Source organism: Bradyrhizobium rifense (assembly GCF_008123425.1).
Taxonomy (GTDB): domain Bacteria; phylum Pseudomonadota; class Alphaproteobacteria; order Rhizobiales; family Xanthobacteraceae; genus Bradyrhizobium; species Bradyrhizobium rifense.
Map to the genome: position 1 here is coordinate 1 of NZ_VSSS01000061.1, position 107,654 is coordinate 107,654.

Below are 107,654 nucleotides of genomic sequence, written 5' to 3' on the forward strand. Positions count from 1 at the left end.
TAGCTCTTAATGGTTGCTACGCGCCTACGTTGTGGTTGCCTACCAGCCCTCCAGCACGATCTTGCCGCGCGATTTGCCGCTCTCGAGCAGCGCGTGCGCGCGCTTGAGGTTGGCTGCGTTGATCGTGCCAAGGGTCTGGTCGAGCGTGGTGCGCAGCACGCCCTTGTCGATGAGGTCGGCGACGTCGTTGAGCAGATGATGCTGCGCGATCATGTCGGGCGTCTGGAACGAGGAGCGCGTGAACATCGACTCCCAATGCACCGAGATCGCCTTGCCCTTGAATGCGCTCACGTTGAATTCCGGGGGATCGTCGATCAGGCCGAACCGGCCCTGCGGCGCCATGAATTCGGCAATGCTCTTGTAGTGCTGGTCGGTGAAGGTGAGGCTCGCCACCAGCGCGACCGGCGGCAGCTTCAGCTTCTCGATCTGCTCCTTCATCGGCTTGCCGTGATCGATCACCGCATGCGCGCCGAGATCGAGGCACCATTTCTGCGACTCCGGCCGCGTCGCGGTCGCAACCACGGTGAGGCCGGTGAGGCGGCGCGCGAGCTGGATCAGGATCGAGCCGACACCGCCGGCGCCGCCGGTGATGAGCAGCGTGCGCGGATCGACGCTCTTGCCGGGGACTGCGCCGAGGCGATCGAACAGTAATTCCCAGGCGGTGATCGAGGTGAGGGGGAGGGCGGCGGCCTGCGCGAACGACAGCGACTTCGGCTTGTTGCCGGCGATGCGTTCGTCGACCAGGTGGAATTCGGAGTTGGTGCCCGGGCGCTGGATCGAGCCCGCGTAAAACACCTCGTCGCCCGGCTTGAACAGCGTGACATCGGGGCCGACGGCGTCGACCACGCCGGCTGCGTCATAGCCCAAAATCTTGGTCTCGCCTTCGGGCGGGGCGGCGCGCTTGCGCACCTTGTAATCGACCGGGTTGGCCGAGATCGCCTTCACGGCGACGCGGATGTCGCGTCCCTTGGGCTCGGGTTTGGTGGTCTCGAAATCGATCAGCGCGTCCTGATCTTCGATCGGAAGCGATTTTTTGTAGCCGACGGCCTTCATGGCTTGTCTCCATCAGATGGCGTATTCGCCTGCCGCTCTAACTGTCGCCATGGCTCCCATTTGGCAAGTACTGCAAATTCGGGGACATAGTACCCGTTTGGATACCATTGCGCCGGGAGCGGCCCATGCCGCTCCCGGCGCTTTTTGTCAGAACGCGACGTCAGGTCAGAATGCGAACTGCGTGCGCATCGCCACGGCGTCGAAGCTCGCGCCTGTATTCGCGAACGCCGCAGGCGGGAGCGGCTGCTTCGATACCGTGCCATGCAGGTAGTCGAGCATGAAGCGGACGTTGCCGTTGACGTACCAGTTGAGCGCCAGCGTATAGACGGTCTGGCGTCCGCCGGCGATGCCGGCGGCAGACGCGATCTTATCGTTGAGATCCATCTGGCTCACGCGTCCCGCGACTTCCCAGGCGCCCCAGCCACCGCCGGCCAGCGAGAACGGATTCGTCGGCTTGACGCCGCCATAGGCCGCATTGCCCGGATTGTACTTGCGGCTTTCACCCGTCAGGACATAGGCTGCTTCCGCGTAATAGCCTTGGAAATTCAGGCTCGAAGTGCTGATCGGCGCCACGGCGGTATTCGCGTTGCGATCGATGTTGAACCAGTAGTATTCACCCTGGACGAAGAGCGGCCCATAGGTGCCCGCGGCTTCCACACCGTAGACCTGCGCGCCCGAAACATTGGGGATCGCGCCGGTCGAGATCAGCGTCGTGGGGTCGATGCGGAGCTCGGGGCGATCGCTCAGCGTGAGTGTTTGCGTGTTTGCGATCAGATTGCGTGGCGGCTGGATCAGCCACTGTGCATCGGCGCCGAGATGCATGGAATAATCGTTGCCGCTGACGACCTGACCTGCAACGCGGGCGGTCGCGCCGTATTGCTCGCTCGTGCCGGGAGGTGAAGCGGTTGAGGCCGAGTGAATGGCACCCGTGGTCGGGCCGGTCGCGTAAGCGCCGGCCCAGAACACGTCGTTGTACCAGCGGGTGCCAACGGCAGAACGGAAATCGCCGGCGGCGATATTTTGCGCGATCACGCCGACAGAGGCGCGCTCCATGAAGGGAATATCGTTGGAGCTCATGGATTCATCCATGGTCCAGGCAAGGTCCATGACGCCGGCTTCGATCGCCATCTTGCCGCCGAACGGCTTCAGTCCGGTGTAGCTTATAAACGCGTTCTCGATGCCGGATGTGCCGCCGCCGGGCAGGAAGCCGACAGGAACCGCGCCGGCAGCGCCGGTGCCGCCAAATCCGTCAGCCGTGCCGCCAAAATCGTAGATCAGCGCGAAATTCCAGTCTTCGAGGAGTTTTCCGACCACACCGATACGGGCGCGGCGGACGTTTTCGCCGCTGTCGAGCTTCTGCGGCACTGTACCGGCCGAATTGGGACGATAGTCGTAGCCGCCGACGTCCCAGTGCACGCGGCTCGTGATCGCGACGCAGTTCGCTCCGTCCGCGGTGCAGATGGTCGGCCGGTTGTTCGGCATCGTCACCACGACGCCGGATGGCGCGACCGGCCCCTTGACCGGAATGGCGGCGTTGGCGTTGGCGACCACGGCCTTCGCCTCCGAGCGCGCCTCGGCTTTCGCTTCTGCCTTCGTCTTTGCCGCGGCCGCCGTGTTCGCGGCAGTCTGGTTCTGAAGCTTGTCGAGCTTCTGCTCGAGCATCTTCAACTGCTGTTTCAGCAGTGCAATCTCCTGATCGCTGCTTGCTGATTGTGCCTGGGCCTGCGAGGCCACCAGCACGCCGGCGAGACCAATCGCCGTGGCTGTAATTCTTGTCCTGCTCACGTCACCGCTCCATCGATTAGACCAACTTCCCCAAGTCGTAACGGGAGAGCCTAAGAATGATCGATGACTGTCCCGCGACAGCGCGCCACGGCTGCAATGGTTCCGCCTGATGCAAATTCGCCGCAGCCGAATCCGCCACTCGGCAGCATGCAAGATGACGCGCATCATGCCAATGTGCCGCGCCTCCCAAATTGTCATTTTGTACGCGGAGCTGGCATGCCGGCCACACTGGAAGGGGCCCGAATATTGCCGCCCGGCGCCCTTCTATTGGGGGGCGAACGCGCCTATATTCCGGCGTCTTTTCCAAGAGGTAGGAATGTTTCGAGCGAACTGGACCGCCATCGTCACGGCATTGTGCATAGGCTTTTCGGCCCATTTCAATCCGGCCGCGGCGCAGGACCGTCGTGTCCCGTCGTCGCCGGCTGAGCTGCGGCTGTCCTATGCGCCGATCGTGCAGCGGGTGCAGCCAGCGGTCGTCAACGTCTATGCCGCCAAGGTGGTGCAGAACCGCAATCCGCTGCTGGACGACCCGATCTTCCGCCGTTTCTTCGGCGGCGGCCAGCAGCAGGAGCAGGTGCAGCGGTCGCTGGGTTCGGGCGTCATCGTCGATTCCTCCGGGCTCGTCGTCACCAACGTCCATGTCATCGAGGGCGCCGACCAGGTGAAGGTATCGCTATCGGACAAGCGCGAGTTCGAGGCCGAGATCGTGCTCAAGGATCCCCGCAGCGATCTCGCGGTGCTGCGTCTGAAGGATACCAAGGAGAAGTTTCCGGCGCTCGAATTCACCAATTCGGATGAGCTGATGGTCGGCGACGTCGTGATGGCGATCGGCAACCCGTTTGGCGTCGGCCAGACCGTGACCCACGGCATCATCTCGGCGCTCGCGCGCACGCAGGTCGGCATCACCGACTACCAGTTCTTCATCCAGACAGATGCTGCGATCAATCCTGGCAATTCCGGCGGCGCGTTGGTCGACATGAACGGACGGCTCGCCGGCATCAACACCGCGATCTACTCGCGCTCCGGCGGCTCGCAGGGCATCGGCTTTGCGATCCCCGCCAACATGGTGCGCGTCGTCGTCGCCTCCGCCAAGGGCGGCGGCAAGGCGGTGAAGCGGCCATGGCTAGGGGCGAAGCTGCAGGCGGTGACGCCCGAGATCGCCGAGAGCCTCGGCCTGCGCTCGCCTAGCGGCGCGCTGGTCGCAAGCGTCGTCCCCAACGGACCCGCCGCGAAGGCGGGTCTGAAATCCTCCGACCTCATCACCGGGATCGACGGCCAGACCGTGGACGATCCCAACGCGTTCGACTACCGCTTCGCGACCCGCCCGCTCGGCGGCACGGCGCAGATCGACGTACAGCGTGCCGGCAAGCCGACCAAGCTGGCGGTGGCGCTGGAGACCGCGCCGGATACCGGGCGTAACGAGCTCGTCGTCACCGCACGTTCGCCGTTCCAGGGCGCGAAGGTCTCGAGCATCACGCCTGCGGTGGCCGACGAGCTCCATCTCGATGCCGATACCGAAGGTGTCGTCATCACCGAGCTCGGTGATGACTCGCCGGCCGCTCAGGTCGGTTTCCAGAAGGGCGACATCATTCTGACCGTCAACAACCAGAAGATCGGCAAGACCGGCGACCTCGAGAAGGCGGCGGGCGTAAGCCAGCGGCTCTGGCGCATCACGCTGGTGCGCGGCGGCCAGCAGATCAATGTCACGCTGGGCGGATGAGTCCGAAACGACCACAGGAGACGCCAACTCTCTTTGCCGCGGCGGGGCTCGATCAAGAAGCCCCGCACCCGCTGCCGGATCGCTTACGGCCGCGTGCACTGTCGGAGGTCGTCGGCCAGGATCACATCCTCGGCCCCGACGGCGCGCTGACGCGCATGCTGGAGACCCGCACGCTTGGTTCGCTGGTATTTTGGGGGCCGCCCGGCACCGGCAAGACCACGGTGGCGCGGCTGCTGGCGGATGCGACCGATCTGCATTTCGAGCAGATCTCCGCGGTGTTCTCCGGCGTCGCGGACTTGAAGAAAGCATTCGATGCCGCGCGTGCCCGTCGCGAGATGGGCAAGGGTACGCTGCTGTTCGTCGACGAGGTGCACCGCTTCAACCGCGCCCAGCAGGACTCGTTTCTGCCGGTGATGGAGGACGGCACCGTCGTCATGGTCGGCGCCACCACCGAAAACCCGTCCTTCGAGCTCAACGCGGCGCTTCTGTCCCGCGCGCGCGTGCTGGTGTTTCGCTCGCTCGATGCCGCCGCGATCGAAAAACTGTTCGCGCATGCCGAGGAGGTCGAGGGCCGCAAGCTGCCGCTCGATGAAGAGGCGCGCGCCGTGCTGGTGCGCATGGCCGATGGTGATGGCCGTGCCTCGCTGACTCTTGCCGAAGAGGTCTGGCGTTCGGCGCGGGCGGATGAGATTTTCAACGCCGCGCAGTTGCAGGACATTTTGCAACGCCGCGCCCCGATCTACGACAAGTCGGCCGACGGCCATTACAATCTGATCTCGGCGCTGCATAAGTCGGTGCGCGGCTCCGATCCGGACGCCGCACTCTACTATCTCGCACGCATGTTGGACGCCGGCGAGGACCCGCTGTTCCTGGCGCGTCGTGTCGTGCGCATGGCGGTGGAGGACATCGGCCTTGCCGATCCGCAGGCCCTCGTCATCGCCAATGCCGCCAAGGATGCCTTCGACTTCCTCGGCCATCCCGAAGGCGAGCTCGCGATCGCGCAGGCCGTGGTCTATCTCGCGACCGCGCCGAAATCGAACGCGGTCTACACGGCCTTCGGCACGGCGATGCAGGTCGCCAAACAGGCCGGCTCGCTGCTGCCGCCCAAGCACATCCTGAACTCGCCGACCAAGCTGATGAAGTCGGAGGGCTACGGCGCAGCTTACGAATACGACCACGACACCCCCGACGCGTTCTCCGGCCAGGACTACTTCCCGGAAGCCCTGGGCCGCCAGACCTTCTACGACCCGCCCGAACGCGGTTTCGAGCGGGAGATCCGCAAACGGCTGGATTACTGGGCCAAGTTGCGCAAGGAGCGGGGCGGGAAGTAGAGCTTTCCAAGCCGCTAAGGGCGTACATTTACGGTTTACGTAACGCGTAAATGTTGCTACTCGGCTGGAGAAGTTCCATGCCCCATTCATCCACACATCCCGGCGAGCACCTCGCCGAAGAGCTACGCGGACTCGGCATCACGGCCGCAGAATTGGCGCGTCAGATCGATGTGCCGGTCAATCGCATCACCGGCATCATCAACGGACAACGCGGCATTACCGCCGATACGGCGCTGCGTCTTGGTCACTGGTTCGGCACCAGCCCGCAATTCTGGATGAACCTGCAACAGCAATATGAGCTGCGGCTGGCGGAGAAGGAGGTCGGCGCGCAGGTTGCGTCGCTGCCCCGCCGCGCCAACGCGCAGTCGACACGAAAGCTTGGAAAAACCGGATGAGCCGCCGCATCAAGAGAATGAACCCGAAGCCTCGGGATCGCGACGAGCGCAAGGACGCGCGCCCGTTCAAGGCACGCGGCGCGAAGACCGCCGGGCCGCGTCCGGGCGGTAAGCCCAGCGGCAAGCCGCCACGCTTTGCGGCCGAGCGCGCCGAGCGGCGTGTGCCCAAAGCTGCAATGGAAGAGCCGGTTGCGGCAAAACCCGTCGAGGCGCTGCTGCCGACCAAGGTGCAGACCGTCAAGGTGACGGCCGACGAGAACAACATGCGCGTCGATCGCTTTCTCGAAGCGCGCTTTTCCGGCCTGTCATTCTCTCATATCCAGCGCGTCGTCCGCAAGGGCGAGCTGCGCGTCGACGGCAAGCGGGTCGACAGCAAGGACCGGCTGGAGGAGGGGCAGAGCGTCCGCATTCCGCCGCTGAAGCTCGACACACCGAAGGCGGTGGGCGAACTGTCGGAAGGCGCACAGAAGACGCTTGCCGCGTTGAAGGAGATGACGATCTACGAGGACGACGACGTTCTCGTGCTGAACAAGCCGTTTGGGCTTGCGGTGCAGGGCGGCTCCGGCACGACGCGACACATCGATCAGATGCTCGAGGTGATGCGCGATTCCAAGGGCCAGAAGCCACGGCTTGTGCACCGGATCGACAAGGACACGTCAGGCTGCCTGCTAATCGCCAAGACACGCTTTGCCGCCTCGCATCTGACCGGCGCGTTCCGCTCGCGCTCGGCGCGAAAGACCTATTGGGCTCTGGTGCCGGGCCTGCCGAAGCCGAAGCAGGGCCGCATCTCGACCTTCCTCGCCAAGGAGGAGAGCGAGGACGACACCATCATGCGCATCGCGCAGCATGGCGACGAGGGCGCGAGCCACGCAGTGACGTACTACGCGGTGGTCGAGACCGCCGGCAATAAGCTGACCTGGGTGTCGCTGAAGCCGGTGACGGGGCGAACGCATCAGCTGCGCGCGCACATGGAGCATATCGGCCATCCCATCGTCGGCGATCCCAAATATTTCAACATCGAGAACTGGCAGTTGCCGGGCGGCCTGCAAAACCGACTGCATCTGCTCGCGCGGCGTATCGTCATCCCGCATCCGCGCGGCGGCGTCATCGATGCCACCGCGCCGCTGCCGCAGCACATGCAGCAGTCGTGGAATCTGCTCGGGCTGGACGCGAGCCGGTTCGACCCGATCGAGAACGCGCCGGAGGAGTAGGGCTGAGACCCGCTACCAGCCTCGTCATTGCGCTTGCAATGACGGCGCTGGCTAATTCCGAAACTGCTCCAGAAACATCCGCAAACTATCATGCGGACTCTCGACATCTGCAATCAGCCAGCCCTCCGGACCGTTGACCAGGATGAAGTTCAGCGTCACCGGCCGGCCGTGATTGTCGAAATTCGCTGCAACATAAGTCTTGTCGTATTGCCTGCGGATGATCGCGATCGCCACCGGGCCGAGCTTCCAGCTCGGGCTCTGCACCAGGAAATCGTAGGGCTCGGTCCGTGGGCCGCTCCACGCCTTGCGTAAGGAGGGGTCGAAGAACTGCCGGCTGGTCGCCTCATCCCGCGGCAGGCCCTTGGACAGCTCCGGCGCGCCCTCGCCATAATAGGCGTAGACGTTGCGGACGAGCGATTCCGGGGTGCGGAAGCCGGCCTCGGCCGCTGCCAGCCAAAGCCCGGCGAACAGGGCTGCAATGCCCGCAAGTTCCCTCATGCCCGCTCGCTTTATCGGCCGCCGATCTTACCTTAAAAGCCGATCTTACTTTGAAAGCCGATCTTACTTTAAAAACCTGCATTCAGCGGCGGAGACCGAAAACTCACATGCGCGAATTGTTCGAAGAAGCTGCCGGCCAGCCCCCGCGGGATCCGCGGGAATCGTCGCGCGCGTCCGCACGCACGCCGCTGCGCAAGCGCTTCTACAAGGAGGTGGGCGTTGCTGAGGCCGAGGGCGGCTTCGCCATCACGCTCGACGGCAAGCCGATCCGGACGCCCTCCGCCCGCCAGGTGGTTATCCCCGCGCGGGCGTTGGCGGATGCCGTGGCCGCGGAATGGGCAGCCCAAGGCGAGGCGCTCGATCCCGTGACCATGCCGCTGACGCGGATCGCCAACAGCGTGGTCGAGGGCGTGGTCGACCGCGTCGAACTCGTCACGGATGACCTCGCAAAATACCTTGAGACCGACCTGCTGTTCTATCGCGCCGGCCACCCCGAAGGGCTGGTCGCCCGCGAGGCCGCGCAGTGGGACCCTGTGCTGTTCTGGGCGGCGGAGGCGCTAGGGGCGCATTTCATCCTCTCTGAAGGCGTCATGCATGTGAAGCAACCTGACGAGGCGCTGCGGGCCGCCCGCGCCGCATTGCCGGGGGATCCCTGGTCGGTCGCCGCCCTCCATATCGTCACGACCCTGACCGGCTCGGCGCTGCTGGCGCTGGCGCTGGCCCATGGCGCGCGGGACGCCGGCCAGGTCTGGGCCGCCGCCCATGTCGACGAGGACTGGAACATCGACCAGTGGGGCGTGGACGAGGAGGCGGCCGCCCGCCGGGCCACCCGGCTGCGGGATTTCAACGCCGCTGTGGCGGTCTTGGCGGCCGTGAACCTGCTCGCGGCCAAAGGTCCTTAACGAGAGGTTTACGACGGGGCCCTAGGGTGGGATTCGTGCTCCCTGGGCCCTGAGATGCCGACGCCGATAAGCTCGATCGTTCCCGTCAGTGCCGCCAGCTCTGTTGCTGATGCGGCGACGTCCGATCTTGTGCTGCAGGCCGGCAGCGTGGTCGATGCCAAAGTCGTCAGCGTGCTCGCCGACAACCTGGTGCGGATCGCGATCGCCAATCTGTCGATGGATGTGATGTCCGAGGTGGCGCTGACCCCTGGGCAAAACCTTCATCTCGCGGTGTCGCAGAACGACGGCACGATTCGTCTCGCCGTGGTCAACGGGGCAGGCGAGGCGAGCGCAGATCAGGTCACCCTGACGCCGACGGCGGCCTCGCTGGTCGACAGCCCGCCGCTTGCGCCATCCGCGACCGCAGGCCGCAATCCCCTGACGCCGACCGAGCAGGTCGCCGTCACCGCAGCCTCGGCCGAGGCCGTGACGAAACAGGCCAGCCAGGCGCCGCTGTTCGCCAATCTGGCGTCCGTCGTGACCAGCAGCGATCTGCCGGCCGGCCTGAAGCAGGCCGTGCTGGATGTGCTGGCGCAACAGACGCCGCTCAACACCGCGCTTGATGGCGGCGATATCGAATCCGCCTTCCAGAAGTCCGGCCTGTTCCTCGAGGCTTCCCTTGCCGCAGGCACGACGCCGCCGTCGGGGGCGGTGCCCGACCTGAAGGCAGTGCTGCTGGTGCTGCGCCAGACGCTGGCCGCGACATCAGGAACGATCGAGACTGCCGCGCCACCGACACAGGCCGTTGCGGTTGCGACCAACGCCGTCGCCTCGGGGCAGGCCGCAAGCTCGCCGCCTCAAGTTGCAGGCGAGGCTGTGCAAGCGACGCCGCCTGACGCAGAGGTGGCCCAATCGGCGCAAATGCAGCGCAACGCCAATGTCGTGGCCACTGTGCTTGCCGACATGGTCGATCGGCCGCAGGCAGCGTTGCCGCGGACGATCTCCGCAGGCCTTGCCGCGAGCCTGCTGCAAGAGGTTACGCAAAATCTGCCGCGCCTCACCGGGAATGTGCCGGGCGCCACCAAGGCCGTGCCTGACAGCCATCTCTTCGAAGCGGCCGCGCGGATGACGACGCCACCGCCGTTTCGCGGTGCGTTGCCGGCGCCGCAAGCGGTTGCCTCACCATCGCTCACGCCAAACACGCCGCTCGCCGCGACCGTGCATCGTCTGCTCGACGACACCGATGCCGCGATCGCGCGGCAGACGCTGCTGCAGGTCGCTTCGCTGCCCGACCGCCTCGATGCCAGCGGCCATCGCATCGATCCGAGCGTGCCGCAGTGGAATTTCGAGATTCCGTTTGCGACGGCGCAAGGCACCGCGATGGCGCAGTTCGAGATCTCGCGCGACGGCGGCAACGAGCAGGCCGATCCCGCCAAGCGCGCCTGGCGCGCGCGCTTCACGCTCAATGTCGAGCCGAGCGGACCCGTGCACGCGCTGATCACGCTCAACGGCGACAAGACTTTCGTGCGGATGTGGGCCGAACGGCCGGCGACGGCGCAGCAGCTCCGCGCCGGGATCGGTGAGCTCAATCAGGCGCTGACCAAAGCCGAGCTCAAGCCCGGCGATATCGTCGTGCGCGACGGTACCCCGCCGCAAGCAGCGCCCGCGCGCGCCGGGCATTTTCTGGATCGCGCCACATGAGCGATCCATCCAAGCTCGCCATTGCGCTGCATTATGAGAAGGGCACCAATGCGCCCGTCGTCGTCGCCAAGGGCAAGGGCACGATCGGTGCCAAGATCGTCGAGATCGCCAAGGCCAACGACATCCCGATCGAAGAGAACGAGATTTTGGCCGGCGCGCTCTCCAAGGTCGAGCTCGGCGAGGAGATTCCGCCTGATCTCTACAAGGCGGTGGCTGAGGTGCTGGTGTTCGTGCTGCGGCTGTCGGGCCGGGCGCGCTAGCGCATGAAGCTGGCGCGTGAGCGCGTCTCTCTCCACGCGTCATTGCGAGCGCAGCGAAGCAATCCAGAGTCCCTCCGTGGAAAGATTCTGGATTGCTTCGCTGCGCCCGCAATGACGGAGAGCACCTATCCCAGCTTGAACAGCGCCTGCAAAAACTCCACCACTGCTTTCCGCGACTCCGCGGCGGTAGCGGGATTGCCGCCGACATGCGGGTTAAGCTCGACGCAAGTGTCCTTGTAGGTGAAGGGCGCGTTCATATCGCCGTTCATCAGCACGCCGCCGTCGCCTTCCTTGATATGGCAGTTGCGCACGGTCTGGGCATTGGCCGAGACCGTGACCGTGTTGACGCCGAGCAGGCCGCTGTCAAAGCCGTGGGCGCTGTCGGGATATTCGGTCAGCACCACATCGCGCCCGGCGGCCTTGAGCCGCTCGACGAAGGCCTTGCAGCTCTTGACGGGATTATAATCGTCCGGCGTGCCGTGGAAGATGCGGATCGGGCGCGCTGCGACCTCGGTGTCGGTCTGGTACGTCGTCGAGCAATCCGGATAGAACGGAATGTAGGCCGCGAACTGCACGCCGGACTTGTTCCAGAGCTTGTTGAAGCGGCCGAGGCTCGCATACAGAGCCGCCTGTCCGCCGCGTGAAAAACCCATCAGCACGATGCGGTCAGGATCGACGCGGGGATGCTTCACCAGAATGTCCAGCGAGCGGTAGATGTCGATGATCAGATTGAGCCGGCCAAGCAGGGCCTGGTTCGGCCCCGTCACCGTCAGCCCGCGGCCGGTAAAACCGTCGATCACGAAGGTCGAGATGCCCATGGCGTTGAATTCGTGCACCCAGGCGTCCGTGGTGGCGCCGACGCCGCTCGATCCATGCATCAGCACCACGACCGGCATCTTGCCGGTACCCTGCGCCACGCGGAATTCGCCGGCGACCGTGACCGGCTTGCCGGCCGCGGCATCGCCGCTGAGGAATTGCTGGTCGGAGAGGGTGAGGGACGGGATCGGGAAGATTTCTGTTCGGGCCGGGGCGTCCTTGGGCAGCGATTGAGCGCTGGCGAGCCCGGTGGAAATGCAGAGCGCAATGAGCGTCGCAGCGACGCGGAATGCCGTCGGCATCGGATCCTCCCTTATGATTTTTGGGAAGTAGATCAACCGGAGTGCGCGCTGTCAATTTGCGCGGCAGCCTCAGGCCTTGTCGGCAGGTTTCTTCGCCGTCAGCGCCTGGTCGATGGCGAAGCCGCCGATCTCGCTCATCGCCTGCGAGATCACGTCGCCCTTCCGCTCAAAACCCCGCGAGAGATGGTCGAACTGGGTGCGCGCCAGCCGCAGCACCTCGATCGGCACGGCGACGGCGGTCTCGTTGAAACTGTCGACGGAGGTGCGCAGTGTGTCGAGCTCGGTGGTGAGCTTGCCGATGTGGCTTTCCGCATTCTGCATCAGGTCGAGCAGCTTGCCGCGCTCGGTGTCGAACGCGGCCCGCTCGGCTGCTGCGGCTGCGGTCACTTCTGCAAGCTGTGCCCGCAGCGCAGCGATCTGGCTGGCCATCGCGTCGGAGGCAAGCTCGGCGGCCTCATGCCGTTGAGCATGGCGCTTGCTCTCTTCCTGCTGCTCGTGAAACAGCCGCTCGGCCGACATCGCCCGCTGCGTCAGCGATTCAATCAGGCTTGCCGCGCGCAGCAGCGTCTCGCCGTTCCGTCCCGACACCATGCTGGCCATCCGCCGCAGGAAATCGGTGGTCTCGGACGCGCTGTTCGGGGGCAGGGGAACGACCTTGGCGGACATGAGGTGATGCTTGCAGCCGGACGTGATGACCGCCGCCGTACCGACTGAGCTCACGCAACATTCGGCGCCTGATCGTAAGCTTGGAGCAAGCCTGAATCGGCAGGCCCGGTCAACCGGCGGGAGCTGACAAAATGGCGGCCATCCCGCCGCCCGTGCGGGAGATCAGGCGTCCTTCTGCCGGCCGATCCGCCCCAGATGGGTGAAGCCGAATCCTGCCGAATATTTCAGGCCATAGCCCAGCGCCCGGTCGATGCCGATATGGGCGAGCCAGATCAACGCGATGGACAAAGTGAGGGGCGAGGCGAGGCCAAAACCGAACGTCAGGAGCGTCACCGGCGCCATGTAGCTGTGGGCGGCATTGTAGATCAGCGCGCCGAATCTGGCGTCCGACAGGTACGCCAGGAAGCTCAGATCCGGGACCAGGAAGAGCAGCAGATAGACCGTCCAGGAACCATCCCAGGCCGCATAGAGCGCCGTCATCCCGGCAAACAAAGCGAGCCCCTCGAGCCGCAGCAGAATCCTGACGCCGCCGGTCACGGCGCCGGCGTCAGCAGCTCTCTCGTCCATCGTCGCCTCCCAGGCAAAACTTTGTAATTCCTTGCGCTTTCACGCTGCGGCAAGGCAGCCCTGCGGCGCCGAAAGCGGCTTCCCGCTTCGTAAAATGCCGTGTTAGAACCCCGCATCTCTTAAGGCTTAAGAACTGGCGGGAGCAAATGAAACATATCCTGGACGCCCTTGAAGACCGTCGTGCCGGTGCGAAGCTCGGCGGCGGCGAGAAGCGCATCGAGGCGCAGCACGCCCGCGGCAAGCTGACCGCCCGCGAGCGCATCGAGCTCCTGCTCGACAAGGGATCGTTCGAGGAGTTCGACATGTTCGTCGAGCACCGCTCCACCGAGTTCGGCATGGAGAAGAACAAGATCCCCGGCGACGGCGTCGTCACCGGCTGGGGCACCGTCAACGGCCGCAAGACGTTTGTGTTCGCCAAGGATTTCACGGTGTTCGGCGGGTCGCTCTCGGAAACCCACGCGCTCAAGATCACGAAACTCCAGGACATGGCGATGAAGGCGCGGGCGCCCATCATCGGCCTCTATGACGCGGGCGGCGCGCGCATCCAGGAAGGCGTTGCCGCGCTGGCTGGCTATTCCTACGTGTTCCGCCGCAATGTGCTCGCCTCGGGCGTGATCCCGCAGATCTCCGTCATCATGGGCCCCTGCGCCGGCGGCGACGTCTATTCACCGGCGATGACCGACTTCATCTTCATGGTGAAGAACACCAGCTACATGTTCGTCACCGGCCCGGACGTGGTGAAGACGGTGACCAACGAGGTCGTCACCGCCGAAGAGCTCGGTGGTGCCTCGGTGCACGCCACGCGCTCCTCGATCGCCGATGGCGCCTTCGAGAACGACGTCGAGACGCTTTTGCAGATGCGGCGCCTGATCGACTTCCTGCCGTCCAACAACACCGACGGCGTGCCGGAATGGCCGAGTTTTGACGACATCGGCCGGCTCGACATGTCCTTGGACACGCTGATCCCGGACAATCCGAACAAGCCCTACGACATGAAGGAATTGATCCTGAAGGTCGTGGACGAGGGCGACTTCTTCGAGATCGCGGACGCCTTTGCCAAGAACATCGTCACCGGCTTCGGCCGCATCGCGGGCCGCACCGTCGGCTTCGTCGCCAACCAGCCGATGGTGCTGGCCGGCGTGCTCGACTCTGACGCCTCACGTAAGGCCGCGCGCTTCGTGCGCTTTTGTGACGCCTTCAACATCCCGATCGTCACCTTCGTCGACGTGCCGGGCTTCTTACCCGGAACCGCGCAGGAATATGGCGGCCTGATCAAGCACGGCGCGAAGCTCCTGTTCGCTTACTCGCAGTGCACCGTGCCGCTGGTCACCATCATCACCCGTAAGGCCTATGGCGGCGCCTTCGACGTCATGGCGTCGAAGGAAATCGGCGCCGACATGAACTACGCCTGGCCGACCGCCCAGATCGCGGTGATGGGCGCCAAGGGCGCGGTCGAGATCATCTTCCGCTCTGACATCGGCGACCCCGACAAGATCGCCGCCCGCACCAAGGAATACGAAGACCGCTTCCTGTCCCCTTTCATCGCCGCCGAGCGCGGCTACATCGACGACGTCATCATGCCGCACTCGACCCGGAAGCGGATCGCAAGGGCACTTTCGATGCTGAAAGACAAGAAGGTGGAAACGCCGGCGAAGAAGCACGACAATTTGCCGTTGTAGGGGAGCGTAGGGCGGATTAGCGAAGCGTAATCCGCCGATCTTTTCGACATGCACGCGGCGGATTACGGCTGCGCCTAATCCGCCCTACAATCGGTATGCTCAATCCGATGACCGAAGACGATCCGACCGACGAGATTTCCGACATCGAAGATCGGATCGAGCGGCTTGCCGAGATCGCCGAGCGATGCCGGAAATACATCCTGGCATCAAAGATAGCGATCGGCAGCGGCGTGGCGCTGCTCTTGGTCACCATCCTCGGACTGTTCGGATTTGGTCAGACCGCCGCGCTCGGATCGATCGCGCTGGTGCTGGGCGGCATCGTCTCGCTCGGCTCGAACATCAGCACCTTGCGGCAGACGGACGATGCGATCGGTGCTGCGGAAGCGCGCCGTTCCGCGTTGATCGGCAGGATCGACCTGCGTGTGGTCGCCGATACACCGATGAAACTGATGTGACGCGCTGCCTTACGCGGCAGTCTTGAAAGACAGAACCTGCATTTCCGCGCGACATTGCGCGGCGAAGGCTTGAAGCCGTTCCGCGGTTTGCTGGTCGAGGATCGCCTTCGCCAGACGCTCGGCACGGGCTACTTGCTCTCTGAGATAGTCAATGCGGGCCATGTGTCACCTTCCGCCGTGGTAGTTTGAGGCAAATTGCTTCGTTCCAGTGGCCGTGAGCGTATGGCGAAGCCGCGGTTAATTATATGCGGTGGGTCACGCTCCGCGCGCCACATCCGCCGCCGCGAAATGCGCCATCTGGTCTGCGCGCGCCTTTGCGAATGCCGGACGGCCCGTTGCGCGCGCGACATAGGCGCGGCAGGCAGGGCTGTCGGCGAGCCCGTCGAAACGTTCGACGACGCGCAGCACGTCCGCCATCAGGATGTCGGCGACGGAGAAGGAGCCTGCCAGCCATTCGCGGTCGGCCAGCACCGTTTCCATGCGCTTCAAGCGAAGCTCGATGAAGTTGTCGAAGAATTTCGATCCTGGCTCGCCCATGAACTTCAGCATCGTCCACGGCAGGCTCGCCATCTCCACTGAATTGAGCGCGGCGAACACCCATTCCGTCGCCTCGCTGCGGTCGCTCGGATCGGCCGGCAGCAGCGCGTCGCTCAGTCCGCCGAGATGCAGCAGGATTGCGCCAGTCTCGAAGATCGAGAGATCGCCATCGGTCAACCATGGCGCCTGGCCGAATGGCTGGTGCGCCAGATGCGCAGGTCCGCGGTCGTCGAATGGCGTGCTGGCGACGCGATAGGACAAGGCAGCCTCTTCGAGCGCCCAGCGCACACGAAGGTCGCGTACATAGCCACGCGGCGGCGGGGGAACCCAGTCGTAGGTGATCAGGGTGAGGTCGGGCATGCGGTGTCTCCGTGCTGTCTCAAGCATAGGACGGACGGAGGCGGCGCGTTCCGACATGGGGGCGGAGTTTTTTTGCAGGATTCGTAGGGTGGATTAGCGAAGCGTAATCCACCAATGTCTGCTTCGCGGACGGAGGCATTTGCGGATTACGCTTCGCTAATCCGCGCTACGGACCTGTGTCACTGCCCGAGCTTCGCGAGCTTGCCTTGCTTTGCCGCCTCCACTGCGCGCTCGGCATCCTCCGGCAACAGAATCCGCTCCGCGACCTGCCGTGCCGCTTCGCGTCGTACCGCCGCAACATAAGCCCCATCATCCGCGTATCGCTCCGCGATGGACAGGCGCGTATCGTGCACTTCCTTCCGCGCGGCTTCTGTCGGTGCGAACGGCACCACCGCGCCTTGCAGCGGATAGAGCGCCGGCGGCCCGAACCCTGTCGCGCGCGGATTCCAGGCGGTGTAGGTCGCGCGCGGCACGGCAAGTGCGAGCTGGCGAATGCCCGCGATGGCCATGCCGTCATCGTCTGCCTTCGGCACGAACACGGGATAGCGGCCGATCTCCTTCGGCGGCAGCACGCTCTGGTCGGAGAAGGCGGTCAGCGTATGAATGCCGGCGTAGGGAAGGCCGGGAATGTCGGTCGGCACCGCGCCTTGCGCCGCGACCAGCGTGCCGTGGGCGCGCATGGGGACGCGGCTTGCCGGCGGTTTTGTGCCGTCGCTGATCCAGGCGTTGAGGTCGGTCAGCAGCGCGCGCATCGGTCCGCCCGCATGCATCGGGTTTTGCGGCAGCGACATCGCCGGCAGGCCCTTCTTCATCACATCAGTGGCTTCCGCGAAATGCGGCGTGCCCGCGATCATGTAGGCGCGGACGTTGTCGGGGAGGTCGAGGTGATTGCCGGCGAGGTCGGTCACCAGCAGCGAGGCGTGCGAGGCCCACCATTCATGCTCGCTGTCGGTCTGCATCACCTTGGGGCAGGTGGCCGAGAGCGAGCAGCGGCGCAGCACGCCATCGGTCTTGCCGGAATAGGGATCGCTCAGCGTCGCATAGGTGAAGGGGAAGAGATCGGCCTGCCACGCCGGGTCCTGCATGTGGCGCGGGTTGCGGCCGGGCTGGCCGAAGCGGACATTGGTCGCCATCCGCCGCGTGCCGGCGACATGCGGCATCAAGCCGTCGAACACCATGCGGCCCTGGAGATCCTCGTTGAAGCCGAGATAGAGGAAGTCGCGCAGGAAGCGGCCGGATTGCGAGACACCGAAACCGATGGCGCGGCTGACCGACGGATGCAGGCCGTCGAGCAGCGGGTTGGCCTGTGTCTCGTCATGGCGGAGGAAGCTGACGACGTCACGCACGGCGGCATAACCCATGCCGAGCGGCACCGGATCGCGCGCGGTGTAGGTGATCTCGTAGAGCGCGCCGGCGTCAAAGCCGTCGGGCCGGGTGATCTCCACGGTCGAGGGATCGACGAGCTTTGCGGCGAGGCCGGGCGGCGTCTGACGCGGATCGGCCCAGGCGGCGCGGACGGTGACGTTGAGGTTGGCGGCATCCGCCGCGGGCCAGGTCAGCGTCGCGCGCGCCGGGCTGGTTGTGGTGTCGAACACGAATTCTTCGCGCGCTGGGCCGGTGATGGTCTTGATGACAGGCGCGGTCATCGCGAGCTGCCCCGGCTTGGAGGGAATGTCGCCCTGCCAGCCAACCCAGACCATCGTGTAGCCCTGGCGGTGCAGAAATCCGATGCCGGCGTCATCGGCCTTGTCGGCATTGTTGGCGCCGGGCTGGGCGGAATCGTCGAACAGTTGCGGCGCGAGTTTTCTGCCGCGATTGGGCACGTCCAGCAACAGCGTGCCGTTGCCGTGGGCGGGATCGGTCGGGCGCAGGATCACGACGTCGGCGGTGGCCTCGACCTTGCCGTCGGCGTTGCGCGGCGCCAGCGCGAGATCGGTGATGACGGCGTTGCGGTCGTCGGCCGGGTTCAGTGCAAAGGTCGCGCGCGCGGTGATGCGCTCATAGGTGCCGACAGTGCCAAAACTGCGGCCGGTGAAGGCGGGCACGCGCTCCGTGATATCGAAGCGGACGATCTCGGCGCGCGAGGCGAGGGGGACAAGGCTGGCGATCGCGATGATGCCCGTGATGATCCTGCGCATGGCCGGTCCTTCCCTGCTGTCGCGCGATCGTCATGTTCCGTCGCGCGGGCTTTTTGTTGCCGGCACTATAACCAGCTATGCTGCGGCCAAACAACAGGAGGAAATCCGATGCCCGCCGCCTACTTCGTCGTCCGCGCCATCGTCACCGATGCCAAAAAGCGCGCCGCCTTCGACAGATGGTACGAGACCGAGCACGTCCCCGACGCGGTGAAGGCGTTCGGCGTCAGCAAAGCCTGGCGGTTCTGGAGCCTGGACGATCTCTCGCTGCACCAGGCGATGTATCAATTCGATGACGAGGCCAAGCTTCAGGCGATGCTGAAGGGCGACGCGCTGACAAAGCTCGTCGCCGATTTCAACCGCGACTGGCCCGAGGTGAAGCGCTCGCGCGAGACGCTGGTGCTGGCGCAGGAATTTAGCGGCTAGGCATGGCCCTGTAGCCCGGATGGAGCGCAGCGAAATCCGGGGTCTTCGCCGCGGCACGAATCCCGGATTGCGCTACGCTCCATCCGGGCTACGAAGCTGTCATCTTTGCAATGAACCTGAACGCGCGATTCAGCGGCAGTTCATGTCGCGAGCCCGACACTTCCTCTGCATCACCTAACCGATCAGAGCAGAGGACATGCCATGGAGCGCCGAAACTTTTTGAAACTTGCATGCGGTGTCGCGGCGGGAGCCGCCGCGTTCACCGCCGCCGCGCAGGCCGCGCCATTGGCGCCGCAACCGCTCGGCAATGGCGGCATGCCGCTCGCCAATCCTGACGCTCATCCCGCCGTCACCAGCAGCGAGGAAGCAGCCCAACTCAAGCCGGAGCAGGTGCACTGGCATGGCCACTGGCATCACCGTCATTGGGGCTGGCGCCGTCGTTGGCACCGCCGCCACTGGCGTCATTGGTAACGCCGCGGCTGAACTGAAAAAGGGGATCGCGATTGCGATCCCCTTTTTGCTATGGGCCAAGCCTCTTAACGAAAATGGCCGCGCAGGCTGATGCCGCGCGACCATTTCGCAAGTGCGAGAAATCAGAACGGACGGCAGCGGCCGGCGTACCAGCGGAAGCCATAGGGGCACACGCGCGGACGCACGACGACGACCGGCGGGGCGACGACGACCGGAGCGGGGGCGACGACGACCGCACGGCCCATCGGACGGCAGCCGCCATAGGGGCCGCGGTACCAGCCTGGGCCGCAGCCACCAGCGGCGCTTGCCGCTTCGCTGAAACCAACGACCGCGCTGGCGAGCATCACGGCGGCAAACAGATATTTCATATGGTCTCTTCCTTCTCGTCCTTGGGGCAAGTCTCTGGGGGCTGCGCGCTTGCGGCGCACAATGAATCAAAAGACACGATTCGACACGTTAAATTTAGGGAGATACGTGCCGGCACGGCGCGATCCAAACCTGCCAATCATGACCTGAATGCGGCATGAACATTTCGCGCGTACAGCCTCAGGCGACACGGATGGCGCTAGCGGCCGAGAAAGCCCAGCACCAGCTCCTTGTACTTCTCCGGCGCCTCCAGGAAGACGAGGTGGCCCGTGTCCGGAATGACTTCAGCCCGCGCATTCGGCATCTTCGCCGCGAACGCTTTTGCCAGCTCGGCGTTCTGCCCCATTTTTGCGCGCAGTGCCTCCGGCGCATTCGGCCGGCCCGGCGCGTTGTGGTCGTCCGCGCCCATGATGAACAACGTCGGCTCGGTAATGAGCGGAATCTCGTGCGCGACCGGCTCGCGATAGATCATCTGGCCGGATGAGACGAAGGCGCGCAGCCAGCGTGGATAATCCGGGCTGCCCTTGATGTTGAAGCGGGCATCGATGAACGGCGTGATCGCCTCAGGCGGCAGCTTGATCGCGTAATTGGTCTGGAGCTGTTTTCGGTAGCCGTCGGCGGTGAGCTTGTCCTCGCTCTCGATGATCTTCTCGGTCGGCGTCGGCGGCACGTAGAGGCGATAGTCTTCGAGGCCGATCGGCGCGGTCAGCACCAGATGCGCGACGCGATCAGGGTAGGCGCGGGCGATGCGCACGCCCAGCATGCCGCCGAGCGAATGCGCGACGACATCGGCCTTGTCGATCTTGAGATAATCGAGCAGCGCGATGGTGTTGCGCGCCAACGTGTCGAAATGCAGTTCGCCGGTGGGCTTCGACGATTTGCCGAAGCCGATCTGGTCCGGCACCACGACACGATAACCGGCGTCGTTGAGCATCTTGATGACAGGCGCCCAATAGCTCGACGGAAAATTGCGTCCGTGTAGCAGCACCACGGTGCGGCCGTTCGGCTGCGCAGGTGCTGCGTCCATATAGGCCATGCTGAGCTGCTCGCCGTCATTGACGACCGGCAGCAAGTGCACGGGATAGGGATAGGCAAAGCCTTCGAGCGCGATGCCGTAGGGCTCGCGTTGGGGTGTGTCGGCGGCACGGGCGGTGAGTGGGGAAGCGAGCAGGACCGCGGCGAGGGCGGCCGGAAGGATGCGGATCATGGAGGTCTCTGACGGGTCACGGAATGACCGTTCGCATAACCGCGTGGATGGCCGGGTCAAGCCCGGCCATGACGAGAGTCCATATTCACACGCAAACGTGTGATCAGTCCTTGCCGCTGCCGAACAGCGCCGCAAACTGCTTCTCGCCGGTGCGGGTGAAATTCACCACGCGGCTGCCGGGGGTGGCGTCGCGCGCCGCCCATTTCAGCTCGGCGAAACGCTGCATCATGGCGGCGCCGAGCGTGCCGGCGAGGTGGTGGCGCCGCTCGCTCCAGTCGAGGCAGGCCTTGCAGACCGGGCGGCGCGGATGGCTGAGCATATCGGGCGAGATCTGCAGATTCCTGGCGAGGAAGCGCTCGCCTCCGGCGGTCAACTCGATGTCCTGCTTCTTCTGCCTGACCAGGTTTCGCGTGCGCAGCGAATCCAGCATCTGCACGCCGAGATCGCCAGCGAGATGGTCGTAGCAGATCCGCGCGCGCCGCAGCGCCGGATCCTTCGGCCCGGTGCGTACGCGCATATGGCCGGTGCGTGCGGCAAGGCCGGCAAGTCCTTCGAGCACACCGGCGACGTCGTCGTCGGTGAGGCGGTAGTAGCGGTGACGGCCCTGCTTCTCCGGCTCGAGCAGTCCGCCGGCCTCGAGTTTTGCCAAATGCGAGCTCGCTGTCTGCGGCGTGATGCCGGCTTCCTGTGCGAGCTCACTCGCGGTCAGCGCGCGGCCGTTCATCAGCGCCGTGAGCATGTTGGCGCGGGCGGGGTCGCCGACCAGCGCGGCGACCATGGCGATGTCGGGTCCTGATTTCATGCTTCGATGGTAGCCGAAGCATTGTGGTCGGGCAAGGGCGTAGCGTGTTGCTGCAAACACGTCATTGCGAGCGAAGCGAAGCAATCCAGATGCTTCAGCGGCGACGGTATTGCTCGCGCTTTTCGCAATGGAAACTCAGGGAGCCCATCATGTCCGTCACCGTCTTCATCCGCTACCAGCTCGATCCCTTCAAGCGCGCACAGTTCGAGGACTATTCAAAACGCTGGCTCACCATCATCCCGAAATGCGGCGGCGACCTGATCGGCTATTTCATGCCGCATGAGGGCACCAACAACATCGCGTTCGCGCTGATCACCTTCGAAAGCCTTGCGGCCTATGAGGCCTATCGTGCGCGGCTGCGGCAGGATGCCGAAGGCATGGCGAATTTCCATTTCGCCGAGGACAACAAATTCATCCTCGCGGAGGAGCGCACCTTCCTGCGCAAGGTGGTAGTGTAGGCCAGCAACGATTGAGGAGCCGCCCATGATCGCCGTGATCTTCGAAGTCTGGCCCAAGCCGGAGCATCGCCAGGACTACTTCGACCTCGCGGCCGATCTGAAGCCAGCCTTGCAAACCATCGACGGCTTCATCTCGGTCGAGCGTTTTGAAAGCCTGACCGAGAAGGGCAAGCTCCTGTCGCTGTCATTCTGGCGGGATGAGACCGCCGTCCAGGCCTGGCGCAACACGATGGAGCACCGCCGTACCCAGGCCAAGGGCAGGGCAAAAATATTTGCCGACTATCATCTGCGCATCGCCAGCGTCATCAGGGACTACGGCATGAACGATCGCGACGAGGCGCCGAAGGACAGTCGCGCGGTGCACGATGCGCACTAGCGCGGCCGGGCGCGCAGCCCTATGTCTGCGCAGCCAACAAGGGAGAGAAACATGCATGTGACAACTGCTGACAAGCGCGCGACATTCAGGAAGATGCACGAGAGTGGCTGCTTCATCCTGCCCAATCCGGTCGATGTCGGCAGCGCCAAGGCGTTGCAGCATCTCGGTTTCAAGGCGCTTGCGTCGTCGAGCGCGGGCTTTGCCTGGACCATCGGCAAGGCCGACAACCGCGTCACCGTCGAGGATGTCTGTCAGCATCTGGCAGCACTGAGCTCTTCCGTCGACATTCCCGTGAATGCGGATTTCGAGGGCGGTTTCGCGGTTGAGCCGGACAAGGTCGCCGACAATGTCGAGCGCGGCGTGCGCACTGGCGTTGCGGGCCTGTCGATCGAGGACTCCACCGGCGACAAGGACAAGCCGATCTATGAGCGCGCACTCGCGGTCGAGCGCATCAAGGCCTCGCGCAAGGCGATCGGCGATAGCAACACGCTATTGGTCGGCCGCTGCGAGGCCTTCCTCTGGGGCGTCACCGAACTCAAGCTCGTCATCGACCGGCTCACCGCTTACGCGGATGCCGGTGCCGACTGTCTCTACGCGCCCGGCCTGAAGACGCGCGAGGACATCGCGGCAGTGGTAAAGGCTGTCGCACCAAAACCGTTCAACCTGCTGATCGGCGGCTCCGGCCTGTCGTTGAAGGAAGCCGAAGATCTCGGCGTGCGCCGGATCAGCGTCGGCGGTTCGCTCGCCCGCGCCGCCTGGGGCGGCTTCATGCGCGCGGCAAAGGAGATGGCGGAGAAGGGGACGTTTGGCGAGCTCGCCGGCGGCTATCCCGGCGGCGAGCTCAACAAGATGTTCAGCTAGAGCATGATCCGGAAAAGTGTGCAGCGGTTTTCCGGAAAGATCATGCTCAAACAATAAAGCCCAAATGAAAAGCGGCGGGACCTTTCGATCCCGCCGCTGTTGCAACGTGTTGTAAATCGTTACTTGGCGCCGTCAGACGGCGGAGCCGGATCCGGCTTTGCCGCAGGCATATCCGGAGCCGGTGCGGCCGGCTTGCTCGGCGCAGCACCCGTCGTCATGCCCGGCTGGGCGTTGTTGCGCGGCGTTACGTCACGCATGCCGGGAGGCGCGGCCGGATTGGCCGGAGCCGTCTGCTGCGCGGTCTGCGTTGTCGGCGTAGTGCTCGCCTGGTTACCCGTGCTGCTATTGTTCAAGCCATAGAACACGGCGCCCAGCACCAGGGCGACAGCCACGGCGAATAGCGCGACCTTGCCGCTGGAGGCGGGGCCTTCGCCCAACTCGGGATCGACCTGAAAGTCGCCATCCCGGCGCGCCGCGCGAAGGTACTCATCGTCGGCGAGGTTCGGGCGATACGGATCGTTGGGAAAACGGTCGTCAGCCATCATTGGTCTCCTCGTTTATTGCGGCCTGACAACCCCGAGGTGCGAGATTCTGTTCCGCGCCCCTCATGCTTTCGTCGCATGTTGTCCCGGCGACGGGAATCGGGAACCTGTTCACCCGGGAACCGCGGACGTAAGTTCCAGGGCGGGAATGAGGGAACAAAGCGATGTGGAGCCTGCCGCCGAGCGATAGCGTGCTGCATCTTCTGGCGCTGGTCGCCTTGACCGCGCAGGGCATGACGGCGGCGCTCGCCGCCGGCCGCCGCAGCATGGATTACGTCGGCGTCTGCCTGCTCGGCAGCATCACCGCGCTCGGTGGTGGCACGCTGCGCGACTTGTTTCTCGGTCACTATCCGCTGGCCTGGGTCGCGAACCCGATCTATCTCGTCCTGCCGGGCGCAGCGGCGCTGGTGACGATCCTGTTCGCACACCTCGTGCACCGGCTTCGACTAGCCTTCATCGTGCTCGATGCCATCGGCCTCGTCGTCTTCACCATGACCGGCTGCGACGTTGCCTGGCAGATGGATGCCACGCTGCCCATCGTCATCGTCTCCGGCATGGTGACGGGCTGCGCCGGCGGCGTGCTGCGCGACGTGCTCTGCAACGATGTGCCGCTGCTGTTTCGCTCTGAACTCTATGCCAGCGTCTCGGTGGTGACGGGGCTGTTCTACGCGACCGCCTTCGGCCTCAATCTCAACGCCGAGCTCTGGACCATTTTGACCTTTGTTCTAGGCATCAGCTTCCGCCTGCTCGCGGTGCGCTACAAATGGGAGATGCCGAAGTTTGTATTCACGGGAGATGAGGAGAAGTAAGGCTGACGTCGTCTCACTCCATCCACGAGGGAGACAGCTACGGCCCTTGCCCGCGCGCCTTCGCCACCTGCGCCGGCGTCACCAGCGGGCCGGCGTTGCCCCAGGAATTGCGGATGTAGTTCGTCACCGCGGCGATCTCGTCATCGGACAATTGCCTGGCATAGGGCGGCATCTCGCCGGTGTTCGGCGCCCGCGGCGTCGTCACGGTGTGGGCGCCGTCGAGGATGATGCGCAGGGTCGAGGACGGGTTGATCGACTGCAGCAGCGCATTCCCCGGCAATGGTGGATAGATGCGCGGCGCGCCGGAGCCGTCGGCTTCATGGCAGGCGATGCAGAATTTTGCGTAGACGGCCTGGCCCGCCTTCATCTCGGCCTCGTCAGGCGGCGTCACCTTCGACTCGCGCCGTACCGGCGGCATGTCTTTCAGATACGCTGCCATGGCACGCACATCGGCATCGCTCATTTTCGAGGTCGAATTGACGATCACCTCCGCCATCGGCCCGTCGGCATGGCTCCTGGCGTTGCGACCGCTCTGCAGATATTCGGTGATGTCGTCGGCACTCCACGACTGTAACCCGGTGCGGGTGGCGCCATCGAGCCGCGGCGCATACCAGCCGCCGAGGTCGCCGCCCGACAGCGCCTGCGCGGTCTTGTCGGCGCCAAAATAGTTCTTCGGCGTGTGACAGGCGCCGCAATGGCCGAGCCCGGTGACGAGATAGCCGCCCCTGTTCCACGCCGCGCTCTTGCTCTGGTCCGGCTCGAACAGGCCGGGCGTGAAGAACAGCAAGTTCCAGGCCCGCATCAAGCCGCGATAACCGAACGGCCAGCGCAGCTCCGGCGGCTTGTTGCGGCTCATGACCGGCGCGAGCGTGCCGAGATAGGCGCGGATCGCCAGCGTGTCGTCCTTGGTCATCCGGGTGAAGTAAGGGTAGGGGAAGGCCGGGTAATAGAGCGAGCCATCCGGTGCGGTGCCGGTGCGTACCGCGCGGGTGAAATCGGCATCCTGCCAGGCGCCGATTCCGGTGTCGCGGTCCGGCGTCAGGTTCGGCGCGTAGATCGCGCCGAAGGGCGTGTCGATCCGCTTGCCGCCTGCAAAGGGTTTGGCGGGATCGGCGGTGTGGCAGCCCGCGCAGTCGCCGGCCTCGACCAGCGTCTTGCCGTAGGCGATCAGCTCGGGCGACGGCTCGGCAGCGAGCGCCGCACTCGTAACCGCACTGCACAAGACCAAACCTACCAGAGCCTGGCCAGCCAGAATCCTCCGCATCGTCGACCCCCTTGCTGCGACTCATCAGCCCATTCGCATCATACGGGCGTCACGTCGTTTCGCGACGCAGGGCTATGGTGACACAAATTGAAAATCGCCCATGCCTTTCGGGCCACGAAATTGCGTTTTTTTCCTGCCGTCGCGGAAGCGCCAGATTTCTGGTGCGCCGCGTTAAATATCCGACATAGAGTGGCGCAGGTGGTCGGCGCGCCCTAGCTAAAAACAACGGGCAGGCAACGGCTTAAGCAGCCAAACGCTCAAAAGGGCGGAAGAGGACAACATGGGCATCAACCAGGGTCCGATCAGTCTCGATCAAAAATACACCCAGGACACCGGCCATATCTTCACGACGGGCATCCAGGCGCTGGTCCGCCTGCCCATGGCCCAGATTCGCCGCGACCGTGCTGCGGGGCTGAACACCGCGGGCTTCATCTCCGGCTATCGCGGCTCGCCGCTCGGCGGCTACGACCAGCAGCTTTTTGCCGCGCGAAAGCATCTCGAGCAGTACAACATCAAGTTCCAGCCCGGCGTGAACGAGGATCTGGCGGCGACCGCCGTCTGGGGATCGCAGCAGCTCAACCTCTCGCCCGGCGCCAAGTATGACGGTGTGGTCGGCATCTGGTACGGCAAGGGCCCCGGCGTCGACCGCTGCGGCGACGTGTTCCGCCACGGCAATGCCGCCGGCTCGGCCAAGAACGGCGGCGTGCTGTGCCTGGCCGGTGACGACCACGGCGCAAAGTCCTCGACCGTCCCGCATCAGTCCGACCACGCCTTCATCTCGGCGCTGATGCCGTATCTCTATCCCTCGAGCATCCACGAGATGATCGAGATGGGCCTGCTCGGTATCGCGATGTCGCGCTATTCCGGCTGCTGGGTCGGCATGAAGGTGATCACGGAGACGGTGGAGACCACCGCCGAGATCGACCTCACCGACGAGATGAAGCCCTTCATCATCCCGCCTGATTTCGAGCTGCCGCCCGGCGGCCTCAATCTGCGCTGGCCCGATGACCGTTTCGAGCAGGACCGCCGCCTGCAGGACTACAAGGGCTTTGCCGCGATCGCCTTTGCCCGCGCCAACAAGGTCAACCGCGTCACCATGGATTCGCCGAACGCCCGGTTCGGCATCATGGCCTCCGGCAAGAGCTATGAGGACGTCCGCCAGGCGCTGCGCGAGCTCGGGATCACCGAGCAGGTCGCCGCCAAGATCGGCCTTCGTCTCTACAAGATCGGCATGCCCTGGCCGCTGGAGCCGGAAGGCGTGCGCCAGTTCGCCGTCGGCCTCGAGGAAATATTCATCGTCGAGGAACGGCGCGAGATCGTCGAGAACCAGGTCAAGCAGGAGCTGTTCAACTGGCGCGACGACGTCCGCCCGCGCATCGTCGGCAAGATGGACGAGCACGACAAGCGCTTCCTGACCTTTGCCGCCGAGCTCAGCGTCGCCTCGCTTGCGACCTCGCTCACCGAGCGTCTGCTTCGATTGAATCTCAACCCCGAGATCGCGGAGATGCTCCGCGTCAAGGCCGATTGGTTCAACGGCCGCCAGGCCACCCAGATGCAGGCGACAGCGCCTGTCTCCCGCACTCCCTACTTCTGCTCCGGCTGCCCCCACAACACATCGACAAAGGTCCCCGAAGGCAGCCGCGCGCTGGCCGGCATCGGCTGCCACTTCATGGCGCTGTGGATGGACCGCTCGACCGAGACCTTTACGCATATGGGCGGCGAGGGCGTGCCGTGGGTCGGCATCGCGCCCTTCACCAACGAGAACCACATTTTCGCGAACCTCGGCGACGGCACCTATTTCCACTCGGGCCTTCTCGCGATCCGGCAGGCAGTCGCCTCCAAGACCAACATCACCTACAAGATCCTCTACAACGACGCAGTCGCCATGACCGGCGGCCAGCGTCACGACGGCGATCTCTCGCCGCAGCAGATCACCTTCCAGCTCCACGCCGAAGGCATCCGCGAGATCTATCTGGTCTCGGAGGCCCCCGACACCTATCCCGCCGACACCATCGCGCCCGGCGTGAAGCTCTATCACCGCGACGAGCTCGACAACGTCATGAAGATGTGCCGCGAGTACAAGGGCACCTCCGCCATCGTCTTCGTGCAGACCTGCGCCGCCGAGAAGCGCCGCCGCCGCAAGCGCGGTACGATGGAGGATCCGGCGCGCCGCGTCATGATCAACCCGGCCGTCTGCGAAGGCTGCGGCGACTGCTCGGTGCAGTCGAACTGCATCTCGGTCGAGCCGCTGGAGACCGAGTTCGGCCGCAAGCGCGCCATCAACCAGTCGTCCTGCAACAAGGACTATTCCTGCGTGAAGGGTTTCTGCCCGTCCTTCGTCACCGTGGACGGCGGCAAGCCCCGCCACCGCGCGCCGGCCGATCTCGGCGATATCGGTGCCATTCCCGAGCCCGCTTCGCGCCCGACGCTGGACAAGCCGTACAACATCGCGGTCGGCGGTGTCGGCGGCACCGGTGTGCTCACCATCGGCGCGCTGCTCGGCATGGCCGCGCATATCGAGGGCAAGGCCTCGATGATCCTCGACATGTCCGGCCTCGCGCAAAAGGGCGGCGCGGTGCTGAGCCACGTCCGCCTGTCCGATCATCCGGCCGAGGTGACCTGCTCGCGCATCGTCACCGGCACCGCCGACGTCGTGCTCGCCGCCGATGAGGTGGTCGCGGTCGCCAAGGACACGATCTCGCTCTGCGACACCACCCGTACCCGCGGCATCATCAACAGCCACGTCATCCCGACCGCCGATTTCGTCCTCAACCGCGACTTCAACTTCCAAACCCGCAAGCTGAACGGACTGCTGGAGACCGCGCTGCACAAGGACTCGGTCTTCTTCGACTTCACCAAGCCGGCTGAGCAGCTGCTCGGCGATAGCATCGCCACCAACATGATGATGATGGGCTTTGCCTATCAGAAGGGCCTGCTGCCGCTGTCGGCGGAAGCGATCGAGCAGGCGATCGAGGTCAACGGCGTCTCGATCAAGATGAACAAGGAGGCCTTCCGCCTCGGCCGTCTTGCGGTCGCGGACCCTGCACGTCTCGCCGATATGCTGAAGGGGACAGACGAGGTCGCCGCACCCAAGACGCTGGACGCCATGACGCTCGACGAAGTCATCGAGCACCGTAGCAAGCATCTTACCGCTTACCAGAACGGCCGCCTGGCAAAACGCTATCGCAAGCTGGTCGACCAGGTCCGCGATGCCGCGGCGAAGGGCAGCTATGGTGATGCGCTGCCGCGCGCAGTCGCGATCAACTACGCAAAGCTGCTCGCCTACAAGGATGAGTACGAGGTCGCGCGGCTCTTCACCGACGGCGGCTTCGAAAAGCAGCTCCGCGACCAGTTCGAGGGCGACTTCAAGTTCAGCTTCAATCTGGCGCCGCCGATTCTCAGCCGAGGTGTCGATGCGCTGGGCCGCCCCAAGAAGCGTGCCTTTGGCCCGTGGATGCTGAAAGCGTTCGGCGTGCTGGCGAAATTCAAGTTCCTGCGCGGCACCCCGCTCGATATCTTTGGCCGCAGCGCCGACCGCAAGCTCGAGCGCGACCTGATCGTCGGCTACGAGAAGGACGTCGCCACCGTGCTCGGCCTGTTGTCGCCGCTCACGATCGACACGTCGGTCGAGCTGTTGTCATTGCCCGACCGCATCCGCGGCTACGGCCCGGTCAAGGAGAAGGCGGTCGCGGACGCCAAGGCCCGCTACGCCCAGCTCGCGGCCGACCTCGCGAGCCCGCCGCCCGCGCCGAGGCAGATCGCGGCGGAGTAGCCAAGTCCCGTAGGGTGGGCAAAGGCGCAACGCGCCGTGCCCACCATTTCACTGGAATTGAATCAGAAGAGGTGGGCACGCTTCGCTCTGCCCCCTTCGATACTGGTTTTGCTCTATCAGCGAATGAAGCCCCGTAGCCCGGATGGAGCGAAGCACAATCCGGGATGAACGTATCCTCGGGTGATAACCCCGGATTGCGCTTCGCTCCATCCGGGCTACAAGCAGATATGGATCGATACCGAGGCTTGGGAGCAATAAATGCGGCGTGCGCTGCTGATGACGTCGGCCTTGCTGCTGGCGACGCCGGCCTCCGCCGAAATCCTGTCCTGGGATGGAGTCGGTCCCGTCCGCCTAGGCATGAATGTGAAGGCGGCCGAGCAAGCGCTGAAGACAAAGTTGCTGCCCAGGCAACTCCCGTTCGAAGATGACCAATGCTACGTGACCTGGCGCGCCGACGGACAGGATCCGGGCCTCGGTTATGTCATTGAGCATGGTAAGGTCACCGTCATTCAGGTCTATAGCTCGGACGGGAAGGCACCTCACGTGGCTGACACGCACGGGCTCGAAATCGGCGCCGCGGAGGGAGCCATCGAAGGAGCCTATGGGCAGGTGACGAAGAGCCTCGGTTTCTATGATCGCGGCGGCAACGATGTGGCCGACACCAACGCCGAGCACGATCCGAAGGATGCCAAGAGCGACTATTCGCCAGAGTACCAGCTCGAGGTCGAGAGTCCTGACCACAAGCGCTCCATCCTCTTCACGGCCCAGGCCGGCAAAGTCATCCGCCTGTCGACGGGATTGAGGCCGACAGTACTGGAGCCCGAGCCGTGCCAATAGCGCCGGAGCCGTAGCATGGGCAAAGGCGCAAAAGCGCCGCGTCCACCAACATGCGAGGGTTGCGTAGAAGGTGGGCACGCGTCGCTTTGCCCGCCCTGTGATTTCCCGTTTGAAATCAACCACCGTTCTACTGTGCATGGGGTTGTTTTCGTAAAGCAGGCGGATTCCGATAAAGCGAAATATCGCTTGTGCCGTCGGGCAAAACACCTTTAGGGTTTTGGCTGTGGTGTCCGTCATTGCGAGCGCAGCGAAGCAATCCAGAAATGCACCCGCGGAAAGATTCCTGGATTGCTTCGCTGCGCTCGCAATGACGACGCGGGAGCAGAGGGGCGCTCCATGACTGCCCCCACTTGCGCTCACCCGCTACCCTCTCGCCGCTGCCCTCTCGCCCGACGGAATATTTCCGCGCTTGCCAATCAGCCCACTGCGGTTCAGAAAAAAGAGCCAAGAAGAAACGCGAGCGGAGACCTCTGTTTTGACCATCAAGGGCAAAGCCTACATTGCCGGGATCTACGAACACCCGACCCGGCATGCGCCGGACAAATCCACCGCCCAGCTGCACACCGAGGTCGCCAAGGGCGCGATCGAGGATGCCGGGCTCTCCAAGGACGATGTCGACGGCTATTTCTGCGCGGGCGACGCGCCCGGCGGCGCCTGGCCGATGGTCGATTATCTCGGGCTGAACACCAAAAAGCTCCGGCACGTCGATTCCACCGAGACCGGCGGCTGTTCCTACATCATCCATCTCGGCCATGCGGCAGAGGCGATCGCGGCGGGCAAGTGCTCGATCGCGCTGATTACGCTCGCCGGCAAGCCGCGCACCGGCGTGATGCCGCCGCGCGCGGCCGGTGCGGAAGCCGATTTCGAGTCCGCTTACGGCGCGACCACGCACAATGCCTATGGCATGTGTGCCATGCGCCATATGCACGACTATGGCACCACGAGCGAGCAGCTCGCCTGGATCAAGGTCGCCGCGTCGCATCACGCGCAATACAATCCGCATGCGATGCTCAAGGACGTCGTCACCGTCGAGGACGTCTTGAACTCGCCGATGATCTCCGATCCCTTGCATCGCATGGATTGCTGCGTCGTCTCCGACGGCGGCGGCGCGCTGATCGTGACCACGCCCGAGATCGCCAAGAGCCTGAAGAAGCCGCTGGTCAAGCTGATCGGCCATGGCGAGGCGATGAAGGGCCCGCGCGGCGGCAAGGATCTCGATCTCACTTACTCCGCCGGCATCTGGTCCGGCCCGCGCGCGTTCGAGGAAGCCGGCATCACGCCGAAGGACATCAAATACGCCTCGATCTATGACAGCTTCACCATCACCGTACTGATGCAGCTCGAGGACCTCGGCTTCTGCAAGAAAGGCGAGGGCGGCAAGTTCGTTGCCGACGGCAACCTGATCTCGGGCGTCGGCAAGCTGCCGTTCAACACAGACGGCGGCGGCCTGTGCAGCAACCATCCCGTCAACCGCGGAGGCATGACCAAGATCATCGAAGCCGTCCGGCAGCTGCGCGGCGAGGCGCATCCGAAGGTGCAGGTGAAGAACTGCGATCTCGCCATCGCCCACGGCACCGGCGGCCTTTTGGGTGTTCGCCACGCCGCCTCGACGGCCATTCTGGAGCGCGTGTGATGAGCGAAGCCAAGAAATATCCCGCCCCGGTCACGAACCCCGAGACCGCCGCATTCTGGGACGCGGCCAAGCAGGGCAAGTTCATGATCAAGCGCTGCACCGCCTGCGGCGATGCGCATTACTTTCCGCGCTCGATCTGCCCGTTCTGCTACTCCGACAAGACGGTGTGGGAAGAGGCTTCGGGCGAGGGCACGATCTACACGTACAGCCTGATGCGGAAGTCGCCGACGGGTCCTTATGCCATCGGCTACGTCACGCTGAAGGAGGGCCCGTCGGTGCAGACCAATTTCGTCGACTGCGATCTCGAGAAGCTGAAGATCGGCCAGAAGGTGAAGGTGGTGTTCAAGCCGACCGACGGCGCCCCGCTGCCGTTCTTCACGCCGGCGTAGGACGGTCCTCATCCTGAGGAGCTTGCGAAGCAAGCGTCTCGAAGGATGGCCGCGACAAGGAAGCGTTTCGGGCATCGTCATGGTTCGAGACGGCGCAAGAGCGCCTCCTCACCATGAGGATGAGAACCACCGGGAGGAAACAAAAAAAATGTCCGCCAGATACGAAGAACTCAAAGGCCTAAAAAACATCGGCCAGAAATACGCCTACAGCGATCGTGAGGTGATGCTCTACGCCTGCGGCATCGGCCTCGGCGCCGATCCCATGGACGAGAACGAGCTCGCCTTCGTCAACGAGGGCACGTTCACGCCGCGGCCGCTGAAGGTGGTGCCGACCTTCGCCTCCGTCGCCGCGTGGGGCTCGGGGCCGGGCGAGATGAATCTCAACCGCGTGATGGTGGTCGATGGCGAGCGCGACATCACATTCCATCAGCCGCTGCCGGTGGCTGCCAACATCACCGCCGATTCCTCCGTTGTCGAGGTCTACGACAAGGGCAAGGACAAGGGCGTCGTCATCAGCCACCAGACCGTGCTCAAGAACGAGAAGGGCGAGAAGCTCGCCACGCTCGTCGCCGCGCGCTTCGCCCGCGGCGATGGTGGCTTTGGCGGGCCGAACCTGACCCAGCCCGATCCGCACATGATCCCGTCACGCGCGCCCGACAGGACCATCGACATCGTCACGCGTCCCGACCAGGCGCTGGTCTATCGCCTCTGCGGCGACCGCAATCCGCTGCACTCCGATCCGGAGTTCGCCAAGAAGGCCGGCTTCCCGCGTCCGATCCTGCACGGCATGTGCACCTACGGCATCACCTGCCGCGGCGTGCTGCAGACCTATGCGGACTACGACGCCAGCGCGTTCCGCCAGCACATCGCGCGGTTCTCCTCGCCGGTCTATCCCGGTGAGACCGTGACCATGGACCTCTGGAAGGACGGCAACACGATCTCGTTCGAAGCCAAGGTGAAGTCGCGCGGCGTCACCGTGATCAAGAACGGCAAGACGGTGCTGGGTTAGCAACACGCGACGGCCGTCGTCTCCCTCGCCCCGCCCTTGCGGGGAGAGGTGAAGGAAAACAAACAGGGAGAAGCCACCATGGGACTACTCGACGGCAAGGTTGCGCTGATCACCGGCGCGGGCGGGGGACTGGGTGAGGCCTACGCAAAGCTGTTCGCGCGGGAAGGGGCCTCGATCGTCGTCAACGATCTCGGTGGGCCCCGCGACGGCTCCGGCGCCGACAAGTCGATGGCGCAGCTTGTCGTGGACGCGATCAAGGCGGAGGGCGGCAAGGCGGTCGCCAATGGCGCCGACATCTCGACCATGGAGGGCGGCCAGTCGGTGTTCGACGACGCCATCAAGCACTTCGGCCGCGCCGACATCCTCGTCAACAATGCCGGCATCCTGCGCGACCAGACCTTCGCCAAGGCGACCGAATCCGATTGGGACAAGGTCATCAAGGTGCATCTGAAGGGTACCTTTTGTTGCACCATGCCGGTGTTTCGCTGGATGCGGGAAAACGGCGGCGGCGTCATCGTCAACACCTCCTCGACCTCGGGCCTGATCGGCAATTTCGGCCAGACCAATTACGGCGCGGCCAAGGGCGGCATCTGGGGCCTGTCCAACGTGCTGGCGATCGAGGGCCGCAAGTACAACATCCGGATCTGGACGCTCGCCCCGGGCGCCTTGACCCGCATGACCGCAGACCTGCCCCGCTATAAGGAGAACCCCGGTGCGGCCTTGGGCCCGGACGGCATCGCGCCGGCCGTGCTATACATGGTCAGCGACTTGTCGGGCGACCAGACCGGCAAGGTGCTGGGCGTGTCCGGGCCCCGAGGCGTGCGCGAAATGCGGATGATGGAAATGGAAGGCTGGAAACCGCCGCACACGGGCTGGAACGCCCGGGACATCGCAGATCACGCCAAGGAGATCTTCTTCTCCGAGGAGCAGATCAAGATGGGCGCGCGGCGGTTTTAGCCACGACAGATGATAGGACAGAGAGACCCGATGAAACTGACCGCCGACGCCAAGGGCACCTTCGCAATCGCGCCGACGCCGTTCCACGACGACGGAAGGATCGACGAGCGATCGATCGACCGCCTGACCGATTTCTACGAGGAGGTCGGCTGCGACGGCGTCACAGTGCTCGGCATTCTCGGTGAGGCGCCGAAGCTGGATGCCGCCGAGGCCGAGCAGGTGGCGGTGCGCTTCGTCAAGCGCGCCAAGAAGATGCAGGTGATCGTCGGCGTCTCCGCGCCGGGCTTTGCCACCATGCGCTCGCTGGCGAAGGCTTCGATGGACGCAGGCGCCGCCGGTGTCATGATCGCGCCGCCGCCCTCGCTCCGCACCGACGACCAGATCATCGGCTATTACAAGCAGGCGGCCGAAGCGATCGGCCCTGATGTGCCCTGGGTGCTTCAGGATTATCCGCTGACGCTCTCGGTGATCTTCACGCCCGCGGTGATCCGCAAGATCGTCACCGACAATGCGAACTGCGTGATGCTCAAGCACGAGGATTGGCCGGGCCTCGAAAAGATCTCGACGCTGCGCAACTTCCAGAAGGACGGCTCGCTTCGTCCGCTCTCGATCCTCTGCGGCAATGGCGGCATGTTCCTCGACTTCGAAATGGAGCGCGGCGCCGACGGCGCCATGACCGGCTACGCCTTCCCCGAGCTATTGATCGACGTCGTGAACCTCTCCAAGGCCGGCAAGCGCGATGCCGCCCATGATCTGTTCGACGCCCATCTGCCGTTGATCCGCTACGAGCAGCAGCCGGGTGCCGGCCTTGCCGTGCGCAAGCACGTGCTGCAGAAGCGCGGCATCATCGCCTCCAGCGCCCAGCGCAAGCCCGCTGCGACCATCACGCCGGCGGCGAAGGCGGAGGTCGATTATCTGCTGTCGCGCGTCGCCCGCGTCGACAAGCGCGCCAATCTCGGCCCGCAGTCCAGCGCCGCAGGCTAGTTGAATGCCCGAGACATCAGCATCACGCCCGGCCTCGACGATCCTCCTGCTGCGCGATGGCGCGAAGGAAGTCGAAGTCTTCATGATGGTCCGCCATCATCAGATCGAGTTCAACTCGGGCGCGCTGGTGTTTCCGGGCGGCAGTGTCGATGCCGGCGATCAGGAGATCGTCAAGCGGTCGGACCTCTATTCGGGCGGCGAGGGCCTCAGCGAGGCGGACCGTGGTTTCCGCATCGCTGCGATCCGCGAGACGTTTGAGGAAAGCGGCATCCTGCTGGCGCGCGCGAAGGGCCCGAATACGCCTGTTGATGCCAAGCGTGCCGGCGAGATTGCTGACGCGCATCGCGTTGCGCTCAACGAGCACAAGATCAGCTTCCTCAGCATTTTGGCCGACAACGGCCTCCAGCTCGCGCTCGACACGCTCGTGCCTTACGCGCACTGGATCACGCCGGAGGGCATGCCGAAGCGCTTCGACACCTGGTTCTTCCTGGCCGCAGCGCCGCCCGACCAGCTCGGCGCGCATGACGGCCGCGAGTCGACCGACTCGATCTGGGTGTCGGCACGCGAGGCAGTGGAGGGCGGTGACAGCGGCCGCTTCAAGCTGCCATTCCCGACCACGCGCAACCTGATCCGGCTTGCCAAGCAGCCAAGCGTGAAAGCCGCGCTCGATCATGCCAAGGGTATGTCCATCGTCACGGTGATGCCTGTGATGACCAAGACCGACACTGGCCGTCAGCTCCGGATTCCCCGCGAAGCCGGCTATGACGGCGAGGTGTTCGAGGTCGGCGCGGTCGGCTAGGACACTTCGACATCGGGCGAAGTATTGGCGGCCGCAGACGCGCTAGGTTCCGTCCATCGCGAATGGACGGGATGCATCCGATGGACAACCGGCAGGACACCAACATCGCCGTCGAGCTGGCGCTGCTGGTCGCGCTCGCAACGCTCTGGGGCGGCTCCTACACCTTCATCAAGCTTGGCGTCGCCACCATCCCGCCGGTCACGCTGATCGCCGCACGCACGACGATTGCGGGCCTGCTGCTGCTCGCTGTCATGTGGGCGAGGGGCATCAGGATGCCGACGGACGGGCCGACCTGGCAGCGCTTCGCCTTCCAGGCCGTGCTCAATAGCGTCATCCCCTGGACCCTGATCGCCTGGGGCGAGCGTCATGTCGATGCATCGCTCGCGACCATCCTCAACTCGGCCGGGCCGATCTTCACCTTCCTGCTCACTGCGGTGGTCACCCGCCATGAGGCCACGACGGCGCGAAAACTGTTCGGCGTGGTCGCCGGCATGGCCGGCATCCTGCTGATCGTCGGCGTCGATGCGTTCCGTGACATCGGCAGCGGCCTCGTCGCGGAAGCCGCGATCGTCGCCGCCACCATCTGCTACGCTTGCGCTGCGATCTTCGGCCGGAGCTTCAAGGGCCTCGATCCCATGGCGCCCGCGGCCGGCTCGCTGCTGGCCGGGGCGGCCGTGCTGATCCCGGCCTCGCTCGTGCTCGAACAGCCCTGGACGCTGTCGCCCTCGCTGAGTTCCGTGCTGGCGCTGCTGGCGCTGGCGGTGTTCTCGACCGCGGCGGCGTTCGCGATCTACTTCCGCCTGATCCAGACCCTCGGCTCGGTCGGCACCACCGCCCAGGCCTATCTCCGTGTCCCGATCGGGGTCGCCATCAGCGTCGCCTTCCTGGGGGAAACCCTGAGCCAGACCGCCTGGATTGGCCTGGCCTGCGTCGTCCTCGGCGTTGCCGCCATGACGATCCCGGCCCGGCGCCCGGCCGTCGCTAAACCATCATGAAAAACAGCCCGTTCCGGCCGGCGGAGGCATGTTCCCCCGGAGGGGCGATACAGCGTATATTGGGGGTGTATGGAGTCCGGTTCCGCCCCAATGCCCGTCGAAACGCCACCGAATCCGCCGCCGAAGCGATCGTTCTCGCTGTCGATCGGCCAGATGACGTTCGGCAGCTTCATTCTGGTGCTGGCGGTGATCATCGTCACCTCGACCGCCAGCGTGATCGCGATCCGGCATATCGACGCCACTTTCGCCGAGCTGCAGCGGCTCCAGAGCGTCGGCGATTTGGCGGAAGATATCGACCGCCGCATGAACGATTTGCGGCTCGCCGCGCGTGACTTCGTCACCGATCCCGGCGCCGGCATCCAGTTCCAGCAGGTGGGGGAGGCCGCCTCGACCCTGAGCGACATCCTCAAGAAGACCCGTATCGATCTTGCCCCCGAGCAGCAGGACATGATCGACGGCGTCTCCGAGCGGCTTGCGACCTATCGCAGCGGGCTGCAGCGGATCTCGACCCTGATCGATCGCCGTGCGCAGTTGCTCGCCGGGCTGCCGCCGCTGCGCGATCAGTTCGACGCGGCGGTCTCCGAAAGTGGGGACCGCGATCTCGCCGCCCGCCTGTCGGAGGCGCAGAGCCGGATTGCGCTCGGGCTGCTAGCACGCAACCCGTCCGCCGCCGAACAGGCCGCGCAGGGCATGCGGACGATGGAGATCGCAGATAGCCGGTTGAAGTCGGCCGTGAACAATTACGCCGATGCGATCATCGCGGTGGCCGTCCGCGAACGGCAGATCGCCGATATCGACCGCGAGGTGCTGGGAACCGAAGGCCGTTTGATCGGCCGCGTCACCGAATTGCTTCGTGACGTCAGTGACCGCCGCGGCCATGTCCTGTCGCGCGATTTCGCCCGGACGCTTGCCGAGGCGCGCTGGCAGAGCATCGTGCTCGGCAGCATGGGTGTGTTGATCGGCATCCTCGCCGCCGGCTTCGTGGTGCGTCGGACAGTGCGTCCGCTGGCTCAGATCGCGCGCTCGATCCGGGCGCTTGCGGCCGGCGAGAAAAGGACCTCGATCCCGTCGGCCGATCTCGACAACGAGATCGGCGACATCGCGCGCGCGGCCGAAGTGTTCCGCCGTGCTCTGGAGGAGGCCGACACGGCGCGCGAGGCGGCGGTACGGGCGCTCACCGAGCAGCGGCTGGCCGAGGAAAGCTACCGCAAGCTGTTCGAGGGCTCGGTCGACGGCATCTACGTGACGACACCGGCCGGCGATCTCCTCAACGCTAATCCGGCGCTGGCGCGGATGATGGGCTATGATAGCCCGCAGCACCTGATCGACAGCATCAACGACATCGCCCACACCATCTACGTCGATCCCGCGGCACGCGACGAGTACCAGCGGCTGATGCACCGCGACGGCATGGTGCGTGAGTTCGAATATCAGGTGCGCCAGCGCAGCGGCAACATCCTCTGGCTTTCCGACAGCGCGACCGGCGTGCGGGACGAGCAGGGCAGGATCGTCCGCTATGAGGGTACGCTGCGCGACATCACCGACCAGAAGCGGGCGGAAGACGCCATCGCCGAAGGCCGCCGCCTGCTCCAGCAGGTCATCGACACTGTGCCGGCCGTCATCAACGTCAAGGACCGCGACCTCCGTTACGTGCTGATGAACCGCTATATGGCCGGCATCTTCGGCATCGAGCCCGGCGACGCGCTCGGCCGCACCACCGCCGATCTGATGTCGCGCTACGGCGCGGCCAAGACCGACGAGAACGACAAGCGCGTGCTGAACTTGCGAAAGGGTCTTGGCTTCTACGAGGAGGAGTACAAGGACGCGTCCGGCAACATGCGGCAATGGCTGGTCAACAAGCTGCCGCTGCTCGATGCCGAGGGCGAGATCGAGCGGATCGTCACCGTGGCGCTCGATATCGGCGAGCGCAAGCGCGGCGAGCAGGAGATGCGGAAGGCCAAGGACTCCGCCGAGACGGCGCTGCGCAATCTGCGCGAGACCCAGGCTTCGCTGATCGAGGCGGAAAAGCTCGCAGCCCTCGGACGCCTGGTTGCCGGTGTCGCGCACGAGGTCAACAATCCCGTCGGCATCAGCCTTACGGTGGCGTCTGCGCTGGAGCGCAAGACGGCGATATTCAGCGCCGAGGTCGAGCGCGGCGAGCTTCGCCGCTCGACGCTCAATGATTACCTCAACACCAGCCGCGACGCGTCCTCGCAGCTCGTCTCCAATCTCAACCGCGCAGCCGAGCTGATCCAGTCGTTCAAGCAGGTCGCGGCCGACCGCAACTATTCGGACCAGCGCAGCTTCGACCTTGCCGACCTCACCGAGCAGGTGGTGATGAGCCTGCGTCCGGGCCTGCGCAAGCAGAACCTGACGCTCAACGTCGAGTGCCAGCCCAACCTGACCATGAACAGCTATCCCGGCCCGTACGGCCAGGTGCTGACCAATCTGTTCCTGAATTCGGTGGCGCACGCCTTCCCGGACGGACGTCCGGGGATCATCGACATCAGGGTGCGCGAGTCCGGCAAGGACAATGTCGAGATCATCGTCGCCGACAACGGCTGCGGCATGAGCCTCGACGTGCGCCGGCGCGCCTTCGATCCGTTCTTCACGACGCGGCGCGACCAGGGCGGTACTGGTCTCGGGCTGCACATCGTCTACAGCATCGTGACCAACCGGCTCGGCGGGCGGCTCGACCTCGATTCCGAGCCGGGCGAGGGGACGCGCATCCAGATGATCCTGCCGCGTACGGCGCCGCTGGAGCAGGCCGCCGAATAGCATCTATTGTTTGAGCATGATCTTGTCGGAAAACCGCTACACACTTTTCCGGATCATGCTCTAGTCGGCCTCTGCGAGCTTGTGCAGCGTGGCGCCGAAAATCAGGCTGGCCTTGCCGACCAGCGCCGTTCCCGTCATCTCCGCGCGGGTCTCCGTGTAGGTCCCGCTGACGCCGATGCCGACCGGGGCTGGGCCGCCGAACAGCGGGTTGTCATCGCCCCGCGGCGAGGTGTGCCGCTGCACCAGCACCTCGCCTTTGAAGGTGTGGTCGTCCTTCACCACGTAGCTGCCGGTGTAATAGAGGTAGGCATCGCCGCCAAGGATCTTGCCGTCGCGAAAAAGAATCACGCCACTGCCCTTGCCGACTCGACCATCGAGCAGGCTCACGTGAATCGAATAGAGGCCGTTCTTCATAACGTCCCGTCGGCCGGCCGCCATCGCCCAACGGCGTAACCGGTGAAGCTTTTATGCCAAAGCGCAACCCCTCGCGCAACGCGGCAGTTTCGCCGGCGGTGGTGTCCCATGCCGGCACGCGAACCGTAATTGTCCCGGCTTGTGTGTGACGCGGTTATGACGGTCTCATCATGTTGCGAGGCCAGTCGTTGCGAATCAGAGTTGGCCCGCGAAATGCATAAACCATTGTTGCACTAGCCGCGGGGTGCTGGAGCAAGACGAACGTGAGCAACTGGATCGAATCCGGCGGCGATGAGCCGCGTCTGTACAGTGCGCGTCCCACGAGTTGCGAAACACAACGACGGCGGATCGGCCGTCCCATACAGTGGCGAAGCGCAGCAAGTCTTGCTTGCGCGCTGGCGCTGATCGCGCTGGTTGCCCCACGCGGGCACGCACGCGACCGCGGTCAGTTCGTCAACACCAATACGGAACTGAAAGCCTGGTTCGACGGCTTGCGCAGCGCCAAGGGACCATGCTGTTCCGATGCCGACGGCTCGGCGATCTCGGACTCCGATTGGGAGAGCAAGGACGGGCACTATCGTGTCCGCATCCCGCGTCTGGGCTACGTGATCGAGGGCCGGGAGCAAGAGCTCGTATGGGTCGACGTGCCCGAGGAGGCCGTGATCTCGGAGCCGAACCGGGTCGGACGCACCATGGTCTGGCCGATCTACGGCTACATGGGCGTCACGATCCGATGCTTTATGCCCGGCAGTATGACCTAGCCGGGCAAGAGCACGCCCGGCTTCGATATCGGATGCGGCGCTCCGTCAGGTATATTTCTTGTCGCGCTCGAGCAGCTCGATGGAGATACCTTCGGGGCCGCGGATGAAGCAGATGCGGACGCCAGGCCGGATCGTGGTCGGCTCGCGGGTGAACGTCACGCCCTTGGCCTTGATCTCGGCGGCGGCGGCGTCGATGTCTTTCACCGTGAGCCCGAAATGGTCGAGGCCCTGATGGGGATGTGGGGGCGGCGCGCTGACGGCGCTCTCGCCTTCCAGCGGCGCGATGAAGATTCTTGCGCCGCCGAGGTTCACGTCGATGCGTCCCGGCGCGCGCACGATCTCGCCGCCGAGGATGTCGCGCAGCCAGGCCGCGGTCGCTTCCGGATCGGGGCTGCGCAGATGGATGTGATCCCAGGTGACGACGACTGGCATTTCAATTCCTTCCGATAGGGTCTTCGCGATGTTGCAGCGCATGTTAGCGATCCCGATCGACGATCGCCACCATGGCTCCTATCCGAGATTCGCGCCGTCGCGGGAACCTTAGTTCGTCTCATGGATTGAGGAAGGAGGCGAGTGACGCACCCATGAACGCAGGGTTTGGCCGGACCGGACTGGGAAGCTGCGCTGGGAATGGCGAGGGCCCGCCACGGCTCCAGCCCACAAGCGTCTGGCTCAAGCGAGGCCTGTTGTGGCTGCTGGCGGCGCTCGTGGTTGGCGGTGCCGTCTGGCTGCTGATGCCGCCGTCCGAAGGCAATGTCGCGCAAACCGAGCCTACGAATTTGGCGCTGGCGAGCATCGATCCAGCTCCCCTGACAAGCGCCTCAGATACCTCCGCTGCGGAGGCTGCCGGGCTCGATCGGTTGAAGATCTCATCGCAGACCTGGCGGCGCGGCGGGCTCGGCTCGAAGGCGCTGGTGACCTTTACCGTGCGAAATGACAATGATTATGCCGTAAAGGATGTCGAGATCGTCTGCGCCTTCACGCGGCGCGACGGCAGCCATCTGACCGACCGCAGCCGCGTGCTGGCCGATATTGTCGGCACGAAGAGTCGCAAGACCTTTGCGCGCGTCCCGGTCGGATTCGTCAATGTGAATGCCGATCAGGCGATGTGTTCGCTGGTCACCGCGCGGCGCGCCTAAAGGGCCGCGCGTTCCGCTAGCGAAAAAGTTACCGTCCTTGCCCCTTGGCCAAAAATCTTGGCGTTGCCATTTGAACCAAACGGCTGGGCCCAGGAACCAATTATAGGATCGCCTGTTAAGGCGGATAGCCCTTGCGGGGATGCGGGGGGCGGAGCGCGGCCAATGCCCATCTTTCGGTATTTCATGTTCGTCGGTGGGGCGCTGCTCGCCCTGTTGTTCGCGGCCGATTTCGTTTGGCCGACGTCGCCGGTTGCGCAGGCCGTTGCGACCGCGGGTTATGACCAGCCGCTGATCCGGATCCGATCCGATCGTCATCTGCCTGATCGTGTGGTGCTTGACACCAGCCAGCCGACTATTGCCGCGCCGGTGACGAAGACGGCAGCCGTCGCGGCGCCTCAGCCGACCGCGCAAGCGGACCCATTGACTGACATGTCGGCAAAGGCGCGGGTGCGCGAGACCTTCGCCCAGTTCACGCCGAAGGGCGATGTGGCTGCGGCCAGGAAGGTCGACGCCAAGCCGCAAGCTCAGGCTCAGGCTCAGGCTCAGGTGGCCCAGACCCAGGCTCCGCAGGCTCAGGTGCCAGCCCAGCCCAAGCGCAAGGTGGCCCGGGCGCATCCGGCGCCGCAGCGTGGTCAGCCGATGATGCTGGTGGCACAGCAGCCGCATTTCGGTCTTTTCAACACGACCTGGTAACAGCGCGCCTCTGCCCCGCCTTGATAAAGGCGGGGAGGGCTTTTTATTGTCCGACCTCTCTGCTAATTCGAACCGATCCAAGCGTCGCAGGACAGTTGGCCTGCCAGCCTATGTCCGCGGCGCTTCGGTTGTGGCCCAAGACCAGGGCCCGGGCGCTCGTAGCTCAGCTGGATAGAGCATCGGATTTCGATTCCGAGGGTCGGAGGTTCGAATCCTTCCGAGCGCGCCATTTGTCAGGCCAGAGCCTTCAGGTCTGACCGCTTCAATCCGCAAATCTCGCCTACTTGCCCTGGATCTTCAGTCCGTTGGGGCCAACGTTGATCTGGAGGCCGTCAGGCTGCTTCTTCGCCTGATAGAGATTGTAGCCAAGTACCCCCGCCGTCACGACCAACGCGCCAATAATCAGAAACAACAAATTGCGGCTAATGGACATTCGTTTCCTTTGAACCAAGGTTGCCGACAGTGAAGAAAACCCGCGCAGCGCGTGCGCGGGGCTTCAAAACTGTCCGGCACTGGCAACGTGGTTCATGAGCACTTGTTCCGGAGCAACCGTATGCGAGCGAGCCCGCGCCAGAGTGTCCGAGGGCGCTTCGTGGAAGGTCGCGCGGTAAGCCGCGGCAAACTCGCCGAGGTGATGAAAGCCCTGAGCGCGCGCGCACGAGGCGACCGATGCGCCACCGCTCCTGAGAAGCTGCGTGCGGGTGGCCCACAGCCGCTTCAGGCGGATGTATTGATGCAGGCTCATGCCGCGCACCTTGGCTACTGCACCGCCGAGAGTCCGGATCGAGACGCCGAACTCACCAGCGAGATCGGCCGTATAGATCGGGGCGGTCGGATAGGCTGCGACGTAATCGTCGATCCGCTGCACGAGCCTGGCAGATCGCGCGCCTGCATTCGCGGCGCTACGCTCCGACAACGGGTTCGTTCGAAACAGGTCATCGAAGGCGAGCAGCAGGCCCTCCTGGAGATGGGCGGCGGCTTCCGTGGTCGCGAACATGCGCGGCGCGATCGATGCAGTCCTGAGGATGTCTTGCACAAGCTGTCGCGCGTAGAGGTGAGCGACGGGGTCTGCGATGCGAACCCACAACGCGTCGGCGCGATCGAACCAGCCGCGATCCCTGAGCGTGGGCGAGAACATGATCAGCGCATGATGATTGATCTGGGGCTCGACGAAATGGCAGTCGTGGTTGCCGCGCAAGGCAATGAAGAAGCGCGAGTCGAGGTCCATTCCGCTCGAGCTGGCGCGCAGATCGTCGCTCATCGGCAGGATCACCATGCCGCCCGGCGCGCGGTAGGCGGTGTCAAGGATGCGGGCGAACGATCTTGCGACGATGATCCTGCATGCCGGCAGGTTCACGACCGCCCGCGCGGCTGCGAAATTGGCGACGTCGAGCGGAATGCTGCGGGCGTCTTCCAGCGACTCAGCCGGTCGAAACGCGTCGACGTCGGTAAACCGGATCAACTGGAGTGCGGAGGACGGGGCGAGAGCGTCGAAGAACATGCGTCTGGCCGGATGCTGCAATGTGACAATAAAATGAACGTCAGTACATGGCCATCAATGGCGAAACACGACGATTCAGTAAACAGGATTCAGTGCCGTAATATTGCGGACATCATGCCACGAGGGCGATCAGATCGATGTCACCATCAACGGTCTTTGCTCATCGGCTGACCGGTGGCGAGGTCAATGAAATGGAGCCTCGTGCAGGCAGGGCAGGCGAAGGACTCGAAGCTTCGCCCCTCGTGTCCCTGCTGCTTCTCGAGATGGGTTTGCACGTTCATGCCCGTCTGCGGGCACCGGAAAACAATCAGATCGGCCATCGGCGCAGCATGACGGCACGACGAATTTCATCTTTGATCTAGATCAGTTTTGGAGTCGCTTCAGTGTAGGCGCGATCGTGCATCGACAAGCCATGGCCTCGCAAAAGCGAAGGGGCCCTCGAGGGCCCCTTCGAAATCACCAGCGGCGATAGCGTGGCCCGTAGTAGCGGGGGCCATAATAGCGCGGCCCATACCCATAATATCGGGGTCCGTAATAGGGCGCCGGCGCGCCGTAATAGCCATAATAGTTCGGCCGCCAGAAACAGCGTCCCCAGGCGTCGCAGACCATGCGGACCTGCTCGACGTCGGAGACCTGCGGTACCACAGGTGCTGGCCCGATGGGCATGGCGGACGCCGCCGACGATGCCATGAGGGCACCGAACAAGGATGCGGCGACGAGGCCAATCTTTGGATTCATGATGTCTTCCTCTGCTTACGCGATACAGATATCGAAGTTGTTCTGATCAAATTGTGGCAGAACCGAAATGTAATGCTGATGAATAAGTCTTCAGCTCGCCCGCCGCAGGCCTGACCCCAACTCCGCAAGATTATCGTAGGTTCTCGCGTGTGACCAATGCTGCGACTGCCCCCCAGGACATCGCTGGTATTCTTAATTCTGCGCAATTTGCCGGCGCGGCATCGTCCGTAATCTTGTCATCGTGGACGATCCTTCGCTAAATTCGAAGAGCGAGATGAACAAAGGCGAGGATCGGCAAGGGCGACTGGCTCGTCGTGTGCGACGAACGCAGATCGCTCCGGGGCGAGGTCGGCAAGGACTTCGCGAAGCTGCCCGTCTATGAGATCGAGAAGCAGGTGCTGCTGTTGGGGCCGTCGGTTAGGCCGCCCGCCGCAGGAGGACGCCGCGGCGCCCTCAGTAGCAGGGGTGCCGCCGGCCGTCCTGGCCGACATAGGCGGCCGCGCTCTGGTAGCAGTGGTTGGTCGACGGGCCATCGTAGAAGGCGAAGGTGCCGGGAGTGATGCCCGGGCCGTAATTGTGCAGATAGCTGATCGGGTAGGGCAGCGGGTTGGCATGGTAACGGTGGTACCGATGATGTCCCCGTGCCTCCGCAAGGCCAGGGGCTAGGATTGCGGCCGACAGGGCAGCAACCGCGGCTACAAGCTTCAACTTGCTCATCTCGATTCTCCGGAACCCGCGCAAATAAGTCTGCTATCTATAACCACTTCGGGCCGCCGGGGCACCCATCCGGGGCCCGGAAATCGGGGCCAATCCAGCCGATTCCGGGGTGGGTGTGACAGAATTGCCGGAACTGCGGTCGAAGCCTGCCCATTTTTAGCCTTTTCGGGATGCTTAACGAATTCCCCACACAAGTATGGCCAAAGAGAATCCGGTCAAAGATTTCTTCCGCCGGCCCCTTGGGGCTTTTTGGGGGCTCTTCGAGGCCAGTCCGTTCCTGCAAGGTTTCGCCGTCACGCTGCCATGCGCATCACGCTCCTCAGCCTGCTGTTGCTCTTCGTCGCTGCCGCCACGCCGGCGCGCGCCGAGCTGCACATCACCCGTGACCATGGCGGTTACGTCGAGGAGTACAAGGTCAAGTACAAGCGCGTCCGCGACAAGGGCGAGCGGGTCATCATCGACGGCATCTGCAACTCGGCCTGCACGCTGGTGCTCGGCATCGTGCCGATGAACAAGATCTGCGTGACGCCGCGCGCGAGCCTCGGCTTCCACCAAGCCTACTACGACAAGGCCTTCACCTTCGGCATGAAGATCACCAGCGCGGAAGGGACGTCCGACCTGATGTCCTACTATCCTGACACGGTGAAGGACTGGATCCGCCGCAATGGCGGGCTCACCACCGACATGAAGAAGATCAAGAACGGGGTCGATCTCTGGAAGATCATCGATCCCTGTCCGGAAGAATGGTGATCGACTGATCTGAGCCGCGTCTTCCTCGCAGCGCAGCATCCGAAATTCGCATTGCCGCACCGCCGCCGCTCGGGCAATGAGAGCGGCAATGAATCAAAACCAGGAAAATCTGGACCAGAAAAATCTGGCCGCGCGGGCGGCGCCGGTGCTGTTCGTGCTGCTCTGGAGCACCGGCTTCATCGGCACCAAATACGTCATCAACAACGCCGATCCCTTGACCTATCTCGCCATCCGCATGGCGGTGGTGGTCGGCTTGATGACCATCATTGCAGGCGTTGCCCGTCCGAAATGGCCTGACCGCATCGGCATCGCGCACAGCGCAGTCGCCGGTATTCTCGTTCACGGCTTCTATCTCGGCGGCACCGCGATTGCGATCGCGCATTCGATTCCGGCGGGACTCTCCGCGCTCATTCCAGGCCTGCAGCCGATCCTGACCTCGACCATCGCCAACCGCTGGCTTGGCGAGAAGGTGACGCCGGTGCAATGGGGCGGCCTGCTGCTCGGTCTCGGCGGCGTGGCGCTGATCCTGCACAATCGCCCCATGACCGGCGAGGCCGGGCTCGGCTGGCTCGCCTCCGTGGTCTCGCTGATCAGCATCACGCTGGGCACGCTCTATCAGCGCCGCTACTGCAACCACATCGACTGGCGCGCCGGCAATCTCGTTCAATATGTGGCCGTCACAATCTTCTTCACGGCCGGCGCGTTCCTGTTCGAGGACCGTGTCGTGCACTGGACGCGGGAGTTCGTGCTTGCGCTCGGCTGGCTTGCGGTCGCGCTCTCGATCGGATCGATCGGCCTCTTGTACTGGTTGATCCGCCACGCGGCGGCGACGTCGGTGGCGAGCCTGTTCTATCTGGTGCCTGCGGTGACCGCGCTGATGGCCTATCTGCTGTTCGGCGAGAAGCTCGATGCGCTGGCGATCGCCGGCATGGCGATGTGTGCGGCCGCCGTGTTCGTGGTCAACCGGCGCTTCGGCACGTAGGCCCCGCTGCCGGAATACATCCCTGACGTGCGGGGGGCGCCGTGTTAGGCTGACCGCATTTCAGCGGCCCTTTCACACGGTGATTTCCATGAAGAAGGCAAAGCGCGCACTGCTCGGCAGGTCCCTGAAGCCGGTTCGGATCGCCTGCATCAACTACGCCAGAAAGATGATCAAGGACCGCGAGATGAGCCAGCTCACCGCGGCGCTCCAGAAGTGTTACGACAAGCATTTCCTGCCCGTGTGGGGCTATCCGGTCGACCTCTATGTCACGCGCAAGCCGAAGGCCACCGACTGGCAGCTGGTCTATTTCGACGATGCCTTGCACAAGAACATGCTCGGGCGCCACGAGCTGACGCATCGCGGCCAGCCGATCTCGAAGATCTTCGTCAAGGCGCTGGGCGAGGAGCCGGTCAGTGTGGCGGCCTCGCACGAGCTGTTCGAAATGGTGCTCGACCCCATGGCCAATCTCTGGGCCGACCAGAATCGGAATACCCAATATGCCTATGAGGTCTGCGATGCCGTGGAGGAGGACTCCTTCGACGTCGACGGCCTGCCGATGTCGAACTTCGTCTATCCGTCCTGGTTCGAGCCCTTCAAACATCCCCGCGGCACCAAGTTCGACCACAAGGGAACGCTGAAGGCGCCGTTCTCGATGACCGAGGGTGGCTACGTCATCAAGAAGGTCAACGGGAGGAAGGTGATCAAGGCGTTCGGCTCACCCGCGAAGCGGCGGCGCTTCAACGCTGAAGACCGGCGCGGCCATCGCAGCGAATTTCGCGATCCGAAGGGAAAGCACCACCCGGGCCGGCGCGCGTCGAAGCGGAGAGGGTAGGGCCTGTCGAGGAGACATTCTCCGGGCGCGACCGCACCCGGAGTTCGCGTTCGCGCTGCGATCAGCGCTTGGCCTTCTTTTTCTTCTTGGCTGCCTTCTTCGACGACTTCTTGGCGGCCTTTTTGGCCTTCTTCTTGGAAGCCTTCTTTGCCTTTTTCGGCGCGACTTTCTTCGCGACCTTCTTGGCGGCCTTCTTCACCTTCTTCACGGCGGTGACCGCGGCGTCCTTGGTCGTTTCCACGGCGCTGGTGATCGTCTCCATCGCCTGCTCGGTGATCGGCTTATCGTCGTCCATATCGTGTCCCCCACGGTTTGAATGGAGCGATGACGATAGCGGGTTTCATAATAGTGTCAAAGCAACGCTCAACCTTTGCGGATCTTTGCGTAGGCGGCGAGCGCGCGCTCGCGTCCCTTGGCGTGATCGACGATCGGTTGCGGATAGGTCTTGCCGAGCGTGACGCCGGCACTCCCAAGCTCGATCGGCGTCGCCTGCCAGGGCTGATGGATCAGCTTGGCTGGCACGTCCTTCAGCTCCGGTACCCAGCGCCGGACATAGGTTCCGTCAGGATCGAACTTCTCGCCCTGGAGCGTCGGGTTGAACACGCGGAAGTACGGCGCGGCGTCGGCGCCGCAGCCGGCCACCCATTGCCAGTTGGCCGGATTGCTGCCGGCATCCGCGTCGACCAGCGTGTCCCAGAACCAGGCTTCGCCGTCGCGCCAGTCGATCAGGAGGTGCTTGACCAGGAACGAGGCGACCACCATCCGGACCCGGTTGTGCATCACGCCGGTGTGCCAGAGCTCGCGCATGCCGGCATCGACGATGGGATAGCCGGTGCGGCCGCGCTGCCAGGCGGCGAGTGCCTTCGTCTCGGACTTCCAGGGGAAGTCGTCGAAACTGGTTTGCAGGTTCTCGGTGGCAAGATTGGGGTTGTCGTGGAGTAGATGCCGGCAGAACTCGCGCCAGCCGAGCTCGCTCAGGAACTTGTCGATGCCGGATCCGATCGCCGGATTCTCCGCCGCGGCGAAGCGCGCGGCGTGCCAGACCTGGCGCGGGCTGAGCTCGCCGAACCTCAGGTGCGCAGAGAGGCCTGAGGTGCCTTCGCGATCGGGGCGGTCGCGGTCGCCGACATAGCCGCGCGCGGTGTGCTTGAGGAAGTCGCGCAATCGGGCACGCGCCGACGCCTCGCCCGGCGTCCAGCTCTCGCGCAGGCCGCCGGCCCAGTCGGGCTTGGCCGGCTCGAGCTTCCAGCTCTCCGGCTTGTCGCTGGCGATCTTCGGACCCGGGCGCAGCTCCTTCGGCGCTGGCAGGGGCTTTGGCGGATCGCCGAGCAACAGCACCCGTCGCCAGAATGGAGTGAACACGCGCAAGCCCCGGCCTTCCTTGTTGCGGATCGCCGCGGGCGGGACCAGCAAGTCGCCGGGAAAACTTCGCGAGTCCACGCCGAGCTTTGCCAGCGCTGCTTCGAGCTGTTTCTCGACCGCCTGATGCGGGGCCTGAGCGATCGTATTCCAATAGACCGCACCGGCTTCGCTTTCGCGCGCCACCTCAGGGATCGCCCTGGCCGCCGGTCCTCTGCACAGAACCAGCGACCCGCCGCGCGCAGCGATGTCGGCGCCAAGCGCGCGCAGCGATTGCGCCAGCCACCAGCGTGCCGCACCGCCGGCGGCCCGTCCGGCCGCGTCGTCCAACACACACAGGCAGATCACGGGCGCGCCGGTCTTGGCGGCGGCATGGAGGGCGGGGTGGTCGGACAAACGGAGGTCGTCGCGGAACCAGACGATAACAGGCGGGGGGCTCGGCGTGGTCAGGGAATGTCCTCGTTTACGATCTGGAAAGGATGCCGCGTTTGGCGCTGTGAACCAGCGTTAATGAGGCCGTAAGCGGATTGCATGAATATGCAGGAATTACGGGGGTGGTTCCATTCATGTCCAAGTCCTTAACGGCGAAGTTCGTGCCGCAATTCAAGTTGGGGACCAAGGCCGTCCTGTGCGCGGTGCTGCTGATTGCGATGAACACCGCATTGGTGGTCGGCGCCGGCTATTGGTCGCTCAACTCCGAATTCAACGATCGCGCGCTGCGCGACATCGAGGTCAGTCTGCGCACGCTGGCCCTGGCCTTCGCCGAAATCGTTCCTGACGCCAGGATCACCATGCGGGATGGCGCGGTGGCGCGTGCCGAGATCGCCAAGATGCCGGACTTCAAGGATCACGCCATCGTCGATCGGGCAGTATCCTATGTCGGCGGCAATGCCACCCTGTTCGTGTTTGACGATGCGAGCGGGCAGTTCGTCCGCCGTTCGACCAATGTGAAGAAGGAGAATGGCGACCGCGCCGTCGGCACCCAGCTTGCTGCCGACCATCCGGCGCAAGCCGTGTTGCGACGTGGCGAAGCTTATAAGGGGCCGGCCACGCTGTTCGGCAAGTCCTTCATGACCGCTTATTTCCCGATCGCGGATGCAACCGGCAAGGTCGTCGGCATCCTCTATGTCGGCATCCCTATGGCGCAGTTCGAGGCCATGCTGACCCAGGCGATTGAGAGCATGGCGGTCGCGGCCGGCATCGCCGCCTTGCTGGTCCTGATCCTCACGATGCTGGTTGTCCGCCGCGTCACCCGGCCGCTCACCTCGGTCACGCGCTCGCTGACGGCGATCGCCAACGGCCAGAGCGACGTCGCGATCGATTGCGGGGACCGCGCCGACGAGATCGGCGAGATCGCCCGTACGGTCGCGGTGTTCAAGAGCAATTCGCTGGAGCGGGCGCGCATGCGCAGCGAGCAGGCGGAGGCCGCGGCTGCGGCGGCCGAGCAGCGCAAGGCCGATCTGCGCAACTTCGTCGGTGAGTTCCGCAGCGGCGTCGGCGGCATTCTCGACAAGGTGCTGCACTCCTCCGGCGAGTTCGAGCGTGTGGCCCGGCAATTGACCGATACCGCGCGGTCCACCGCCGACCTGTCGGCGAAATCGGCCGGCGCGTCGGAAGAGGCCTCCGACCACGTCCGTTCGGCGGCGTCAGCCTCGGACGAGCTGTCCCAATCGATCTCCGAGATCACCCGAAGGGTGCAGGAATCCAACGCGATCTCCGCCGAAGCGGTGCACCAGGCGGAGGCTACCGACCAGCGCATCGCGCAGCTCTCGGAAGCAGGCTCCCGTATCGGCGACGTCGTCAAGCTGATCACCTCGATCGCCGAGCAGACCAATCTGCTGGCGCTGAACGCCACCATCGAGGCCGCGCGTGCGGGCGATGCGGGGCGCGGTTTTGCGGTGGTGGCCCAGGAGGTCAAGACGCTCGCGGGCCAGACCGCGAAGGCCACCGACGAAATCTCGACCCAGATCGCGAGCATGCAGCTTGCGACCGAGGAGTCGGTGATCGCCATCAAGGCGATCACAGGGACCATCGAGCGCATCAGCGGCATCGCGAGCTCGATCTCGGCTGCGGTCGAGCAGCAGCGCAGCGCAACCCACAACATAGCCGCAAGCGTTCGCGCTGCGGCCACGGGCACCGCCGATGTTGCCGTCAATGTCCGTCATGCGGCTGAGGGCGCCAGCGAGACGGGCGAGACCTCGAGCCGGATGTTTGCGTCTGCCCAGGCGCTGTCAGGCGAGAGCCTGCATCTGAAGGCCGAGGTCGACAGCTTCCTCGATCGCGTGCAGGCGGCTTGATTGGAACTTGGTGAGCTGAAACCATCGGCTCGCCGGTGGCGTAGCTGACGGTGACTGCCCCGTGATCCGAGGGCAGGGAGGCCGCCAGTGAACCGCATCGCCGTGCTTTATGTCGCAACCCTGGTCGTCCTGACCGGGCTCGATTTCCTGTTCCTCGGGCTGGTCGCCAAGGGCTTCTTCACAGCGCAGGTTGGTGACATGCTGGGCGAGCTGAAGCCTTTGCCGGCGATCCTGTTCTATCTGCTCTATGTCGCCGGCGTTTTGATCTTCGTCAGCGGCTCCGCTGGCGCGACATGGCAATCGACGCTGCTCTATGGCGCGCTGTTCGGGCTGTTCTGCTATGCAACGTTCGATCTCACCGCGCTGGCGCTGCTCAAGCACTGGAGCTGGCCGGTCGCATTCCTCGACGTCGGCTGGGGCGCGGTGGTGACCGCGGTCTCGTCGACCGCGGGTCTGTTGTTGGCGGATCGTGTGACCGGCTAGGCCCTTATTTCGGCTGCGGCACGATCCGGATGTAGGGCTTCGGCTCTTTCCAGCCCTGCGGATAGATCGTCTTGGCCTCATCGTTGGAAACCGAGCCCGCGATGATCACGTCCTCGCCCTGCGACCAGTCGGCCGGCGTCGCAACGCGATGCTTGGCGGTGAGCTGGAGCGAGTCGATCACGCGCAGGATTTCCTGAAAATTCCGGCCGGTGGTCATCGGATAGACCAGCACCAGCTTGATCTTCTTGTCCGGCCCGATGATGAAGACGTTGCGGACGGTCTGGTTGTCGGCCGGCGTACGGGTGAGGGGATCGCCCGAGGTCGAGGCCGGCAGCATGCCGTAGAGTTTCGAGACGTTGAAATCGGTGTCGCCGATCATCGGGTAGTTCGGGGCGGCCCCTTGGGTCTCCTTGATGTCCTCCGACCACTTCGAATGGCGGTCGACCGGGTCGACCGAGAGGCCCATCAACTTGACGCCGCGCTTGTCGAACTCCGGCTTCAACTTGGCGAGAGCGCCGAGCTCGGTCGTACAAACCGGCGTGAAGTCCTTCGGGTGCGAGAACAGCAGCGCCCAGCTGTTGCCGATCCAGTCGTGGAACTTGATCTTCCCTTCGGTGGTCTCGGCTTCGAAGTCGGGGGCGGTGGTGCCGATCGGAAGTGTCATGGTTCTACCTCATCGCATTGAATTTGCTTGGGAATTTCTGTCTGGCCGTCAACGTCAGTATAGGGGCTCAGGGAGCCCAAGTGAACGTCAACTGAACCGCTTCAAGTAAAATGTGAATTCCTTCTCTGAAGGGCCGATATTCTAGCACTTTTCTGTTACGAGGGCGCCTGCGGCGAAACATCCCCACCGGGGCTTCACGGTCTCGATTGCCCCGATAAAGCCGTTTATGACCCGCATCACGCTCGCCCGACGCTCTCCGGAACCGAAACGGTCCTCATAGCGACTAATCGGCAACCATTGAGAAAAGTCGCGATCCCCATATCGAATCATTAACCACCCCTTTACGCCCGCATGAAAATGCTGGTCGATCAGAAGAAATCTGGAAGTGAACTATGTCCGCCGCTGCGCCTAAATCAGTTGAGTCGCCGTCCCTCGAACCGTCCTGCCGCGATACCGCGGCTCATGCCCTCTCCGTCGTGCGCGACGGCGTGATCACGGGTGAAGGCCCCACCACCAAGGGCCGGGTGCACTTTTCCCGCTCGCTCGATGCCGATGACACCGCCTGGTGCGCCCGGATCCTGACCGCCACCGCGGTCAACGACCAGCCGGTGAGCCGCGCCGAAGCCGAGGCGCTGTTCGAGATCAACGAGGCCGCGACCGAGCGCACCGATGGTGGCCGGTTCGACGATCTGCTGGCCAAGGCCGTGGCTCATTACGCCGCGAGCGCCTCCGGCCTGAAAGTGCCGCCGCGCAACGTCGCGCTGGCGCAGGACATCGAGAGCTGGGCGCCGTCCTACGCCTCGAAGGTCAATAGCGAGATGCTGGAATGGATCGCCGGCCAGATGCGCGGCAAGCGCCAGAACAATCGTCGCCTGATGGCGATGGTGGCGACCTTCCTGGGCGCCACCGCGCTGCCTCTGGCGGGCCAATTGCCGAACGTGTTCGACATTGGAATGTAAGAGACTGGGAATGTAAAAGACTGGGAATGTAAGAACCAGAAGAGATCTGTCGCGCCCCTCGCGAGGCGCGACAGAAAGCGGCGGGGTTATTTCCCCGCCGTTTTTTGTTTGCCGGCGTCCGGCTCCAGGCCCAGCGTGCGGCCGGGGAAGCCGGCGGCGTCGAAATAGCGCTGGCTGCCGACGCGCTGGACGTTGAGCACGGTCTCGAGACCGTTCTCGGACTTCTTCTTCGACTTCTCCACGGCCTTGAACGCCTTCGGCACGACGCCATTGGGCAGCGCCTCCGACATCACGCGGCCGACCAGGCCGCCATTCCCCGAGCTGCGCAGGCCGAGGAGCTGGGCCGCAGTCATGCCGACATCGGCATTGCTGACCGGGAGCTCGTCGACGAAGCCGGCTTTGAAGTCCGGTCCGATCGCAGCCATGAAGTTGTAGGTGTCGCCGCGGCTGAAGCTGCCATGCATGCCCTGGCCCTGGCGCAGCACGGTGTCGGCCACCTGCACCGAACAGTTGGTCGGCGCCTCGCCGCACTCGCTGGCATAGGAACGGAAGTTGACGACGATCGCCGGCGTCGGCGTCGCCGCCTTGCCGCGCAGATTGATGCTCGACAGCGGCAGGGTGCCGGGGAAACGCCCGAGCTGGTCGTCGACGAACAGACCGGAGACGTAGTCCTGCTCCATCAAGGCCTTGATGGTCTTGGCCGCGAGCGTCTTGTCCTTGTTCGGCAGGTAGATCAGGTCGGAGCCGCCGTTGGTGGCGACGACGAGGTCGGGCTTGGTCGGATCCTTGCCGAGCACGCCGTTGCCGGCCTTCGGATGGGCGTTACCAGTGACGGCCGCGTTCTTGTCGTTGGGGTCGAACAGCGGCAGGTCGAGCGCTTTCGCAAGGTCGATCGCCAGGAAGCCCATCGGCAAGAAGTCCTTCGGCGTGTCGTCATAGCTGACCTTGGCCGAGGGGCTGGTCTTGCTCTCCTTGGAGATGGTCGAGAAGCCGTGGTCCGCCTGGATCATGATGTTGGTGTTGGCGGCGAGGCCGAGCTCGTCGAGCGCCTTGCGGAGCTGGGCAAGGTTGTTGTCGACGTTCTTGATGCTCGCCATCGTGCTCGGGCCGTTGATGCCCGGCAGGATCTGGTTGAGGCTGTCGCCCTGGTTATGCTGGGTGCCGTCAGGATCGCGCGACCAGAACACCAGCACGAACGGCTTGTTGCGCGCCTTGAACATCGGCAGCACCACCTTGGTGGCGACGTCGGCGAAATAGGCCTGCTGCACCACGTTGGCCGTGGTGGTGCCGGGCGTCTTGGCGTCGCCCGCCTTGCCGTTGTCGCCGCGGCTGGGGGCGGTGAGGGCGAGACCGGCTTTGGTCAGCGCATCCTTCATCTCGTCCGACAGCGCCACGCCGGCCTTGCTGCCGGTGGAATCGTCGATGACGATCGAGTGCTTGCCCGGCTTCTCCGGATGATCGGTGTGGTCCCACTGATAGGTCGGGCCGACCTTGCCGATCGCCGCCGTGCTCAGGCCCTTGTCGCGGGCCATCTTCAAGACGGTCTCCTCGTTGAGATAGTCGCCCTTGAAATGCTCGTCGATGTCGCCGAGCACGGCGTCGTTCTCGATGAAGGGAACCACGGTGTCGCCGGCGGGGACCGAGGTGTAGTTGGTCCAGATCGTGTTGGAAAACACGCCGGTGTCGCCGAGATAATGGCCGGTCGACATCGCCGAGCCATTGGCCATGGTGAACGTCGGGAACAGCGAATGCGAGTTCTTGAAGTTGACGCCCTTGTCGCGGACCTCGGCCATCGCCGGCGCGGTCTCGGGCGTGATCTTCAGCGCACGCAGCCCGTCGGGGATGAACAGGATCAGGTTGCGGGGCGTGTTATTCTCAGCGGAGGCAAATCCGGTGGAAAGTACTGTCAGCCCGGCTGACAGCAACACCAGTGAACGGCGCATCAAAAATCTCCTAGCGGTGAGGCGGCTTGGCCGCCGAACCGCGGCCCCCGGCATTCGTTTAGTTTTGCTGCATGACAGTTTTGTTACAAGAGCGAGCGTATTTGAAGAAGTGACGGGGAGGTAGCCAGGCGTCCACGGATTTGTCATTGCTGGGTTGACGGGCTCTCGCCACCGTCATTGCGAGCGCAGCGAAGCAATCCAGAATCCCTCCGCGGTGGCAGTCTGGATTGCTTCACTGCGCTCGCAATGACGGAGTGTGGGGTAGCACGGTCTTTGCTCACGGTTGCCCGCCCTGCAAAACCCGTCGCGCCGATGTGGCCTGCGTCCACCGCCGCCCGGCCCGCATTCGTGACGATCGCGATACGCCCCTCTTGGGCCGCAGTGACTAATCTCTAACAAAATTCAGAATTCGAATAAAGAGAAATACTTTGCTGCTGCACTCTTGACCCAGGGCTTCGGTGTTTTGCCCGACGGGTGACGCAAGGCGTTGTGGCCGGGACGGTCATTCCGGCACGGTCGGTACTTGCGGAGTTTGTGCGAGCGCCTGTACCGGCTTGACCTCTGCCGGGCTGGCTCCGCTCCTGGCTGGATCGCGCCGTGGCGAAAGCGGGGCTGCCTTGAGGGCATAGACGATCGCGATCTGCGTTCGATTATGAAGGCGGTATTTGCGCATGATGTTGCCGATATGCGCCCGCACCGTGTTCTCCGAGATCTTGAGCTCGTAGGCGATGTTCTTGTTCTGCAGTCCGCGCGCGATGAGCATCATCAACTCGCGCTCACGCGGCGTCGGCGTAATCAAATCTTTCGAATCCGGGCTCATGACTGCTCCTCCCTGGCCTCTGGTTTGATGTCGTGGCCAACCCAGCATGTTCTCACTCCGTCTTGAGCGCCTCGATTGGACTGAGCTTGGACGCCTTGTGTGCAGGATAGAAACCAAAGATGAGGCCGGTCGCGATTGAAAAGGCGAGGGCCAGGGCTATCGCTTCGCTGTCGATCGAGGTGATCCAGCCGGCCATGCGCGCGACCGTCATCGACAGCGTGACGCCGCTGAGGACGCCGATGGCGCCGCCGAGAAGGCAGAGCACGAGCGCTTCGCAGAGAAACTGGAGACGGATATCCCGCATCCGCCCGCCGAGCGCGCGGCGGATGCCGATTTCTCGGGTGCGCTCGGTCACCGACACGATCATGACGTTCATGATGCTGATGCCGCCGACGAGCAGCGAGACCGAAGCGATGGCGACGAGCAGGAGCGCGACGGTGCGGATCGCTCCCTGCTGCGCTTCCATGGCGGCGGCTGGATCCTGAACCTTGAAGTCGTCGTCCTGACCGGCAGGGACGCGATGCCGCTGCCGCAACAGGCTTTCGATTTCGGATCGCGCCCCCGCCATCTGGCCGTCGGCGGCCACCTTCGCAATGATGTAGGCGACCGAATCCCGGTTGATGTTGCTGGCGCTGCCGAGGAACCGGAGCTTGGCCGTGGTGAGGGGGACGAAGGCGACATCGTCCTGCGCGGGGTCCTTGCGATCAAGCACGCCGACCACTTCGAGCGGGACCTTCATGATCCTGATCTGCGCGCCGATGGGATCGTCGCCTGGCGCGAACAGCTCGCGCGCAACGGTGCTTCCGAGGATCACGACCTTTCCGGCGGCGGCCTCCTCGGCGTTGGAAAAGTAGCGTCCCGAGGAAAGCTGCCAGTCGCGCACCATGAAATGGCCGGTCGTCGTGCCGTTGATCGTCGTGTTCCAGTTCTTGCCTTCATGGATGACCTGCGCCGTTCCGGCGATCGAGCCGGCCGCCGCCTGGATTTCCGGGATCTGCTCGAGGATGGCCTGCACATCGCTTTCGGTCATCGTCAGCTTGCTGCCGTCCTTGAGGCGCACGCCGCCCTGGTAGACTGCGCCGGGCATAATCATCAGCACGTTGGCGCCGATCGAGCGGATCTGCTCCTGGAGCCGCAACTGCGCGCCGGCACCGATCGCGAAAACCGTCACGATCGACGCAACGCCAATCACGATGCCGAGCATGGTCAGAAAGCTGCGCAGCGGGTTGAGGCGCAAGGCGTGCAGAGCGATCCGGAATCCCTGAAGCATCGTCATGACCCAATGCTCCGTCTGGGTAGCAACGGCGCTATCGTCTCGTCGCTGACGAGCTCGCCGTCATGCAGGCGGATGGTGCGCCGGCACTGCATCGCGATGCGCGGATCGTGCGTGATCATCACAACGGTCTGGCCGCGCTGGTTGAGTGCGGCAAACAGCGCCAGGATCTCGGCGCCGGTACGGCTGTCGAGCGCGCCGGTCGGTTCGTCTGCGAGGATGATCAGCGGAGAGGCGATCAGCGCGCGCGCGATGGCGACGCGCTGCTGCTCGCCGCCCGACAATTGCCGCGGAAAATGATGCGCCCGGTGCAGCATGCCGACGGCTTCCAGGCTCTGCTCGGCGCGGCCAAGGCGTTCCTTGTGGCCCACGCCGCAATAGACCAGCGGCAGGGCGACGTTCTCGATTGCGTTGTGGCGCGCGAGCAGATTGTAGGACTGGAACACGAAACCGATGCTGCGGGCGCGCAAGGTCGATCTGCGGTCTTCCGAGAGGTCGGCGACGTTGGTCCCCTCGAGATAGATCGCACCCTCGCTCGGGAGGTCGAGCAATCCGATCATGTTCATCAGGGTGGACTTGCCGGAACCCGATGGCCCCATCACGGCGAGGATCTCGCCCTGATCGACGTCGAAGGTGACATTGCGCACCGCCGTGACCGCGATCCCGTCGGTGCGGTAGGTCCTGCCGACGGATCGGAGACTGATGAGGGGCAGGGTGGCTGTCATGATCCGAACCTGATGCCGAGAATTTCCATGCCGGCCGGCCGGATCGCCTGTCCGATGGCGACCTGGCTGCCCTCGACAAGCTCTCCGCTCTTGAGTGCCACTTGTTCCGTACCCGCCGCGCCGACGGTCACGGGGACGCGCTGAAGTGCGCCGTTGGCGGCGCGCAGCCAGACCCCGCTGCGTCCGGGAGCTGTGTCCGCCCGCGCGCCCGAAGGCTGGAACCGCAGCGCGGCCAGCGGCACCTTCAGCACGTTGTCCTGCTGCTCGATCACGATCTTGACCAGGGCGGTCATTCCCGGGAGCAGCGCGCCGTCGAGATTGGAGGTCGACAGGACGACCGTGTAGGTGACCACGTGCTGCTGGTTTTGCGGCGCCTTGCGCACCTGCCGTACCGCTGCTTCGAAACGCCGGTCGGGATAGGCATCGACCGTGAAGTGGGAGCGCTGGCCCGGCGCGATACGCCCGATATCGGCTTCGTCGACCTGCGCGTGAATCTCCATGTCCTCCAGGCGGTGGGCGACCACGAAGGTGGTGCGGGACTCGAGGCCAACCGCCAGCGTCTGGCCTTCGTTGACGAACCGGCCGACTACGACGCCGTCGATTGGCGACCGGATCACGGTGCGGTCGAGATCGGCCTGGGCCGCCGCAAGGACGGCGGCCTTCTCCGGCACCGCCATTCGGGCCTGGTCCAGCTCGGCCTCGATCCGGCGGACGTCGGCCTGCGCACCGTCGACGGCATAGGTATTCAGGGACATGAGGACCTCGGCCTCGCGCTCCTGGGCCACACGCGCGGTGAATTCCGTCTGCGCGTCGTCGACAGTGGACGTTGCCACGACGTTTTGCGACTGGAGCGCCAGCTTGCGTTGCAAGGTCTTCTGCGCCGAGGCCTTGACCGCCTGGGCGCTGTCGAGCTTGGCGACGAGCACGTCCCGGCTGCCCTTGGCGTTTTGCAGATCGATCCTGGCGCGATCGAGCTTGGCTCGCTCGATGTCCACGAAGGAGTCGGCGACCGCCAGCGCCGCCTTGGCCTCGTCGACCTTGGCCGCGAAGCTGCGGGGATCGATCAAGGCAAGCGGCTGGTCCTTGCTGACGGTGTCGTTGAAGTCGACATAGACGCGGGCGAGCTGCCCGGACAATTGCGAGCCGACCTCGATCGTCTTGACCGGTTGCAGGGCGCCCGTGACGGTGACGGTCTGCTCGATGCTGCCGCGCTGGATCGCGGCATAGCGGAACACGGGGGCGTCCGATCCGAAGGTCGGAATTTCGCTTGTCGCGGGAACCAGAAGCCGCTTCGTCGAATGATAGGCACGCGCGGCCTTGTCGGCCGCGCTGCCGGCGGCGCCAGCGATGGCGGCCGGCCCCGTGGCGTAGATCGCGGCGAGGCCGCATGCAGTTCCGAGCAAGGCAATAATTGGCACAAATCGCATATCAAAAACCCGCCTTCTTGAAATGGCTTTGTTGGCGGCAAATTCAAAAATCGCGCTATGGTTGCAAATCATCCGAGGCGATATCGATCGTCAATATGTCGTCGCGGAAGGGCCGACGGTCGGGCGTGCTTCACGATCCAGAAGTAAAGCCCGGGGGGCGCGACCTTTCGTGACTTGCCGCGAATCCATACGGGGCGTATCGATATGAGGCGCGCGGTATCGAACTCGATCGACTGACTGAACCTCCCGTATGATCTGGCCGAAGCGGCCAGCGAGCGGCGTTCAAGTCGGCGCATGGGTGGCGACGCCATGACGCAGTCGGCGATACCGCGGCCACGATGCAGGATTGCCGCATCTCGCCGCGATGCCGCCGGCACGATCGCAGCCTTCTCATCACGAAGCCCGATATGTGAACGCCTTCACTCGTCTTCTGGGTGCGATGGCCCTAAGACGTCGAACCGGTGGATCGACGCTGTTCGCGCGGTCCCTGCGAATTCATCCAAGCACCTTGTTATCGCTTGCAAGAAGAATGGATGGCTCGTTGCTTGCTCATCGAGCCCCAAGCCGGGGAGTCCGTTGCCATGAGGTCGGCTCAAGCCACAGTTTATATCGTTGACGACGAAATTCAGATTCGAAATGCGATTGGAAGTCTCTGCGAGGAAACCGGACACCAGGTAAAATTGTTTGCCTCGACAGACGATTTTCTAGCAGAGAGTCTTTCCGCCGGTCCTTCATGTCTCGTGCTCGACGTCCGCTTTCCCGGGACGTCGCCCACCGGCCTCGAGCTTCAGCGCCGGCTGGCCGAGACGGGCGTACCCATTCCGATCGTCTTCATCAGCGGCCATTCCGACGTCCGCGTCTCGGTCGAGGCCATGAAGCGCGGTGCGGTCGAGTTTCTGCCGAAACCTTTTCGCGAGCAGGAAATCCTCGACGCGATCAGGCACGGCATCGAGCGCGATCGCAAGCGAATGGAGCGCGAAGACGCCGTGCGCGATGCAAGGCAGCGCGTCGAGACACTGACGATGCGGGAGCGCGAAATCATGCTGTTGATGGCCGAGGGGCTCGTCGCCAAGCAGATCGCGGCAAGGCTCGGCGTTAGCGAAGTGACGGCGAAAGTTCATCGCGCCAGGATGATGCGCAAGCTGGAATTGCGTTCGCCGATCGAAGTGGTGCGGCTGGTCGACAGCATGGAGCGCGACGTTGCGGCGCGGGCTGCTGCGGGACAACCGCGCAACTAGGGTTTCGAGCGGCGACTTGTCGCACGACGTCTAGTCCTTACCGATTAGCATGAACTGCAGTCTGTCGCGCGGAGCACGATCGGTTCAGAGTGATCCCACGATGTCGGCCTCCTCCAAGACGGCATCCGAACCCAGTCAGACAACTCGGCTAGAAAGGGATTTCCTATGCGCAAATTGTTTTTTGCTTCCGTTGCCATGCTCGCTCTGTCGTCCGCGGCTCAGGCTGCCAACACCGCGACCACCGTTCAAATCGGCATCGCAAACGGCTCCACCGTGAACCAGCAGGGCCACGTGAATGACTCCTCGACCACGTCCCAGCTCGGCTTCGTGAACAGCGCGAGCACCATGCAGGGCACGACCTCTCCGTCGCTCAACAATGTCAGCTCGGTGACCCAGATTGGCGTCCTTGGCAACTCGGCCACCACTGGGCAGGTTGCCACCGGCAACAACACCAGCGGGATCAGCCAGACCACGCTCTTCGGCCTCCCGCCGAACAACTCCGCTGGTGTCGGGCAGCTCGGTGGCGGACTCAACCTCAGCACCATCACGCAGCACTAACCAGCCCCGGACCTCTGGGTGCGCGCGCGCCGCGTACCCAGAGTTATGTTTCAACGGCTACGACCAGACTTCTTGGTGGAGCGGCGGATCGAATAGCTGCTCCTAGCGGAGGAACTCACATGCGGATCAACTATCTACTCGCAACAGCAGCCATGCTCAGCGCGTTGGCTTCTGTCGATGCCAAAGCCGCCAACACGATCAGCGTGTTGCAATTCGGTACGACAAATCTCTCGTCCACAACGCAGACCGGCCCGGTGAACAACACTGCGACGACGCTGCAATTCGGGGCCTTCAACCAGGCGTCGAGCATGCAACTCGGTTCATTCTCTTCGGTCAATTCAGTGACGATTGGACAAGGCGGCACGACGCCCACCGCGACCAATAACGCTACGGCTGGCCAAGTCGGAGGCGCCAACACGAGCTTGATTGGCCAGATTGGTTTGAACAACGCCGCCGGGGTGTCCCAGCTTGGCATTCTGAACGGCTCCACGATTTTGCAGCAGGCTCCTTGACCTGAGATCGTGTGGTGACTCGGCAAATATTGTGGAGGCATATGATGAACAGGCATCTTCTGGTCGTTGCGACGGCGGTTCTCGTCTCCTGCTTCGCCGCGAACGGCCCCGCGCGGGCGCAGGGCGCTGACATCAAGACGATCGTCTCGGTCAACGGGCCGCCCGTCGTCGTGAACCAGAGCAGCTCGCTCAACATGGTCGGCGTATTCCAGGTTGGCGGCAACACCGGCGCGACCGTCACCCAGAACGGAAGCAACAATGCCACGGGAGTCCTGCAATTCGGCGGGACGACATCGGCTTCGGTCGGCCAGACGGGCATGAACAATTTTGCCTTTGTCGGCCAGGCCGGTCAGTCGGCGACGAGCTTCGTGTCGCAGCTCGGTGCCATGAATACGGGGGCGATCGCTCAGTTCGGCGCGGTCAACTCATCGACGGTGATCCAGACCAGTCCGTGAGCTGATGGGGCGAGGCGATGAGATACGGTCAAAGGCTCATGGCATTGGCGGCGTTGCTCGTCGCCATCAGCGTTGCGTCCGAGGCGTCCGCAGGATCCAGGCCATTGCCGGCCATTGGTGGGCCCGGGTCCTCCTGGAGCAACAGGAGCGTGAGTATCGAGACGATCGTGGAGTTCGGCAATAACCCGCAGCCGGTCACGATCGTGGAGAACAGCAGCATCAATATTGCGCGCGTGATCGAAATCGGGACGGGGACCGTCGATGCCACGATTGTCCAGAACGGGACGCGCAACTATGTCAATGTGATTCAGGTCGGCAATACGACCAACGCGTTGATCGGACAGTCGGGCGTCAGCAACATCGCCGACATCACTCAGGTCGGCAATACGACCAATGCGCTCCTGCTTCAGATCGGCGACATGAACACGGGAGCCGTCAGGCAGTTCGGGCGTTTCAACTGGCTGTCGATCTTTCAGTTTGGACGATGATCGAGATGAAGAGGTGTGACATGAAGTTCCTCCTGCTCGCATCCGGAATGACCCTCATGACCGCAGTTGCGATGGCGCCAGCCGGCGCCGGCGAGAGCGGTGATGGTCACACCACCGTGGTCCAGGACGAAAACGGAACCGCAATCATCACGCAAAGCGGTGATCCGGCGCAGGCCGAGGTCAAGGTCGACAAGGAACCGGGCCGCACCACGGTCTATCGCCGCAGCGGCGGCAACACCGCCATCGTGTCGCAGGGCAGTGGAAATGCGCAGGACATGCTGGACTGGCTGCGCAAGCAGCAGGGCCGTTGACGCGCGGCATTCCCGGGAACGAAGTCCCCGAAGCCAGGCGAAATTCCGGGCGTTCTGCCGCACCGGGTTCCCTGTTAATCCCGTGCCTTAACCAACAATTAATTATACGTTTGCGGGTGGGCGACAGCCCGGCCTAGCGTGCGGTGGGGAGCCGCTATCTGCGAAGCCAAACGAGTTGGTGCGTATCATGATGTCCAGATCAAATGGGGCGTTGCTCGCCTCGCTCAGCGCAGCCGCGCTGCTCCTTAGCTCCGGCGACAGTTTTGCACGACCGGGCGGCGGCGCCCCGCATGGCATGGTGACCGCTGCCGCACCGCCGGCAGCAGTACGTCCGCCGATCGCGCCGGGCGCGCGGTTCCGCGGCCGCAACAATCGTTTCGTCTATTGGCCGGGCGGCGGCGGGTTCTTCAACGATGGCGCGGCGTACAGCGAGCCTTTCGCCGATGCCGGACAGCCCGTCACCAACGACGTTCGCTATACCTACACCTACGACGTTCCCTGGGACTGGGCGCATCGCTTCCCGCCGAACGTCGTGCCGTCCGACCGGCCCTATGTCCCGAGCTGTCCGACGGAATCCGTGACGGTGCCCGGCCGCGGCGGTGGCGAGCACACCGTCAACATCATGCGCTGCTACTGAGCGGCGTACGGCATCACTGAATGCGTTAGAGGATTCCTGCCGCGGTGGCCTGGTCGCGGTCGGACTGCTTCCGCCTGACATTCGCGAGCTCGCGGCTGCAAGCCACAAACGGGGTCGTTCCCGGGCGCAGCCCGAACCGACCGCAGACATCTCGATCCTCATCCGCAATGACGCGCGCTAGCTCCGCCTCGGCGGCCTGGCGCAGCGCTGGCGCCGAGACGAGCGCGTGCAGCCCAAAGGCTGTCACAACGGCAAGCACCAGCGCAGCCGCGACTGTGGGGCGCTGCATCTCGTCGGCCGTGTCATGAGAAGGGCGTGCCTTGCTTCTAGCTTCGGTCATGAAATCCTCTCCCGAATGAAACATCGATGGTCAGAAAAAATGATCGTCGAGCCGCCCGACAAAATCGCCGGATACAACATCAATACCCGCTGCGTCGCAGCGGGAACGTGAAACAGATTACAAATTTCAAGCCGGCGGATTAAGAGTCGGTACTAGCCGAGTTCAAAACTGGTTACGCCGAACACGCGGTCGAGCCGCAGTGACGGGACTGCTCCAGTGTACATTCGTGCCGTTTCGAATGTCGGCTTCAGGCCAAGGGATTCCGCTACCGCAATAGCGTCGCGGTTCACCGCGGGGATGTCGAGCACAATCTCGCTGCTTCCGCTGTTCGCCAGCAAAGCCTGGAGGATGGCGTCCGCCGCAGCGCGGTTATCGGCTACCAGCGGGCCGATCTTGTGGCCTGTCCTGCAGGGGCGGATCACCCCCCATGCGGCGAGCTTGCCGTCGCGCAGCAGTGCGCGGCCGACATGGCCGGGCGTATTGATCCAGGCGTGCAGGAAGGCCGCGCGCGGGGCAGGGAAGACGGTTGTATCGTCGGCTTCGACCAGCGCAAACGGGATCGCGTCGAGCGCAACGACATCGGCCGGCGCCTTCGGTGGTGCCGCGATGGTGCCGCCATAGCGGATATTGGCGTAAGCGAGCTGGAAGCCGGATTTTCTGTAATTGTCCTGCTGTGCCACGACGCCGTCGAGGCCGATCACGCGCGAGCCGGCATGCGCGATCGCGGCATTCCAGATGCGCAGGCCGTGACCTCTGCCACGAAAGCCTGCGCGCACGATGTAGAAGCCGAGGAAGGCGAAGCGGTCGTCGTAATTGACGCAGGAGACGGTCGCGACCGGCTCGCCGTCGATCTCGCCGACGAAGAAACCTTTCGCGTCCGGGATTGCAAAGCAGGCGGCGTCGCGCAGGCCCGGATTCCAGCCCTCGGCCGCGGCCCAGTCGATCGCGATGGAGATCTCCTCTAGGCGCAAATTGCGGATCTGCAAATCGCTCATGTTGCGTGGCCTCGTGGCGATGGGTTTGTTAGCAAGTCTGGTTTGCGGGCAAGTCTGGTTGTAGAAGGCCTGATGGCAGGCTGAGCCTCTGGTTCGCCTCAACGCTATCACAGGGATGATCGGTCATGGCAGCAGAGAAGGTCGCACTCGTCACAGCAGGCGGAAGCGGCATGGGGGCAGGGGCCGCGCGGCGGCTCGCAGCCGACGGCTTTCGTGTCGCGATCCTGTCGTCCTCCGGCAAGGGCGAGGCGCTCGCGGCTGAGCTCGGCGGGTTCGGCGTGACCGGCTCCAACACATCCAATGACGATCTGAAGCGCCTCGTCGACGGCGCGCTGGCAAAGTGGGGACGCATCGACGTGCTCGTCAACAGCGCCGGCCACGGCCCGCGTGCGGCGATCACCGAAATTACCGACGAGCAGTGGCACCTCGGCCTCGACACGTATTTGCTGAACGTGATCCGTCCGACCCGGCTGGTGATGGCGGCGATGCAGGCGCAGAAGGGCGGCGCCATCATCAACATCTCGACCGCCTGGGCGTTCGAGCCGAGCGCGATGTTTCCGACCTCGGCGGTGTTCCGCGCAGGGCTCGCGGCCTTCACCAAGATTTTCACCGATACCCATGCGGCCGACAACATCCGCATGAACAATGTGCTGCCGGGCTGGATCGACAGCCTGCCGCAAACCGATGCGCGCCGCGACAGCGTGCCGCTGAAGCGCTACGGCAAGGTCGAGGAGATCGCGGCGACGGTCTCGTTCCTGGCATCCGACGGCGCCGCCTACATCACCGGCCAGAACATCCGCGTCGACGGCGGGCTGACGCGCTCGGTCTGAGGCGGGCTCGTTCGAGCCGCGGTCTCGCTGCCTTGTTGTCACGCGACACGGTCCTGCATCGCGCGTCGCCGATGAAGGATGGTGCGTGGCCCTTGGGTCACACCCGTCATCCATCTGTACGAACTCCGGCGCACACTACGTCACAGTCCATGCGAACTTCGCGGCAGCCCAAGACGCTGCGCGGTGTGCAGACTATGCCTACCCGTGCCGGAAACACCTGACCGGTGCATTCGGAAACGCGCGGTGCGATCGCGTGGGGCAAGGAGACTGGAATGAAGAAGTTTTTGCTGGCGGCAGCGATGGTTGTGTTAGGCAGCGCGTCTACCTTCGCGGCCGATCTCGCGCCGCATTATGCCAAGGCGCCGATGATGGCGCCGGCCTACAACTGGACGGGTTTTTACGTCGGCGCCAATGTCGGCGGGCAGTGGGGTAGCGCCGATCCGAGCACTTCGACCGTGTTCTCTCCGACAGGCTACTTCGCGGCCAGCAGCGTCCCCGCCATCAGCGCGGTCGGCGCCCAGGGCGTTAACAGCTCCAGCGTGACCGGCGGCTTCACGGCCGGCTACAACTGGCAGGTCGATCGCGCGGTGCTCGGCCTCGAAGGCGACATCAACTATTTCGGCTTCAAGGGCAGCGCGTCGGGCTCGGCGCTCTATCCCTGCTGCGCGCCGACCGGCTTCACCGTGTCATCGCAGGTATCGGCCGATTGGCTTGCCACCATCCGCGGCCGCATCGGCGTCCTGGCTGCTCCGACCTGGCTGCTTTACGCCACGGGCGGCGCGGCGATCGCAGAAGTGAAGGGCAATTTCAACTTCACCGACACGTTCGCGGCGGCAACCGAGTCAAGCGCGATCCGGGACACGCGGGTCGGCTGGACCGCGGGCGTCGGCACCGAATACGCGTTCGGGGGCGGCTGGTCGCTCAAGGCCGAATATCTCTATGTTGATCTCGGCCGCGCCAGCACAACCAGCACGAACCTCGCTGCGTTCGTCCCGGCTATTTCGTTCCCGGCCAACGCTTACACCCACTCGTTCGACATCAAGTCGAACATTGTCCGCGTCGGCGTGAACTACAAGTTCGGCGGACCGGTCGTCGCCAGGTACTGATCGGTATCCCGTTCCGGTTCTCGCGTGGAAAGCCCCGGCTCGGCCGGGGCTTTCCGTTTTGACGTTCAGCCGCCGTGCGCGACCACGAGATGCGCCAGCGCGGGCAGGATCTTGTAGCGTGCGATCTCGTGCGGATATTCGCCGCGATTGGCGAGCAGCACGATGCCGAGGCGGTGCGCCGGCACCAGGCCGATATAGCCGGAGGCGTTGTTGAGGCCGCCCGGCTTGTCGACGACGGTGACGCCGGGAAGGTGCACGGTCTCCCAGGCAATGGCTTGGCCGAACGTGGCCTGGCCGAACCTTTGGTCGACGTGGAAACTCTCGCGCTGTGTCATGCGCAGCGCTTCGCGCAGCTGCGGATCGATCGAACGGCCGTCGACGGCCGCCGCGACGAAGGCTGCAATATCCCGCGCGGACGAGAACATCTGGCCGGTGCCGGGGAAGTCGAAATAGCTCTGCTGGTCGCCGATCGGGCCGATCGCGGTGCCCTGGTCGGAATAGCCCTGCACGACGCGCCGCAGGGCGGCGTCGTCCATGATCGCGCGGTTGTCAGGTCCGCGTTCGGGAATGGACGTGGCTTGCATGCCGAGCGGCGTGAGGATGCGGCTCTCGACCAGTTTTGCAATCGGCGTGCGATAGCAGCGCTCGAGCACGAGCTGGAGCAGGACGTAGCCGGCATGACTGTAGATGCGCTGCTTGCCGGGCCCAACGCCCGCAGGCGGCGTCCAGGCGTTGAGCATCGCGATGAATTGCGTCTGCGAGTACGTATCATTTGGCCAGGGCGGGTGAATCGGTCGGCAGCAGCAGTCCCGAGGTGTGCGTGGCGAGCTCGCCGATGGTGACGTGGCGGATGTAGTCGCCGTCGAGCTCCGGCAGATATTTGGGCACGGGATCGTCGAGCCGCAGCTCGCCGCGGAGCGTGCCGAGTGCCACCAGCGCCGCCTCGAACGGTTTTCTCAAAGAAGCGAGGTTGAACAGCGTGTCCGGCGTCACTGGCTGTTTGGTGGCATCATCGGCAAAGCCGTAATTGAAGAATTCGACATGGCGGCCGGCATAGAGCGCAGCCGCAAGGCCGCCCGGATGCTCCAGTGTCGCGGTCGGTGCGAGCTCGGCGGCGACGATGTCGCGCATCTGCGCGATCATGTCCGAATCCGCCGATGCGCGGCGTGGCCCGGCCAGCGCGGCCGCGAAGGGAACAAGCGCGGCGCGGGCGAGGGATCGCCTTGTGATGTGCGGTGACGAGATGACAACAGGCGGCACGTGATCCGGTGAATCATACGATGCGCCCCCGGAGACCAGTTTAGCGGGGGCATGCTGGCGTCCAATTCACGATTGCGCGTGCGGGTTCCGTGTTGGCGGGCTCTAAAAATACTTAGCTTACGAGCTAACAATCGTTGACGCCGCCTCGCGGCAGGCTTATAGTTAGCTACATGGCTAACCAATTACCCCAGCTCGACCAGGTTTTCGCAGCGCTCGCCGATCCCACGCGGCGGGCGATCGTGATGCGGCTGTGCGCCGGCGAGGCCTCGGTCGGCGAGCTCGCCGAGCCCTTCGAGATGGCGCTGCCGAGCTTCATGAAGCACATCCACGTGCTGGAGGTGAGCGGGCTCGTGCAGTCGGAAAAGTCCGGCCGCGTGCGCACCTGTCGCCTCAGTCCGGATGCGCTCGTCGGTGCGGAAGACTGGTTCCAGCACCAGCGCGCGATCTGGGAGGCGCGGCTCGACCGGTTCGAGGCTTACGTGATGAAGCTCAAGAAGGAGAGGGCGGCCGCCAAGCGGCTGTCGAAAACGACCGACAAGACCACCAACAAGCCAAGCAAACGGAAAGGTGCCGAGTGATGACGAATGCTGCCAATGCTGCCCTGTCGCAATGGTCGATCGACCGCGAGATCGTGATGTCGCGCGTGATCGACGCGCCGCGCGATCTGGTGTTCGAGGCGTGGTCCGATCCCAAGCACCTGCCGCAATGGTTCGGGCCGAAGGGATTCAAGATCGAGACCTTCGAGATCGACGTGCGCGTCGGCGGCGTCTGGCGCTTCAACATGATCGGCCCCGACGGCACCGTCTATCCTAACCGCATGCGCTTCCTCCGCATCGAGCGGCCGTCCTTCATGGAGATGTATCACGGAGACGACCAGGACGAGGATCCCGGCATGTTCCGCTTCACCATCACCTTCGCTGAGCAGGCCAACGGCAAGACCGTGCTGATGATGCGGCAGCTCGCGGCGAGCACCGAGCAGCGCGACGGCATGATCGGCTTCGGCGCCGTCGAATACGGCTACCAGACGCTGGATAAGCTCGCGGCCTATGTCGGCGGGCTGAAGAAATAAGTCCCCGCGTGATTCGGGGGGCGCCCTCGGAAGTGGCGCCCCCTAAAATAAGCCTGGAAACGCAGGCGCCATCGCAATTATGACAGCGCGCAGGCCAATTATGACAGCGCCGTCACGCAGATTTTTGTCGCGCCGTGCTGCTGATTTATGACAGGATTACTACCGTTGGATGTCATATTGACTACGGCGGAGCGATTCATGTTGCAGTGGCAGGCACGGTCAAATCCCCTCGCGTGGTGGTGGGGGTCCCTGACGCTTGTCAGTGCGGCGAACATCCTCGTCTGGTTCATGCTGTACCGCGAGTTCTATCCGACCGTCGCCGGCAGCGTCGGCGGCGGTTCGGATATCGGCCTGATGTTCCTGCTCTGCGCGGGCTATGTGTTCGGCTGCGCCTTCCGCTCGGTGCTGCCGCGCGCCGACGTACAACGCATCTGCCTGTTCGACACCTGGCTGTCGAGCGTGTTCGTCGGCCGCACGGTCGCGACCGTCGCCGAGGTCTGCTTCGCCGCGCAATGGGCGATCATCCTGCATCAGCTCGGTCACATGACCGGCGCCGAGACCGTGGTGAACATCGCGCTGGTGATCGTGCCGATCATCATCATCGCGGAATGTTTTTCCTGGTACGCGGTGGTGACGACCAACTTCCTCTTCAACGCGGTCGAGAACTCGCTGTGGGCGGTGACCTTTTTCCTCGCCGGCATTGCGCTGTGCCGCTTGATGCCGGAATTCCAGGGCCCGGTGCGCTGGGCGCTGACCGCCGGCATCATCGGCATCGCCTGCTTCCTTGCGTTCCTCGTCACCGTCGACGTGCCGATGTATCTTAGCCGCTGGAGGGCAGGGCACGAACAGGGCGGCAGGTTCCTCGGTTTCCTCGAGGGCCTGCATGACGTCTCGACGCGCTGGGTGGTGACCCACGACATCGCGCATTGGAAGGGCGAGCTGACCTGGATGTTCCTGTATTTCAGCGCCGCCGTCTGGTCGAGCCTCGCGCTCTGCGCGCTCTACGCCATGGAAGGCTATCTCACGCGTTATCTCGCCTGAAGATCAGGCATCGCCGAGATCGAGCTGCGTCAAAATTCCCTGACGCAGCGCCAGCCGGACCAGCTCGATGTCGGAGCCGACGCCGAGCTTGTCCTTGATCAGTGAATGCAAATTCGCCACCGTCTTCGGGCTGACGTGCAGCGTCTCGGCGATCTCCTCCGTCGTGTTTTCGGCGAGCAGCAGCCGCAGCACCTCGAACTCGCGCGGCGTCAGCACGTCGGCGGCCGAGCTCTCGCCGCTGATCCGGCTCAGCGCAAGCTCGTGGTCGATATCGGGGCTGATCGCGATCTTGCCGGCGAGCACGTCCATCACCGCGCGCACCAGCGTCTCCGGCGGGCTGGTCTTGGTGACGTAACCCCTCGCGCCGGCGCGTATGGCCTGCACGGCGAAGCCGGCATTCTCATGCATGGTGAAGACGAGGATCTTGGCAGCCTTGTCCCATTGCCTGATGCGCCTGACGGCCTCGACGCCGCCAATGCCGGGCATGCTGAGATCCATGATGACGAGGTCGGGCGCCTCGGACTTGAACAGGCGATAGGCCTCCGCACCGTCGCCGGCTTCGGCGATGACGCGCAGGCCCGGTTGCTTCTCGAGCACGGAGCGATAGCCCTCGCGGACGACGGAATGGTCGTCGACCAGCAGAATGGTCGCGGTCATGCCGCGTGCTCCAGCACTTGCGGATTGGCGGCTGCAAGCGGAATGACGACGCGCAGCGCGGAGCCACCGGCGGGGCCGGCCTCAAAACTCAGACGGCCGCGCAGCGCCGCGACGCGCTCGCGCATACCGAGCAAGCCCATGCCGGATTTCGCTGCGGGATCGGTCGAGCGTCCGTCATCGTCGATGGCAAGTGCGATCTCGCCGGGATGCATCGTCAATTCCAGGCTGACCTTGGTGGCGCCGGCATGCTTGGCGGCATTGGTGAGCGCTTCCTGCACGATGCGGTAGAGGTTGGCGCTGATCGTGGCCGGCAGGGTCTCGAACGTGCCGTCGAAACGGATCGAAAAGCGCGTCTCACCGCGGCTGCGTCCATTCCACCCCGCAACGAGGCCTTCGAGACTGGCGACGAGTCCCAGTTCCTCCACGTCAGGCGGGCGCAGCCGGAACAGTGTGCCGCGCAGCGTCTCCATCATGCCGGTTGCGGTCCGCGCGATACCGTCGCACTCGCCAAGCAGAGAGGGGCAGTCCTGCGCGGCGGTCTGGCGGGCAGAGGAGGCGAGCGCGCGGATGGCGGCGAGCGACTGGCCGAACTCGTCGTGTAGCTCGCGGGCGAGATGGCGGCGCTCCTCGTCCTGGAGCGCGATCAGTTTTCGCGTCAACTCGGCACGCTCGGCCAGCGCAGTGTCGAGGCTTTCGGCGAGATGGTTGAAGACGTCGCGAACCGCGGACAGCTCGGCGAGATCGAATGGCGGCAGCCGCGCGGTGAGGTCGTTGGCGGCGATCCGCTCGAGGCCGGCACGGATCATGCGGGTCGGGCGCAGGGCGCGGGCCAGTGCGGCATAGACCAGGACGCAGAACAGCGGCAGCGCGATCGCGAGCGCGAGCATCAGGCGGCCGGCCTCGTGCCAGGCCTCGGCCGTCTGCACGGCCGGATCGACCAAGACCACGGCTTCGCCAAGCTTCGTCCCGCGCAGGATCACGGGTCGCGCGGCCTCGCGGCCGGGGTCGAACAGGCTGTGGTAGAACGCCGTGAAGATCTGCGGCGGCGGATCCTCCGGGATCGGTGCGCCGCTACAGAAGCGCTGGAGCATCTCACCGCTCGTGCCGCGGAAGGCCAGGCACAGGCCCGGCGTCATCACATAGGCCGAAACGGGGTCGAGGTTGGGAAAGTCGGGGCGTGGGCTCGCCGCCCACAGGACCTTGCCCTGTTGCAGTTCCAGCGTCTTCGCCACGATGGCCGCGATCCCGTCGATGCGCGCATGAGCCGCGCGATCGGCCGTGATCAGGAAATAGGCGGAGATCGCGGCGAAGCACGCGGCCGATATGGCGGCGACGCGCAAGGTCAGGCGGACCTTGAGATCGAATCTCGGGCGGTTCCACATCGGCGGGCACCTGGCGCGAACGGAATTGTCGCGCCCGCATTAAAGGGCAGAACGCGAGCTGCGGAAAGCGGCACCCTTACCGCGGTGCAACGTCGTGAAATTTTCCCGGAACTGGTCGGGACCACCCCGGCTGCGGCGCAAGCAACGTCCGACTAGCTTGCGGCCTTTCCATCATGCGAGGTTCGCGATGCGCCGTACCCTGTCGTTGCTGTCTTTCCTTGTCCTTCTTGCGGCCGGGCTCGATGGGTGGGCCATGGCAGCTGAGACCACCGCCATTGCGCTCGACGATTTCAGCTATACCGATACCTCGGCCGAGCCGGCCGACCAGAGCGCTGCCCACGAAAAGCGACTGCAGGCGTTCATGGTCGCGCTCCGGCGTGATATCGCCGCCGACCCGCGCTACCGGCTTGCGCCGTCGGTGCAAGACGGGGCGGCGTTCAAGGTCATCGGCGGCATCCAGAAGACGAGCACGCTGGTGCAATGGGCCAAGGTCGCGGTGATCGACGTTGGCGCCAAAAAGGTCGTGATGGACAAGCTCTACACCTTCCGCGGCGACAACGATGAATCGTGGGAGCGTGCCGAGATCTTCGTCTCCCGCGAGGTCATGGCCGCGTTGGCACAGCCCTGAGGCCGACCGGAGCTAGAACGTCAGTTGCACCTTCATCGATTGCGAACGGTCGCTTGCGAGCTCGAACGCGGCAACCGCGTTCTCGAACGGCATGGTCGCCGTGATCAGCGGCTTCACGTCGATCAGGCCTTCGCCCATCAGCCGCACCGCGAGCTCGAACTCGGGATCGAAGCGGAAGGTGCCGCGGAGCTGCAATTCCTTGGCAACGATGGAGTTGATCGGCAGCGTCATCTCGCCGCCGAGGCCGAGCTGCACCAGCGTCGCGCCGGGACGGAGCACGTCGAGTGCGGTGCGGAGCGCGGCCTGATTGCCGGAGGCTTCGAACAGCGTGTCGAACACGCCCTTGCCGGCGCGCCAGGGATCGAGTGCGGTGGCATTGGCCGCGACGTTGATCGCGTGCGTGGCGCCGAGCTTTTTGGCGACCGCGAGCGGCGAGTCGGCAACATCGGTGACCACGATCTCGGACGCGCCGCCGAAGCGCGAGACAAGAATCATCAGCGCGCCGATCGGGCCGCAGCCGGTGATCAGCACGCGCTTGCCGAGCAGGGGGCCGGCCTGCTTGCCGGCGTGGAGGCACACCGCGAGCGGCTCGGCGACCGCGGCTTCCGCCAGCGACAGCTTGTCGGCGATCGGCACCGCCTGCGTCGCATCGACCGTGATGAACTCGCGAAACCCGCCCTGGACATGGGGAAAGCGCATCGCGCTGCCGAGGAAGCGCATGTCGAGGCACTGGTTGCGCATGCCTTCCTGGCAATGCAGGCACTGGCCGCACGGCTTGCTCGGATTGACCGCAACGCGCGTCCCGGCCTTCACACCGGTGACGTCGTCACCGACCGCCGCGACCACGCCGGCGATCTCGTGCCCCAGCGCCATCGGCTGCTGGATACGCACTACGCCGAAGCCGCCGTGGTGGTAGTAGTGCAAATCGGAGCCGCAGATGCCGCCATTGGCGATCTTGACGCGGACCTCGCCCGGGCCGGGCTCGGTATCCGGATAGTTGTCGATCCGCAGGTCCTTCGGGGCGTGAATGACGACGGCGCGCATGGTCTCGTTCCCTCAGGTTTCGCGATTACATCGCGGCGATCATGCCGCCATCGACATAGATGATCTGGCCATTGACGTAGGTCGAGGCATCCGAGGCGAGGAAGATCGCCGCGCCCACCAGCTCGTCCGGTCGGCCCCAGCGCTTCGAGGGGATGCGGCCCATCAGCCAGTTGTTGAAATCGGTGTTGTTGACCAGCGCCTCGTTCATGTCGGTGAGCATGTAGCCGGGGCCGATCGCATTGGCCTGGATGCCGTGCTGGGCCCATTCCACCGCCATCGAGCGGGTCAGGTTCTTGATGCCGCCCTTGGCCGCGGTGTAGGGCGCGATGGTGGGACGCGCCAGCTCGCTGCCGAGCGAGCCTATGTTGATGATCTTGCCGTGCTTGCGCGGGATCATGCGCTTGCCGGCCTCGCGGCCGATCACGAAGGCGCTGGTGAGGTCGGTCTCGATCACCTTGCGCCACTCGTCGGTGGTGAACTCGACCAGCGGCTTGCGGTGCTGGATGCCGGCATTGTTGACGAGAATGTCGACCTCGAGCCCTTCGCGGTCGAAGCGCTCGAAGGCACCGATGATCGCGGGCTCATCGATGACGTTGAACGCCGCGCCCTCGGCCTGATGTCCGGCTGCGCGAAACTCGGCGACTGCCTGCTCGACGCGCTTGGGATCGACCCCGTTGATGATGATCTTGGCGCCGGCCTTGGCCATGCCCTCGGCGATGGCGCGGCCGAGCCCGCGGGAGGAGCCGGTCACGAGCGCGGTGCGGCCGGAAAGGTCGAAGAGGGCGGTGCTCATCTCAAAGAATCCTCAAGCGTTGGAGCGACGCACGGTCAGATCGGAGCGATCGAATACGGCGGGCAGAAGGTCGACACCAAGGCCGGGGCCTTCCATGGGGAAGACGTAGCCGTCCTTGATCGTGGGCATCGTGGTGACGAGCTCATTGTACCAGCCCTTGTAGAAGGCGCGCACCGATTCCTGGATCAGCGTGTTGGGCTGGCTGAATGACATGTGGATGGCGGCGATGAAGCCGATCGGGCCGATGCAATCATGTGGCGCGAAGGGCCGGTGATAGGTCTCGGCCATCGCGGCGATCTTGCGGCCCTCGGTGAGGCCGCCGGTCCAGCACAGATCGGCCATCACCACATGCATGGCGTCGCGGTCGAGCATGTCCTTGTAGGGGAAGCGTGAGCCCAGCGTCTCGCTGGCGCAGACCCAGACGTCGGTCGAGCGCGCATATTCGGCCAGCGCCTGCGGCGAGTTCATGCGGATCGGATCTTCGTACCAGGTTGGCTTGTAGGGCTCGATCGCGCGGGCGATCTGCTTTGCGGTCGGCAAATTCCACAGCGAATGGAGCTCGACCATGATCTCCATCTTGTCGCCGACGGCTTTGCGGATCTTCTCGAACGGCTCGAGGGCCTGCTTCATCTGCGCGGCCGTGATGTAGAGACCCTTGTTCTCCTGAGCCGCCGGATCGAACGGCCAGATCTTCATCGCCGAGATGCCGCTTTCTAAAAGGCTTTCGGCGAGCGCATCGGCGCGGTTCATGAAGCCGTCGAGGTCTTCGTAGGGGCCCTTGGAGGCACCGAGATTCCAGTTGGAGACCGGGCTGATATTGGTGGAGCGGACATATTGCGTGCCGGCGCAAGTGTTGTAGATGCGCTGCTTGTCGCGGCAGAGGCCGCCGAGCATCTGGTGCACCGGCTGATTGCAGACCTTGCCGAACAGATCCCACAGCGCGATGTCGATCGCCGACGCCGCGCGATATTCCACGCCGGTCGATGACTGTGCCATCGGCAGGTTCAGCATGTCGCGATGGATCGCCTCGATGTGGAGGGGATTACGGCCGAGCAGGCGGCCGGCAAAGGTGTCGTGGATCTGCGCTTCGACGGCGCCAGCACCATAAAAGGTTTCGCCGAGACCGATCATGCCCGTATCGGTGTGAACGCGCACCCAGATGACGTTGGAGAATTCCTCGGTGCGCAGTGTCTCGATCGACGTGATCTTCACGGCAATTGTCCTCCCGTCACAGGCGCCTCGCACCGTCGTGTTTTCATTTTGCGCTGCAGCATGCGGCGCGTCCGCGAAAAGTCTTACGCTTGCTTGTAATATATCACAACATGTTTTAAGGGTGCCACAAATAAGGCGCCACTCAGCAACGAGAGCGCGGGCTGACGGGAGAGGACGACATGGCACGGCGCAAGCGCGCGCTCGAGGTGGTGAGAAACGAGGACGACGGCGAGGGCAAGCCCTCGCGGCGCAACCGTCTCAACTTCTTCGAGCTGGCCTATCAGAAGATCGAGGAGCTGCTCGTTCACTGCGAGCTCAAGCCCGGCCAGTTCATGACCATGCTTGAATTGCAGCAGATCACCGGTTTCGGCCGCACGCCGGTGCATCACGCGGTCAATCGTCTCTCGGCCGATACGCTCATCATCATCCGTCCGCGCCATGGCCTGCACATCGCGCCGATCGATCTCGCGCGCGAGCGCATGCTGCTGGCCTTGCGCCGCGACATGGAGCGCTTCGTGGTTCGTCTTGCGGCCGATCGCGCCAGCCTCTCGCATCGCAATCAGGCGCTGCATATCGAGCGTTTGCTGCGCGAGCGCCGCGCTACGCTAACCCTCGACGAGTTCAACAGCATCGATCGCCGCATCGACGCGCTGGTGCTGGAAGCGGCGGGCGAGCCGTTTCTGGTGCATACACTGCGGCCATTGCACACGCTGTACCGCCGCATCGGCTACATCCACCACCGCTTCATGCCGGGGCAGGCCGACCTGTCCGGCACGATCGATCATCATCTTTCCATTCTCAATGCCGTCGCCAACCGCCGCGTCGAGGATGCGGTGAAGGCGAGCGACGCACTGATCGACTACATGGGCGAGATGTTCACGGGCATGGAGACCGGGATCGACCCGCGCCTGCTCGATTGCAGCATCGAGCCGCTGCTCGGTGCGTAAAGAGTTTTGAAGAGAGGACCAAACATGTCGACGATGGCTGTGCCACAACCGACCGCGAGCGAAGCCGCGGTCCGCTATCTCATCACGAACTACAGCCCCAAGGGCAACAAGGTCGGCTGGCTGATGATGGCCTCGATCCTGGTCGAGGCCTGGGATCTCTATTCGATTGCCTTCGTGCTGATCTTCATCAAGGAGCAGTACAATCCCGATCCGTTGATGCTCGGCCTTGCGGCGGCCGGCACGCAGGGTGGCGCGCTGATCGGCGCGCTGCTCGGCGGCTGGCTGTCCGACAAGATCGGCCGCCGCGTGATGTTCCTGGTGACGATGGTGATGTTCATCGTGCTGGCGCTGGCGCAGGCTTTCGTGCCGAGCGTCGGCTGGCTCGTCGTGATTCGCTTCCTGCTCGGCGTTCCCCTCGGCTCGGATATCTCGACCGGCTACACCTACATCATGGAGTCCATGGCAAAGGGTGAGCGCGAGGTGATGGGCAACCGCTGGCAGTTCATGTTCGCCGTCGGTGAAGTGCTGACCATCGGTGTCATCGTGATCTTTCTGCTGTTCGACATCCAGCACGAGATGCTGTGGCGCGTGACGCTCGGCCTCGGTGCGGTGCCGGCGCTGATCATCCTGATCATGCGTCACGACGTGCCGGAGACGGCGGTGTGGCTGGTGCAGAAGGGACGTTATCGTGAGGCCAAGCAGGTCGCGCGCGAGATGTTCAACGACGATCTCGCCATGCTCCCGGACCGGGACGTGCAGGTCCCGAAGGTCAGCACGCGCGCCTTCCTCGCCGACCTCAAGCAAGACCCGATCCGCTGGCGTGCGACGGTCTACGGCTGGATCGCCTGCTTCGCGCAAGGCAGCGAGTTCTCGACCTTCGCGTTCTATTTGCCGGTGCTGTTCGTGATGGTCGGCGTGTCGAGCGTGCTCGGCATCAATCTGGTGACGATGGCGCTGTTTTGCTTCGCCGCTCTGTCCGGCTGGGTCGGTCCGTTGCTGACGCCGAAGATCGGCCACCGCGGCATCGCCATCGCCGGCTTCTCGATCGTGTTGGCGTCGCTGCTGGTCGCAGCTTTCGCGCTCTACACCGACAACAAGATCCTGCTGCCGTTTGCGGCGGCCGCCATGCTGTGGGGCCATTATTGGGACGCGTCGAACTGCATGACGATCCCGACCATGGTCGCCAAGCCCAAGTACCGCGGCACCGCGAGCGGCTTTGCCTACATGTTCGTGAAGCTGCCGTCGTTCCTGGCGATCTTCCTGTTCCCGACGGTGTTCGCTGCGGTCGGGCAGGCCAACGCCACGCTGATGGTCGCGATCTTCCCGCTGATCGGATTGCTCGCCGCAATCTTCATCCTGCCGGAAGTCTATGGCTACGAGAACGACTGAGGGACAACACCAAAGCAACAAACTGAAGGGGAGGCATCATGACGAAGTTTTCGCGCCGCGCAATGTTGGCGGGTATCGCAGGAGGGCTCGCAGCTCCGGCCCTGATCGGGCCGGCTGCGGCTGCAACGACGCTCAAAGTCTCGACGTCGTTTCCGAACGACCCGAAATTTTCGACGGCGCGGATCTGGTACGATCTCTTCTTGCCGCGGCTAAAAGAGGCGACGGACGGTCAGATCGCGGCCCAGTTTTTCCCGGACAACCAGCTCGGCCAGGAGGCCGACGTCGTCAACCAGGTCAAGTCGGGCGTGGTCGATATGATGCTGGTCGGCACGTCGATCTGGACCAACATCGTGCCCGAGATCGGAGCCTTCGATCTCGGTTACATCTTCAAGGACTATGACCACATGCGGCGGGTCGCGGCCTCGCCGGCCGGTGATGCCGTGCGACGGCTCCTGGTGCAGAAGGCCGGAGTGCATTTCCCTGCCTGGGGACGCAATCTCGGTGCGCGCAACTTCATGACGAAGTTCGCGTTCAAGACGCCCGCCGAGCTAGCCGGCAAGAAGATACGTTGCCTCCCGAACCCGGTTGTGACCGAGACCGTCAAGCTCATGGGTGCTGCCGCGACGCCGATGGCGTTTGGCGAAATCTACACCGGTCTCCAGGCCGGGGTGATCGATGGCCTGGAGCACGACGCCCCGACGGTCCTGTCGGCGAAGTTCTATGAGACTGCCAAGAATTTCACGCTGACCAAGCACATCCATACCCCCTTCGGCGCTTTCGTCAGCGACCGCACCATGACAAAGTTGCCGGCCGCGCAGCGTGACGGGCTGCTCAAGGCCATCAAGGAGGCTACCGACGATCAGTTCGCCAAGGCCGGCCAGATTGAGGCTGACGCCATGGCAGAGTTGGCGAAGCTCGGCGTAACACTCTCCGAATGCGATCGTGCTGCGTTCCGCGAGCGCGTTCGGCCGATGTGGGATCGCTTCGCAGAGCGGACGCCCGGCGCGAAGCCGTTGCTGGATGCAATTCAGCAGACCGCAAATGGGTGAGACGGTGGCGCCATCGGTCATCATCGAGCCGGCCGAGCGGCAGGCCGCCGGGAGTGGCTGGCGGACTTTCCTGATGGGGCTTCTCGCCGTTCTGGAATGGGTCACGGCCATCCTGCTCGCGACCGATCTCCTGGTCGTGATCGGCTCAGTCCTTGTCCGGCACTTTTTCGACGCGCCGGTCGAGTGGAGTGACGATGTTGCCCGTGCGCTGCTTCTTGCCGTGACCTTCCTTGGCGCCGCCGCCGCCTTGGCGCGCGGCGATAATGCCGGTGTTACCTTCTTCGTTGATCGCTTGACACCCCGGCGACGGGAGCAGGTTGATGCCGCCGTCGCCGTGCTCGTGCTGATCACAACGTCTGCCGTGTTCTGGTACGCCTGCAAGCTGCTGGTTGAGACCTCCGGCCAGACCGTCGGTGCCGGACTTCGGCAGGAAGTCTTCTTCGCTCCGCTTTGCGTTGCGACTGCGGCCATGGTGCTCTTCACGCTGGACGCGTGCCTGGCCTTCCGGCTGCGGGATACGCTCAGTGCGCTTGCCGGCTATGCGATCCTCGGCGCTCTCTGGGCTGCGTGGTCGTCCTTCGCACCCGATACCACGCCGGCGCTGCCGTGGGTCATGGGCCTCGCCTTCATCGCGTCGTTGATTGCCGGTGTGGCGATCGCCTTCGTGCTCGCGCTCTCCGCGCTCGTCTTCATCTGGTGCGGCGACATGTTGCCAGGCCAATTCCTCGCCCAGCAGATGGCGCGCGGCATCGACAATTTCGTGCTGCTCGCGGTGCCGTTCTTCATCCTGGTCGGTTACCTGATGGAGGCAAACGGCATGTCCGTCCGCCTGATCTCGCTTCTCCAGAGGGGCGCCGGTCGGATTCGCGGTGGCCTCGACGTGGTGATGGTTCTCGCGATGGTTATCTTCTCGGGCATCTCCGGCTCGAAGATGGCGGACATCGCAGCCGTCGGTTCAGTATTGGTGCCGGCCGCCCGCAAATCCGGGCAGAAGCCGGGAGACGCGGTCGCGCTGCTCGCCGCCTCGGCTGTGATGGCTGAGACGATACCCCCGTGCGTGAACCTCATCATCCTGGGTTTTGTGGCGAACCTCTCGATCGGTGGCTTGTTCATGGCAGGCCTGCTCCCCTCGGCGCTGATGGCATTCGCCCTCATCCTCGCCGCGATTGTTGCGGGGCGCCGCACGGCGCAGTCTGCAATCGTCGGAGGCACCGGCGAATCGATGTCGAGCATGGCGATCAGCGGTGTCGCGGCCTTCGGCCTGATCGCGCTGATCTTCGGTGGTTACCGCTCCGGGTTTGCGACGGCGACCGAGATTTCAGCCTTTGCGGTGGCTTATGCGCTCGCCGTCGGCTGGGTTCTGTTCCGCGAGATGACCTGGACGGCGGTCGGTTCGGTGATGCGGCACGCGGCCGTGCGCTCGGGGATGGTTCTATTCATCGTGGCTGCCGCTCAGAGCCTCGCCTACGTGCTGACGCTCCAGCAGATTCCGCACGCGATCGCGGATCTTCTGGTGGCCTTGACCGCGCAGCACGGACGGTGGGTATTCCTCCTCCTCTCTGTCCTGATCCTGATCGTGATGGGATCAGTGCTGGAAGGAGCCGCTGCACTGATCATCTTCGGGCCGCTACTCATGCCCGTTGCGCGGCAGCTCGGTGTCGATCCTCTCCACTACGGCGTCATCCTTGTCGTGGGTATGGGGATCGGGCTGTTTGCACCTCCGCTCGGTCTCGGCCTCTACGGTGCGTGCCTCATCGGCGGTGTGCGGCTCGAGGACACCATCGTGCCGATCTTGAAGTATCTCGGGATACTGTTCCTCTGCCTGATCCTGATCGCCTTTGTCCCCGAGATCAGTACGGCCTTGCCGAGGGCGCTGGGATACTGACGGCTCTCCTCGATGGGCCGCCGTGTCGTGTCGCCGATGATGACATCGTGCCTCTGTTTTGCCCGACGCGTCAAGCGGATTCGGAAAACACGCATGTTGGCGTGCGCCGGCGGACGTCGGCTACTTTGCATGGGGTTGTTTTCGACATTTTTGTCGCGCGGCTCCGGAAGCGTCGTGCCGAACCTCACCTCCTCATGTTTTGGGGCCGCGACAAGGACTGACCGCGCTCACCTGATCGCGGCGGCCAAAGCCGCGATCAGGGCGGGCGGCGTCACCAGCATGCCGAGCTTGAGGAACGGCCAGGCGCCGACCTCGATCTTCTCCCGCCGCAGCGCCACCAGCCAGAGGATGGTGGCGAGCGAGCCTGTCACTGACAGGTTTGGTCCGAGATCGACGCCGATCAGGATGGCGCTGACCACCGGCGCTGGCAGGTGATCGCTGGCCGCGACCGAGCCCGCGACGAGGCCAACCGGCAGATTGTTGGCGATATTGGTGGCCATCGCTGTTGCGATGCCGACGCTCCAGGCGGCCTGCGCCACGGATTGCGCGACGGCCTGATGCAGCAGCGCACTGAGCTGTGCGATCACGCCGGTCTTCACCAGCGCCTCGACCATCACGAAGAGCCCGCCGACCAGCGGCAACACACTCCAGGACACGCCTTTCAGCACCGGCAGCGGCGATTGGCGGCTGATCAGCAGCACGATCGCGGCCGTCACCACGCCGCAGATGAAGGTCGGCAGGCCCAGCTGCTTGTCGAGCGCGGAGGCTGTGACCAGGACGACGCCGATGGCGATGATGCCGACGGCCGTCAACTTGCCGCCGCGACCGAGCTTTGGATGCGGCACGCTGCGTGCGATGGTCTCTTCCTTCAGCGCGCGATGCTGGGTCAGGCGCAGCACGATATAGGTGAGCAGGATCGAGGCCGCCGACGGTAGCGCGAACAAGCGTAGCCATTCCGTCAATTGCGGCATGCGCGCGCCGAACACGACGAGATTAGCGGGATTGGAGATCGGCAGCACGAAGCTCGCGGCATTGGCGATGAAAGCGCAGACGAACAGATAGGGCAGCGGCTTGGCGCCGGCGGCGCGCGTCGCGGCATAGACCGCGGGCGTCAGCACGATCGCGGTGGCATCGTTGGAGAGCAGCACGGTCACGACCGTGCCGACGATGTAGATCAGCAGGAACAGCCGCTGCGGCGAGCCGGCCGCATATTCCACCGCGAGGGCTGCCAGATAATCGAACAGACCTTCGAGCCGGGCGAGTTCGGCGATCAGCATCATGCCGATCAGGAAGAGATAGACGTCGACGCCCTTCTCGATACCGGTGAGCGCATCCTGCCATGGCAGGAACCCGAGCAGCACGAGGGCGCCGGCGCCGAGCACGGCCCAGATCGCCTCGGGCAGGCGAAAAGGGCGGATGATGACGCAAGCGGTCGCGGCGACGATGATGCTCCAGGCCCAGATGGCGTCAAACGGCACGTTCAATCCTTGTGGCGCGAGTTCATTTGGCAGCGATAGCGGAAGCCGACGCTGCTGTCTTCCCCTGCGGACGCGGACCGTCGTGTGCGATTTGCCGCCTCTCGGGGAGGGCGAGCAGGCAGATCGCGGCGCCGATCGCCGCAATTGCGCCGAGCGTGATGAAGGCCGCGCTGTAACCGGCACCGACGACGACGAAGCCGGCGAGCGTCGTCGACAACGCAGCGCCAATACTCTGGGCGGTGATGACAGCGCCCTGTGCGACATTGAAGCGGCCGGTGTTACGCATCAGGTCGGCGACGATGACGGGGAAGATCGCGCCAAAAATGCCGGCGCCGATGCCGTCGAGCAATTGGACGCCGACCAGCCAGAACGGATTGTCCGAGAGCGTATAGAGCGCGCCGCGAACGGGCAGGATCAACAGCGCGGCGAGGAAGAAGCGCTTGTGGCCCCAGCGGTCGGCCTTTGCCCCGACCAGCATCGCGAAAGGCACCATCACCAATTGTGCCGCGACGATGCAGGCCGACATCAGGCTGGTGCCCATGTTCTTGTCCTGCAGCGCCAGCTTTTGCCCAACCAGCGGCAGCATCGCCGCGTTGGAAAGATGGAACAGCAGCACGCAGATCGCGAAGACGAGCAGGGGGCGACAGGTCAGCAGCACGGCGAGGCCTGACGGCTGCTCGCTCTGTGCATCGGCGTCGTCCAGCCCGCGCGCGAGGTCGTGGTCGATGGCGCGTTCGGGAATCGCCAGGATGCTGACGAGGCTCGCGATCGCCATGGCGCCGAGAAGGTAGAACACGACAGTCGGGCCTAACCAATAAGCGGAGACTCCGGCGAGCCCGGCCGCAACCGCGTTGCCGGCGTGATTAAACGTCTCATTGCGGCCGATCCGGCGGGTGAAGGCGGCGTGGCCAAAGATGCCGAGCGAGACCGCGGCGATCGCCGGAGGAAAGATGACGGCTGCGGCCTGCGCGATGCCCTGCGAGATCGCGACCGGCCCGAAGGTCGGAAACAGCGGTAGCAATAACGAGGCGAGGGTCACCATGACGGCAGCAATCGCCATCACTGTCCGCTTCGCCCGCGTCGCATCGACCAGCGCGCCGGCCGGCGTCTGCGCCACGATGCCGGCAATGGTCGAGATCGACATCACGAGACCGATCCGCGCCTCGTCCCAGTGCTGCTCGGTGAGGAGATAGACGGCGAGATAGGGGCCAAGGCCGTCGCGCACGTCGGCGAGGAAGAAGTTCGCCGCGTCCAATGCGCGGCCGGCCTGCCTTGCCTGATCGGGGTTTTCGCGCGACATCGGTCTCTCGATCGAGGCTGGAAAGCGCCCCGGCAGAAACCGATCTCACGCCACCTTTGTTCCGCCCTAAAACTTCACGGCCAGGAGAACCGCGCCGGCGCCGATCATGGCGATTCCGATCCAGCCCTGTGCCGTCGGCCGCTCGCCGAGAAAGGCGAAAGCGAACAGGGCAACCAGCACGACGCTGAGCTTGTCGATGGGTGCCACCAGTGTCGCGGGCCCGAGTTTCAGCGCGCGGAAGTAACACAGCCACGACGCGCCGGTCGCAAGCCCCGACAGCACCAGGAACAGCCACGTTTTCGACGAAACCGCCGAGGGCACGGCGAATTGGCCAGTGAAGAACAGCAGCACCGAGAAGGCCAGCAACACCACGATGGTGCGGATGAAGGTGGCCAGATCCGGATTGATGTTCTCGACGCCGACCTTGGCGAAGATCGCGGTCAGTGCGGCGAAGCAGGCGGAGAGCAGCGCCCAGCTCTGCCAGGCGGAGAAGATGGCGGGTTTCATGCGGGTTCCTTAGCGAGCCACCGACAGCTTTTCCGTGATTGCCTTGCGCAGGATGCGCGAGAGCGATTCCACCGAGTACGGTTTCTGGATCAGCTCGAAGCCGCGGTGGGCGTTCTCTGCGAGCACGTTGCTGTAGCCGCTGGTCAGCACCACCGGCAGGCCCGGATAGCGCTCGCGGATGATGCCGGCGAGCTCGACGCCGTTCATGCCGGGCATGATGACGTCGGAGAACACCAGATCGACGGCGAACTCGTTCTCGCCGAGGATGGCGAGCGCCGCATTGGCGTTGGCGACGCGGCGGGTGACGTAGCCGAGATCCTCCAGCAGCTCCGTCGAGAACTGGCCGACATCGTCATTGTCCTCGACCACGAGCACGCGGTAGCCGCGCCCGGTGGTGGCGCTTTCGCTAGTGAGCGATGCGGCTTCCTTCTCGGCTGCAGGGCTCTGCGCCTGCGGCAGATAGATCGTGAAGGTCGCGCCCTGGCCATGCTTGCTCTTCACCGCGATGTCGCCTTCGGACTGTTTTGCGAAGCCGAACGCCTGGCTGAGACCGAGGCCGGTGCCCTTGCCGACCTCCTTGGTGGTGAAGAACGGCTCGAAGATGGCGTCGATGTTTTCCGGTGCGATGCCACTGCCGGTGTCGGCCACCGAGATCGCGACGTAATCTCCGCCGCGCGCCGACTGCGCGCGCAGGCTCGGGATGCCCTCGACCTTGCGCACGGCGATGGTGAGGCGGCCTTCGCCGTCCATGGCGTCGCGGGCGTTGATGGCGAGATTGATCAGCGCCGTCTCGAACTGCGCGATGTCGGCGACCGTGAAGCAGTCGGCATCGTCGATCTCGACCGCGATCTCGATGCGGCCGCCGACCAGCGGCCGGACCAGCTGGGCCACGCCCTCGACCTGGCTGCCGACGTTGAAGATCTGCGGTTTCAGCGGCTGCCGGCGTGCGAATGCCAGAAGCTGCGCGGTCAGTTTTGAGGCGCGCTCGACAGTGTCGGAGATGGCGTCGACATAGCGGCGGCGACGCTCCTCCGGCAGCTCGCGCCGGCGCAGGAAGTCGGTCGCAGAGCGGATGATGGTGAGGAGATTGTTGAAATCGTGCGCGACGCCGCCGGTGAGCTGGCCGATCGCCTCCATCTTCTGTGACTGCCGCAGCGCCTCCTCGCCGCGGCGACGCTCGGTGATGTCGACGGCTTCCGGCACCGCTCCGGTGATGTTGCCGTGGCGGTCGAGCACCGGGCGCATGCCGAACTCGAAATCGCGCTCGCCGATGGGAAGGCGCAGCCGCATCTCCATCCGCACCGCTTCGCCTTTCAGCACGGTATCGAAGGCCTCGCGCACGGCGGCGCTCATGCCCTCAGTGGTGCTGAACCAGGGTGTGTCCCAGAACGGCTTGCCGATCACGTCCGCGGAGCTCGCCTTGATGCCGTCGAGCGCGGTCTTGTTGGCGTAGAGCAATTCACCCTTGAGGTTGACCAGCCCCTGATACTGGTTGCTGGTCCCCAAAATTGCGCGCAGCCGCGCCTCGTTGGATTCGAGCTCGGCGGTGCGCTCGGCGATGCGCTCTTCGAGCGTCTCGTTGAGCTGCCGTAGCTCGATCTCGGCCTGCTTGGCGACGGTGATGTCGTGGGCGACGCCGATGAAGCCGATATGCTTGCCGGTCGGGTCCCAGCGCGGCTGTGATTCCGAGCGCAGCCAGCGCCATTCGCCGGAGGCATCCCTGTAGCGTGCCTCCAGCACGAACGGTTTGAGCGAGGCTTCACCCTGGACCGATTGCTGCAAGACATGCGGCAGGTCGTCAGGATGCAGCACCTTGCGCCAGTCGAATGCGATGGCCTGGTCGTAGGGCAGGCCGACGAAATCGACATAGGCCTGGTTGGCGAAGGAGCGGGTGCGGTCGAGCTTTGTGACCCAGATCGGCACCGGTGCGCTGTCGGCGATCAGTCGAAAGCGCTCCTCGCTCTCGCGCAAGGTCTCGCGCACCAGCATCTGGTCGGTGACATCGATATGGGCGCCGACGAGGCGGATGGCTCGACCGTCGCTGTCGCGTTCGATCTTGGCGACGACGCGGATCCAGCGCGTCTCGCCGTCGCTGGGGCGGACGATGCGGTATTCAGCGGTGTAGTCCTCGCTGGTCCCGGCCAGCGCCTCGAGGAAATGTTTGACGGTCGCGTCGCGGTCATCGGGATGGATACGGCTGACCCAGTCCTCGTGCGATTCATCTGCGGCCTCGGGCGGCAGCCCGTGGATCATCAGATATTCCGGCGAGCGGCGGTTCTTAAAACCTTCGCGGAAGTCGACCTCGAGCCCGCCGACCTTGCCGATGCGCTGGATGCGCGCCAGCTCCGCCTCGCGCTCCTGGAGCGTGCGATAGGCTTCATCACGCTCCCGCGCGATGTCTTGGAGGTGCTGGCGCAGCCTTTCGGCGGCAATGGTCTCGGGCAAAGGATCGTTCAAGGCGTCGGCCGATGTGATGCGGGAGCGCACGTGCCGGGCCGATATTCACACAGACAAAGCGTGATAGCCATTGCTCAAAAAGGGAATAGATAAGGGAAACACCCCGCCGAACGGCGTGTGGCGGGTATGAGCGAACGCGGGGTCTGGCTATTTGTTCCAAACATTGGAACGATGGGCCGTCGATGGGCGTATCTGCGAGGCGCTGCAACTCTCATTCGTAAAATACCCTTTCCCAAGAGGCTAAATCTTGAAGCTCTTTGTCTGCCAGGCCTGCGGCAATGTTCTCTATTTCGAGAACCGCGCCTGCGAACGTTGCGGCCACCGGGTCGCCTTCCTGCCGGAGAAGGAGACGATGTCGGCCATCGAGCCCGACGGGGAGGGCTGGGCCACGCTCGCCGACAAGGGCAAGGGGCGGATGCTGTGCCGCAATGCCGAGTACGATGCCTGCAACTGGCTGACCGATGCCGGCGATACCACCGGTTATTGCCGCGCTTGCCGTCACAACGGCATCGTGCCGGATCTCTCCGACCCCGCGCAGCTCGCGGGCTGGCGCGAGCTGGAGGTGGCGAAGCACCGGCTGTTCTATTCGCTGATCCGCTGGAAGCTGCCGCTCCAGACCCGGCAGGAGAACCCCGAGCACGGGCTGATCTTCAATTTCCTCGCCGATGATCCCAACAGCGGCCAGAGAATCCTGACCGGTCATGACAACGGCCTGATCACGATCGCGCTGACTGAGACTGATGGCATCGAGCGCGAGCGGCGCAGGCTCGAGATGGGCGAGCCGTACCGGACGCTGCTCGGGCATTTCCGCCACGAGGTCGGGCACTATTTCTGGGACGTGCTGGTGCGCGACGGCGGCAAACTAGACGAATGCCGAGCTGTGTTCGGCGACGATTCCGCTGACTACGGTGAGGCCCTGCAGCGCCATTATGCCGAAGGCGCGCCGCCGGACTGGCAGCAGAATTACGTCTCGTCCTATGCGACGACGCACCCTTGGGAAGACTTTGCCGAGACCTGGGCGCATTACCTCCACATCGTCGACACCCTAGAGATGGCTAGCGAGTTCGGCATGGAGGTGCGCCCCAAGGTCGACCGCGACGGGGAGTTGTCGACGCGAATCCGGTTCAACCCCTATGAGGCGAAAGGCGTCGAGGCGATCGTCGACGCATGGCTGCCCTTCACCTTCGCCATGAACAGCGTCAACCGCGCCATGGGGATGCGCGACCTCTATCCCTTCATCCTCTCGCCCGCGGTGGTGGCGAAACTGGGCTTCATTCACAGCCTGGTCCGGGACGTGGCCAAGGCCGGGAAGCCGTAGGTCATCCAAGGGCTTCGCCGGGCCCGATCGGTCTTGCGCTGGTACGCCAGCAGGGCCGGATTTAGACCGTTGCCTCCGGCCAATTTTGATGTACCACGGGAGCCACACGGCCCGTTCCATAGGCCCCAACGGCCAGGGAAGGGTCCCGCCCAAGGTCGAGACTCAAGAAAAGCATGTTCAAACGCATTCTGATCGCCAACCGCGGCGAAATCGCCTGCCGGGTCATCAAGACCGCCCGCAAGATGGGAATTCAGACGGTTGCCGTCTATTCCGAGGCCGACCGCGACGCCCTCCATGTCGAGATGGCCGACGAGGCCGTGCTGATCGGCCCGCCGGCCGCGGCCGAGAGCTATCTGGTGATCGACAAGATCGTGGAAGCCTGCCGCAAGACCGGCGCCGAGGCCGTGCATCCCGGCTACGGCTTCCTGTCCGAGCGCGAGGCGTTTCCGCGCGCGCTGGAAGCCGCCGGCATCGTCTTCATCGGCCCTAACCCGGGCGCGATCGCGGCGATGGGCGACAAGATCGAATCCAAGAAAGCGGCTGCGAAGGCCAAGGTCTCGACCGTGCCGGGCCATCTCGGCGTGATCGAGGACGACAAGCACGCGGTCAGGATTTCCGACGAGATCGGCTATCCCGTGATGATCAAGGCCTCCGCCGGCGGCGGCGGCAAGGGTATGCGCATCGCCCATTCGAAGGCCGAGGTCGCGGAAGGTTTCAATCTCGCCAAGGCCGAGGCCAAGGCGTCGTTCGGCGACGACCGCGTCTTTGTCGAAAAGTTCATCGTCGATCCCCGCCACATCGAGATCCAGGTGCTGGGTGACAAGCACGGCAACGTGATCTATCTCGGCGAGCGCGAATGCTCGATCCAGCGCCGCAACCAGAAGGTCATCGAGGAGGCGCCGTCGCCGCTGCTCGACGAAGCCACCCGCCGCAAGATGGGCGAGCAGGCGGTCGCGCTGGCCAAGGCCGTGAACTACGATTCCGCCGGCACCGTGGAGTTCGTCGCAGGCCAGGACAAGAGCTTCTATTTCCTCGAGATGAACACGCGTCTTCAGGTCGAGCATCCCGTTACCGAGCTCGTCACCGGCGTCGACCTCGTCGAGCAGATGATCCGTGGGGCCGCAGGCGAAAAGCTCGCGCTCACGCAGAAGGACGTCACGCTGACCGGCTGGGCTGTGGAATCGCGCCTCTATGCCGAAGACCCGTTCCGCAACTTCCTGCCCTCGATCGGGCGGCTGGTGAAGTATCGCCCGCCGGCGGAAGTGAGCAAGGACGGCATCACCGTGCGAAACGATACCGGCGTGCAGGAAGGCGGCGAGATCTCGATCCATTACGATCCGATGATCGCAAAACTCGTCACGCATGCGCCATCGCGCGCGGCTGCGATCGAGGCGCAGGCCACCGCGCTGGATTCGTTCTATGTCGACGGTATCAGGCACAACATCCCGTTCCTGTCGGCGCTGATGCATCATCCGCGCTGGCGCGAGGGCAATCTGTCGACCGGCTTCATCGCCGAGGAATTTCCCAAGGGCTTTGCGGTGCGCGCGCCCGAAGGTGAAGTCGCGCGGCGGATCGCCGCGGTCGGCGCCGCCATCGATCACGTGCTCGGTGAGCGCAAGCGGCAGATCTCCGGCCAGATGGGTGGCCGCATCGTGCAGCGTGAGCGCCGCCGTGCTGTCTGGCTCGACCATCAGGAGATCTTGCTCGAGGTCGCGCGCGAGGGCGAAGCCATCGCGGTGCGCTTCGTGGACGCCGACGGCAAGGCCGGCAATGCACATCTGCTGCAGTCCGCATGGAAGCCGGGCGATCCGGTCTGGCAGGGCACCATCGATGGCCACTTCGTCGCGGTGCAGGCCCGCCCGATCGCCAACGGCATTCGTCTCGCGCATCAGGGCGTCGAGGTGCCGGTCTATGTCTGGACCGAAGCGGAAGCGGCGTCGGCGAAGTTGATGCCGGTGACGACGGCCTCCGACACTGGCAAGAAGCTGCTGTGTCCGATGCCCGGCCTCATCGTCTCGATCGCTGTGACCGAAGGCCAGGAGGTCAAGGCGGGCGAGACGCTGGCCGTGGTCGAGGCCATGAAGATGCAGAACGTGCTCCGCGCCGAGCAGGACGGCACCGTGAAGAAGATCCACGCGAGTGCGGGTGCCACGCTTGCCGTGGACGCGCTGATCTTGGAGTTTGCGTAGAGCGTGCGCGTGGGGCCCTTAGCCGGCCCCACGACCGCCGTCATTGCGAGCGCAGCGAAGCAATCCAGACTGCCTCCGCGGAAAGATTCTGGATTGCTTCGCTACGCTCGCAATGACGGAGTAAGTTGCGGCCGTGTCGCAACAGTAGAGAGGGCACCATGGCCTTTCGTTCCCGCCGCGAGAAACTGCGTTCCATCCTGTCGGGCGGAGTTTGCGTCCATCCCGGCTCGGTCTACGACGCGATCTCGATCCGCATTGCCGAGGACCTCGGCTTTCCGCTCGGCATGTTCGGCGGTTCGGTGGCCTCGCTGGCCGTGCTCGGCGATCCCGATGTCACCCTGATCACGCTCACGGAGCTGGCCGAGCAGATGCGGCGGATGTCGCGCGCCGCGGCGCTGCCGGTGCTGGTCGATGCCGATCACGGCTATGGCAATGCGCTGAACGTGCGCCGCACGGTGCAGGAGCTGGAGACGGCGGGCGCCGCCGGCCTCACCATCGAGGACACGCTGCTGCCGGCCGCCTTTGGCGAGGCGAAGGCGCAGCTGATCTCGCTGGAGGAGGGAGTCGGCAAGATGAAGGCCGCGCTCGACGGCCGCAGCGATCCCTCGCTGATCATCATGGGCCGCACCGGTGCGGCCTCGATCAGCTCGATCGAGGACGCAATCCGCCGCGCCAAGGCCTATGAAGCCACCGGCGTCGATGCACTGTTCTTCACCGGCATCAAGTCGCGCGCTGAGCTCGAAGCCATCGTATCCGCAACACGGCTGCCGATCGTGCTCGGTGGCGCGCCGGACGAATTGAACGCAATCGACTATCTCGCCAGCCAACGCGTCCGCATCGCGCTTCAGGGCCACGCGCCGATCGCGGCAGCGACACAAGCCGTCTACGACGCCCAGAAGGCATTGCGCGAGGGCACGGCGCCGAAAGCGCTGAAGGGATTGCCGTCGGCGGAGCTGACCAATCGCGTCATGCGCGAAGCCGAAATGAAAGCACGCAGCGCCGATCTGCTCGGGCTGAAAAAATGAGCCGGGCGATCCTCCAGGTCGTGATCCGCGGGCGCGTGCAAGGCGTCGGCTATCGCGCCTGGGTCGAATACCAGGCGGTGACTTGCGGCCTTGAAGGCTGGGTCCGCAACCGCCGCGACGGCAGCGTGGAAGCGCTGTTCGCGGGCACGCCGAAGCATGTTGCCGACATGGTTGCGCTGTGTCGTCACGGCCCGCCGTCATCGCGGGTGGACAGCGTGACGAGCGAAACGGCCAGCGTGGATGAGCTGAACCTGCGCAGGGCGGGGGAGGCGTTCTCGGTGTTGCCAACGGTGTAGTCGGCCATCACCTCGGCAACTTCGAGATCGCTTCGCTTAGCTCGTGGATTTCGTAGGGCTTACGCAGGATCGGGAAATCGCCGCGCACGCCGGCGGCCGCTTCGCTGTAGCCGCTGGCGAGCAGGATCGGCAGGTCGGGGTGGATCTCGCGCAGGTGATGAGCGAGGCTGAGCCCGTCCATCTTGCCGGGCATCACGATGTCGGAGAAGACGAAGTCGACACCGTTGCTCTCGAGCTCGCGCAGCGCGGATTCGGCATCCGCGACCCGGCGCACGCGATAGCCGAGCTGCTCCAGCAGGCCGATGCTGACGATGGCGACATCGGGATTGTCTTCGACCAGCAGCACTGTGCCGCTGCCGCGCACCGGCGCGACCTCGAAGGTCTCGTTCGGCGCGGTCGCGGTTGCGCGCGGCAGCAGGATAGTGAAGGTCGTGCCCTTGCCGAGCTCGCTTGCGACCTTGACCGTGCCCCCCGCCTGATGCGCAAAGCCGTGCACCTGCGACAGGCCGAGGCCGGTGCCTTTTCCGACCGGCTTCGTCGTGAAGAACGGCTCGAAAATCTTGTCGACGACGTCGGAGGGGATGCCGAGCCCGGTATCGGCGACGGTGATGGCGACGAATTCGCCGCTGCGGAGCGGACCGTCCAGAACGATGTTGCGTGCGCCGATAGTCACCGTGCCGCCGTCGGGCATGGCATCGCGGGCATTGATGACGAGATTGAGCAGCCCCGTCTCGAATTCGGAGACGTCAGCCTTGATCGGCCAGACGTCACGCTCGATGTCGAAGGCGAGACGAACGGCGCTGCCGACGCCGGCGCTCAGAACCTCGCGGATCGCCTCGATGCGGGCGCCGAACTGGATCGCTTGCGGATTGACGCTCTGCCGCCGCGCGAAGGTCAGGAGCTGTCCTGTCAGCGCGGCGCCGCGCTTGGTCGCGGTGTCGATCGCCGAGATTGCGCGCTGGAACTTTGAATCGTCGGGGTCGCCCTTCCTGAGGATGTGAAGGCTGCCGCTGATGATCATCAGCAAATTGTTGAAGTCGTGCGCGACACCGCCGGTGAGCTGGCCGAGCGCATCGAACTTCTGCGACTCTGCAAGCTGCGTCTGCATCGCCTCGAGCCTGATCTGCGCATTGCGCCGCTCGGTGATGTCGCGGGTGATTTTTGCAAAGCCGACGAGGGCGCCGTCCTCATAGATGGGATCGATGATGACGCTGGCCCAGAAGAATGTGCCGTCCTTGCGGACGCGCCAGCCTTCCTCCTCGTAGCGGCCCTGGTCCCGCGCGATGCCGAGGGCCCGCGCGGGCTTGCCGTTGGCGCGGTCGGTCTCGGTATAGAAGCGCGAGAAATGCTCGCCGAGGATCTCGTCGGGCGAATAGCCCTTGATCCGCTCGCCGCCGATGTTCCAACTTGTGATGATGCCGGTAGGATCGAGCATATAGAGCGCGTAGTCCGCGACTCCCTCCACCAACAGCCGGAAACTCCGCTCGCTTTCGAACAGGTCTCTCTGTTGATTGGACTTTTTTACCATTCCTAGACCCCGCCTCGACGGGGACAAACGCCTACGAGGGCGTTGGGTTCCCGTTCTCTGGGACGTTTTTAGGCAAATAGACCGGGCGGTATGCAGGACGCAAGGCGGTCGCGGCACTTGACATGCAATCGCATCTATCAGATATTTCTGTCATGACAGAAATAACCGGAAAGAAGAAACTCCCCGCCGCCGTCGAGCGCTTCATCCTGCATTGGGGCGACATGGGGGATCAGTGGGGCGTCAACCGCTCGGTCAGCCAGATTCATGGGCTGCTCTATCTCGCGGAGGCGCCGATGACGGCCGAGGATATCGCCGACACGCTCGGCATGGCCCGGTCCAACGTCTCCAATTCGCTGAAGGAACTGCTCGCCTGGAACCTGATCCGGCGGGTGCCGATCCTCGGCGACCGCCGCGATCATTACGAGGCCGAGACCGACATCTGGGAGGTCGCGGCCCGCATCGCGGCCCGGCGCAAGGAGCGGGAGCTTGATCCCGCGATCACGGCGCTGCGGGCCTGCGTGTCCGATGCCGCTGAGGATCCGACCATCAATCCGGTCGCGAGCAAGCGGCTGAAGGAGATGCTCGCCTTCACCGAGCTCGCCGACCACTGGTTCATGCAGATGCTGAAAGTGCCGCGGCCGCGGCTGGTCGCCTTGATGCGGCTTGGCGAGAAGATCGCCAACCTGCTGCCGCTGGGTAAGGCCAAATAGTTCTGAGGAGGGTGTGATGACGTTGGCTCGATTATCAGGCTTCAACGCACCAACCTCCGCCCACATCAAGCTGCTCGACGATCGCCGCTTCCGTACGCTGCTGTCGGACGAGGATTGGGGTCGCCTGCCGCTCGCGACCTGGCGGCGCTTCTCAAAACGCGTCGCCGACGGCGACAGCGTGGTCTATGTCGGCGTGGTCGACGAGGTCTCTTTCAGCGACATCGGCTTGTGGTTTGCGCAGGCCGCCCGCCTGATCGGCGGCCCGCTGCCGACCGGCCGCGACACCGGCGTCCCTATGATCGTGACGGTGACCGAGGACGGCGCGACCGGCGGCCAGACCTGGACCCGCATCTGCGCGCGCAAGCGCGGCTTTCCGCAGGTGATCCATTCGGCAAAGCGCTTCGCCGGCCCGACCGGGCTCGAGGAATATGTCGGCTTCGGCGTCTCCATGGCGCTGCGCATTGCGGTGGAAGGCGAGGCGCTGACCTTCCGCAGCGCCGGCTACGGTCTGCAGCTCGGGCGCTTGTGGATCCCGCTGCCGCAATGGCTCACGCCGGGTGATCTCACGGTCACACATTCCGATCTCGGCGAGGGCGCGTTCCGCTTCACCCTCGATGTCATTCATCCGCGTTACGGCGCGCTGATCCACCAGTCCGCCGTGTTCAGGGAGGCCGTATCATGACCCCGCTCTTGTGGACGCTCATCGCCATCCAGATCGTGATGGGTGTGTTCGACACTTTCTATCATCACGAGTTCACCGAGCGCCTGGCCTGGCGCCCCTCGCAGCGTTTCGAGCTGAAGCTGCACGGCATCCGCAACATGCTCTATGCGCTGCTGTTCCTGCTGCTCGGCTGGCTGGAGGTCTACGGCGTACTGGCGCTGGCGATCGTCGCTGTGCTGGTTGCGGAGATCGTCATCACACTGATGGATTTTGTTGAGGAGGATCTGAGCCGGAAATTGCCGCCGAGCGAGCGGATCAATCACACGCTGCTCGCGATCAATTACGGCGCCATCCTGGTGCTGCTTCTGCCCGTCCTGATCGATTGGGCGATGAAGCCCTCTGGCGCGAGCGTCGTGTATCAGGGCCTGCTCAGCATCGCCGCGAGCGCCTGCGCGGTTGGCGCTGCACTCTGCGGCGTCAGGGATTTTGCCGCGATGCGCCGGCTCGGCCGCATGAAGAGTGTTCCTGCAAGCGGGCTTGTCGAGAAAATCCCCGGCCGCAAGATCGTGTTGATCACCGGTGCGACCGGCTTCATCGGCAGCCGCCTTGCAGCGAGCCTCAGCGGGGCCGGGCATCACGTCATCGCGCTGATCCGCAATCCGGCGAAGGCTGAGATGCTGCCGCCGCCGGTCACGCTGATCACCAGTCTCGATCAGCTTGCCGCGGACACGCCAATCGATGCCATCGTCAATCTCGCCGGCGAGCCGATCGGCAACGGCCTGTGGACCGAAGCGAAGCGTGCGAAGATCATCGGCTCGCGCGTCGACCTGACCGGCGAGGTCGTGAAGCTGATTGCGCGGCTCGAGCGCAAGCCCGAGGTGCTCGTCAGCGGCTCCGCCATCGGCTGGTACGGCCTGTGGGCCGACCAGGTGCTGACGGAATCGGCAAAATCTCACGCCTGCTTCAGCCACGAGCTCTGCGCGGCCTGGGAGCAGGCGGCGCGGCCGGCGGAGGAGCTCGGCGTCCGCGTGGTCAATTTGCGCATCGGTCTCGTGCTCGGCACCGAAGGCGGCTTCATCACGCGCATGCTGACGCCGTTCGAGTTCGGGCTCGGCGGTCCCATTGGCACGGGGCGGCAGTGGATGTCCTGGATCGAGCGCGACGATTTGATCCGGCTGATCGCCTATGTGATGACAACGCCAGATCTCGCTGGGCCCGTCAACGCCACGGCACCGATCCCCGTCACCAACGCAAAATTCACCGAGGAGCTCGGCCGCCGCCTGCACCGGCCCGCGGTGTTTCGTATCCCCGGCGGCCTGTTGCGGCGTATCGGCGGCGGCTTTGCCGACGAGCTCCTGCTCGGCGGTCAGCGCGTGCTGCCGAACAAGGCGCTGAGCCGCGGTTTTGTCTTTCGGCACGAGACGTTGCGCAGCGCATTCGAGGCGATCTTGTGAGGTGATGTCATGTCCTGCGCTGCATGTCCGCGAGTCGTGAACGGCTGGTTCCGCGGATGCTTGACGGCAACCGCGACACTAGGGGCGTTGCCGGTCTTCGCCGCAATTCTATCTCTCCCATATCGGGGTTTTCCGGAAGGCCTGGGTCCTATCGTCGCCCTAATCTTGTTTTTCCTGCCGATCACATTGATCTTCACCTGCCTGCTCAGCGGGATGCCGTCCGCGCTCGTAATATGGCTCGGCGAGTCATTCAGAATTCGCTCTGTGCTGTTCTACGCGCCTGTCGGCGCTGCGATCGGAGCCGTGATCGCAGGCGGCATCTTCGGGACGCTCCTTGAGATGGATGTGCTCTTGGCCTTGGCTGGATGTCTGGCCGGGCTTGCCTATTGGTTTGCTGCGGGACTGGACGCGGGGCGCTAAGCAGCTCCCGCCATACTCCGGAACGTCGCCGCCACCGCACGCAGCGCCGCAAGCTTGGCGGGGTCGCTGACGTTCGAATGCAGCATCACTTTCGAGCTTCCGAGTTTCGGCAGCTTGTGCGCGGGTCCGATGTCGACCAACCCGGGAGGCGCGATCCGTCGGGCCAGCGGCGCGATCGCGAGTCCGGCAAGCGCGGCCGCAACCACCGCCGTGACGCCGCCACCGACAAAGCGTTCCCGCCAGGCGATGCCGGCCTTGTCGAGTGCGCGCACGGCGACGGCGCGGACGCCGCAGGGCGGGGCGAGTGTGGCAAGCGGTAATGCTTCGCCTCTTCGCAGCGTGAAGCGTCGTGACGCGAACCAGCCGAATTCGTCCTCGGTCAGTTTCTCGCCGCCGCGGCGGCTGCCTTCCTGGCGGACGATCACCGCGTCCAGCTCGCCCGCGTCATAGGCATCCTGCATCACGCGCGAGAAGCCGATGGTGACGGCGAGGGTGAGGTTTGACGACATCGCATGCAGCCGTTCGAGCAGCGGCACCAGTTCGGGTCCGGCGGCGTGATCGGAAATGCCGAGCGAGAGCGACTGCGCGACCGGGGCCTCGCCCGACAGCGCGCGATCATGCGCCGCGATCAGCGCGCGGGCGCGATCGAGGAAGCTGGCGCCGTCGGCGGTGAGCCGGACCGCGCGCGGCGAACGCTCGACGAGGCGTTTGCCAAGCAGCGTCTCCAGCCGCTGCAGCTTGAGACTGACCGCTGCCTGCGTCGTGCCGAGCGCCTCTGCGGCACGCGTAAAGCTCTGGAGGTCGGCGACCAGCAGGAAGGCCTGGACGGTGGCGATGTCGAGTGTGGCTGTCATTTCAAATGTTTATCACTGGTATCAACAGAGATAAGATATAAAAATGACCGGGCAAGGTCTAGCTTCTCACCAACGCCGCGCAAACAGCGCGACATTTGAGGAGAACGACGATGCCCCTGATCACCGTGTCCTACACTACCTCACGCCAGTCGCCCTCGCTGAAGGCCGACATCGCCAACGCCGTGTCCGAGCTCACCGCAAAGATTCTTCACAAGGATCCCAAGGTCACCGCCATCATCGTGAAGTCGGTCGATGCCGGCGACTGGTTCGCTGGCGGCAAGTCGCTCGCTGAGCAGAAGCTCGCCAGCTACTGGATCGACATCCACATCACCGAAGGCACCAACACCAAGGACGAGAAGGCGGCCTATCTCGCCGCCATGTTCGAGCGCATGGCCGAGATTCTTGGCCCGCTGCATCCCGAGACCTATCTGCATGTCGACGAGGTCAAGGGCGACGCCTATGGTTTTGGCGGCCTGACCCAGGAGCGCCGCTATATCGCCGGCAAGCTCGAGGTTTCGCTGAAGGCGGCGTGATGCTGTGAGCCGCGGGTGAGCCATCTCACCCGCGGCTTTTGTCGTCAGCTCGCCGCGCGGAACTGAACCTCTGAGTTGTTGAGGAAGCACATTTTGTCGAACAACTTCAGATCCAGCGGGTTCGGCAGCCTGACATCGCCGAGATCAGGGCAGGGCTTGACGGAGGGGTCATAGGATCGATCGATCTGCGAGATGAAGACGACGATCAGCCCGTTGTCGCGCGCGAAGGATTTTAGCGCGCGCACCTGAATGGTCAGATCAGGGTTTTCCCGTCTTTGGTCGAGCAGTTGCAGATAATCGATCACCACGACTGTGCCGCGGGGGGCCGCGGCCATTTGCTTGACGATGTAGTCGGCGCTGATCGCGTCGGAGCAATCGACCTCGAACAATTTGTCGAACTCCGCCGGCTCCACGCCGATCGCACGCAAGCGATCCAGCACGTCCTTTTCGGTGTATTCGAGTGAGAAGAATGCCGCACGATTGCCGGACTTCATGGCCTCCACGGCAAGCTCGAGGCTCATCAAAGTCTTGCCCTGACCGGGGCGCGCGCCGACCAGCACGAGGTCACCCGGCTGGAATTGCGGGAACAGTCTGTTGGCCGGTGTCGCTCCGGCGGCTTTCGCCGCCAGCATGCTCCAGGCGGAAAACCCTTCCGTCGTGGCGATGCGGTCAAGCGCGGCGTGGAGCGGAATGCCTTCCTCGCGGGACAGGCGCTTCGCTTTTCGCTTCAGATGATAGATCGGGGCAGACAATTTCATCGTCAAAACCTCCCATTGCGAGCTGAAACGCAATCCCTCCTTATGCCTGGCGCTCGAACAGTCGGTCCGATGGTTTAGTCACCCGGCATGAGGTCTGCTTTCCCGGCGGAGGGGGGAGGCGTGGGCGGCGCCGGATGCAAGCGTAACTGATTCCATGCCGATGGAGAACGCGCACGGCATGTCTCCAACAGGAACGCGTCAGGCGGCTGCTTCCGGCACCATCGCGCGGGTCGGCCCGAACAGCTCTTCAAAAGCCTGCCGAAGCGCGACGTCGACATCGGCCAGGGTCACCAACTGGCCGAGATCGACCAGCGAGGTGACGCCGTAGCGGGGATCGGCAACGCCGCAGGGGACGATGCCGGCGAAATGCGACAGCTCCGGCTCGACATTGATGGCGATGCCGTGGAACGAGACCCAGCGCTTCAGCCGCACGCCGATCGCCGCGATCTTGTCCTCATGCTCGGATCCCTTGTCCGGGCGCTTCACCCAGACGCCGACCCGGTCCTCGCGCCGCTCGCCGCGGACGTTGAAGGCGGCGAGCGTCTTCAGGATCAGTTCCTCCAGGCTTGCGACATAGGCCCGCACGTCCGGCCGGCGGCGCTTGAGGTCGAGCATGATGTAGGCCACCCGCTGGCCCGGGCCGTGATAGGTGAGCTGGCCGCCGCGCCCAGAGGCAAAGGTCGGGAATCGGGGATCGAGCAGGTCGGTCTCTTTGCCCGAGGTCCCAGAGGTGTAGAGCGGGGGGTGTTCGAGCAGCCAGACCAGCTCCGGGGCCTCGCCGGCCGCGATGGCGGTGACGCGGGCCTCCATGGCGGCCACGGCCTCCGGATAGGGCACCGGAGCGTCCGAGATTCGCCACTCGACGGGCTGGCCGCTGGCGGCGGAAAACGACGTCAAATCGAGCTCTTGGCGGGGGTTTTGAGGCGAATTAACCATTGGCTAACCATAACGTGGTGATGATTGCAGGCGCAAATGCCAAGTCCCTTGGCGTAGTCTCCAGTTGCGGTGGTGCTGATAGTGCCTACTCTCGACAAAGTCACCGTGGATCTCATGGTCGTCCTCGGGACGACCACCATGCCCATCCATCAAGTATTACGTCTTTCCCGCGGCGCCATCATCGAGCTGGACGCAACCGAGGCCGACGAGGTCAAGGTTCTCGCCAACAATCTGCCGGTGGCGTCCGGCGTCGTGCTGGTCGACCGCAACCGGATCGCGGTTGAGGTCAAGCAGATGCTGCCGCGGACGCAAGGCACACGATAGCGGCCTGGGCACCCGCTAAGGCCGGGTGGGGCAGGGGCGGAACATTTTCTTCCCAAGCTTGTGGAATTCGGGGCCTTTGCAGGCTTGTACCCCACTGATGGATTTGTTAGATCGGCGCCGTTGATCCGGCAGGCCTCAAGCCCCAAGCCGGCATCCCCAAAGCGCTCGTGGCGGAATTGGTAGACGCGCTGCCTTGAGGTGGCAGTGAGTAAAATCGTGGGGGTTCGAGTCCCTCCGAGCGCACCACACTCCCTTGAAAATGCTGAAGTTTTCGAGCCCGCAGGGCGCGCTTTGGCGCGGTCTCTCCACAGGCTATCCGCAGGGATATACAGACGTGGCACACAGCGCCGCCAGCGGCCGGACGGCGCTGTCAGGGTCCGGGTCCGGCGGCATGGAATCACGCTCGTGGGAAGCGCCCGGCGGGTGGCCACCCACAACGCGTTAGGGCCGCAGAGTGCGGCCTCCGTCGCAGTCCATCTACGATGTCAGGCTACCGTTTCCGGCTGCTGCGTGGCGAGGGCAGCCGCACGGGCATCCAGTCGGGCGCGGACCGTGTCCAGTTGCCGCCGGCTTTGCGACGGCGACAGCAGGCCTTTGACCTCGGTCATGATCTGGGACCGCAAGCCATTGCCGAGGATCGGTGCGCAGTGTTCGTCCTGCGTGTCTCCATGCTTGCGCAGATAGAGCGACGAATTGCTCTTCGTTTCGTCGACGCGAAGCAGGGATTCGCACGGCGCGCCTTCCGCATAGATCACGTCGTGGCGCGCAAGCTTCACATGATAGAATTCCAACTCGTCATGCTGGTCGGCCGCGTCGAGCGAGATCGTGGTGCCGTTGATCAGATGCTCGGCCGGAATCAGCACGCCGTCGATGAAGAGGGCATGCCCGCGTGTGACGAACAGATCGGCAGAGGGAACGTTCGGAGCCAGCGCCGAGCGCGCGATCCGCACAGGACGCGCATCGTCCACCCAGGGCTTGCGCCGGTCGCTCCTGGTCCGCCGCATGCGTCCGATCCATTCGATGGGACGCTGGCCGCCGAACACGGTCGGGATCATGTCGCCGACCTTGAGCTCCTCGATTTTGCGCTCGCCGGACGCGGTCGAGATCCGCGTGCCCTTCAGAAAGCAATTGGTGTGGCGATAGGCGTGCGCGCTTCCGACGCTCGCGATCGTTGCCGCCGCGGCGACGATCATGCGCCGGGTCACGGCCTTCGACGGGGTGTTCGCTTGATTTGGCTCGGACATTCTCTGACTCAAATATTGCGCCGCTCATCCGGACGGAATCGGACATGATAATCTGTAACGTTACTACAGTCCGATTATGTTATTTGAATGTTATCTATACGAACGCGCAGGCGGGGTAAACCCCTCAGGCCCGGTTGGGACTGCGACATGGTCGCGCTCGCGAAGGACTCAGAACGGCGAGTCCTCGGGCCATCGCAGCGCGTGCCATTGGCCGGCTGCGATCTGGCCGCGGCTCATTTTCGAGGCTACCGCGTTGCGCAGCTTGGCGAAATTTTCGCGCGTGCGTTTTGGCGCGTTGGCCGCGGCGAGGTTGAGCCATTTGTAGGCGGCGACGTCGTCCTGCGGAACGCCCTGGCCCTTGTCGTAGGCGAGGCCGAGCAGATATTGCGCGGTGGTGTCGCCCTGTTCGGCGGCGAGCCGGTACCAATAGCCCGCGGCATCATAGGCCTGCGGAAGTCCCTGGCCGGTTGCATACATGAAGCCGATCATGGCCTGGGCGCGGGCATTGCCGCGCTCGGCCAGCGGCAGCAACAGACGCGCGGCGGTGCTGAAGTCGTTGCGGGCGAACGCCACGCTTCCGGCGCCGAGCGCATCAGCACGGGCAGGGCTGGAAACAATGATCCCAAGGACAATGGCGAGGACGAAAAGTCTGGTTGAGCTGAACATCATCTGGTCCGGCGCTCAGCGGTAGGTGGTCGGGCCGGTCTGCTTCGGCCCGATCGCGTTGATCGTGCCGCGCAGCTTGGTGCGCAGCTCCTCGGCGACGTAATGCGCATCGGCACCGTCACGGATGATCTGCGGGCGGATGAAGATGATCAGCTCGGTGCGCTTGACCTGCTTGTCGGTCTGCCCAAACACGGCTTCGCCGATGACGGGAATCTGGTCGAGGCCCGGAATGCCCGCGCGGGATTTGGTCTGGCTGTCGCTGATCAGGCCTGCGAGCAGCACGGTCTGGCCGCTCGCGACCGCAACGGAGCTGCGCACCTTGCGGGTCGACACGGTCGGGGTCAGCGTGTTGGTCGAGGTCGAGGAGGAACTCGACGAGGTCGACGCGGCCACGGGATTGGAGATCTCCTGCTCGACGTCGAGTCTGACATTGCCATTGGCGTTGATCCGCGGCACCACACGCAGGATGATACCGGTGCTGCGATAGTCGGTGGTGTTGGCGATGGTGTTGCTGCCGGTCAGCACGGTTGCGCTTCCGGTCTGGATCGGGATCTCGTCGCCGACCTGGAGCGTGGCGATCTGGTTGTCGATCACGACGACGGAGGGGTTCGACAGCACCTTGACGTCGGTGATCGAATGCAATGCATTGAGCACGGCCCGCGGCGTGGAGGCGTTGCCGACGAGGAAGTTGAAGCCGGGGATGGCGCGCTGGAGCGCGACATCGGCAGCCGCTGCGACGACCGCGGAGGCGCCGCTATAGCCGAACGAGCCGGTGTCCGGCTTGAGCCCGAGATCTCGGCTCATGATGTAGGACTGCACGCCGTACTGCAGGTCGTCCGTCAGCGTCACCTCGGCGATCGTTGCATCGATCGCGACCTGAAGCTGCGGCTGGTCGACTTCCTTGATGGTCTGTTCGATGGTCCGATACTGTTCCTGGCTCGCATAGATCAGCAGCGTGTTGTTGACGCTGTCGGCGGTGATGCGCACGCCATCGAGAACGCCGGCGCCGCCGGGGCCCGATCGTCCGCCGCCCTGGCCCGAGGCGGAGTTGTCGAACAGGCCGCCGCCGCCCTGGGCGGCGGTCGAGCTCGAGCCATAGCTGCCCTGATTGCTGGACGACGCGTCTGCCGTGGTCGCGCTGCCGCCGCTGCCGCTCCGTCCGCTTGATCCAAAACCTCCGGAGCCGGATTGACCGGTGGGCGAGGCCGACAAGCGGTTGAGCGCGGAGCCGCCGCTTGAGCTCGCCGACATGCCGGAGCCCGGCGCGACCTGTCCGGCCGCGCTGTCCAGCGGAGATGACGAGGAGCTGGATGAGCCGCTGCCGCCGAACACGTCGTTCAGCACCCGCGCGATCTGCTTGGCGTCGCCGAATTTCACACGATAGACGTGGACTGCCGATCGTCCGGTATTGGTGGTGTCGAGGCGGTGAATCCAGGTCTCGACGCGGCTCAGCAATTCCGGCTTCCGCGTCACCGCGAGCACCGCGTTCATGCGGGCGATCGACTGGAACTTGATGACGCCCTGCGTCATGCCGCCTTCGCCGGAGTCCACGATCTTGTCGAGCTCGGCGATGATCGGTCCCGGATTGCTGTTCTGCACCGGGAAGATGCCGACGGACTGTCCCTTCAGGAAGTCCGCGTCGAAGGAGAGCACGAGGTCGACCGCGTTACGTCGCTCGCTGCCGGTGCCCTGGATCAGGATGAGATTGCGGCTGGTGTCGGCGCGGATCATGCCTTGCTTGGTGGCAAAGCTGTCGACCAGCTTGATGACCGTCTGCGCGGAGACATATTGAAGCGGCACGATCGTGATGCCGTAGCCGGGGGTCATGCGGTCTGCCGCATCCGCCGTGCCGACCCCGACCGCGTCTGACTGCGGCATCAACCGGTAGCCGGTGTCGTCGCGCACCAGCGCAACGCCGACCAGACGAAGCGCATTCTCGAGCGCGAATACGACATCGGTCTTGGGGATCGGCCGGCCCGACGACAGGCTGATATTGCCCTGGACGCGCGGGTCGATGACGTAGCCGACGCCCAGGATGTCGCCGAGCACGATCTTGGCGACGGATGCGATCGGCGAATTGTCGAAATTCAGCTCGAACCGGTCTGTGCTCGTCGTGGCGGCCTGCGCCGACACAGCAGTCGGCGTATCGTCCCCGGGATCGGCCGCGTAGATTGCGGTCTTCGCCTTGGGGCCGGTGCTGAGCTGCCGTTGCGGCAACTGGTTCGGATAACGCGGCAGCAGGTCGATCGAGCGGACCTTGTCGAAGACGTCGGGGTCCTTGTTGGCGTCGGCCTCGGCGATGTTGCCCACCGTGTTGCACGACCCGAGCGCCACGCAGATCAGCGCGCACTGGAGGACCAAGCCGATCCGGAATGCTGTTCGGCTCACTGTCGACCTCACTCACGCGCCGCCCGTTGCCGCCGCTCGCGGCGGGTCGGACCGAATGACGTTGATTAACGTTCTCCTGTGACAGTCATGTGTTATCAATGTTGCTTACGACGTGATGCGTGTGATCGAAAATGTTACTTCCACGTCGAGCGAGGCGAATCGCGCTGGAATATCAACGTGCTTGATCGTCGTCTCGCTGTAACGTGTCGAGGCCGTGAGGGCAGGCGGTCGCGGCGTCACATTTCCATCCGGACAAGTAAGGTAAACGGCGCGCTCGCCGCTTCTGGCGGCTGTCAGAGTTTTCCGGTACACGTTCATGGCTCTCCCGAATGCGCACGAGTTCGCAGCTCGTTTCGGCCAGAAGGCCGGCCTGAAGGCGGATGCGGACAAGCTCGGCAGGCTGAACGGATCCGGTCCCACCGAGGGCGGTCTGCGCAAGCTGTGGGAAATGAGCGAATTGTCGGCCAGCGAGTTTGCCGACGAGGTCGCAATATTCTTTGAGTTGCCGCGGGTCACGCTTCAGGAGATGATGGCGGCGGAATCCCGGGTGCATCAGTTCTCGCGCCGGTTTCTGCGTGAGATGGCGGTGTTTCCGTGCCAGCCCGCAGGTGGTTCGCCGGTGCTCGTGCTGGCCGACCCAACCGACCGCGCGTCGATCCAGGCGGCGGCGATTGTGCTGGGGACGGCGCCTATCATTAGAGTGGCCTCGTTCGAGGATATTGGCACCGTGCTCGACCAGCGCCTCGGCGAGGAGGAGGCGGCCAGCACCGACAACGCCGTCAATGCCACGGTACAGGACGACGACATCGACAATCTGCGCGACCTCGCCAGCGGCGCGCCGGTCGTCCGCGCCGTCAACGACCTGTTCGAGACCGCCGTGGAACTGCGCGCCAGCGACATTCATATTGAGCCCGGTCGCTCGTCGCTCACCGTGCGTATGCGCGTCGACGGCCTCCTGCGTAACGTGGCGACGCCGAGTGGCGTTCCGCCGGCGGCCGTGATCTCCCGCATCAAGATTTTGGCGGGGCTCAACATTGCCGAGCGCCGTTTGCCGCAGGACGGTGGCGCGCGCGTACGTGCGGCGCGATCGGAGATCGACGTGCGCGTCGCGATCATGCCGACGCAGCATGGCGAGTCCGCCGTGATCCGCCTGTTGCCACGTGACCGCGCCCTGCTATCGATCGACAAGCTCGGCTTCCTCGCCAGCGATCAGGCGAAATTGCGTCGCATGCTCGCCTTGCCGCACGGCATGATCATCGTCACCGGTCCGACCGGCAGCGGCAAGACCACGACGCTTGCGACGGTGCTGTCGCTGCTCAACGAGCCGACGCGAAAAATCCTGACCATCGAGGATCCCGTCGAATATGAGATCCCCGGCATCTCCCAATCCCAGGCCAAGCCGTCGATCGGCCTGACCTTTGCGACCGCGCTGCGCTCCTTCGTGCGTCAGGACCCTGACGTGATCATGGTCGGCGAGGTCCGCGACTCCGAGACGGCACATGTCGCCATCCACGCCGCGCTCACCGGCCATCTCGTGCTGACCACGCTGCATACCGAGACGGCGGCCGCAGCCGTGCCGCGCTTGCTCGATCTTGGCGTCGAGGCCTTCCTGCTGCGATCGACCCTGCGCGCGGTGATCGCGCAGCGCCTCGTGCGTCAGCTGTGCGACCGCTGCAAGACCAGCCGGCCGCTGACCCATGCCGACGTCGAGGCCGATCCGCGCTACACGGCGGTGGGTCTTTCCGTCGGTAACGTCATCTTCGAACCGGCTGGCTGTGAACGATGCGGCGGCGTCGGCTATCGCGGCCGTATCGGCGTGTTCGAGGTGCTGGAGATGAACGAGGAGGTCCGCGCGCTGGTCGAGGAGCAGTCCGACTGGGAGTCCATCGACAAGGTCGCCATCCGCAACGGCATGACGACGATGATCGAGGACGGTCTTGAAAAATGCCTGTCGGGCATGACTTCGGCGGCGGAGATCCTTCGTGTGACCACCGTGCGGTGACGAGATGCCGAACTTCCGCTATCGCGCGCTGACACAGAAGGGCGAAGTCGTTTCCGGCTCGATCACCGCGGCTGATCTCGCCGAGGTTGCCCAGCGCATCGAATATCTCGGGCTGGTCGCGATCGACGCCGGCCCGGAGGAAGAGGCCAGGGGCTGGTCGCTGTCGCTGGCCTCACTGTCGCTGTCCAGGCCGGGACCGGCTGACGTCACCATCTT

The 107,654-nt window shown here is 64.4% G+C and carries 112 protein-coding genes, 2 tRNA genes and 1 pseudogene (1 of these 115 running past the window's edge); 66 read left to right on the top strand and 49 right to left on the bottom strand.

All coding sequences use genetic code 11. The features are described from left to right. Positions 1–39 precede the first annotated feature (39 nt). Positions 40–1,053, bottom strand: coding sequence for a zinc-binding alcohol dehydrogenase family protein (locus FXB40_RS35560; RefSeq protein WP_148776949.1), 1,014 nt, complete (start codon positions 1,051–1,053; stop codon positions 40–42). A 165-nt stretch (positions 1,054–1,218) separates the two neighbouring features. After that, complete coding sequence (locus FXB40_RS35565; RefSeq protein ID WP_148776950.1) at positions 1,219–2,838, bottom strand: OprO/OprP family phosphate-selective porin; 1,620 nt, start codon at positions 2,836–2,838, stop codon at positions 1,219–1,221. Between the two features lie 316 nt (positions 2,839–3,154). Here FXB40_RS35565 and FXB40_RS35570 point away from each other — a divergent pair, with 316 nt between their 5' ends. The 4 genes from FXB40_RS35570 (at position 3,155) to FXB40_RS35585 (ending at position 7,495) form a co-directional block, all read left to right on the top strand. Continuing rightward, positions 3,155–4,558, top strand: coding sequence for a DegQ family serine endoprotease (locus tag FXB40_RS35570; RefSeq protein ID WP_187437374.1), 1,404 nt, complete (start codon positions 3,155–3,157; stop codon positions 4,556–4,558). Then, positions 4,555–5,889: a replication-associated recombination protein A gene (locus FXB40_RS35575; RefSeq protein WP_148776951.1), complete on the top strand. Its 1,335-nt coding sequence runs from the start codon at positions 4,555–4,557 to the stop codon at positions 5,887–5,889. The genes FXB40_RS35570 and FXB40_RS35575 overlap by 4 nt, the downstream gene beginning before the upstream one ends. 77 nt (positions 5,890–5,966) lie before the next feature. Further along, the gene (locus tag FXB40_RS35580) at positions 5,967–6,284 is read left to right on the top strand and encodes a HigA family addiction module antitoxin (protein WP_148776952.1); all 318 of its coding nucleotides are present in this window, start codon (positions 5,967–5,969) and stop codon (positions 6,282–6,284) included. Beyond that, positions 6,281–7,495 (top strand): RluA family pseudouridine synthase, encoded by a 1,215-nt coding sequence (locus tag FXB40_RS35585; RefSeq protein ID WP_148776953.1) that lies wholly within the window; start codon positions 6,281–6,283, stop codon positions 7,493–7,495. Before FXB40_RS35580 ends, FXB40_RS35585 begins: the two co-directional genes overlap by 4 nt. 51 nt (positions 7,496–7,546) lie before the next feature. On the opposite strand, the gene FXB40_RS35590 is transcribed toward FXB40_RS35585, so the two are convergent. Beyond that, positions 7,547–7,993 carry a hypothetical protein gene (locus tag FXB40_RS35590; RefSeq protein WP_148776954.1) on the bottom strand — a complete coding sequence of 149 codons (447 nt, stop codon included), beginning with the start codon at positions 7,991–7,993 and terminating at the stop codon, positions 7,547–7,549. A gap of 107 nt (positions 7,994–8,100) precedes the next feature. Here FXB40_RS35590 and FXB40_RS35595 point away from each other — a divergent pair, with 107 nt between their 5' ends. The 3 genes from FXB40_RS35595 to FXB40_RS35605 are packed head-to-tail and all read left to right on the top strand — an operon-like array spanning position 8,101 to position 10,835. After that, positions 8,101–8,895 carry an ATP12 family chaperone protein gene (locus FXB40_RS35595; RefSeq protein WP_148776955.1) on the top strand — a complete coding sequence of 265 codons (795 nt, stop codon included), beginning with the start codon at positions 8,101–8,103 and terminating at the stop codon, positions 8,893–8,895. A gap of 54 nt (positions 8,896–8,949) precedes the next feature. Beyond that, entirely contained in the window at positions 8,950–10,575 is a 1,626-nt protein-coding gene (gene fliK / locus FXB40_RS35600) for a flagellar hook-length control protein FliK (RefSeq protein WP_187437375.1), read from the top strand. Beyond that, a complete protein-coding gene (locus tag FXB40_RS35605; RefSeq protein WP_148776956.1) occupies positions 10,572–10,835 on the top strand; it encodes an EscU/YscU/HrcU family type III secretion system export apparatus switch protein in 264 nt (87 codons plus the stop codon). Before fliK ends, FXB40_RS35605 begins: the two co-directional genes overlap by 4 nt. A gap of 125 nt (positions 10,836–10,960) precedes the next feature. Here the strand turns inward: FXB40_RS35605 and FXB40_RS35615 are convergent, their stop codons facing one another. The 3 genes from FXB40_RS35615 to FXB40_RS35625 form a co-directional block, all read right to left on the bottom strand. Then, positions 10,961–11,953 (bottom strand): dienelactone hydrolase family protein, encoded by a 993-nt coding sequence (locus FXB40_RS35615; protein WP_148776958.1) that lies wholly within the window; start codon positions 11,951–11,953, stop codon positions 10,961–10,963. A 69-nt stretch (positions 11,954–12,022) separates the two neighbouring features. After that, positions 12,023–12,619: a hypothetical protein gene (locus FXB40_RS35620; protein WP_187437395.1), complete on the bottom strand. Its 597-nt coding sequence runs from the start codon at positions 12,617–12,619 to the stop codon at positions 12,023–12,025. Between the two features lie 162 nt (positions 12,620–12,781). Further along, a complete protein-coding gene (locus tag FXB40_RS35625) occupies positions 12,782–13,186 on the bottom strand; it encodes a DUF4260 domain-containing protein (protein ID WP_148776960.1) in 405 nt (134 codons plus the stop codon). Positions 13,187–13,332: 146 nt separating this feature from the next. On the opposite strand from FXB40_RS35625, the gene FXB40_RS35630 reads away from it, so the two are divergent. Next, complete coding sequence (locus FXB40_RS35630; RefSeq protein WP_148776961.1) at positions 13,333–14,865, top strand: acyl-CoA carboxylase subunit beta; 1,533 nt, start codon at positions 13,333–13,335, stop codon at positions 14,863–14,865. Positions 14,866–14,972: 107 nt separating this feature from the next. Continuing rightward, positions 14,973–15,320: a hypothetical protein gene (locus FXB40_RS35635; protein ID WP_148776962.1), complete on the top strand. Its 348-nt coding sequence runs from the start codon at positions 14,973–14,975 to the stop codon at positions 15,318–15,320. Between the two features lie 9 nt (positions 15,321–15,329). Here FXB40_RS35635 and FXB40_RS48315 read toward each other — a convergent pair whose 3' ends face one another. The 3 genes from FXB40_RS48315 to FXB40_RS35645 all read right to left on the bottom strand — a co-directional run bounded on the left by FXB40_RS48315 (position 15,330) and on the right by FXB40_RS35645 (position 18,355). Continuing rightward, positions 15,330–15,482, bottom strand: a complete 153-nt coding sequence (locus tag FXB40_RS48315; protein WP_187437376.1) for a hypothetical protein — start codon at positions 15,480–15,482, stop codon at positions 15,330–15,332. Between the two features lie 93 nt (positions 15,483–15,575). Next, on the bottom strand, positions 15,576–16,217 hold the full coding sequence (locus FXB40_RS35640) for a glutathione S-transferase family protein (protein WP_148776963.1): 642 nt from the start codon (positions 16,215–16,217) through the stop codon (positions 15,576–15,578). A 179-nt stretch (positions 16,218–16,396) separates the two neighbouring features. Further along, a complete protein-coding gene (locus tag FXB40_RS35645) occupies positions 16,397–18,355 on the bottom strand; it encodes an alpha/beta hydrolase domain-containing protein (protein ID WP_148776964.1) in 1,959 nt (652 codons plus the stop codon). Between the two features lie 108 nt (positions 18,356–18,463). Here FXB40_RS35645 and FXB40_RS35650 point away from each other — a divergent pair, with 108 nt between their 5' ends. The 3 genes from FXB40_RS35650 (at position 18,464) to FXB40_RS48320 (ending at position 19,340) form a co-directional block, all read left to right on the top strand. Further along, a complete protein-coding gene (locus FXB40_RS35650) occupies positions 18,464–18,778 on the top strand; it encodes a hypothetical protein (RefSeq protein WP_148776965.1) in 315 nt (104 codons plus the stop codon). A 201-nt stretch (positions 18,779–18,979) separates the two neighbouring features. Further along, positions 18,980–19,249: a twin-arginine translocation signal domain-containing protein gene (locus FXB40_RS35655; protein WP_148776966.1), complete on the top strand. Its 270-nt coding sequence runs from the start codon at positions 18,980–18,982 to the stop codon at positions 19,247–19,249. Next, entirely contained in the window at positions 19,179–19,340 is a 162-nt protein-coding gene (locus FXB40_RS48320) for a hypothetical protein (RefSeq protein ID WP_187437398.1), read from the top strand. Before FXB40_RS35655 ends, FXB40_RS48320 begins: the two co-directional genes overlap by 71 nt. A 31-nt stretch (positions 19,341–19,371) precedes the next feature. Here the strand turns inward: FXB40_RS48320 and FXB40_RS35660 are convergent, their stop codons facing one another. The 3 genes from FXB40_RS35660 to FXB40_RS35670 all read right to left on the bottom strand — a co-directional run bounded on the left by FXB40_RS35660 (position 19,372) and on the right by FXB40_RS35670 (position 21,624). Beyond that, positions 19,372–19,617, bottom strand: a complete 246-nt coding sequence (locus tag FXB40_RS35660) for a GCG_CRPN prefix-to-repeats domain-containing protein (protein ID WP_027535705.1) — start codon at positions 19,615–19,617, stop codon at positions 19,372–19,374. 197 nt (positions 19,618–19,814) lie between these two features. Beyond that, positions 19,815–20,822: an alpha/beta fold hydrolase gene (locus tag FXB40_RS35665; RefSeq protein WP_148776968.1), complete on the bottom strand. Its 1,008-nt coding sequence runs from the start codon at positions 20,820–20,822 to the stop codon at positions 19,815–19,817. 103 nt (positions 20,823–20,925) lie between these two features. Further along, positions 20,926–21,624 (bottom strand): ArsR/SmtB family transcription factor, encoded by a 699-nt coding sequence (locus tag FXB40_RS35670; RefSeq protein ID WP_187437377.1) that lies wholly within the window; start codon positions 21,622–21,624, stop codon positions 20,926–20,928. Between the two features lie 149 nt (positions 21,625–21,773). Here FXB40_RS35670 and FXB40_RS35675 point away from each other — a divergent pair, with 149 nt between their 5' ends. From FXB40_RS35675 to FXB40_RS35685, 3 genes are read left to right on the top strand one after another with little or no spacing between them, the layout of a single operon-like run. Beyond that, a complete protein-coding gene (locus FXB40_RS35675; RefSeq protein ID WP_148776970.1) occupies positions 21,774–22,082 on the top strand; it encodes an NIPSNAP family protein in 309 nt (102 codons plus the stop codon). A 25-nt stretch (positions 22,083–22,107) separates the two neighbouring features. Beyond that, complete coding sequence (locus FXB40_RS35680; RefSeq protein WP_148776971.1) at positions 22,108–22,458, top strand: antibiotic biosynthesis monooxygenase family protein; 351 nt, start codon at positions 22,108–22,110, stop codon at positions 22,456–22,458. Between the two features lie 51 nt (positions 22,459–22,509). Beyond that, positions 22,510–23,319, top strand: coding sequence for an isocitrate lyase/PEP mutase family protein (locus FXB40_RS35685; RefSeq protein WP_148776972.1), 810 nt, complete (start codon positions 22,510–22,512; stop codon positions 23,317–23,319). 119 nt (positions 23,320–23,438) lie between these two features. Here FXB40_RS35685 and FXB40_RS35690 read toward each other — a convergent pair whose 3' ends face one another. Continuing rightward, on the bottom strand, positions 23,439–23,861 hold the full coding sequence (locus tag FXB40_RS35690; RefSeq protein WP_148776973.1) for a hypothetical protein: 423 nt from the start codon (positions 23,859–23,861) through the stop codon (positions 23,439–23,441). A 164-nt stretch (positions 23,862–24,025) separates the two neighbouring features. On the opposite strand from FXB40_RS35690, the gene FXB40_RS35695 reads away from it, so the two are divergent. Further along, positions 24,026–24,670 (top strand): trimeric intracellular cation channel family protein, encoded by a 645-nt coding sequence (locus tag FXB40_RS35695; protein ID WP_148776974.1) that lies wholly within the window; start codon positions 24,026–24,028, stop codon positions 24,668–24,670. 37 nt (positions 24,671–24,707) lie between these two features. Here FXB40_RS35695 and FXB40_RS35700 read toward each other — a convergent pair whose 3' ends face one another. Beyond that, positions 24,708–25,934, bottom strand: coding sequence for a c-type cytochrome (locus FXB40_RS35700; protein WP_148776975.1), 1,227 nt, complete (start codon positions 25,932–25,934; stop codon positions 24,708–24,710). Positions 25,935–26,214: 280 nt separating this feature from the next. On the opposite strand from FXB40_RS35700, the gene FXB40_RS35705 reads away from it, so the two are divergent. The 10 genes from FXB40_RS35705 to FXB40_RS35750 all read left to right on the top strand — a co-directional run bounded on the left by FXB40_RS35705 (position 26,215) and on the right by FXB40_RS35750 (position 40,087). After that, the gene (locus tag FXB40_RS35705; RefSeq protein WP_148776976.1) at positions 26,215–29,706 is read left to right on the top strand and encodes an indolepyruvate ferredoxin oxidoreductase family protein; all 3,492 of its coding nucleotides are present in this window, start codon (positions 26,215–26,217) and stop codon (positions 29,704–29,706) included. A 258-nt stretch (positions 29,707–29,964) separates the two neighbouring features. Next, on the top strand, positions 29,965–30,543 hold the full coding sequence (locus tag FXB40_RS35710; RefSeq protein ID WP_148776977.1) for a hypothetical protein: 579 nt from the start codon (positions 29,965–29,967) through the stop codon (positions 30,541–30,543). 475 nt (positions 30,544–31,018) lie between these two features. Beyond that, a complete protein-coding gene (locus FXB40_RS35715; RefSeq protein WP_148776978.1) occupies positions 31,019–32,176 on the top strand; it encodes a thiolase domain-containing protein in 1,158 nt (385 codons plus the stop codon). Beyond that, complete coding sequence (locus FXB40_RS35720) at positions 32,176–32,565, top strand: Zn-ribbon domain-containing OB-fold protein (RefSeq protein ID WP_148776979.1); 390 nt, start codon at positions 32,176–32,178, stop codon at positions 32,563–32,565. Before FXB40_RS35715 ends, FXB40_RS35720 begins: the two co-directional genes overlap by 1 nt. A 148-nt stretch (positions 32,566–32,713) precedes the next feature. Next, complete coding sequence (locus FXB40_RS35725; RefSeq protein WP_148776980.1) at positions 32,714–33,574, top strand: MaoC family dehydratase; 861 nt, start codon at positions 32,714–32,716, stop codon at positions 33,572–33,574. 78 nt (positions 33,575–33,652) lie between these two features. Continuing rightward, positions 33,653–34,531, top strand: coding sequence for an SDR family oxidoreductase (locus FXB40_RS35730; RefSeq protein ID WP_148776981.1), 879 nt, complete (start codon positions 33,653–33,655; stop codon positions 34,529–34,531). A gap of 30 nt (positions 34,532–34,561) precedes the next feature. Then, positions 34,562–35,515 carry a dihydrodipicolinate synthase family protein gene (locus tag FXB40_RS35735; RefSeq protein WP_148776982.1) on the top strand — a complete coding sequence of 318 codons (954 nt, stop codon included), beginning with the start codon at positions 34,562–34,564 and terminating at the stop codon, positions 35,513–35,515. 4 nt (positions 35,516–35,519) lie between these two features. Continuing rightward, the gene (locus tag FXB40_RS35740) at positions 35,520–36,314 is read left to right on the top strand and encodes an NUDIX hydrolase (RefSeq protein WP_148776983.1); all 795 of its coding nucleotides are present in this window, start codon (positions 35,520–35,522) and stop codon (positions 36,312–36,314) included. A gap of 80 nt (positions 36,315–36,394) precedes the next feature. Continuing rightward, entirely contained in the window at positions 36,395–37,309 is a 915-nt protein-coding gene (locus FXB40_RS35745) for a DMT family transporter (protein WP_148776984.1), read from the top strand. 90 nt (positions 37,310–37,399) lie between these two features. Further along, positions 37,400–40,087: a PAS domain S-box protein gene (locus tag FXB40_RS35750; protein WP_148776985.1), complete on the top strand. Its 2,688-nt coding sequence runs from the start codon at positions 37,400–37,402 to the stop codon at positions 40,085–40,087. A 60-nt stretch (positions 40,088–40,147) separates the two neighbouring features. Here FXB40_RS35750 and FXB40_RS35755 read toward each other — a convergent pair whose 3' ends face one another. Then, positions 40,148–40,501, bottom strand: a complete 354-nt coding sequence (locus tag FXB40_RS35755) for a GrlR family regulatory protein (protein ID WP_187437378.1) — start codon at positions 40,499–40,501, stop codon at positions 40,148–40,150. A 263-nt stretch (positions 40,502–40,764) separates the two neighbouring features. Between FXB40_RS35755 and FXB40_RS35760 the strand changes: the two genes are divergently transcribed. Next, positions 40,765–41,262: a hypothetical protein gene (locus tag FXB40_RS35760; protein ID WP_148776987.1), complete on the top strand. Its 498-nt coding sequence runs from the start codon at positions 40,765–40,767 to the stop codon at positions 41,260–41,262. A gap of 45 nt (positions 41,263–41,307) precedes the next feature. On the opposite strand, the gene FXB40_RS35765 is transcribed toward FXB40_RS35760, so the two are convergent. Beyond that, complete coding sequence (locus FXB40_RS35765) at positions 41,308–41,694, bottom strand: VOC family protein (RefSeq protein WP_148776988.1); 387 nt, start codon at positions 41,692–41,694, stop codon at positions 41,308–41,310. Positions 41,695–41,846: 152 nt separating this feature from the next. Here FXB40_RS35765 and FXB40_RS35770 point away from each other — a divergent pair, with 152 nt between their 5' ends. The 3 genes from FXB40_RS35770 to FXB40_RS35780 all read left to right on the top strand — a co-directional run bounded on the left by FXB40_RS35770 (position 41,847) and on the right by FXB40_RS35780 (position 43,323). Continuing rightward, on the top strand, positions 41,847–42,401 hold the full coding sequence (locus FXB40_RS35770; protein WP_148776989.1) for a hypothetical protein: 555 nt from the start codon (positions 41,847–41,849) through the stop codon (positions 42,399–42,401). A gap of 162 nt (positions 42,402–42,563) precedes the next feature. Then, on the top strand, positions 42,564–43,094 hold the full coding sequence (locus FXB40_RS35775) for a hypothetical protein (RefSeq protein ID WP_148776990.1): 531 nt from the start codon (positions 42,564–42,566) through the stop codon (positions 43,092–43,094). Positions 43,095–43,246: 152 nt separating this feature from the next. Beyond that, positions 43,247–43,323, top strand: a tRNA-Arg gene (locus FXB40_RS35780). A 51-nt stretch (positions 43,324–43,374) separates the two neighbouring features. On the opposite strand, the gene FXB40_RS48325 is transcribed toward FXB40_RS35780, so the two are convergent. From FXB40_RS48325 to FXB40_RS35805, 5 genes are all read right to left on the bottom strand, one after another. Next, a complete protein-coding gene (locus FXB40_RS48325) occupies positions 43,375–43,527 on the bottom strand; it encodes a hypothetical protein (protein WP_187437379.1) in 153 nt (50 codons plus the stop codon). 63 nt (positions 43,528–43,590) lie between these two features. Continuing rightward, positions 43,591–44,595, bottom strand: coding sequence for an AraC family transcriptional regulator (locus FXB40_RS35785; protein WP_148776991.1), 1,005 nt, complete (start codon positions 44,593–44,595; stop codon positions 43,591–43,593). A 146-nt stretch (positions 44,596–44,741) separates the two neighbouring features. After that, positions 44,742–44,915, bottom strand: a complete 174-nt coding sequence (locus FXB40_RS35790; protein ID WP_148776992.1) for a hypothetical protein — start codon at positions 44,913–44,915, stop codon at positions 44,742–44,744. A 136-nt stretch (positions 44,916–45,051) separates the two neighbouring features. Further along, a complete protein-coding gene (locus FXB40_RS35795) occupies positions 45,052–45,333 on the bottom strand; it encodes a hypothetical protein (RefSeq protein WP_148776993.1) in 282 nt (93 codons plus the stop codon). Positions 45,334–45,786: 453 nt separating this feature from the next. Beyond that, complete coding sequence (locus FXB40_RS35805; RefSeq protein ID WP_148776994.1) at positions 45,787–46,050, bottom strand: hypothetical protein; 264 nt, start codon at positions 46,048–46,050, stop codon at positions 45,787–45,789. Positions 46,051–46,353: 303 nt separating this feature from the next. On the opposite strand from FXB40_RS35805, the gene FXB40_RS35810 reads away from it, so the two are divergent. From FXB40_RS35810 to FXB40_RS35820, 3 genes are all read left to right on the top strand, one after another. Continuing rightward, complete coding sequence (locus FXB40_RS35810) at positions 46,354–46,800, top strand: hypothetical protein (protein ID WP_148776995.1); 447 nt, start codon at positions 46,354–46,356, stop codon at positions 46,798–46,800. An 88-nt stretch (positions 46,801–46,888) separates the two neighbouring features. Then, entirely contained in the window at positions 46,889–47,782 is an 894-nt protein-coding gene (locus FXB40_RS35815; RefSeq protein WP_148776996.1) for a DMT family transporter, read from the top strand. An 88-nt stretch (positions 47,783–47,870) separates the two neighbouring features. After that, positions 47,871–48,614, top strand: a complete 744-nt coding sequence (locus FXB40_RS35820) for a hypothetical protein (RefSeq protein ID WP_187437380.1) — start codon at positions 47,871–47,873, stop codon at positions 48,612–48,614. Positions 48,615–48,675: 61 nt separating this feature from the next. On the opposite strand, the gene FXB40_RS35825 is transcribed toward FXB40_RS35820, so the two are convergent. Next, positions 48,676–48,909, bottom strand: coding sequence for a histone (locus tag FXB40_RS35825; protein WP_148776998.1), 234 nt, complete (start codon positions 48,907–48,909; stop codon positions 48,676–48,678). A 68-nt stretch (positions 48,910–48,977) separates the two neighbouring features. Next, positions 48,978–50,369 carry a cryptochrome/photolyase family protein gene (locus FXB40_RS35830; protein ID WP_246208181.1) on the bottom strand — a complete coding sequence of 464 codons (1,392 nt, stop codon included), beginning with the start codon at positions 50,367–50,369 and terminating at the stop codon, positions 48,978–48,980. Between the two features lie 170 nt (positions 50,370–50,539). Here FXB40_RS35830 and FXB40_RS35835 point away from each other — a divergent pair, with 170 nt between their 5' ends. Both FXB40_RS35835 and FXB40_RS35840 read left to right on the top strand, forming a co-directional pair. Further along, the gene (locus FXB40_RS35835) at positions 50,540–52,270 is read left to right on the top strand and encodes a methyl-accepting chemotaxis protein (RefSeq protein WP_148777000.1); all 1,731 of its coding nucleotides are present in this window, start codon (positions 50,540–50,542) and stop codon (positions 52,268–52,270) included. 87 nt (positions 52,271–52,357) lie between these two features. Continuing rightward, the gene (locus tag FXB40_RS35840; protein WP_148777001.1) at positions 52,358–52,753 is read left to right on the top strand and encodes a DUF2177 family protein; all 396 of its coding nucleotides are present in this window, start codon (positions 52,358–52,360) and stop codon (positions 52,751–52,753) included. Between the two features lie 4 nt (positions 52,754–52,757). Here the strand turns inward: FXB40_RS35840 and FXB40_RS35845 are convergent, their stop codons facing one another. Beyond that, complete coding sequence (locus tag FXB40_RS35845; RefSeq protein WP_148777002.1) at positions 52,758–53,417, bottom strand: peroxiredoxin; 660 nt, start codon at positions 53,415–53,417, stop codon at positions 52,758–52,760. Between the two features lie 392 nt (positions 53,418–53,809). On the opposite strand from FXB40_RS35845, the gene FXB40_RS35850 reads away from it, so the two are divergent. Beyond that, a complete protein-coding gene (locus FXB40_RS35850) occupies positions 53,810–54,376 on the top strand; it encodes a hypothetical protein (protein ID WP_148777003.1) in 567 nt (188 codons plus the stop codon). 86 nt (positions 54,377–54,462) lie between these two features. Here the strand turns inward: FXB40_RS35850 and FXB40_RS35855 are convergent, their stop codons facing one another. The 5 genes from FXB40_RS35855 to FXB40_RS35875 all read right to left on the bottom strand — a co-directional run bounded on the left by FXB40_RS35855 (position 54,463) and on the right by FXB40_RS35875 (position 60,564). Further along, entirely contained in the window at positions 54,463–56,319 is a 1,857-nt protein-coding gene (locus FXB40_RS35855) for an alkaline phosphatase family protein (protein ID WP_148777004.1), read from the bottom strand. A 502-nt stretch (positions 56,320–56,821) separates the two neighbouring features. Continuing rightward, positions 56,822–57,187 carry a response regulator transcription factor gene (locus tag FXB40_RS35860; protein ID WP_148777005.1) on the bottom strand — a complete coding sequence of 122 codons (366 nt, stop codon included), beginning with the start codon at positions 57,185–57,187 and terminating at the stop codon, positions 56,822–56,824. Positions 57,188–57,191: 4 nt separating this feature from the next. After that, the gene (locus tag FXB40_RS35865) at positions 57,192–58,415 is read right to left on the bottom strand and encodes an ABC transporter permease (RefSeq protein WP_148777006.1); all 1,224 of its coding nucleotides are present in this window, start codon (positions 58,413–58,415) and stop codon (positions 57,192–57,194) included. After that, positions 58,412–59,137 carry an ABC transporter ATP-binding protein gene (locus FXB40_RS35870; protein WP_148777007.1) on the bottom strand — a complete coding sequence of 242 codons (726 nt, stop codon included), beginning with the start codon at positions 59,135–59,137 and terminating at the stop codon, positions 58,412–58,414. Before FXB40_RS35870 ends, FXB40_RS35865 begins: the two co-directional genes overlap by 4 nt. After that, positions 59,134–60,564, bottom strand: a complete 1,431-nt coding sequence (locus tag FXB40_RS35875; RefSeq protein WP_148777008.1) for an efflux RND transporter periplasmic adaptor subunit — start codon at positions 60,562–60,564, stop codon at positions 59,134–59,136. Before FXB40_RS35875 ends, FXB40_RS35870 begins: the two co-directional genes overlap by 4 nt. Positions 60,565–61,145: 581 nt before the next feature. Between FXB40_RS35875 and FXB40_RS35880 the strand changes: the two genes are divergently transcribed. The 7 genes from FXB40_RS35880 to FXB40_RS35910 all read left to right on the top strand — a co-directional run bounded on the left by FXB40_RS35880 (position 61,146) and on the right by FXB40_RS35910 (position 64,763). Next, entirely contained in the window at positions 61,146–61,802 is a 657-nt protein-coding gene (locus tag FXB40_RS35880) for a response regulator transcription factor (protein ID WP_148777009.1), read from the top strand. 165 nt (positions 61,803–61,967) lie between these two features. Beyond that, a complete protein-coding gene (locus tag FXB40_RS35885) occupies positions 61,968–62,360 on the top strand; it encodes a curlin subunit CsgB (protein ID WP_187437381.1) in 393 nt (130 codons plus the stop codon). Positions 62,361–62,479: 119 nt separating this feature from the next. Next, entirely contained in the window at positions 62,480–62,872 is a 393-nt protein-coding gene (locus FXB40_RS35890) for a curlin (RefSeq protein WP_148777010.1), read from the top strand. Between the two features lie 44 nt (positions 62,873–62,916). Further along, positions 62,917–63,327: a curlin gene (locus FXB40_RS35895; protein ID WP_148777011.1), complete on the top strand. Its 411-nt coding sequence runs from the start codon at positions 62,917–62,919 to the stop codon at positions 63,325–63,327. A 38-nt stretch (positions 63,328–63,365) separates the two neighbouring features. After that, on the top strand, positions 63,366–63,815 hold the full coding sequence (locus tag FXB40_RS35900) for a curlin (RefSeq protein ID WP_283812987.1): 450 nt from the start codon (positions 63,366–63,368) through the stop codon (positions 63,813–63,815). A 20-nt stretch (positions 63,816–63,835) separates the two neighbouring features. Further along, a complete protein-coding gene (locus FXB40_RS35905; RefSeq protein WP_148777013.1) occupies positions 63,836–64,126 on the top strand; it encodes a hypothetical protein in 291 nt (96 codons plus the stop codon). 187 nt (positions 64,127–64,313) lie between these two features. Further along, positions 64,314–64,763: a hypothetical protein gene (locus FXB40_RS35910; protein WP_187437382.1), complete on the top strand. Its 450-nt coding sequence runs from the start codon at positions 64,314–64,316 to the stop codon at positions 64,761–64,763. A 25-nt stretch (positions 64,764–64,788) separates the two neighbouring features. On the opposite strand, the gene FXB40_RS35915 is transcribed toward FXB40_RS35910, so the two are convergent. Next, positions 64,789–65,103, bottom strand: a complete 315-nt coding sequence (locus FXB40_RS35915) for a hypothetical protein (RefSeq protein ID WP_148777015.1) — start codon at positions 65,101–65,103, stop codon at positions 64,789–64,791. 152 nt (positions 65,104–65,255) lie between these two features. Continuing rightward, entirely contained in the window at positions 65,256–66,098 is an 843-nt protein-coding gene (locus FXB40_RS35920) for a GNAT family N-acetyltransferase (protein WP_148777016.1), read from the bottom strand. Between the two features lie 125 nt (positions 66,099–66,223). Between FXB40_RS35920 and FXB40_RS35925 the strand changes: the two genes are divergently transcribed. Both FXB40_RS35925 and FXB40_RS35930 read left to right on the top strand, forming a co-directional pair. Then, entirely contained in the window at positions 66,224–66,928 is a 705-nt protein-coding gene (locus FXB40_RS35925) for an SDR family oxidoreductase (RefSeq protein ID WP_148777017.1), read from the top strand. A gap of 272 nt (positions 66,929–67,200) precedes the next feature. After that, positions 67,201–68,034, top strand: a complete 834-nt coding sequence (locus tag FXB40_RS35930) for an outer membrane protein (RefSeq protein WP_148777018.1) — start codon at positions 67,201–67,203, stop codon at positions 68,032–68,034. 65 nt (positions 68,035–68,099) lie between these two features. On the opposite strand, the gene FXB40_RS49985 is transcribed toward FXB40_RS35930, so the two are convergent. Beyond that, a complete protein-coding gene (locus FXB40_RS49985) occupies positions 68,100–68,774 on the bottom strand; it encodes a serine hydrolase (protein ID WP_283812989.1) in 675 nt (224 codons plus the stop codon). Positions 68,775–68,802: 28 nt separating this feature from the next. Next, a complete protein-coding gene (locus FXB40_RS49990) occupies positions 68,803–69,177 on the bottom strand; it encodes a serine hydrolase (protein ID WP_283812990.1) in 375 nt (124 codons plus the stop codon). Between the two features lie 287 nt (positions 69,178–69,464). Here FXB40_RS49990 and FXB40_RS35940 point away from each other — a divergent pair, with 287 nt between their 5' ends. From FXB40_RS35940 to FXB40_RS35950, 3 genes are all read left to right on the top strand, one after another. After that, positions 69,465–69,872, top strand: a complete 408-nt coding sequence (locus FXB40_RS35940; protein WP_148777019.1) for an ArsR/SmtB family transcription factor — start codon at positions 69,465–69,467, stop codon at positions 69,870–69,872. After that, entirely contained in the window at positions 69,872–70,363 is a 492-nt protein-coding gene (locus FXB40_RS35945) for an SRPBCC family protein (RefSeq protein WP_187437383.1), read from the top strand. Before FXB40_RS35940 ends, FXB40_RS35945 begins: the two co-directional genes overlap by 1 nt. Before the next feature lie 198 nt (positions 70,364–70,561). Continuing rightward, positions 70,562–71,404: a hypothetical protein gene (locus tag FXB40_RS35950; RefSeq protein ID WP_148777021.1), complete on the top strand. Its 843-nt coding sequence runs from the start codon at positions 70,562–70,564 to the stop codon at positions 71,402–71,404. 3 nt (positions 71,405–71,407) lie between these two features. Here the strand turns inward: FXB40_RS35950 and FXB40_RS35955 are convergent, their stop codons facing one another. After that, complete coding sequence (locus FXB40_RS35955; RefSeq protein ID WP_148777022.1) at positions 71,408–72,061, bottom strand: response regulator; 654 nt, start codon at positions 72,059–72,061, stop codon at positions 71,408–71,410. Continuing rightward, positions 72,058–73,443, bottom strand: a complete 1,386-nt coding sequence (locus tag FXB40_RS35960; protein WP_148777023.1) for a sensor histidine kinase — start codon at positions 73,441–73,443, stop codon at positions 72,058–72,060. The genes FXB40_RS35955 and FXB40_RS35960 overlap by 4 nt, the downstream gene beginning before the upstream one ends. Before the next feature lie 253 nt (positions 73,444–73,696). Between FXB40_RS35960 and FXB40_RS35965 the strand changes: the two are divergent. Continuing rightward, a pseudogene (locus FXB40_RS35965) lies at positions 73,697–74,068 on the top strand (DUF2380 domain-containing protein); the annotation flags it as partial. A 15-nt stretch (positions 74,069–74,083) separates the two neighbouring features. Here FXB40_RS35965 and FXB40_RS35970 read toward each other — a convergent pair. From FXB40_RS35970 to FXB40_RS35980, 3 genes are read right to left on the bottom strand one after another with little or no spacing between them, the layout of a single operon-like run. Continuing rightward, positions 74,084–75,115 carry an L-idonate 5-dehydrogenase gene (locus tag FXB40_RS35970; protein ID WP_148777024.1) on the bottom strand — a complete coding sequence of 344 codons (1,032 nt, stop codon included), beginning with the start codon at positions 75,113–75,115 and terminating at the stop codon, positions 74,084–74,086. A gap of 25 nt (positions 75,116–75,140) precedes the next feature. Next, a complete protein-coding gene (locus FXB40_RS35975; protein WP_148777025.1) occupies positions 75,141–75,908 on the bottom strand; it encodes an SDR family oxidoreductase in 768 nt (255 codons plus the stop codon). A 12-nt stretch (positions 75,909–75,920) separates the two neighbouring features. Next, positions 75,921–77,120, bottom strand: coding sequence for a mandelate racemase/muconate lactonizing enzyme family protein (locus FXB40_RS35980; protein WP_148777026.1), 1,200 nt, complete (start codon positions 77,118–77,120; stop codon positions 75,921–75,923). 179 nt (positions 77,121–77,299) lie between these two features. Between FXB40_RS35980 and FXB40_RS35985 the strand changes: the two genes are divergently transcribed. From FXB40_RS35985 to FXB40_RS36000, 4 genes are all read left to right on the top strand, one after another. Beyond that, a complete protein-coding gene (locus FXB40_RS35985) occupies positions 77,300–78,067 on the top strand; it encodes a GntR family transcriptional regulator (protein WP_148777027.1) in 768 nt (255 codons plus the stop codon). A gap of 24 nt (positions 78,068–78,091) precedes the next feature. Continuing rightward, complete coding sequence (locus tag FXB40_RS35990) at positions 78,092–79,456, top strand: MFS transporter (RefSeq protein ID WP_148777028.1); 1,365 nt, start codon at positions 78,092–78,094, stop codon at positions 79,454–79,456. 38 nt (positions 79,457–79,494) lie between these two features. Further along, entirely contained in the window at positions 79,495–80,505 is a 1,011-nt protein-coding gene (locus FXB40_RS35995; RefSeq protein WP_148777029.1) for a TRAP transporter substrate-binding protein, read from the top strand. Positions 80,506–80,578: 73 nt separating this feature from the next. Then, positions 80,579–82,390 (top strand): TRAP transporter large permease, encoded by a 1,812-nt coding sequence (locus tag FXB40_RS36000; protein ID WP_148777098.1) that lies wholly within the window; start codon positions 80,579–80,581, stop codon positions 82,388–82,390. A 227-nt stretch (positions 82,391–82,617) separates the two neighbouring features. On the opposite strand, the gene FXB40_RS36005 is transcribed toward FXB40_RS36000, so the two are convergent. The 4 genes from FXB40_RS36005 to FXB40_RS36020 form a co-directional block, all read right to left on the bottom strand. Continuing rightward, entirely contained in the window at positions 82,618–83,868 is a 1,251-nt protein-coding gene (locus tag FXB40_RS36005; RefSeq protein WP_187437384.1) for an arsenic transporter, read from the bottom strand. A 22-nt stretch (positions 83,869–83,890) separates the two neighbouring features. Beyond that, the gene (locus FXB40_RS36010; RefSeq protein ID WP_148777030.1) at positions 83,891–85,168 is read right to left on the bottom strand and encodes an MFS transporter; all 1,278 of its coding nucleotides are present in this window, start codon (positions 85,166–85,168) and stop codon (positions 83,891–83,893) included. 66 nt (positions 85,169–85,234) lie between these two features. Beyond that, on the bottom strand, positions 85,235–85,675 hold the full coding sequence (locus FXB40_RS36015; protein ID WP_148777031.1) for an EamA family transporter: 441 nt from the start codon (positions 85,673–85,675) through the stop codon (positions 85,235–85,237). A gap of 9 nt (positions 85,676–85,684) precedes the next feature. Next, on the bottom strand, positions 85,685–88,162 hold the full coding sequence (locus FXB40_RS36020; protein ID WP_148777032.1) for a hybrid sensor histidine kinase/response regulator: 2,478 nt from the start codon (positions 88,160–88,162) through the stop codon (positions 85,685–85,687). A gap of 217 nt (positions 88,163–88,379) precedes the next feature. Here FXB40_RS36020 and FXB40_RS36025 point away from each other — a divergent pair, with 217 nt between their 5' ends. The 4 genes from FXB40_RS36025 (at position 88,380) to FXB40_RS36040 (ending at position 92,960) form a co-directional block, all read left to right on the top strand. After that, positions 88,380–89,450 (top strand): zinc-binding metallopeptidase family protein, encoded by a 1,071-nt coding sequence (locus tag FXB40_RS36025; RefSeq protein ID WP_148777033.1) that lies wholly within the window; start codon positions 88,380–88,382, stop codon positions 89,448–89,450. 173 nt (positions 89,451–89,623) lie between these two features. Continuing rightward, positions 89,624–91,639, top strand: coding sequence for an acetyl-CoA carboxylase biotin carboxylase subunit (locus tag FXB40_RS36030; protein WP_148777034.1), 2,016 nt, complete (start codon positions 89,624–89,626; stop codon positions 91,637–91,639). Positions 91,640–91,797: 158 nt separating this feature from the next. Further along, complete coding sequence (locus FXB40_RS36035) at positions 91,798–92,664, top strand: isocitrate lyase/PEP mutase family protein (protein WP_148777035.1); 867 nt, start codon at positions 91,798–91,800, stop codon at positions 92,662–92,664. After that, positions 92,661–92,960, top strand: a complete 300-nt coding sequence (locus FXB40_RS36040; protein WP_148777036.1) for an acylphosphatase — start codon at positions 92,661–92,663, stop codon at positions 92,958–92,960. Before FXB40_RS36035 ends, FXB40_RS36040 begins: the two co-directional genes overlap by 4 nt. Before the next feature lie 7 nt (positions 92,961–92,967). Here FXB40_RS36040 and FXB40_RS36045 read toward each other — a convergent pair whose 3' ends face one another. Next, the gene (locus FXB40_RS36045) at positions 92,968–94,488 is read right to left on the bottom strand and encodes a PAS domain-containing sensor histidine kinase (protein ID WP_148777037.1); all 1,521 of its coding nucleotides are present in this window, start codon (positions 94,486–94,488) and stop codon (positions 92,968–92,970) included. A gap of 152 nt (positions 94,489–94,640) precedes the next feature. Between FXB40_RS36045 and FXB40_RS36050 the strand changes: the two genes are divergently transcribed. The 4 genes from FXB40_RS36050 to FXB40_RS36065 all read left to right on the top strand — a co-directional run bounded on the left by FXB40_RS36050 (position 94,641) and on the right by FXB40_RS36065 (position 97,733). Then, complete coding sequence (locus FXB40_RS36050) at positions 94,641–95,198, top strand: GbsR/MarR family transcriptional regulator (RefSeq protein ID WP_187437385.1); 558 nt, start codon at positions 94,641–94,643, stop codon at positions 95,196–95,198. A gap of 16 nt (positions 95,199–95,214) precedes the next feature. Continuing rightward, the gene (locus FXB40_RS36055) at positions 95,215–95,880 is read left to right on the top strand and encodes a DUF4166 domain-containing protein (RefSeq protein WP_148777039.1); all 666 of its coding nucleotides are present in this window, start codon (positions 95,215–95,217) and stop codon (positions 95,878–95,880) included. Next, on the top strand, positions 95,877–97,313 hold the full coding sequence (locus tag FXB40_RS36060; protein WP_148777040.1) for a TIGR01777 family oxidoreductase: 1,437 nt from the start codon (positions 95,877–95,879) through the stop codon (positions 97,311–97,313). Before FXB40_RS36055 ends, FXB40_RS36060 begins: the two co-directional genes overlap by 4 nt. Positions 97,314–97,400: 87 nt before the next feature. Then, positions 97,401–97,733, top strand: coding sequence for a hypothetical protein (locus FXB40_RS36065; RefSeq protein ID WP_148777041.1), 333 nt, complete (start codon positions 97,401–97,403; stop codon positions 97,731–97,733). Here FXB40_RS36065 and FXB40_RS36070 read toward each other — a convergent pair. Beyond that, on the bottom strand, positions 97,730–98,587 hold the full coding sequence (locus tag FXB40_RS36070; RefSeq protein WP_148777042.1) for a LysR family transcriptional regulator: 858 nt from the start codon (positions 98,585–98,587) through the stop codon (positions 97,730–97,732). The two genes, FXB40_RS36065 and FXB40_RS36070, sit on opposite strands and share 4 nt — an antisense overlap. Before the next feature lie 110 nt (positions 98,588–98,697). Here FXB40_RS36070 and FXB40_RS36075 point away from each other — a divergent pair, with 110 nt between their 5' ends. Then, positions 98,698–99,120 carry a tautomerase family protein gene (locus FXB40_RS36075; RefSeq protein WP_148777043.1) on the top strand — a complete coding sequence of 141 codons (423 nt, stop codon included), beginning with the start codon at positions 98,698–98,700 and terminating at the stop codon, positions 99,118–99,120. A 44-nt stretch (positions 99,121–99,164) separates the two neighbouring features. On the opposite strand, the gene FXB40_RS36080 is transcribed toward FXB40_RS36075, so the two are convergent. Next, on the bottom strand, positions 99,165–99,878 hold the full coding sequence (locus tag FXB40_RS36080) for a DNA helicase (protein ID WP_187437386.1): 714 nt from the start codon (positions 99,876–99,878) through the stop codon (positions 99,165–99,167). A 198-nt stretch (positions 99,879–100,076) separates the two neighbouring features. Then, a complete protein-coding gene (gene lipB, locus FXB40_RS36085; RefSeq protein WP_148777044.1) occupies positions 100,077–100,814 on the bottom strand; it encodes a lipoyl(octanoyl) transferase LipB in 738 nt (245 codons plus the stop codon). Between the two features lie 81 nt (positions 100,815–100,895). On the opposite strand from lipB, the gene FXB40_RS36090 reads away from it, so the two are divergent. Together FXB40_RS36090 and FXB40_RS36095 are read left to right on the top strand one after the other, a co-directional pair. Next, the gene (locus FXB40_RS36090) at positions 100,896–101,138 is read left to right on the top strand and encodes a FliM/FliN family flagellar motor switch protein (RefSeq protein ID WP_008141759.1); all 243 of its coding nucleotides are present in this window, start codon (positions 100,896–100,898) and stop codon (positions 101,136–101,138) included. A gap of 161 nt (positions 101,139–101,299) precedes the next feature. After that, a tRNA-Leu gene (locus FXB40_RS36095) sits at positions 101,300–101,384 on the top strand. Positions 101,385–101,623: 239 nt separating this feature from the next. Here FXB40_RS36095 and FXB40_RS36100 read toward each other — a convergent pair. The 3 genes from FXB40_RS36100 to gspD form a co-directional block, all read right to left on the bottom strand. Then, a complete protein-coding gene (locus FXB40_RS36100; RefSeq protein WP_148777045.1) occupies positions 101,624–102,382 on the bottom strand; it encodes a Hint domain-containing protein in 759 nt (252 codons plus the stop codon). 168 nt (positions 102,383–102,550) lie between these two features. Next, positions 102,551–103,048, bottom strand: coding sequence for a tetratricopeptide repeat protein (locus tag FXB40_RS36105; RefSeq protein WP_148777046.1), 498 nt, complete (start codon positions 103,046–103,048; stop codon positions 102,551–102,553). Between the two features lie 15 nt (positions 103,049–103,063). After that, entirely contained in the window at positions 103,064–105,436 is a 2,373-nt protein-coding gene (gene gspD / locus FXB40_RS36110) for a type II secretion system secretin GspD (protein ID WP_148777047.1), read from the bottom strand. 316 nt (positions 105,437–105,752) lie between these two features. On the opposite strand from gspD, the gene FXB40_RS36115 reads away from it, so the two are divergent. Both FXB40_RS36115 and FXB40_RS36120 read left to right on the top strand, forming a co-directional pair. Continuing rightward, positions 105,753–107,438 carry a GspE/PulE family protein gene (locus FXB40_RS36115; protein ID WP_148777048.1) on the top strand — a complete coding sequence of 562 codons (1,686 nt, stop codon included), beginning with the start codon at positions 105,753–105,755 and terminating at the stop codon, positions 107,436–107,438. Positions 107,439–107,442: 4 nt separating this feature from the next. Then, positions 107,443–107,654, top strand: the 5' end (the start) of a protein-coding gene (locus FXB40_RS36120; protein WP_148777049.1) for a type II secretion system F family protein. Its footprint extends 1,006 nt past the window's final position; 212 of the gene's 1,218 nt are visible here — the first part of the coding sequence; its start codon is at positions 107,443–107,445; its stop codon lies off the right edge, out of view.

What these genes read in the sequence shown, in the direction of transcription:
- FXB40_RS35815 (WP_148776996.1), top strand. Translation starts at nt 46,889, where the DNA reads ATGAATCAAAACCAGGAAAATCTGGACCAGAAAAATCTGGCCGCGCGG.
- FXB40_RS35875 (WP_148777008.1), bottom strand. Translation starts at nt 60,564, where the DNA reads ATGCGATTTGTGCCAATTATTGCCTTGCTCGGAACTGCATGCGGCCTC.
- FXB40_RS35750 (WP_148776985.1), top strand. Translation starts at nt 37,400, where the DNA reads ATGCCCGTCGAAACGCCACCGAATCCGCCGCCGAAGCGATCGTTCTCG.
- FXB40_RS35680 (WP_148776971.1), top strand. Translation starts at nt 22,108, where the DNA reads ATGATCGCCGTGATCTTCGAAGTCTGGCCCAAGCCGGAGCATCGCCAG.
- FXB40_RS35895 (WP_148777011.1), top strand. Translation starts at nt 62,917, where the DNA reads ATGAACAGGCATCTTCTGGTCGTTGCGACGGCGGTTCTCGTCTCCTGC.
- FXB40_RS36010 (WP_148777030.1), bottom strand. Translation starts at nt 85,168, where the DNA reads ATGTCGCGCGAAAACCCCGATCAGGCAAGGCAGGCCGGCCGCGCATTG.
- FXB40_RS35605 (WP_148776956.1), top strand. Translation starts at nt 10,572, where the DNA reads ATGAGCGATCCATCCAAGCTCGCCATTGCGCTGCATTATGAGAAGGGC.
- FXB40_RS35795 (WP_148776993.1), bottom strand. Translation starts at nt 45,333, where the DNA reads ATGAATCCAAAGATTGGCCTCGTCGCCGCATCCTTGTTCGGTGCCCTC.
- FXB40_RS35625 (WP_148776960.1), bottom strand. Translation starts at nt 13,186, where the DNA reads ATGGACGAGAGAGCTGCTGACGCCGGCGCCGTGACCGGCGGCGTCAGG.
- FXB40_RS35615 (WP_148776958.1), bottom strand. Translation starts at nt 11,953, where the DNA reads ATGCCGACGGCATTCCGCGTCGCTGCGACGCTCATTGCGCTCTGCATT.
- FXB40_RS35775 (WP_148776990.1), top strand. Translation starts at nt 42,564, where the DNA reads ATGCCCATCTTTCGGTATTTCATGTTCGTCGGTGGGGCGCTGCTCGCC.
- FXB40_RS48315 (WP_187437376.1), bottom strand. Translation starts at nt 15,482, where the DNA reads ATGGCCCGCATTGACTATCTCAGAGAGCAAGTAGCCCGTGCCGAGCGT.
- FXB40_RS35650 (WP_148776965.1), top strand. Translation starts at nt 18,464, where the DNA reads ATGCCCGCCGCCTACTTCGTCGTCCGCGCCATCGTCACCGATGCCAAA.
- FXB40_RS48320 (WP_187437398.1), top strand. Translation starts at nt 19,179, where the DNA reads ATGGCCACTGGCATCACCGTCATTGGGGCTGGCGCCGTCGTTGGCACC.
- FXB40_RS35955 (WP_148777022.1), bottom strand. Translation starts at nt 72,061, where the DNA reads ATGACCGCGACCATTCTGCTGGTCGACGACCATTCCGTCGTCCGCGAG.
- FXB40_RS35825 (WP_148776998.1), bottom strand. Translation starts at nt 48,909, where the DNA reads ATGGACGACGATAAGCCGATCACCGAGCAGGCGATGGAGACGATCACC.
- FXB40_RS35675 (WP_148776970.1), top strand. Translation starts at nt 21,774, where the DNA reads ATGTCCGTCACCGTCTTCATCCGCTACCAGCTCGATCCCTTCAAGCGC.
- FXB40_RS35920 (WP_148777016.1), bottom strand. Translation starts at nt 66,098, where the DNA reads ATGAGCGATTTGCAGATCCGCAATTTGCGCCTAGAGGAGATCTCCATC.
- FXB40_RS36100 (WP_148777045.1), bottom strand. Translation starts at nt 102,382, where the DNA reads ATGTCCGAGCCAAATCAAGCGAACACCCCGTCGAAGGCCGTGACCCGG.
- FXB40_RS35570 (WP_187437374.1), top strand. Translation starts at nt 3,155, where the DNA reads ATGTTTCGAGCGAACTGGACCGCCATCGTCACGGCATTGTGCATAGGC.
- FXB40_RS35950 (WP_148777021.1), top strand. Translation starts at nt 70,562, where the DNA reads ATGTTGCAGTGGCAGGCACGGTCAAATCCCCTCGCGTGGTGGTGGGGG.
- FXB40_RS36000 (WP_148777098.1), top strand. Translation starts at nt 80,579, where the DNA reads ATGGGGCTTCTCGCCGTTCTGGAATGGGTCACGGCCATCCTGCTCGCG.
- FXB40_RS35765 (WP_148776988.1), bottom strand. Translation starts at nt 41,694, where the DNA reads ATGCCAGTCGTCGTCACCTGGGATCACATCCATCTGCGCAGCCCCGAT.
- FXB40_RS35745 (WP_148776984.1), top strand. Translation starts at nt 36,395, where the DNA reads ATGGACAACCGGCAGGACACCAACATCGCCGTCGAGCTGGCGCTGCTG.
- FXB40_RS36060 (WP_148777040.1), top strand. Translation starts at nt 95,877, where the DNA reads ATGACCCCGCTCTTGTGGACGCTCATCGCCATCCAGATCGTGATGGGT.
- FXB40_RS49985 (WP_283812989.1), bottom strand. Translation starts at nt 68,774, where the DNA reads ATGCTCAACGCCTGGACGCCGCCTGCGGGCGTTGGGCCCGGCAAGCAG.
- FXB40_RS36075 (WP_148777043.1), top strand. Translation starts at nt 98,698, where the DNA reads ATGCCCCTGATCACCGTGTCCTACACTACCTCACGCCAGTCGCCCTCG.
- fliK (WP_187437375.1), top strand. Translation starts at nt 8,950, where the DNA reads ATGCCGACGCCGATAAGCTCGATCGTTCCCGTCAGTGCCGCCAGCTCT.
- FXB40_RS36040 (WP_148777036.1), top strand. Translation starts at nt 92,661, where the DNA reads ATGAGCCGGGCGATCCTCCAGGTCGTGATCCGCGGGCGCGTGCAAGGC.
- FXB40_RS35725 (WP_148776980.1), top strand. Translation starts at nt 32,714, where the DNA reads ATGTCCGCCAGATACGAAGAACTCAAAGGCCTAAAAAACATCGGCCAG.
- FXB40_RS35865 (WP_148777006.1), bottom strand. Translation starts at nt 58,415, where the DNA reads ATGACGATGCTTCAGGGATTCCGGATCGCTCTGCACGCCTTGCGCCTC.
- FXB40_RS35710 (WP_148776977.1), top strand. Translation starts at nt 29,965, where the DNA reads ATGCGGCGTGCGCTGCTGATGACGTCGGCCTTGCTGCTGGCGACGCCG.
- FXB40_RS35985 (WP_148777027.1), top strand. Translation starts at nt 77,300, where the DNA reads ATGGCACGGCGCAAGCGCGCGCTCGAGGTGGTGAGAAACGAGGACGAC.
- FXB40_RS35705 (WP_148776976.1), top strand. Translation starts at nt 26,215, where the DNA reads ATGGGCATCAACCAGGGTCCGATCAGTCTCGATCAAAAATACACCCAG.
- FXB40_RS35810 (WP_148776995.1), top strand. Translation starts at nt 46,354, where the DNA reads ATGCGCATCACGCTCCTCAGCCTGCTGTTGCTCTTCGTCGCTGCCGCC.
- FXB40_RS36015 (WP_148777031.1), bottom strand. Translation starts at nt 85,675, where the DNA reads ATGAAACCCGCCATCTTCTCCGCCTGGCAGAGCTGGGCGCTGCTCTCC.
- FXB40_RS35595 (WP_148776955.1), top strand. Translation starts at nt 8,101, where the DNA reads ATGCGCGAATTGTTCGAAGAAGCTGCCGGCCAGCCCCCGCGGGATCCG.
- FXB40_RS35945 (WP_187437383.1), top strand. Translation starts at nt 69,872, where the DNA reads ATGACGAATGCTGCCAATGCTGCCCTGTCGCAATGGTCGATCGACCGC.
- FXB40_RS35635 (WP_148776962.1), top strand. Translation starts at nt 14,973, where the DNA reads ATGACCGAAGACGATCCGACCGACGAGATTTCCGACATCGAAGATCGG.
- FXB40_RS35860 (WP_148777005.1), bottom strand. Translation starts at nt 57,187, where the DNA reads ATGCTGGGTTGGCCACGACATCAAACCAGAGGCCAGGGAGGAGCAGTC.
- FXB40_RS35670 (WP_187437377.1), bottom strand. Translation starts at nt 21,624, where the DNA reads ATGAAATCAGGACCCGACATCGCCATGGTCGCCGCGCTGGTCGGCGAC.
- FXB40_RS35630 (WP_148776961.1), top strand. Translation starts at nt 13,333, where the DNA reads ATGAAACATATCCTGGACGCCCTTGAAGACCGTCGTGCCGGTGCGAAG.
- FXB40_RS36115 (WP_148777048.1), top strand. Translation starts at nt 105,753, where the DNA reads ATGGCTCTCCCGAATGCGCACGAGTTCGCAGCTCGTTTCGGCCAGAAG.
- FXB40_RS35655 (WP_148776966.1), top strand. Translation starts at nt 18,980, where the DNA reads ATGGAGCGCCGAAACTTTTTGAAACTTGCATGCGGTGTCGCGGCGGGA.
- FXB40_RS35845 (WP_148777002.1), bottom strand. Translation starts at nt 53,417, where the DNA reads ATGACACTTCCGATCGGCACCACCGCCCCCGACTTCGAAGCCGAGACC.
- FXB40_RS35990 (WP_148777028.1), top strand. Translation starts at nt 78,092, where the DNA reads ATGTCGACGATGGCTGTGCCACAACCGACCGCGAGCGAAGCCGCGGTC.
- FXB40_RS35970 (WP_148777024.1), bottom strand. Translation starts at nt 75,115, where the DNA reads ATGCGCGCCGTCGTCATTCACGCCCCGAAGGACCTGCGGATCGACAAC.
- FXB40_RS35805 (WP_148776994.1), bottom strand. Translation starts at nt 46,050, where the DNA reads ATGAGCAAGTTGAAGCTTGTAGCCGCGGTTGCTGCCCTGTCGGCCGCA.
- FXB40_RS35560 (WP_148776949.1), bottom strand. Translation starts at nt 1,053, where the DNA reads ATGAAGGCCGTCGGCTACAAAAAATCGCTTCCGATCGAAGATCAGGAC.
- FXB40_RS36030 (WP_148777034.1), top strand. Translation starts at nt 89,624, where the DNA reads ATGTTCAAACGCATTCTGATCGCCAACCGCGGCGAAATCGCCTGCCGG.
- FXB40_RS35645 (WP_148776964.1), bottom strand. Translation starts at nt 18,355, where the DNA reads ATGCGCAGGATCATCACGGGCATCATCGCGATCGCCAGCCTTGTCCCC.
- FXB40_RS35930 (WP_148777018.1), top strand. Translation starts at nt 67,201, where the DNA reads ATGAAGAAGTTTTTGCTGGCGGCAGCGATGGTTGTGTTAGGCAGCGCG.
- lipB (WP_148777044.1), bottom strand. Translation starts at nt 100,814, where the DNA reads ATGGTTAATTCGCCTCAAAACCCCCGCCAAGAGCTCGATTTGACGTCG.
- FXB40_RS48325 (WP_187437379.1), bottom strand. Translation starts at nt 43,527, where the DNA reads ATGTCCATTAGCCGCAATTTGTTGTTTCTGATTATTGGCGCGTTGGTC.
- FXB40_RS36045 (WP_148777037.1), bottom strand. Translation starts at nt 94,488, where the DNA reads ATGGTAAAAAAGTCCAATCAACAGAGAGACCTGTTCGAAAGCGAGCGG.
- FXB40_RS35885 (WP_187437381.1), top strand. Translation starts at nt 61,968, where the DNA reads ATGCGCAAATTGTTTTTTGCTTCCGTTGCCATGCTCGCTCTGTCGTCC.
- FXB40_RS35695 (WP_148776974.1), top strand. Translation starts at nt 24,026, where the DNA reads ATGTGGAGCCTGCCGCCGAGCGATAGCGTGCTGCATCTTCTGGCGCTG.
- FXB40_RS35835 (WP_148777000.1), top strand. Translation starts at nt 50,540, where the DNA reads ATGTCCAAGTCCTTAACGGCGAAGTTCGTGCCGCAATTCAAGTTGGGG.
- FXB40_RS35620 (WP_187437395.1), bottom strand. Translation starts at nt 12,619, where the DNA reads ATGTCCGCCAAGGTCGTTCCCCTGCCCCCGAACAGCGCGTCCGAGACC.
- FXB40_RS36055 (WP_148777039.1), top strand. Translation starts at nt 95,215, where the DNA reads ATGACGTTGGCTCGATTATCAGGCTTCAACGCACCAACCTCCGCCCAC.
- FXB40_RS35995 (WP_148777029.1), top strand. Translation starts at nt 79,495, where the DNA reads ATGACGAAGTTTTCGCGCCGCGCAATGTTGGCGGGTATCGCAGGAGGG.
- FXB40_RS35730 (WP_148776981.1), top strand. Translation starts at nt 33,653, where the DNA reads ATGGGACTACTCGACGGCAAGGTTGCGCTGATCACCGGCGCGGGCGGG.
- FXB40_RS35790 (WP_148776992.1), bottom strand. Translation starts at nt 44,915, where the DNA reads ATGGCCGATCTGATTGTTTTCCGGTGCCCGCAGACGGGCATGAACGTG.
- FXB40_RS35590 (WP_148776954.1), bottom strand. Translation starts at nt 7,993, where the DNA reads ATGAGGGAACTTGCGGGCATTGCAGCCCTGTTCGCCGGGCTTTGGCTG.
- FXB40_RS35940 (WP_148777019.1), top strand. Translation starts at nt 69,465, where the DNA reads ATGGCTAACCAATTACCCCAGCTCGACCAGGTTTTCGCAGCGCTCGCC.
- FXB40_RS35910 (WP_187437382.1), top strand. Translation starts at nt 64,314, where the DNA reads ATGATGTCCAGATCAAATGGGGCGTTGCTCGCCTCGCTCAGCGCAGCC.
- FXB40_RS35685 (WP_148776972.1), top strand. Translation starts at nt 22,510, where the DNA reads ATGCATGTGACAACTGCTGACAAGCGCGCGACATTCAGGAAGATGCAC.
- FXB40_RS35580 (WP_148776952.1), top strand. Translation starts at nt 5,967, where the DNA reads ATGCCCCATTCATCCACACATCCCGGCGAGCACCTCGCCGAAGAGCTA.
- FXB40_RS35880 (WP_148777009.1), top strand. Translation starts at nt 61,146, where the DNA reads ATGAGGTCGGCTCAAGCCACAGTTTATATCGTTGACGACGAAATTCAG.
- FXB40_RS35900 (WP_283812987.1), top strand. Translation starts at nt 63,366, where the DNA reads ATGGCATTGGCGGCGTTGCTCGTCGCCATCAGCGTTGCGTCCGAGGCG.
- FXB40_RS36050 (WP_187437385.1), top strand. Translation starts at nt 94,641, where the DNA reads ATGACAGAAATAACCGGAAAGAAGAAACTCCCCGCCGCCGTCGAGCGC.
- FXB40_RS35870 (WP_148777007.1), bottom strand. Translation starts at nt 59,137, where the DNA reads ATGACAGCCACCCTGCCCCTCATCAGTCTCCGATCCGTCGGCAGGACC.
- FXB40_RS35755 (WP_187437378.1), bottom strand. Translation starts at nt 40,501, where the DNA reads ATGAAGAACGGCCTCTATTCGATTCACGTGAGCCTGCTCGATGGTCGA.
- FXB40_RS35915 (WP_148777015.1), bottom strand. Translation starts at nt 65,103, where the DNA reads ATGACCGAAGCTAGAAGCAAGGCACGCCCTTCTCATGACACGGCCGAC.
- FXB40_RS35720 (WP_148776979.1), top strand. Translation starts at nt 32,176, where the DNA reads ATGAGCGAAGCCAAGAAATATCCCGCCCCGGTCACGAACCCCGAGACC.
- FXB40_RS36105 (WP_148777046.1), bottom strand. Translation starts at nt 103,048, where the DNA reads ATGTTCAGCTCAACCAGACTTTTCGTCCTCGCCATTGTCCTTGGGATC.
- FXB40_RS35740 (WP_148776983.1), top strand. Translation starts at nt 35,520, where the DNA reads ATGCCCGAGACATCAGCATCACGCCCGGCCTCGACGATCCTCCTGCTG.
- FXB40_RS35700 (WP_148776975.1), bottom strand. Translation starts at nt 25,934, where the DNA reads ATGCGGAGGATTCTGGCTGGCCAGGCTCTGGTAGGTTTGGTCTTGTGC.
- FXB40_RS35855 (WP_148777004.1), bottom strand. Translation starts at nt 56,319, where the DNA reads ATGCGCCGTTCACTGGTGTTGCTGTCAGCCGGGCTGACAGTACTTTCC.
- FXB40_RS35665 (WP_148776968.1), bottom strand. Translation starts at nt 20,822, where the DNA reads ATGATCCGCATCCTTCCGGCCGCCCTCGCCGCGGTCCTGCTCGCTTCC.
- FXB40_RS35575 (WP_148776951.1), top strand. Translation starts at nt 4,555, where the DNA reads ATGAGTCCGAAACGACCACAGGAGACGCCAACTCTCTTTGCCGCGGCG.
- FXB40_RS35690 (WP_148776973.1), bottom strand. Translation starts at nt 23,861, where the DNA reads ATGGCTGACGACCGTTTTCCCAACGATCCGTATCGCCCGAACCTCGCC.
- FXB40_RS35975 (WP_148777025.1), bottom strand. Translation starts at nt 75,908, where the DNA reads ATGAGCACCGCCCTCTTCGACCTTTCCGGCCGCACCGCGCTCGTGACC.
- FXB40_RS35660 (WP_027535705.1), bottom strand. Translation starts at nt 19,617, where the DNA reads ATGAAATATCTGTTTGCCGCCGTGATGCTCGCCAGCGCGGTCGTTGGT.
- FXB40_RS36035 (WP_148777035.1), top strand. Translation starts at nt 91,798, where the DNA reads ATGGCCTTTCGTTCCCGCCGCGAGAAACTGCGTTCCATCCTGTCGGGC.
- FXB40_RS49990 (WP_283812990.1), bottom strand. Translation starts at nt 69,177, where the DNA reads ATGATCGCGCAGATGCGCGACATCGTCGCCGCCGAGCTCGCACCGACC.
- FXB40_RS36080 (WP_187437386.1), bottom strand. Translation starts at nt 99,878, where the DNA reads ATGAAATTGTCTGCCCCGATCTATCATCTGAAGCGAAAAGCGAAGCGC.
- FXB40_RS35850 (WP_148777003.1), top strand. Translation starts at nt 53,810, where the DNA reads ATGTCCGCCGCTGCGCCTAAATCAGTTGAGTCGCCGTCCCTCGAACCG.
- FXB40_RS35735 (WP_148776982.1), top strand. Translation starts at nt 34,562, where the DNA reads ATGAAACTGACCGCCGACGCCAAGGGCACCTTCGCAATCGCGCCGACG.
- FXB40_RS35770 (WP_148776989.1), top strand. Translation starts at nt 41,847, where the DNA reads ATGAACGCAGGGTTTGGCCGGACCGGACTGGGAAGCTGCGCTGGGAAT.
- FXB40_RS35905 (WP_148777013.1), top strand. Translation starts at nt 63,836, where the DNA reads ATGAAGTTCCTCCTGCTCGCATCCGGAATGACCCTCATGACCGCAGTT.
- FXB40_RS35890 (WP_148777010.1), top strand. Translation starts at nt 62,480, where the DNA reads ATGCGGATCAACTATCTACTCGCAACAGCAGCCATGCTCAGCGCGTTG.
- FXB40_RS35785 (WP_148776991.1), bottom strand. Translation starts at nt 44,595, where the DNA reads ATGTTCTTCGACGCTCTCGCCCCGTCCTCCGCACTCCAGTTGATCCGG.
- FXB40_RS35585 (WP_148776953.1), top strand. Translation starts at nt 6,281, where the DNA reads ATGAGCCGCCGCATCAAGAGAATGAACCCGAAGCCTCGGGATCGCGAC.
- FXB40_RS36070 (WP_148777042.1), bottom strand. Translation starts at nt 98,587, where the DNA reads ATGACAGCCACACTCGACATCGCCACCGTCCAGGCCTTCCTGCTGGTC.
- FXB40_RS35640 (WP_148776963.1), bottom strand. Translation starts at nt 16,217, where the DNA reads ATGCCCGACCTCACCCTGATCACCTACGACTGGGTTCCCCCGCCGCCG.
- FXB40_RS35960 (WP_148777023.1), bottom strand. Translation starts at nt 73,443, where the DNA reads ATGTGGAACCGCCCGAGATTCGATCTCAAGGTCCGCCTGACCTTGCGC.
- FXB40_RS35820 (WP_187437380.1), top strand. Translation starts at nt 47,871, where the DNA reads ATGAAGAAGGCAAAGCGCGCACTGCTCGGCAGGTCCCTGAAGCCGGTT.
- FXB40_RS35925 (WP_148777017.1), top strand. Translation starts at nt 66,224, where the DNA reads ATGGCAGCAGAGAAGGTCGCACTCGTCACAGCAGGCGGAAGCGGCATG.